This window comes from Rhodococcus indonesiensis (genome assembly GCF_047782815.1).
GTDB lineage: Bacteria > Actinomycetota > Actinomycetes > Mycobacteriales > Mycobacteriaceae > Rhodococcus > Rhodococcus indonesiensis.
On the sequence record NZ_CP180630.1, the window covers coordinates 1,527,498 to 1,640,191 of the forward strand.

Below are 112,694 nucleotides of genomic sequence, written 5' to 3' on the forward strand. Positions count from 1 at the left end.
CGCGTCGCTCGTCGAGAGCCCGAAAGTCGGGTGGATCCTGCTCACGCTCTTCGGCGTCGGTGGGGGACTGGTAGCGGCGTCCATCGCCGGATCGCTTCTGATCGGGCTCTCGGTGGTGGTGCTCGTCGGCGGTCTGGCCGCGGTGCTCGTCGCCGCCGTCTGATCCCGGTCCCGGCTGGGGAAGGCCGGGACCGGTCCCTGGCCCGCCTTTGCGGAGCAGGACGGGCGTGCGACGCTGGGCTCATGGTGTTCGTCCTCGCCGACCCCACCCGGCCCGCGGTTCCCGAGACCGTCGGTTTGCAGGTGACGCCCTTCTACGCGCCGGTGCGCCGGCTCGACTCGGGCGCGCTGGCGGCGGTGGAGGTCCAGTTGCGTGGCCCCGCGGGAGGACCGCTCGCCACCGCAGAGTCGCTGCGGGCGGCGGCACGGACGATGAGCGAGAAGCGGCACCTCGACCGCCTCAAGTGGTCCGTCGCGCAGTCGAGACCGATCCGGAACGTTCCCGCGCTGGTGGCGATGGACCTCGAATCGGTCGAGACCCTGGACGTCCCCGACGCGGAGGGGTTGCGGCGCGACGTCGTGGTGATCACCGAGGAGTCCTTGATCGCCAATCCGTCGCGGACGTTGCGTGCGGTGGCCGACGCCCGTCGCAGCGGCAAGGTCGTCGCGGTCGACGACGTCGGGTCGCGGCCGCAGTCCCTGGCCCTGCTGCCGCTCGTCGAACCGGACGTGATCGTCCTGGCCCCGCGGCTGTCGGCTCGTCGCGCGGACGACGCCACGGCCCGTGCCGCGCACGCCGTGGCCGCGCAGGTCGAACGGACCGGTGCGCTCGTGATCGCGGACGGCGTCGACTCGGAACCGTGCCGGCGACGGGCCCTTGCGCTCGGGGCCACCTACGGGCTCGGGGCGCTCTATCCCGCAGTCGACGCCCCGGAACAGCTCGCGGAAGAGAAGGTCGATCCCTTCCCGTCCACCCCCGTCCGCAGCGACCTCGCCGCGGAGGCGAGCACACCCTTCGCGATCGCCACGGAAGGGCGCCGGCCCGTGCACAGCCTCAAGCGCCTCCTGGTCGCGATGAGCACCAGTCTCGAGCAGCAGGCCGGGGCCGCGGGGCCGGAGACCATCGTGCTCGGCACGTTCCAGTACGCGCGGAACTTCACTGAGCGCACCCGTGCCCGCTGGCAGTACATGGCGGAGCGGATCGCGTACGCCGGCGTGTACGGCGTGGGCCTCGGCCCCTGTGCGGAGGCGGGCATCCACCACGCGTCGCTCGACCCGGACGACCCCCTGGTCGAGGAGTGGAACGTCGTCGTCCTCGGCCCGTACTTCGCGTGCGTCCTGTCGGCCGTGGACCTGCATCGGGGCACCGACGACCTCGATCGCGAGTTCGACTACGTCGTCTCGTACGACCGCGGCACCGTGGTGCGATGTGCCCGTTCGATCCTGGACCGGTTCACCTCGGCGTAGGACGGCTCGGCGCGGGATCGACGAGGACCCCCGGGTTCAGAATGCCCGCCGGGTCGAGAACGGACTTGGCCGCCTGCAGAACCGCGGCGAACGGGTCGGGACGTTGGCGGTCGTACCAGGGCCGGTGATCCCGGCCGATCGCGTGGTGGTGGGTGATCGTGCCGCCGGCGGTCAGCAGCGCCTCCGACACGGCGGCCTTGATGTCGTCCCACTGCGCCATCGTGCTGCCCCACCGGCCCGCGGCGTAGATGCCGAAGTAGGGGGCGGGGCCGTCCGGGTACACGTGGCTGAACCGGCATGCGACCACCCCCGTCGCGCCCGCCCGGCGCAGTGCCTCGTTCGCGGCGTCGTGCACCGCCTCCCGCAGGGTGTCGAATACGTCCCAGGTACAGGAGGTTTCGAAGGTCTCGACGATCATCGACCGGGCGGCCAGGGCGTCGCGCAGGTACGGCATGCGCAGGAACGACGACCGCCACCGCCCCGCGACGTCCGTGTCGGTCCCGTCCCCGGACGAGTGCCGCGGCGGTTCCGGCAGCGTGCCGCCGTGCTCGCGGCACAGGTCGACTGCGCGGTCCGACCACGCGTCCACGGGGTGATCGGCGGACTCGAAGGCGAGCAGGAGGACACCGCCGGGGGACGCCGTGCCCGCGTTGACGAACGCCTCGACGGGGTCCAGCAGCCGGCAGTTGGCGGGCTGCAGCCCCGACTGGGCGACGGCGCGCGTCGCGGCGACCGCCGCGCCGTAGTCGGCGAAGTGCACCGAGGCGTCGGCTCGCCACCGGGGGCGAGGCTGCAGCCGCATCCAGGCCTCGGTCACGATTCCGAGCGTCCCCTCGGAGCCGAGAAACAGGCGATCCGGTGACGGACCCGCTCCCGATCCGGGCAGGCGCCGCGACTCGCACGTGCCCGCGGGGGTGACGATCCGCATCGACTCGACCAGATCGTCGATGTGGGTGTACCCGGTCGCGAAGTGACCTCCCGAACGCGTCGCCAGCCAGCCACCCAGGGTGGAGAACTCGAAGGACTGCGGGAAGTGGCGCAGCGTCAGACCGGACGGGCGCAGGCCGTCCTCGAGCGCCGGGCCCAGGGTGCCCGCCCCGATGCGGGCCGCCCGGCTCGTGGGGTCGATCTCCCGAACCCCCTCGAGGCCGGTGAGATCCAGGCTCACCACACCGGCGAAGTCGCCGTCCAGTCGCGGCTCGACACCGCCGACGACGGAGCTGCCGCCGCCGAACGGGATCACCGCGACGCGCGCCCGGGCACACCAGTCCAGCACGTCCACGATCTCGGTTTCGCTGCTCGGCCGCACGACGAGGTCGGGCGGATGGCGCAGGTCGCCGAGCAGATTCCGGACCACGTCCCGGAACGCGCGGCCGTGGGTATGGGCAGCCCGGTCCACCGGGTCGGAGGAACACAGCGGTGCAAGGGAATCGGGCGCGGCGATGCGCGCGGGCGGCAGTCCGAGCGACCGGACGTCGGGTGGTGGGTGGTCCGTCAGGTCGGCGCCGGGCAACAGGGCCGAGGCACGTGCGATCAGCTCCTGCAGTTCCGCGCCGCGTACCGCGTCCTCGACGGTGCCCCAGCCCCACCACGAACGCGTCCGCGTCATGACGCCCGCATCGCGGTACGCGGTCTCACGACGTGGCCTCGGGCGCCGACAGCACGAGGTCGGCGGTGGTGGTGAAGCCCACGGGTCCGCGCGGAGCCCGTCCGGAACGTTCCAGCATCAGATGCGCGGCCCGGCCGGCCAGGCGCAGCGTCGCGATCTGATTGCCGAAGAACGGGCCGGTCGCGCGGGTCCACTCGACCGGCACCGGGGGCACCTCCGACACCCGACCGAGCACGAAGCGCACAGCCCGTTCCATCGCCCGGCTCCACGAGATGCGGAACACCACCCGGACCGCGGCGGGCACATAGTTGTGCAAGGGCGAGCAGGTCAGCTGGTACACCCGGGTCGACATCGGATCCGGGAACCACGCCTGCGCGACGTAGGCGTGGTGCACGTCGCCCGAGAGCACGCAGATCGTGGCGGGCGGACGGCCGGACGGTCCGGTGCAACGGCCCCGGCCGATATCCGCGAAGAGCCGGCCGAGCCGGTCGAACGAGTCGCGGAAGGCCGCCCAGTGTTCGAGGTCCGCGCCGCGGCGGACGATCTCCGCCCAGCGGGCGACCCGTTTTCCGCGCACTCCCGCGGCGAGCCGTTCGTCCCAGGACTCGAGGTCGTGCAGCGCCCGCGGCAGCAGCCACGGCAGTGACGTCCCGACGAGCAGGTGGTCGTAGTCGCCCTGCGTCTGCCGCTCGATCCAGGAGAACTCCGGCTCCGAGACCATCTCGCGACGGCCACCGGCCAGGATCCGGCCGCAGCGCGAGTCGATCACCAGCAACCGGACGTTTCCGAGGTCGCGCCGGAAGGACCACTGGGTGCCCTTCGCGCCGTCGGCCTCCTCGTCCGCGGCCGACGCGAACTCCCGCAGCAGCGGCTCGGCATCCCCGTCGCACTTGCGGACGCGCTGGTACAGCTCGTTGCCCGCGAGTTCGGCGGGGTCGAGGTTGCCGAGGTGCTGGTACACCCAGTACGACGCGAGCGCGCCGACGATGCGTTCCTCCCACCACGAGGTGGCTTCGACCTGGTCGCGCCAGGACTGCGAGGTGTTCCAGTCGTCGTGCACGTCGTGGTCGTCGAAGATCATCGAGGTGGGGACGGTGGACAGCAGCCAGCGCACGTGGGGATCGGACCACGACTCGGCGTAGAGCCAGGTGTACTCCTCGTAGTTGCGGACCTGCGGGCCGGGAGGCTCGTCCAGGTCGTGGTGCTCGCGGAGCCGCGCGAGGGTCTGCTCGGACAGTTCGTCGGCGTAGACCTGGTCGCCGAGGAGCAGCAGCGCGTCGGGCCAGCGGTCCGGTGCCCGGGTCGTCATGCGCTGCGCGTACGCGTCGAGCGCGTCGGCGCCGAGCTTGTCGTCGTTCTCGGTGGCGGCCGTGGTGGCGAACCGGCACGAACCGAAGATCAGTTCGAGGGGGCGGCCGGTGCCGAGGGTGCGGACGACGGACGCCGGGAAGTCGGGAGGCGGCCAGACCGGATGTCCGTCGAGGCGGACCTCGTACGGAGTGGTCGAGCCGGGCTCGAGGTCGTCGATCACCACCAGTGCGTAGTGATGACCGGCAACGGTCCAGGTGTGCTCCCGGTGGCCGAGGATCTCGACGGTGCACGGTCCGGACGTCTCGACCCACACGGTGGCGTCGTGACGACCGACGTGCCGCAGGACCGGACCCAGGACGAGTTCTGTCATGGCGCCACCTACATCGGAATTCGGCTCGGCGTTACAGCCATGCGCACGAGCCTACTGGTGCATGGGTCTGCGCGGTCCGGCTCGGCCGATTCGTCGTGGGGGGTGGTGCCGGGTGCCGATGCGGAGGATCGTGTGGGATGCCGGGTGACCGGCGGACGAGAGCACCGCAAGGGGAACGGAGCGAAGCAGTTGAGTACTCAGCGCAGGTCCGAGGACCCACTGGAGAACATCGACGAGGATACGAAGCGTCGGGCGTCGGAGCAGGCGGAGGAGATGCAGCGCCGGTACGAGCCGGGCGCGCGCCCCACGGTGACGCTGCCCGGAACCGGGGGAACGGTGTCGGGCACGGCGTTCGCCGACCTGGTCGAGTCGGGGACCGACGAGGTCGACGAGGAGGGCGACACCGCCTCCGGTCGTTGAGCCCGCGCCGCGGGCGCCGAGCCCGGTCACGTCCGGGCGAGCAGGGCGTCCAGTGCCGCGTAACTCTGGCCGAGACCCTCGGCCATGCCGGAGTTCAGCATGCCGTCGCGTTCCTCGGAGGTGTGGAACTGCGAGACGGTGACCACGCGGGTGCGGCCGTCGTCGAGGTCTTCGAACGTCGCGGTGTCGATGGCGACGTACGCCGGCATGCCGTCCCACTCGAAGGACTGGACGATGCGGTCCTTGGGGGTGATCTCCCGGAATCGTCCTTCGAATCCGTGGGTTTCGCCGTCGCTGTGCTCGACGAACCGCCAGTGTCCACCCCGTTCGAACTCGAAGCGTTCGACGTCGAGGCGGTTGCCCCGGCCCCACCATTGGGCGAGTAGCTCGGGGTCGGTGTAGGCGGCCCAGACGCGGTCGCGGTCGGCGTCGAAGACGCGCTCGACCCGGATCTCCCGCTCGTGAGGAGTCGTGACGGTAAGCGGGGCAGAGGGATTCGTGGTTGTCATGACTTTCCTTTCGTTCGGTCGAGGAACTCCGCAAGGCGGTCCATGCGGCCCTCGATCATCTGCTGGTGGTCGCGGATCCAGTCCGCTTCGTGCTCGAGCCGGTTGGTGCCGAGCCGGCAGTGGCGCACGCGGCCCTTCTTCTCGGTGACGACGAGACCTGCCTCCTCGAGAAGCCGGACGTGTTTGGTGATCCCGGTCGGTGTCATCCGGTACCGGGCGGCCAGGTCGCTGATCGAGGCCGGTCCGGCGCGCAGGTCCTGGAGGATCCCGCGCCGGGTCGGGTCCGACAGCGCCGCGAACGTGGCATCGAGACTCGAATACTGAACCATCAGGTTCAGTGTTGCAGGGCGGCGGAGCACTGTCAACGGTCCCGGCGGGCCGATACTGTGCAGTTCATGCCGAAGTCCTTCGCGTTCACCACCGAACTGGACCACCACGTCCGGGACGTGCACGCGGTCCTGACCGACGAGCGGTACTGGCTCGACCGGGTGGCGGACCGGGCGAGCGCCACCGCGATCGTCGAGGAACCGCACGGTCCGGGCAGCGTGCGGGTGACCGTCACGGACCGGTCCGAACCGTCGGAGCTGCCATCGATCGTGCGCGGCATGCTGCCCGGGCCGCTGATCGTCGAGCGCACCGACGAATGGGGTCCGCTGGTCGACGACGTGGCCGAGGGGCTGCTGTCCGGAGGAGCCACCGGCCTGCCCGTCGCCCTCGAAGGACGATCCCGGCTGCGGACGAGCCGGACCGGTGGGACGTACGTCGACGTGCAGGGGCAGGTCGTCGTCCGGATCCCGCTCCTCGGCGGCCGAATCGAGTCGATGGTGCACGGGATGGTCCGGCAGATCGTCGAGCACGATCGGATCGCGATCGCGGCGTGGCTGTCGCGCTGACCTGCCCCGACCCGTTCGGCAGCGCGTGACGCGCGGCCGCCGCGGCGAGCGCTGTCGCCGGGGTGTGATAAGCCGGTGCAGGACCGGAACACATCGAGCGACGAGGGGACCCGCGTGCTGACGCTGCACCGCGCCGAGCGCGCCGACACCCTGGCCGCCGCGCTCGCCCAGCTGCTCGTCGTGCCCCTCCCCGACCCGTTCGCCCGCGAGATCGTCGCCGTCCCCGCCAAGGGGGTCGAGCGGTGGTTGACGCAGCGACTGTCGACGGTGCTCGGTGGCACCTGCGGTGACGGTGTCGCCGCCAACATCGACCACCCGTCGCCGGCACGGCTGGTGGACGAGGCGCTGGCCGCCGCCACCGGCCGGACGGCGGCGGACGACCCGTGGCATCCCGACCGGATGCTGTGGACGCTGCTCGACGTCGTCGACGACTGCCTCGACGAGCCGTGGTGCACCGTCCTCGCTCGGCACCTCGGCCGCGACGGCGTCGATCACCGCACCGGCCGTCGCTACGCCACCGCCGCCCACCTGGCCGGCCTGTTCCGCAGCTACGCGACGCAACGCCCGGAGATGCTCGTCGACTGGGCCGCCGGCCGCGACACGGACGGCACCGGCCACGGGCTCGCCGAACACCTCCTGTGGCAGGCCCAGCTGTGGCGGCGGCTGCGCGCGCGCCTCGGTGACGACAGCCCCGCGGAGCGGCTCACCGCCGCCTGCACGCGACTGCGCGCCGAGCCGGAGCTCGTGGACTGGCCGGCACGGCTGTCGCTGTTCGGCCCCACCCGGCTCACCGCGGCCCAGTGTGCGGTGCTGTCCGCGGTCGCCGCGAACCGCGATGTGCACCTGTGGATTCCGCATCCGAGTCCGGCCATGTGGGAGGGACAGGCGACCGCGGCGCCGGTGCGTCGTCGCGCCGACGACCGCAGTGCCCTCGCGGTGCAGCACCCCCTCCTGGCGAGCCTGGCCCGGGACGTGCGCGAACTACGCGCGCACCTGGCCGGTCCCGGAGTCGCCGACGTGCACCACCCCGGCGGGACCGGCCCGGACACGCTCCTGGGCCGCCTGCAGGACGACCTCCGAGCCGACCGCCCCCCGGCCCCTTCCGCGGCCGCCGACGGCACGATTCGCATCCACGCCTGTCACGGTCCGGCGCGGCAGGTGGAGGTGCTGCGCGAGTGCCTGCTGCACCTGTTCGCGGACGATCCGAGTCTCGAACCCCGCGACGTGCTCGTCATGTGCCCGGACGTGGAGACCTACGCGCCGCTCGTGCAGGCCGCGTTCGGCCAGGGCGCCGCCGCCCGGCTCGACACCTCCGGGCACCCGGGACACCGACTGCGGGTGCGCCTCGCCGACCGCGGCCTGCGCCGCACCAACCCGGTGCTGGCGGTCGTGGCGACGCTCGTGGGTCTCGCCGACGCGCGGGTGACCGCCAGCGAGGTCCTCGACCTCGCCGGCGCCGCGCCGGTGCGCCGGCGATTCGGCTTCGTCGACGACGACCTCGAACGGCTGCAGGAATGGACCGCCGCCGCCGGCGCCAGATGGGGCATCGGCAGAGGACAGCGAAACACCTTCGGCCTCGGGGACTTCCCGCAGAACACGTTCGGCACGGCCCTGGACCGGATCCTCCTCGGCGCGGCCGCCGACGAGTCGCAGAGCGAGTGGCTCGGACTCACGCTCCCGCTCGACGACGTCGAGAGCAACGACATCGACCTGACGGGACGGTTCGCCGAGTACATCGACCGGCTCACGGTGGCACTGCACGGCCTGCGCGGTCCCCAGCCGGCCGCGCAGTGGGCCGACGCCCTCACCCGCGCACTGGATCTGCTGACCGATGTCGATCCCGCCGACGCCTGGCAGCTCGCCCAGGCCCACCGGGAACTCGCGGCCGCCGTCGAGCACGCCGGGCCGGCGCCGCTGCGGCTGGCCGATGTGCGGGCCATGCTGACGGCCCGGCTCGCGGCCCGCCCGACGCGCGCGAACTTCCGGACCGGCGAGCTGACCGTGTGCACGATGGTGCCGATGCGGTCGGTGCCGCACCGGGTCGTGGTCCTGCTCGGCCTCGACGACGACAACTTCCCCCGCTCCGCGCACATCGACGGTGACGACGTGCTGGCAGTGAATCCGTGCCTGGGGGAACGTGATCCGCGCAGCGAGGATCGGCAGTTGCTGCTCGACGCCGTCATGTCGGCGGGGGAGACGCTGCTGCTGTTCTACACCGGTGCGGACCCGGTCACCGGTGCCCGCCGCCCCCCGGCGATCCCGCTCAGCGAACTGCGCGACGTGGTCGAGACGATGGTCGGTCCCGACGGCATGGCCGACGTCCTCACCCGGCATCCGTTGCAGCCGTTCGATCCGCGCAACTTCCGGCCCGATCGCCCGCTGAGCTTCGACCGGGCCGCACTCGCGGGAGCGCGTGCCGCGCAGCATCCGGCGAAGCAGCGTCCCGGCCTGCTGCAGCGGCCGCTCGCGCCTGCCGCACGCACCGACGTCGACCTCGCCGACCTCGTCGCGTTCGTCACCCACCCCACCCAGGCGTTCCTGCGGCAGCGCCTCGGGGTGCGGGTGCCCGACCGCGACGAGGACATCGCCGACGCCCTCGATGTCGGCCTCGACCCGCTCGCCCGGTGGGATCTCGGCGACCGCATGCTCGAGGCGCTGCTCGCGGGCACGGACCCCGCGGACTTCCGGGCCGCCGAATGGCGGCGCGGCACCCTGCCGCCGTACCGGCTCGGTGAACTCGCGCTCGACGACGTCGCCGCCACCGTGGACACCCTGGTGGCGGTGTGCCGGCCGATCTACACCGGACCGGCCGACACCGTCGACGTGAACGTCGACCTCGGCGACGGCCGGCGCCTGACCGGTACGGTCGGCGGCGTCCACGGCGCCGTCGTCGCCCGCAGCACCTTCTCCCGCCTGGCGCCGAAACACCGCCTCATCGCCTGGGTGCACCTGCTCGCCGTCGCCGCGTCGGACCGGCCGGGACAGTGGCAGGCGATCACCACCGGCCGTGGGCGGTTCCGCAGCACCCCGGCCTGGCGGTCCACGATCAACGCCCCGGCCGACGCCGTGGAGCAGCTCGCCCGGCTCGTGGACCTGCGCGACCGCGGGTTGCACGAACCGCTGCCGATCGCCACCGTCGCCGCCGCGGAGTACGCCGAGCGCCGCCACCGCGGCGACTCCGTCGAGATGGGACTCGACGCCGCCGCCCAGGAGTTCGGCTCCACCTACGGCGAACGTACCGACCGCCACCTCACCTACCTGCACGGCCCCGGGGTGGCGCTGCGGGACCTGACGGCCGTCGCCGCCCGTGACGACGAGCAGACGTGGCACGGCGAGCCGACCCGTTTCGGCGCTCTCGCGCGCCGCCTCTGGGAGCCCTTGCTGTCCAACGAGATCCAGGGGCGCCCGTGACCCGAACCGTGTCCGAGTTCGACCTGCTGGGAACGCTCCCCACGGGCACCACCGTGCTCGAGGCCAGCGCGGGAACCGGCAAGACCTACGCCCTCGTCGGCCTGGCCACCCGGTTCGTCGCCGAGGGCACAGCGGAGTTGTCGCAGCTGCTGCTGGTGACGTTCAGCCGCGCCGCGACGCAGGAACTGCGCGAACGCACCCGGGACCGGTTCGCCGCCGCCGCGCGGGCGCTGGCCGACCCGGACTCCGCCCGCCGCCATCCCGACGAGCTGATCCGGCACCTCGCGGACGGCGACGTGACCACGCACCGGCGCCGGCTGCTGCGCGCCCTGTCCGACTTCGATGCCGCCACCATCGCCACCACGCACGGGTTCTGTCAGCGCATGCTCGACGAACTCGGCATCGCCGGCGAACGCGATTCCGCCGCGGTACTCGTCGAGGACGTCGACGACCTGACCGCCGAGGTCGTCGCAGACCTGTACCTGCGCCGGTACGGCCGCGCCGATGCGGCACCGATCTCGCACGCGGAGGCCGCGGAAGCCGCGCGTGCCGCAATCTTCGACCCGCAGGCCACGCTCGCCCCCGAGGGCGCCGACGGCACGCCCGCGGGCGAACGCGTCGAGTTCGCCCGGGCCGTGCGGGCCGAGGTCGACCGCCGCAAACGCCTCGCGGGTCTGCGGGACTACGACGATCAGCTCTCGCTGCTCCACGCGGTGCTGACCGATCCCGAGCACGGCGAGGCCGCGTGCCACCGCATCGGCTCCCGGTTCCGGGTCGTGCTCGTCGACGAATTCCAGGACACCGACCCGTTGCAGTGGGAGATCCTGCGCAGCGCCTTCCACCGCCGCACGACCCTCGTCCTCGTCGGCGACCCGAAACAGGCCATCTACGCGTTCCGCGGCGCCGAGGTGCTCAGTTACCTCGGCGCAATGGAGTTCGCCGACGAGCACCAGGAACTGGTCCGCAACTGGCGCAGCGACGGGAACCTGCTCGCGGCCCTCGATCACCTGTACGGCGGTGCGGCCCTGGGGGACCCGCGGATCGTCGCGCATCGGGTCGAGGCCGCGCAGCCGCCGTCCCGGATCGCCGGGGCAGTGCCGCTGCGGCTGCGGCACCTGCCGCGCGCCGGGGCCGGCCCGTGCGGCGCATCCGGTTTCCCGAAGGCCCCGGCGTTGCAGGCACGGGTGGCACGCGACGTCGCGGCCGACATCGCGGCGCTGCTCGGGGGCGAGGTCACGGTCGACCTCGGCGGCGGCCGGCGATCCGTCGAACCCGGCGACGTCGCAGTCCTGGTCCGGACCAACGCGCAGGTCGCCCTCGTGCACCGTGCCCTCACCGGCGCCGGGATCCCGGCCGTGCTCGCGGGAGGAACCAGCGTCTTCGCGACCCCCGCCGCGCAGGAATGGCTCCGGGTGCTGCAGGCGCTCGAGCAGCCGCACCGCCCCGACCGGGTACGTCTGGCCGCCCTGACCTCCCTGATGGGGCACACCGCCGTGGATGTCGACACCCGGGGCGACGAGCTCGTGGCCGCGCTCGGCACCCTGCTGCGCGAGCTGGACCTCGTGTTCGAGCGATCCGGCTTCGCCGCCCTCTTCGAGCGCCTCGCCGCGTCCTGCGCCCTCGAGCCGCGGCTGCTGGGCTGGCCGGGCGGTGAACGGGAACTGACCGATCTGCGGCACCTCGCGCAGCTGCTCGACGAGACCGCGGCGGCCGGGGCGCTCGGTGTCACCGCCCTGACCCGCTGGCTGACCGAACGGATCGCCGAGGCGGGCACGGCCCGCGCCGACCGCAGCCGCCGGCTCGACAGCGACGCCGCCGCGGTACAGGTGCTGACCGTCCACGCCAGCAAGGGACTCGAATTTCCCGTGGTCTACGTGCCGTTCGCGTGGGAGTCGGGCGTGCGGCCGAAACCCGAGCGGCTCCTGCTCCACGACGACTCCGGGCGCCGGATCCTCGACGTCGGCGGGGAGGGCAGCCCCGGGTACGGCGACCGTCGCCGGCGCCACGACGACGAGGTGGCCGGGGAGGAACTGCGGCTGCTGTACGTCGCGCTGACCCGCGCACGCTGTCACCTGGTGCTGTGGTGGGCGCCCGGGTACGGCACCCCCGGTGCCCCGCTGCACCGCCTGCTGTTCGGCCGGGCACCCGGCACGTCCGACATCGCTCCCAAGGCACGCGTGCCCGAGGACCCGATCGTGGCGCAGCAACTCGACGCGTGGGCCGACCGCGCTGCCGGATCGGTGTCCGTCGAGGCCGTCGGATCGGCGCCGATCCCCACCGTCACGTGGGTGCGTCCGCGTGAGACCGTCGTGGACCTCGAGGCGGCACGCTTCGACCGCGAGCTCGACGACGCCTGGCGGCGCACCTCGTACACCGCCCTCACCGCCGCTGCCCACGACGAACCCCAGGTGCGTGCGGAGACGGAGCAGCCGGTGCGCGTCGACGAACCGGAGGAACCGCCGCTGCTGCCGGCCGACGTGCCGAGTGACGGCATCGGGTCCCCGATGAACGCCCTGCCCGGCGGGGCGGTGTTCGGCACACTCGTGCACGCGGTGCTCGAGGTCGTCGACACCGCTGCCGCCGACCTCGGCGCGGAACTGCTGCGCTGTTGCCGCGACACCGTCGCCGAACAGTTCTCCGACGTCGACCCCGAAGAGCTGGCGACGGCACTGCTGCCGGTCCTGCGTACCCCGCTCGGCGGGGACGCGGGCACTCTCGCCGACATCGCCCCGGCCGACCGCCTCGCCGAACTCGACTTCGAGCTGCCCCTCGCCGGTGGGGACGATCCGGTCGCCACCACCGTCACCCTCGACGGTGTCGCCCGGTTGCTGCGTGCGCACCTGCCCGCCGACGACCCGTTCGTCTCCTACGCCGATCTCGTCGCAACTCTCGAGCCCACCCCGCTGCGCGGCTATCTCACCGGCAGCATCGATTCGGTGCTGCGGATCCACGGCACCGAGCCGCGGTTCGTGATCGTCGACTACAAGACGAACCGCCTCGGACCGGAGGAACTCACCACCGCCCACTACACCCGGGACCGGATGGCGCAGGAGATGCTGCGCGCCCACTATCCGATGCAGGCGCTGCTGTACGCCGCCGCCCTGCACCGGTACCTGCGGTGGCGGCTGCCCGGCTACGACCCGGCCGTGCATCTCGGCGGCGTGCAGTACCTGTTCGTGCGCGGCATGGTCGGTCCGGAGACCCCGGCGGGCTGCGGCGTGTTCGACTGGACGCCGCCGCCCGCTCTCGTCGTCGCACTGTCCGATCTGTTGGCAGGCAAGGTGATTCCGTGACCGACGCCCAGGTGGCCCAGCGCGGCAAGGGTGCCCTGCGGGCCTTCAACGAGGCCGGGGTGCTCGCGGCCGCCGACGTGCACGTCGCGCTGCGGCTCGCCCAGCTGGCCGGGGAGACCGCCGAGGAGGTACACCTCGCCACCGCGCTGGCCGTGCGCGCCGTGCGCGCCGGTTCGGTGTGCCTGGACCTGACCCGGCTGCGGGAGATCACCGTCGACGAGTCCGCCGAGGTGGATCTCGCGGCGCTGCCGTGGCCGGACGACGACGCCGTCGTCGCCGGCCTGCGGCGCAGCCCGCTCGTCGTCGGCGGCGACCGCGGCCCGCTGCGTCCGCTGTGCCTGGTCGAGACCGCCGACGGTCCGCTGCTGTACCTCGACCGCTATTTCCGTCAGGAGGAAACGGTCCGGCGGATCCTCGACGCCCGTGGGCTCGGCCATCCCGTCGTCGACGAGGCGGCGCTCGAGCGGGGACTGCGCGAGCTGTTCCGCGACCAGCACGATCCCGGTCGCCCGTCCGCCGCCCCGGACCGGCAGCGCATCGCCGCGGCGCTGGCCGCCACCGGGTGGACCACGGTCATCGCGGGCGGGCCGGGCACCGGCAAGACCCACACCGTCGCCCGGATACTCGCGCTGCTGACCGCGCTGCACGGCCCCGCCCTGCGGATCGGGTTGGCCGCGCCCACCGGCAAGGCCGCGGCCCGGCTGCAGGAATCCGTCCGCGAGCAGGCCGGGCCGCTGGGGCTGCGTGCCGACCTGTCCGCGATGACCCTGCACCGCATGCTCGGTTGGCAGCGCGGCCGCACCCGGTACCGCTACCACGCCGGCAACCACCTGCCCTACGACGTCGTGGTCGTCGACGAGACGTCGATGGTGTCGCTGACGATGATGTGCCGGCTGCTCGAGGCCGTCCGTTCCGGGACCCGGCTGATCCTGGTGGGCGATCCGGACCAGTTGACGTCGGTCGATGCCGGCGCCGTCCTGGCCGACCTCGTCGCCCGTCCCGTGACCGCGGCGGGAAACCCGGTCCTCGGGCGCGTCGTCGGGCCCGACCTCGATGCCGGCGACGACCCCGCCGAGGCGTCGCTCTCACCGGGGGAGCGGAACCGGCTGCGCGGCGGCGTGATCCGGCTCAGCCGCGGGCGGCGGTTCGGCGGCGACATCGCACACCTGGCCGTCGCCGTGCGGGAAGGTGACGCCGACGCGGTCATGCGAATCCTCGACGGCGGTGGCACCGAGGTGTCCTTCCATGCCCCGGACGACCTCGCGGCCCTGCGCCGCGACGTCGTCTCCACCGCCGCGACGGTCACCGCCGCCGCCGTCGCGGGCGACGACGTGACCGCCCTCGAGAAGTTCGAGACGCACCGCCTGCTGTGCGCACACCGCGAGGGTCCCTACGGTGTGCAGTGGTGGGCGCGCCGGGCGATGGAGTGGATCGCCGCCGACACCGGCCGGCGGCTCGACACCGAGCGCTGGTATCCGGGTCAGCCGCTGCTCGTCACCGCCAACGATCACGAGACGCGCATCTACAACGGCGACACGGGCGTCGTGGTCGTCGACGCGGACGGTGAACCCGTTGCGGCGTTCGCCCGCGGCAAGGAACCGTTCCGGCTCCACCCCAGTCGGCTGTCGGCCGTGCAGACCGTGTACGCCATGACGATCCACCGCAGCCAGGGCAGCCAGTACGGCACGGTCTCGGTGATCCTGCCCCCGCCCGAATCCTCGTTGCTGACCCGCGAATTGCTGTACACCGCGATCACGCGGGCGCGCGGTCACGTCCGCCTGATCGGCACCGAGGAGGCGGTCCGTGCCGGGGTCGAGCGGCGGGTGCTGCGAGCCAGCGGACTGCGCCGGCAGCCGCGCGCCTGACCCCCGCACGGCGTGGCCGAATGTCACATCGGTTCGATCGGATCGAAGCGATGTGACATCGGGTCGACGGGTGCGCGGTGGCCGACGAGGTGCCGGACGACGTACCCGGCGTCCGCGCCGGCCCCGCCGACGAGCATCGACCGGAACGACGACTGGAAGCACAGCCCGGTGAAGTACAGGCCGGGGACGGTGGTCACCACCCCGCGCTCCTCGAGCGGCCAGCCGTCCGGGCCGAGCGCAGGCAGGTCGATCCAGTCGTAGACCTGCCGGAAGCCGGTGCACCACAACACGTTCGTGACATCGAGGATGCGCCCGCCGGCGAGGACCGGACGCCCGTCGACGACCCCGGTGACCCGTTCGGTGATGCGTTCGACGCCGAGCTCCGCGAGATCCTCCCGCTTGACCCGCAGCAGGGGTGCGCCGTGCCGGCGTTCGTGCTCCCGCGCCTTCCGGCCGAGGGGGGTGCGTACGGAGAGCACGTGGCCCCACACGAACCACAGGGCCGGGAACAGCACCCGCATCCGGCGGCTCTCGATCCGCACCGGGAGCTGCCCGGTGTCGCGGCCGCACAGGATCGTCGGATGGGACGTCGCCACCTCGTATGCGAGGTCGCCGCCGGAGTGGGAGGCGCCCACCACGAGCACCGGGCCGTCGGTCAGCTGCGTCGGATTGCGGTACTCGCTCGAGTGCAGCTGCACGATCCGTGGGTCCAGTTCGGCTGCGAACTCCGGGATGCTCGGGGTGCGGCCGAACGTGCCGGTCGCGACGACGACGTTGCCGGCCTCGATCCGCGTGTCCCCGCAGTCGAGGAGGAAGCGGTCGCCGTCGCGCGACAACCGCCGCACCCGGGTGCCGCCCGCCACGGGCAGCTCGAACCGCGCGGCGTACGCCTCGAGGTAGTCGGCGACGTCGTCCTTCGTCGGGAACCGGTGCGGATCGCCGGGGAACGGCATGCCGGGCAGGCCGTCGTATCCGGCGGGACTGTACAGGCGCAGCGAATCCCAGTGGCTGCGCCAGTTGTCGCCGATCCGACGGTTCGCGTCGACGATCAAAAAGGGGCGGCCGTGCCGGGCGAGGTGGTAGCCGACGGACAGACCCGCCTGGCCTGCGCCGATCACGACGGTGTCGATCTGTCGGGGTGCGCTGTCGGTGGTCATCGGAAACTCCGGGGCTCGAGGGGGCTGTGCGGACGACGCTAGGCGCCGGCGCCGCCGGCCGCGTCGGGCGAAGTGTGTAGCCGGCCGCGCATCCGGATGGGTAGTTCTGTGCAGCTCAGAGCAGGTGGTGCTCGTACGCGTAGGCCGTCGCGGCCGCCCGGGACTGCACGTCGAGCTTGGTGAAGATGTTGCTCAGGTGCCGCGCCACGGTCTTCTCGCTCAGCACCAGATCCCGGGCCACGGCCCGGTTGGTCTTCCCCGTCGCGACCGCCCGCAGCACCTCGACCTCGCGCGGGGTCAGCCGCCCCCGCCCGACCGGCCGCCCCGGAATTCGCGCGAGGTCCCGCAGGTCCGGCTCGGCGTGCAGGTCCCGGAACGTCGCCGCCGCGGCCTCGTACTCGAGGCGCGCCGTCTCGGCGTCACCGAGCGCGTCACAGCAGCGGCCCTGCAGTACCCGCACCCGCGCGCATTCGTAGGGCGCCTCGAACTCGCGCCAGAGTCCGCACGAGCGGCGCAGCCGCTCGAGTGCGGCACGCGGTGCCCCCTCGGCGAGCAGGACGGCGCCGGTGACCTGCTCGGCCATCGCGCTCAACGCCGGAGCGGCCTGGTCGCGGGCCAGTGCCGCGAGTTCGTCGGCGCTGCGGCGTGCGGCCGCGACGTCGCCGACGGCGAGGGCGATCTCCACGTGACCGGCGAGCATGCGCGGGCGGTGGAGGGGTGACGATTCGCCGAGCGCCCGGCGGATCCCGGCGAGTGCCGCGTCGGTGTCACCCTGGCGCAGGCGCAACAGCGCCATGCCCGGCTGGATCTCGCGGCCCAGCCGGCCGGCGTGGCGGTAGGCGTCCTCGGCCTCGTCGAACTCGCCGCGCAACCGGTGCAGTTCACCCTGCTCGTACCGGGCCATGCCGACGGCCGGTTGCCCCGGCGGGTCCGACAGCCGCCGGAACGCGAGCCGGGCCAGGTCCATGGCCTCCGCCCAGGCGCCCTCGAGTTGCAGGATCTCCGCGCGGTGCACGAGACACTGTCCACGGAAGGGGACGAGGCCGGGCTGGGCGTCGCACCAGCGGCCGAGTGCTCGCGTCCATTCCCGGGCTCGTTGCAGCTGGTAGGTGCCCTGGCAGGCCTCGATCGCCGCGCAGTACACCAGACCGGCGACGACCGGGGAGACCTCGTCGAGGGTCACGCCGACCATCACCTCGTCCAGCGCGGCGAGACCGCCGGTGACGTCGCCGAGCAGGATGCGGCACTGCCCGAGGCCGAGGGTGCCCAACGCGACGAGGTCGGCGTCGCAGCAGGACCGGCCGATCTCCTGGGCGGCGGTGAACGCGGGCAGCGCGTCGGCCGGACGATTCGCATGCATGTCCTGCACCGCCGCCGGCAGCATCAGGAACCCGCGCGTTGCGCAGTCCGGGCGGCCGGGCTCGGTCAGGTGCTGCGCGCGGGCGAGCCAGCCGCCGGCGCGCGCCACCTCGCCACGGTTCATCAGCAGGAAGCAGAGCCAGAACGCGCTGCGTCCGGCGCCTTCGGGGTCGTCGGCCTCGACGTGCGCGCGGAACGCCCGTTCGTACAGGGTCACGCAGTCGTCGTCCCGGCCGACGAGGTACGCGGACCGGGCGAACAGATCGAGATCGTCGGCGGTGAGGGGCTCGTGCGCGTCGGCGGCGCGGAACCTGTCGAACGCCCGCGTCCAGTCACGCGCGTGGAACGCTGCCCGCGCGTGGCCGAGCACCGTCGTCGGGCCCATCCTCGCTCCCTGCGGCGACCGAGCGTGCACCGAGTGGTTGCCTGCGATTTTACGCCCACCGGCCCCCGATTCCGGATGCAGCGGGAGGTCAGTCCGGCAGGCGGGGCCGGGTACGGACCGGTGCCAGACCGGAGACGAGGACGACGGCGGTGATCGCGCCGGCGGCCATGATCGCGGCGAGGACGACGATCTGGAAGCGTCCCGCCTCGAGCGGCGAGACACCGCCGAAGATCGCGCCGACGAAGGCGCCCGGCAGCGTCACCAGCCCGGTGGTCTTGGTCTGGTCGGTCGACGGGATCAACGCCGAGTGGACGGCGAGGCGCGTGAGCTCGCGGGTGGACTGCCGCGGCGTCGCGCCGAGCGCCAGCCAGCCCTCGACGGTGTCCCAGTTGTCCCCGGTCAGCTCTGTGAAGCGACGCCCGGTGAGGGTCGCGACGGTCATCGCGTTGCCGACGACGATGCCGCCGATGGCCAGCACGTACCGAGGGGAGAACTCGATGGTGCCGGTGACGAAGACGATCGTGAGGGTCACGGCGATCCCGAGTGCCATTGCGCCGGATACCAGGGCCACGTGCTGCGGGCTCCAGCCGATCCGGCGCGACGCGGTCAGAGCGGCCACCGTGAACATGACGAGCAGGGCGGCACCCACCCAGATCGGATTCGTGATCACCCCGGACAGGACCACGCTGATCAGGGCCAGCTGCACGGCGCCCCGCAGCACCGCGAGCGCCGGCGCGAAGTGATGCGGGGCGCGGTAGCCCCACAGCACCGCGGTCGTCACCCCGACGAGCAGTGCCAGCCCCACGAGGGTCGGTGCCAGCTCGGACGACCAGGTCACTCTGCGGAGCGTATCCGCCCGGGGCGGGAGGTGACCGAATGTGACATGCGTTCGATCGAATCGAACCGATGTGACATTCGGCCCACCGCCAGCGGGTTCAGCGGATCAGATTCCCGAGGTCCACGGGGATCTGCGCGCCGGTGATGTACTTCGCCTCGTCGGAGCACACCCATGCGACGACGGCAGCGACGTCCTCGGGCTGCAGGATCTCGTAGGGCAGGGAGTTCATGTAGATCGGGCCGAGGGTCCTCGCGTACTTCGCGATGAGCGGATGCAGGTCGTCGACCTTCATGCCGGTCTCCACACCGGCCGGGTGCACGGTGTTGACCCGGATCCGGTGCTCGCCCAATTCGTTCGCCATCGTCTTCGCCAGGCCGGTGATGCCGTGCTTGGTGGCGACGTAGTGACCCGTGAAGGGGGTGCCCTTCAGGCCCGAGACGGAGCTGGTGAAGACGACCGCTCCGCCCTCGCCCTGCTCGATCAGATGGGGCACGGCCGCCTTCGCGGTGTGGAACACGCCGGTGAGGTTGACGTCGACGGTCTCCCGCCACTGCTCGAGGGTGATCTCCCAGGACAGTGCGCCCGAGCAGATGCCGGCGTTCGCGACCACCACGTCGAGGCGGCCGAGCTGCTCGACGCCGTCGGCCAGGGCCCGCGACAGTGCGTCGAAGTCCCGCACGTCCGCGGTCGTGGCGACGATGCGACGGCCCGTCTTCTCGACCAGACGCACCGTCTCCGCGAGATCCTCTTCCGTCGCGCCCGGGTAGGCGGTCGAGGCGAAGTCGGTGCACGCGTCGATCGCGATGATGTCGGCGCCCTCGCGGGCGAACTGCACGGCTTCGGCGCGGCCCTGACCGCGCGCCGCGCCGGTGACGAAGGCGACCTTGTTCTCGAAACGGCCGGCGGTCTCCATGTTTGCCTCCTCGGTGTCGGACGCGGATTCTCCCGGCTCGAAACGGGGACGGTACCGCGGTTTCCGCTCACCGGGACTGCGACCCGGGAAGGCGCACGGTGCCGCGCGCCCGAGCGGGCGCGGCGTTCGGTTACCCACTGGTAACAGAGCGAATGTTCTGTTACGGTCCCGCTGTGCCCCGCCCCCGCATCCACGACCTCGACGAGGTTCTCGACGTCACCGAGAACCTGGTGGTGGCCGGGGGTGCGAGCGCCGTGACGCTGCGCGCGGTCGCCGCGGCCACCGGGATGTCGAACGGGGCTCTGTACCACGCCTTCGGCTCACGTGGTGGTCTGGTCGGCCGGGCCTGGTTGCGCGCGGCCCACCGCTTCCTCGACCTGCAGCGCGCGGCGGTCGACGAGGTTCTCGGCTCCGCGTCGACGCCGGACCGGGGGATCGACGCCGTCGTCGCCGCCGCCGATGCCCCTGCGGCGTTCGCCGCCCGGTTCCCCGAGTCCTCACGTCTCCTGCTCACCGTCCGGCGCGAGGAGTTGCTCGGGTCCGACCCGCCGGCGGACGTCGCCGCAGAGCTGAGCCGGCTCGATTCGATCCTGGTCGCGCTGCTCGTCCGACTGTCCCGGGCGTTGTGGGGCCGCGGCGACGCGCGTGCGGTCGCGGTCGTCGAGGACTGTGTCGTCGGTCTGCCCACCGGTCTGCTGCTCCGGCGCCGGCGTGTGCCCGACGCGGCCATGCGCCGCCGTCTCGAGGCCGCGGTCCGCGCGGTTCTCGCCCTCGATCCTCCGCCCGCGCCACCCGGGCGCGGCGGCCACACGAAAGGCCCGCGATGACCGCCACTCTGACCTACCGGGACAAGATCGCCGTCCTCGACCTCGGCGACGACGAGAATCGGTTCTCTCCCGACTGGCTCGACACCGTCGATCGGCTCCTCGACGAAGTGCAGCAGAACGCGCACGCACTCGTCACCACGGCGACGGGGAGGTTCTACTCGAACGGCCTGGACCTCGAATGGCTGACAGCGCACGGTGATCGGGCGCAGTGGTACGTCGGCCGGGTGCAGGCGCTCTTCGGCCGCATCCTCACCTTCCCGCTGCCGACGGTCGCCGCTGTGGTCGGGCACGCGTTCGGGGCGGGCGCCATGCTCGCCGTCGCGCACGACTACCGGGTGATGCGCGCCGACCGGGGCTACTACTGCTTCCCCGAGGTCGACATCCACATCCCGTTCACGCCGGGCATGGCCGCGCTGATCCAGGCCAAGCTGACCCCGCAGACCGCGGTCACGGCGATGACCACCGGTCACCGCTACGGCGGCCTCGAGGCCGAGGCCGCCGGCCTGGTCGACCGCACGGCCGGCGCGGGCGGCGTCCTGGACGCCGCCGTCGAACTCGTCACCCCGCTCGCGGGCAAGGACCCCGGCACCCTCGGCGCCATCAAGTCCACCATGTACGCGGCCGTGGTCGACGCGCTCGCCCAGGGCCGGGGGTGACCGGTCACGAACGTCCGTGATCGGACGGAATCGGTTGACGCGGAGCGGAATCCGACCCCGGTAGCAGTGCGCGCACCGCGTCGACGGTGTCCGCCTCGGCGGCGGTCTTGTCGGGGCGGTAGCGCAGCACGCGGGCGAAGCGCAACGCCAGCCCGCCGGGGTAGCGGGGGCTGACCTGAACGCCGTCGAGTTCGATCTCCACGACCAGCTCCGGGCGCAGGTACACCGTGTGCGCGTCGCGGTTGCGTTCGTGCCGCGGGAACTCTTCGGTCTGCCATTGCAGCAGGGCGTCGGTCAGTCCCTTGAATGTCTTGCCCACCATGATCGGCTCGCCGCCGTCCGGATCTCGCGCGCCCAGATGGAGATTGGACAGGTAGCCGGTGCGGCGGCCGTAACCCCATTCGGCGCCCAGCACCACCAGGTCCAGGGTGTGCTCCGGCTTGACCTTCTGCCAGGCGCGGCCGCGCCGGCCCGCCGCGTAGGGGGCGGTGAGATCCTTGACGACGACACCCTCGTGCCCGGCGGCGAGGGCCGCGTCGAACTGGGCGTCCGCGGTGGCGTCGTCCGGCCGCAGCACGCCCGGGATCCGGTGGTCCGGCGCGACCCGCTGCAGAGCGTCGAGGCGGTCGGCGAGCGGCGCGTCGAGCAGGTCGGTGCCGTCGAGGTGCAGGCAGTCGAAGAAGTACGGGTGCAACAACAGCTCGTGTGCGGATTCGGCGCCGAAGCGGCTCATCGTCTCCTGGAACGGCCGGGGCCGGCCCGCAGGGTCGAGTGCCAGGGTCTCGCCGTCGAGCACGACCGACGTGCAGGGCAGTGTGCCGACCAGCTCCACGAGTTCGGGGACGCTGCGGGTGATCTCCCGCAGCGTGCGGGTGAACACCCGCACCGTCTCACCCTGGCGGTGCACCTGGATGCGGGCGCCGTCGAGCTTGTACTCGACGCTGACCTCACCGCCGAACTCGTCGTATGCGCCGGCGAGGGACTGGGCCGGGGCGGCGAGCATCGGCCGGATCGGCCGGCCCACCTCCAGCCGGAAGGCGGCGAGCGCGTCCGCGCCGCCGCCGAGGGCGGCCGCGGCGGTCGCGGGCAGCCGGCCGGAGAGCATGAACGCCCGGCGCATGGTCTCGGCCGGCAGGCCGGCCGCGGCGGCTACCGCGTCGGTCATCACCCCGTCGAGCGCACCCTGCCGCAGATCCCCGGTCAGCAGCCGCACCAGGAAATCCTGTTCCTCGGCGGTGGCCGCGCCGAGCAGGCCGGCGAGCAGTTCGCGTCGCCGCCCCGTCGAGCCGGCCCCGGACAGACCGGCGAGCTCGGTGAAGGCCCGGTCCACGTCGGAGACGGTCAGCGACGGCTCCTCGGACGGGTCGATGCGGGACCCGGCGAGGGTGCGCCAGCCCACGCCGATCCGGCCCTGACGGGGCTCACCCGCCAGCCACGACACCACGGGCTCGACCTCCCCGGGGTCGAGGACGGCGAGGAGGGTGCGCAGTTCCTCCACCTTGGCCCGCCGCGACCGGGTGGCGCCGACGGCCTGCGAGGTGGCGACGATCGTCGAGAAGAGCACGTTCCGACCGTACCGACCACCGCCGATTCCGGCGCGGTTTCACCGCCGGTTCCGGCGCGGTTTCACTGCCGGTTCCGGCGCGGTTTCACCGGGTCAGTCGCCGACGCGTTCGCCGGTCTCCGGATGGAACAGGTGCACCGTGCCTTCCCGCTTGCGCAGCCGGATCGTGTCCGCCAGCCGGGCGGGGGTGCGGGTGAGCGAGCGCGCGACGAGGGGGGTGTCGCTGCGCGCGACGCGGGTGTACACGTACGACTCGCTGCCGAGCTCTTCGACGAGTTCGACGATGGTCTCGACGCCGTCACCCTCCGTGATCTCGAGCTGTTCGGGCCGGATCCCGACGGTGACGGTCTCGAGGCCGGCGCGGTGCAGCGAGGCGATGCGGTCGCGTTCGACCTCGACGACGGTGCTGCCGATCTGCACGCCGCCGTCGACGATCCGCGCGTCGAGCAGGTTCATCGCGGGCGAGCCGATGAACCCGGCGACGAATGCGTTGGCGGGCCGGTCGTACAGCTCGGTGGGGGAGGAGAACTGCTGCAGCTTGCCGCCGCGCAGCACCGCCACCCGGTCGCCCATGGTCATCGCCTCGACCTGATCGTGCGTGACGTACACGGTGGTGGTGCCGAGTCGCCTTTGCAGCGCGGCGATCTGGGTGCGGGTCTGCACGCGCAGCTTGGCGTCGAGGTTGGACAGCGGCTCGTCCATGCAGAACACCTGCGGTTCGCGGACGATCGCGCGGCCCATCGCGACGCGCTGGCGCTGGCCGCCGGAGAGCTTGGCGGGTTTGCGGTCCAGGTAGTCGGTGAGGTCGAGCAGCTTCGCCGCCTGTTCGACCTTGCGGCGCCGCTCGTCGGCGCCGACGCCGCGCATCTTCAGCGCGAAGCCCATGTTCTCGGCGACGGTCTTGTTCGGGTAGAGGGCGTAGTTCTGGAAGACCATCGCGATGTCACGATCCTTCGAGGGCACGCCGACCATGTCGCGACCGCCGATGCTGATCGAGCCTTCGTCGATGTCCTCGAGACCGGCGAGCATCCGTAGGGCGGTGCTCTTGCCGGAGCCGGACGGGCCGACCAGGACGACGAATTCTCCGTCCTGGATGTCCAGGTTCAGGGAGTCGACGGCGAGGGTGTCGGAGTTCTCGTAGATGCACGACGCGTTGCGGTAGGTGATCTCGGCCATGACGGTTCCTTCGGAAAGTGTGTGGGGGAGTTACTTGATCGCGCCGAACGACAGGCCGCGCACGAGCTTGTTCTGGGCGAGCCAGCCGGCGAGGACGACAGGCAGCGCCGCCATCGTGGCGGCCGCGGACAGGCGGGCCCAGTACAAGCCTTCGCCGGTGATGAAGCCGACGAGGAACACGGGAATGGTCTGCGCCTGCACCGCCGTGAGGTTGACGGCGAAGAAGAACTCGTTCCAGGAGAAGATGACGCAGATCAGGGCGGTGGCGGCGATGCCGGGGGAGACGAGCGGCAGGATCACCTCCCGCACCGAGGTCCACAGGTTCGCGCCGTCCATGCTCGCGGCCTCGAGCAGCTCGCCTGGCACCTCGAGGAAGAACGAGCGCATCATCCACACCGCGATCGGCAGGTTCATCGCGGTGTAGAGGATGATCAAGGCCCAAATATTGTCGAGCAGACCGATGTTCGCGACGATCACGTACAGCGGGATGATCGCGGCGACGATCGGCAGCATCTTCGTGCTGATGAAGAAGAACAGGGCGTCCTTGGTCTTGCGTACCGGCCGCAGCGACAGGGCGAATGCGGCGGGCACGCCGAGCAGCAGGACGAGGATCGTCGACACGCCGGTGGCGAAGGCCGAGTTGAGCAGGCTGACACCGACGCCGGTGTCGAACACCGCGCGGAACTGGTCGAGGGTGGGCGTGAAGAAGAACTTCGGGGGATCCGAGTAGGCGTCGGCCTCCTGTTTGAAGGCGGTGAGCACCATCCAGAACACCGGGAAGAAGAATCCCAGGGCGGCGATCCAGGCGACGACACCCCACGGACTGGCCTTGCGGTGCTTGCGTTTCCGGGCTCGGGCCGGGACGGTCTCCGGTGTGGGAGCCTGCTGTGCGGTGGGGGCGGTGGTGCTCATCAGGCGGCCTCCTCCTTGCCGGTGAACGATGTGAAGATCAGCCGCAGTGCGACGGTGGCCACGACGATGGTGGCGACGACGACCACCACGCCCATGGCGGCGGCCTGGCCGATGTCGAAGCCGAGGAACGCACGCTGATAGATGTAGAAGGGCAGGTTGGAGCTCGCGGTGCCCGGTCCGCCCTGGGTCATCATGTAGATGGCGTCGAACGTGTTGACCAGGTGGATCGCGCCGAGCACGGCGCCGAGTTCGATGAACCGCCGCAGGTGTGGCAGCGTCAGCTCGCGGAACAGGGCGAAGGCGCCGGCCCCGTCGACCCGCCCGGCCTCGAGGATGTCCCGCGGCATCGACTGCAGACCGGCCAGGATGAGCAGCATCATGAACGGGGTCCACTGCCACACCAGGTTCGCCATCACCGCGGCGAGCGGGTAGCGGCTGACCCAGTCGATCTGCCCCACGCCGAACGGGGAGAGCACGAAGTTGACGATGCCGAACACCGGATCGAACATCGCGGTCTTCCAGATCAGTGCGCCGGCGACCGGGGTGACGAGGAACGGGGTGATGAGCAGGGTGCGGACGATGCCGCGGCCGAGGAAGACCCGGTCGAGCAGCAGCGCGAGCAGCAGGCCCAGCACGACGGAGATCAGCACCGTGCCGACGATGAGGATCACCGTGTTGACCGCCACTTCGCGGAACTGGCTGTCGCGGAAGACGTCCGCGTAGTTCTGCAGGCCCACGAAGCTGCGCGAGCCCGGCCGCACCAGGTTCCACGACTGCGTCGAGTAGTAGAGCGTGAACACGAACGGGATCTGGGTGACCACGATCATGAAGATCAGGGCCGGCAGCAGGGGCCCGCGTCGGCGCCAGCCCTCTGCGCGGGAGACCGCGTCGCTCTTGGCGTCGCGCACCCGGCGGATGCGCTCCGCGTCGTCGGCGGTGGAGGCGCCGACCGCCAGGGTTGTCATCGCTGATCCTCTCGGTAGGTGGCGCCGACCACGTCGGCGTATTCCTGCGCCTGTTCCAGTGCCTCGGTGACGGTCTTCTGGCCCGCGATCGCGGCGCTGATCTGCTGGCTCACCCGGGTTCCGAGGTCCTGGAACTCGGGGATGGCCAGGAACTGGACACCGGTGTAGGGCACCGGTTCGACCGTCGGGGCCTCCGGCGTCGCGCTCTCGATGGACTCGAGGGTGAGCGGACCGTATGCGGCTGCGGCCTCACGGTATTCGGGGATCTCGTAGGTCGACAGCCGGCTGCCGGGCGGTACCCGCTCCCAGCCGAGGGTCTCCCCGACGGTGCGCAGGTACTCCTTGCTGGTCATCCACGCGACGAACCGCCACGCGGAGTCCGCATTGTCGCTGCCGACGGGGATGCCGAGCGACCAGCTGTAGAGCCAGCCCGCGTCGTCCTTGACCCGGATCGGTGCCGGGGCGTAGCCGATCTTTCCGACGACGTTGCTCGACGCCGGGTCCTCGAGGGTGGAGACCGCCGAGGTGGAGTCGTACCACATCGCGACCCGGCCCTGCGCGAGTTGCGTCGCGCATTCGCTGAAACCGCTTGTGGCGGCCCCGGGCTGACCGTGCTCGCGGACCAGGTCGACGTAGAACTGCACCGCCTCCACGACCTCGGGACTGGTGAGCTGAGCGTTCCAGTTCTCGTCGTACCAGCGTCCGCCGAAGGTGTTGATCACGGTGTTCAGCGGGGCGAGCACCTCACCCCAGCCGGGCTTGCCGCGCAGGCAGATCCCGGCGGTGTCGGGGGTGTCGAGCCGGGCGGCCGCGGCCGCGACCTCGTCCCAGGTGGGGGTGGGCGACAGGGCGATCCCGGCCTGCTCGAACAGGTCCTTGCGGTACATCAGGAAGGACGACTCGCCGTAGAACGGCACCGAGTACATGTCGCCCTCGTAGGACAGCGATTCGCGCAGGGTGGGGATGAAGTCGTCCTCGTCGTAGCCCTCCGTCCGGCGGGCGTACTCGGAGAGGTCGGTCAGCCACCCGTTCGCCGCCCACTGTGGCGTCTCGTAGTTGCTGATCATCACCACGTCGAATTCGCCGCCGCCCATGGCGGTGGAGGCCGTGATCTTCGCGCGGGCCTGGTTCTCCGAGAGGGTGACGAACCGCAGGTCGATATCCGGGTTCTCGGCCTCGAACTGTGCGGCGAGTTGCTGGGCGTCCTGCATCTGCGAGTTCGACACCATCGCGATGGTGACGGTCTGGTCGGAGGCGCCGATCGAGCCGGCGCCGGCGCAGCCGCTGAGGGTGAGGCTGAGCGCCCCGGCCCCGGCCGCAAGGATGCGGGTGGTTCTTCTGGATCTGTTCACCGATCGTCGCCTCTTCTCCGGTCTCTCCGGTGGTGTCATCGGTCGAGTAGCCAACGTGCGCACTCGATGTCGCATGCGAGCATGGTGGCCAGGCCGCCGCGCAGCGCCCCCAGTGCGGCCTGGTGTTTGGCGGCCCCGCCGGTGACGAGGACCGCACTCGGGCAGGCGCGGATGTCGTCGAGCGAGACCGACACGGCGCGACGGTCGAGATCCGCGCCCACGGCCGTGCCGTCGGCGTGGAAGAACCGTCCCGCGATCTCTCCGACCGCGCCGAGGTCGGTGAGGGTGTCGAGCATGGCGGTGTCGAGATAGCTGCCCTCGAACAGGGTGGTCGACGTGGACACCGCGCCCACGCCGAACATCATCATGTCGGCGTGGCGGCCGACGTCGAGGGCGCGGGAGATCATGGAGTCGGCACGCAGGGACGCGACTGTCGCGGGGTCGGCGTACAGGGGGACCGGGAGCCGGACCATCCTGGCTTGCAACTGCTCCGCGCAACGCCCGAGCACGTACTCGGCGCCGGTCTGGTAGTCGGACGTGGTGACGGAGCCGTCGAGCTGGACGATCGTCGCGCACGTGGCCCCGCCCGGCGGCAGCGCCTGCGCGACGGCCACGGTCTCCGGTCCCCAGGTGAACCCGAGGGTGTCGGTCGCGCGGATCCGCCGGCTGATCAGGGCTGCGGCGGCCCGTCCGACCCCCGCGAAGCTGGCGGCCTCGTCGAGCGGGCCGGCCGTGTCCACCCCGTCGCCGACGACGACGGCCTCGAGCAGGCCGAAACGCTCCTCGAGGGCGCGTTCCTCGTCGGCGTGCAGGTCGTCGCGCAGGTTGGCCGGCACGTTCACCTCGATGCGTACCAGGCCCTGGGCCCGGGCCCGGGCGACGAGCCGTCCCGCGGTCGGCCGGGAGACGCCCAGGCGCGTCGCGACCTCGGCCTGGGTGAGGCCGTCGAGGTAGTACAGCGTCGCCGCGCGCAGCGCCAGGCGCAGATCCTCCGGTGCCGCGGTGGCCGCGGGCGGGTTCGGGACGGTCACGTCATCTCCTGGGTGGGAGGACTCGGGTGGGGAGCCGGTGGTTCGGTAGAGCGTGAGCAAATGCTCATGGGTGCGTTCATCTGCTCAGTACGCTAGCATCGGCACTGTGACCCACACAACACCCCCGTCGATCCCGGATCGCATGCGCGCCGCCGTCCTGGTCGAACCCGGACGGATCGAGATGCGCGAGCGGCCGGTCCCCGAACCCGCACCCGGCGACGTGCTCGTCCGGGTCACCGCGGTCGGCGTGTGCGGATCGGACACGCACTACTACCGCGAGGGCCGCATCGGTGAATTCGTCGTCGAGGCGCCGCTCGTCCTCGGCCACGAGGCCTCCGGCACGATCGCCGCGGTCGGCGCCGGCGTCCCCGCGGACCGGATCGGGCAGCGCGTGTCGATCGAGCCGCAGCGACCCGACCCGAACACCGACGAAACCCGGCACGGGCGCTACAACCTCTGCCCGCACATGCGGTTCTACGCCACCCCGCCCGTCGACGGCGCCTTCTGCGACTACGTCACCATCGGGGCGGAATTCGCCCATCCCGTCCCCGACGCCGTCTCCGACGACGCGGCCGCCCTCTGCGAGCCGCTGTCCGTGGGCATCGCCGCCGTCCGCAAGGCGGGCGTCACCGCCGGATCCCGGGTACTGATCACCGGCGCCGGCCCCATCGGCATCGTCACCGCGCAGGTCGCCCGCGCCTTCGGCGCCACCGACATCGTCGTCACCGACCTCGACGCGGACCGCCGCGCGCTGGCCCGGAAGTTCGGGGCGACCGACGCCCTCGACCCTCGCACCGACGACGTCACCGACCTGCACGTCGACGCCTACATCGACGCCTCCGGCGCCCCCGCCGCGGTCGCCGGCGCGATGCGGGCAGTGCGGCCCGCCGGCACCGTCGTCCTCGTCGGCTCCGGCGCCGAGACGATGGACCTGCCGGTCCAGCTGATCCAGAACCGTGAGCTGGTTCTCACCGGCGTCTTCCGGTACGCCCACACCTGGCCGACGGCCGTCGCCCTCGCCGCCGCCGGTCGCGTCGAACTCGACGCGATGGTCACCGCCCGCTTTCCGCTCGAGCGGGCGGCCGAAGCACTCGAATCCGACCGGACACCCGGCAACATCAAGACCGTCGTGCGGGTGCACTCCGGCGACGACACGTAAGGAGCCCCGAAGTGGACCTGGGGGAGAACACCCTGACCGCCCTGCCCGTCCCCGGCCCGACGTACTCGCGGCGCGACATCGGTGTCGGCATCGTGCATTTCGGGGTCGGTGGTTTCCATCGTGCCCATCAGGCGATGTACGTCGACCGGCTGCTCGAACGCGGCGCCCGCAACTGGGGCATCTGCGGTGTCGGCGTCATGCCCGGCGACCGCCGCATGCGCCACGCCCTCGCGGCCCAGGACGGCCTCTACACCCTGATCCTGCGCCACGCCGACGGCAAGTGGGAACCGCGGGTGATCGGCTCGATCGTCGACTACCGTTACGCACCCGAGGATCCCGAGGCGGTGATCGAGCTGATCGCAGCGCCCACCACCCGCATCGTCTCGCTCACCGTCACCGAGGGCGGCTACAACATCCGCCACGACACCGGCGAGTTCGACGTCGACGACCCCGCCGTCCGCCGCGACGTCGAGCACCCCGACGCCCCCGCCACCGTCTTCGGGCTCGTCACCGCCGCCCTCGGGCGCCGACGCGAACGCGGGCTGCCGTCGCCGACGATCATGTCCTGCGACAACATCGAGGGCAACGGCACCGTCGCGCGGCGGGCCTTCACGACCTTCGCCGCGCTCGTCGACCCCGGTCTCGCCGACTGGATGCGCGAGCACACCCGGTTCCCCAACTCGATGGTCGACCGCATCACCCCGGTCACGACCGGCGACATCGCCCCCGAACTCGACGCCCGCTTCGGCGTCCGCGATCGCTGGCCCGTCGTCGCCGAGCCGTTCACCTCCTGGGTGCTCGAGGACGACTTCTCCTGCGGCCGGCCGGCATTCGACGAGGCGGGGGTGCAACTCGTCGACGACGTCGCCCCGTACGAACTGATGAAACTGCGCCTGCTCAACGCGAGTCACCAGGCGCTCGCCTACTTCGCGCACCTGTGCGGCTACCGCTACGTGCACGAGGCCGCGCAGGACCCGTTGTTCGCGGAGTTCCTGCTCGAGTACATGGACACCGAGGCCACCCCCACCTTGCGGCCGGTGCCCGGCATCGATCTCGCGCAGTACAAGCGCACCTTGATCGAGCGCTTCGCCAACCCCGAGATCCGCGACACCGTCGCCCGGCTGTGCGCCGAATCCTCCGACCGCATCCCGAAATGGCTGCTGCCCGTGGCACGGGAGAACCTCGCCACGGGCGGATCGGTGCGCCTGGCCGCCGCCGTCGTGGCCAGCTGGGCCCGCTACGCCGAGGGCACCGACGAGGCCGGCGAACCCATCGAGGTCGTCGACCGACTCGCCGGCACCCTCGGCCCCCTCGCCCGCAGCCAACGCGAGAACCCGACCGCATTCCTCGAAAACCGCTCCGTCTTCGGCGATCTCGTCGACGAGCCGCGGTTCGTGGACGCCTACCGATGGGCGCTCGACTCCCTGCACCGCGACGGTGCCCGCGCCACGCTCGAAGCCCTCCGCAGCAAGGTCGGATCGTGAACGGGCACGTCCTCGTCGTCGGCGAGGCCCTGATCGACATCGTCCGGCGCGGCACGGCCGGGCCCGTCGAACACGTCGGCGGCAGCCCGCTCAACGTCGCCGTCGGCCTCGGCCGCCTGGGCCGCGACGTCGAATTCGTCACCCACATCGGCGACGACGACCGTGGCCGCCGTATCGTCCGCCACCTCGCCGATTCCTCGGTGCGGCTCGCCGCCGGCAGCAGCACCGCGCCGCGCACCCCCACGGCGACCGCCACCCTGGACGAGAACGGCGCCGCCACCTACGAGTTCGACCTCGAATGGCAACTGCCGGATCCGCGCCCGGAACCCGGTGCCGGACACGTACACACCGGGTCGATCGCGGCCCTGCTCGAACCCGGCTGCGAGGCCGTCGCCGCGCTGCTCGACCGGCACGTGCCCACCGCGACGATCAGCTACGACCCCAACGTCCGCCCCGCCCTCGTCGGCGACGACCCCCACGTCCGCGACCGCATCACCCGCTTCGTCGCGGGCGCCGACGTCGTCAAGGCCAGCGACGAGGACCTGCGCTGGTTCGCCCCCGGCCGCGACCCCCGCGACGTCGCGCAGGAGTGGCTCACCCTCGGGCCGGCGCTCGTCGCGGTGACCCTCGGCGCGGGCGGTGCCGTCGCGGTCGCGCGGTCCGGTGCCGTCGACGTCGCCGCGCACCCGGTCGAGGTCGTCGACACCGTCGGTGCCGGCGACGCCTTCATGGCCGGTCTGCTCGACGCCCTGTGGACGCAGGACCTGCTCGGCGATCGCGAGGGCCTGCGCGGAATCGGACCGGACGCGGTGCGCGCGGCTCTGGACGTCGCCGCGCGCACCGCGGCACTCACCGTCGCGCGCCCGGGTGCGGACCTGCCGACCCGCGGGGAGCGGGACTCCGACTCGAAGGAGCAGTGGTGACACTCGTCGCCGGGATCGATTCGTCCACCCAGTCCTGCAAGGTCCTCGTCTGCGACGCGCGCACCGGTCACGTCGTGCGGGAGGGCCGCGCCCCGCATCCCGACGGCACCGAGGTCGACCCGCGTGCCTGGGCGGATGCCCTCGGCCGTGCCGTCGCCGCCGCCGGCGGGCTCGACGACGTCGCCGCGGTGTCGGTCGGCGGTCAACAGCACGGGCTGGTGACCCTCGACGAGACCGGGACGGTGGTGCGCCCCGCGCTGCTGTGGAACGACACCCGCTCGGCCGCGGCCGCCGCCGACCTCGTCGCCGACCTCGGCGGCGGGCAGGCGTGGGCCGACGCCGTGGGGGTGGTGCCGCTCGCCGCGATCACCGTCGCCAAGGCGCGCTGGCTCGCCGACCACGAACCGGGCCACGCCGATCGCGCCGCGGCACTGTGCCTGCCGCACGACTGGCTCACGTGGCAGCTCGCGGGAGCCTCCGACGTCGGCGCGCTCGTCACCGACCGCAGCGACGCCAGCGGCACCGGCTACTACAGCGCCGCCGACGGTTGCTACCGCACCGACCTGCTCGAACTCGCGCTGCGCGGCCGCCGGCCCGTGCTGCCCCGGGTGGCCGGACCGGCCGAACGGGTCGGGGAGACGGCCGCCGGCGCCGCACTCGGACCCGGTGCCGGAGACAACGCCGCCGCGGCTCTGGCCCTCGGTGCGCGCGAGGGCGACGTGATCGTCTCCGTCGGCACGTCGGGCGTGGTCTCGGCCGTCTCGGCCACCCCGAGCCGCGATCCGGCCGGGCTCGTCGCCGGTTTCGCCGACGCCACCGGCCGGCACCTGCCGCTCGTGTGCACCCTCAACGCGGCGCGGGTCCTCGACGCCACGGCCGCGCTGCTCGGGGTCGATCACGACGAACTGTCACGGCTCGCGTTGTCGGCCCCGCCCGGCGCCGGCGGACTGGTAATGGTGCCGTACCTCGAGGGCGAGCGCACCCCCAACCGGCCCGGCGCCACGGGCGCGATCCACGGTCTGCGTCTGACGAATTCGACGCCGGAACACCTGGCACGCGCGGCCGTCGAGGGACTGCTGTGCTCGCTCGCGGACGGTCTCGACCACATCACCGCGCAGGGTGTGCCGGTACGGCGGGTGCTTCTCGTCGGCGGCGGTGCCCGTTCCCGGGCGCTGCGCGAACTCGCACCGGGCGTTCTCGGGATTCCGGTCGAGGTGCCCGAGCCGGGCGAGTACGTCGCCGTCGGCGCGGCCCGGCAGGCGGCCTGGGTGCTGGCCGGCGGCATCGAACCACCGCGCTGGGAAGGTGGCGCCGTGCGGCGCTACGAGGCGGATCCGGTCCCGGCCGTGCGTGCCCGGTACGGGGAGGTCCGTGACCTGACCGAGGGCACGATCCGCTGTCGCTGACGCGGGGGCCGGTTCAGGACAGGCCGAAGGCACTGGCCAGGAAGTCGATCAGCCAGGAGAAGATCTCGGCGGACCCGATCACGCTCGAGCCCTCGTCCGTGGTGTCGGCGAGGGCCGTGCCGGGCGCGAGCGCCGACAGGACTGTGGCGCCGAGAACTGCCGTGGTGATGCGAGCCGACGTCCGCACGAGCGTCTCCTTCCGACGGGTATCGAAACCAGTTCATGATCGCCCGTGTGTGCGCCGGTTCGCGACCGCGATGAGTTCCGGTTCCGTCTCGGGTCGATATCTGTGACACCGACGTCAGTGACACCGACGTCAGTGACACCGACGGTAGTGACACCGACGGTAGTGACACCGACGGCAGTGCCGTCATCCACCCGAGCAAGGAGAAGACGATGCCGAAGATCACCCCGTTCCTGTGGTTCGACACCGAGGCCGAGGACGCGGCCAAGTTCTACACCAGCGTGTTTCCGCGCTCCCGGATCCTCGGCACCACCTACTACCAGGACACCGGGCCGAAGCCGGCCGGCACCGTCATGACCGTCGACTTCGAGCTCGACGGCCAGCGCTACGTCGCGCTCAACGGCGGCCCGGAGTTCTCGTTCACCGAGGCGGTGTCGTTCCAGATCGACTGCGCCGACCAGGACGAGGTCGACCACTACTGGAACGCCCTCACCGAGGGTGGGGAGGAGAGTCAGTGCGGCTGGCTGAAGGACCGCTTCGGGCTGTCCTGGCAGGTGGTGCCGCGGCGGCTCTTCGAGCTGCTCTCCGACACCGACCCCGAGGCCGGGCGGCGCGTCACCGAGGCGATGCTGCAGATGCGCAAGATCGAGGTAGCACCGCTCGAGGACGCCGCCCGCGGCTGAACCGGCGAGCCCAGCGGGCACCGTGGCGGCGGTGATAGCTTTCGGGCGATGACCACGCGCACCGAGCGGCTCGACGAGCTGCCGCTGACCCGCAGACACGGCAAGCTGCTGCTCGGCTCCGGCGTGGGCTGGGCACTCGACGCCATGGATGTCGGGCTCATCTCCTTCGTGATGGCCGCCCTGGCCGTGCAGTGGAGTCTGAGCACGACTCAGCTGTCGTGGATCGGGTCGATCGGCTTCGTCGGAATGGCGGTCGGGGCGGCGGTCGGCGGGTTGCTCGCCGACCGGATCGGCCGGCGCCAGGTGTTCGCGGTGACGCTGCTGGTGTACGGCCTGGCCACCGGGGCCGCGGCGCTTGCCGGCTCCGTCGCGGTGCTGATCGTGCTGCGGTTCGTCGTCGGCCTGGGTCTCGGCGCCGAGCTTCCGGTGGCGTCGACCCTCGTCAGCGAGTACGCACCGCGCCGGCAGCGCGGCCGCATGGTCGTCGCGCTCGAGGCGTTCTGGGCGGCCGGGTGGATCCTCGCTGCCCTCATCGGCTACTTCGTGATCCCCCTCGGCGACGACGGCTGGCGCTGGGCGCTGGCCGTGGGAATCGTCCCCACCCTGTACGCGGTGGTCGTCCGGTTCGGCCTACCCGAATCCGTGCGATACCTCGAGCGCCGGGGCCGCTACGCCGAGGCGGAGAAGGCCGTGCGGTCCTTCGAGATGTCCGCCGGCGTCGCGGCGCCCACGGACGTGGAAGAGACGTCGCGTCCGGTGCTCACGGAGACGAGCGCCGAGTCGATCTGGTCGCCGCGGCTGCGGCGGCGCACCGCCGCCCTGTGGACGGTGTGGTTCTGCATCAACCTCTCGTACTACGGTGCCTTCATCTGGCTGCCGAGCCTGCTGGTGAACCAGGGCTTCGATCTGGTGAAGTCCTTCCAGTACACCCTGATCATCACGCTCGCACAGTTGCCGGGATACGCCGTCGCGGCATGGCTGATCGAGGTGTGGGGGCGCCGTGCAACTCTGGCGAGCTTCCTCGCCGGCTCGGCCGCGGCCGCGGGCCTGTTCGGGCTGGCCGACACGCCCACCGAGATCGTCGCCGCCGGAATGGCGTTGTCGTTCTTCAACCTCGGCGCCTGGGGAGCGTTGTACGCGATCGGACCGGAACTGTATCCGACGTCGGTGCGCGCCGCCGGGACCGGCGCGGCGGCCGCGTTCGGGCGCATCGCCTCGATCGTGGCGCCGCTGCTCGTGCCCTGGCTGCTCACCGGTGGTGGCAACGCCCTCGTGTTCGGGGTGTTCGCGGCGGCGTTCGTGCTCGCCGCCGTCGCCGCCTTCACACTCCCGGAGCGCAAGGGGCACGTGCTCGAGGCCTGAGCCCTACGCCCGTGCGGGCGGCATCTGGCTGCAGCCCATCGCCACGGCGAAGGCCCCGAGCGCTGTACCGGTGACGAGGCGCTGCGCCCGGCGCCGTGCGGGTCGTCAGCGTCGTCCGGCGCGCTGGTCAGGTCGACGACCCGACCCGCGCGCACGTCGTGTCGCACCTGCGGATGTCGTTGGGCGCGTAACCGCCGAGTGACACCCCTCGCGCCGAGTTCCGAGGCAGCGTGACCGGATGTCCGCACTCGGTGCGCGTGGAGTCATCCTTCTGTGCATTCCCAGCCATGTTCCGTCGCGAGCCGGGAACCTAGTGTTCCAGGTCACAAGCATCCGGCGGCGATGGGGCGCACTCGACGTCACCGCCGTGACCCGAAAGGACGGACCTGGACGTGGCGTCACTGCAGACGGTGCAGAGGATCGGACCGGTGCTGGACCTGTTCACGGTGCAGCACCCCGAGTGGGGAGTCTCCGAGGTCGCGGCGGCGATCGACGTTCCCCGGTCGAGCGCGCACGCCCTGCTGTCGAGCCTGGTCGACACGGGGCTGCTCCAGTGCCGCGCGCGCGGACGCTACCGGCTCGGTTGGCGCGTCGTGGAGCTGGGAGAGACGCTGCGCGGCACCGTCGACGTCCGGTCCTGTGCCGCCCCGGTCCTCGAGCGCCTGGTGGAGAAGTGCGGCGAGACAACACATCTCGCGGTCATGGATCGATGGAACGTCCTCTACGTGGACAAGATCCTCGGAAATCACAACATCACCGTGCAGGGTGCGCGGATCGGTACGCGCCTGGATGCGCATTCCACGGCGGTGGGCAAGGTGCTGCTCGCGCAACTCGAGGAGCTCGAGGTGCGCCGGTATCTGGCCCAGCGCCCGTTGCGGCGGCTGACACCGTCGACCACCACGAACCCTCCGGCCCTGCTGGACGCCCTGGCCGGTGTGCGCTCGGCCGGCTTCGCCGTGGACCTCGGGGAGACGGTCTCGGAGGTGCACTGCGTCGCCGCCCCGGTGCGCGACGACCTGGGCTCCGTCGTGGCGGCCGTGAGCGTGAGCGTGCCCGCGACGCGCTTCGTCCAGCGGCGCCCGCAGCTCGAGCGGGCTGTGGTCGGTGCCGCGCACGAGATCACCCGGGCGATCGCCGAAGCCCGCGACTGCAGTCCCGTGCTCCTGCGGGACGACCCGGGGGCCGCCGGCTTGACGGCGGCGAGCCCACGCGCCTCCTGACCACGAATCCGACCGCACGAACGAGACAAGCGCAAAAGAGGAGCCATGGACACCGCCGCCCACAAGGCCGCAGACCGACTGCTCGAGGTGTATCGCACGGGGGAACCGATCGATCCACTCACCCCGGACCATCCCGACGCGTCGATCGAACTCGCCTACCGGATCCAACAGCTGCAGGTCGAGCAGTGGACGCTGGCCGGTGATGTCGTCAAGGGCCACAAGGTGGGCCTGGCCTCCCGCGCGATCCAGCGGCAGATGGGCGTCGATCAACCCGATTTCGGGCATCTGACCGCGAGCATGTTCCACCTCGAGCACCAGCCGATCCCCGCCGGCCGCTTCCTGCAGCCGCGGATCGAGCCCGAGGTGGCGTTCGTGCTCGGCCGGCCGCTGGCCGGTCCGGGCGTCACCGCCGCCGAGGCCGCGCGGGCCGTGGACTTCGTGCTGCCCGCACTCGAGATCGTCGACTCGCGGATCCGGGACTGGAAGATCGGCATCTTCGACACCATCGCGGACAATGCCTCGTCCGGCGGCGTGATCCTGGGCAGCCGGCCGGTCTCCCTCTCCGAGGCCGACCTGAGGCTGATCGGATGCACGTTGCACATCGGCGGTGAACTCACGGCGACGGGAGCAGGCGGAGCCGTGCTCGGGTCCCCGCTCAACGCGCTGGTGTGGCTGGCCAACACGGTCGGCCCGCTCGGCGTCACCCTCGAACCCGGTCATGTCGTCCTTCCGGGCTCGATGACCAGGGCGTTTCCGGTGACTGCAGGCGACTCCATCGTGGCGAACATCAGCGGGCTCGGCAGCGTCACCGCCGTGCTCGACGGAAAGGACGAGAAATGAGCGACCAGTTGTGGAGCGCGGCCCGCGTCGCCGACGTGCTGCTGCGTGCGGAGGACACCGCGACCCCGCAGACGTCGATCCTCGCGGAATGGAACGGACTGGACCTGGGGACCGCGTACGCCGCACAGGACATCGCGTTGCGCATGCGGCTCGCCCGCGGCGAGCGGCTCACCGGCGTGAAGCTCGGGGTCACGTCGAAGGCGAAACAGCGGCAGGTGGGCGTGGACTCGCCGTCCACCGCGTGGCTCACGGACCGGATGATCCTGCCTATCGGGGAGCCGGTTCCGCACGAGAAGATGATCCACGCCCGCGCGGAGCCGGAGATCGCGTTCGTCATGGGCCGCAGGCTCGAGGGACCCGGCGTCTCGGCCGCGACCGCACTGGCCGCGGTGGAGCACGTGGTCGGTGCGATCGAGATCATCGACAGCCGGTTCTCCGGCTACCAGTTCTCGATGATGGATGCCGTCGCGGACAACAACTCCTCCGGACGGTACGTCACCGGCCCGATCGCCCGCCGGCCCGAGGACCTGGATCTCGCGCTCGAGGCATGCCTGCTCGAAGTCGACGGCGAGGTGGTCGATTCGGCGACCGGCGCCGCGGTGCACGGGCATCCCGCGGAGGCGCTGGCCTTCGCCGCGAACACCCTGGCCGAGCGAGGACTCGCCATCGAGGCAGGGTGGGTGGTGCTCACCGGCGGCATGACCGACGCCGTGCCGGTGCAGCCGGGGGCGCGCATCGCCGCGCACTTCACCACCCTCGGCACCGTCACCGTGGCGGGAGGCTGACGATGCCGTTCATCGATGTGACGATCGCGGAGGGGCGCAGCCCGGACGAGCTCCGGAAGCTGATCCACGAACTGACCCAGGCGGCGCACCGGGCCCTGGACGCGCCGCTACCCAATATCCGGGTGGTGCTGCGGGAGACGCCGAAGACACACTTCGCTGCGGGGGATGTGACGATCGCCGAGCGTGAGACGAGGGCCTGAGCGGTCCGGGTATCCCGAACTGCGGCAGCGCCGCCCGGCAACGGAGTCGTGGACTCGACCGGGCCGGGCGGAGACGCGATACAGAGCCGACGACACCGAAGGCCCGGTCGAGACGATCGCCCGGCACAGCAGGATCGGCGAGATTTCCGAGGGCGCCCTCGAGATCCAGAAGTGGGCGCGGGCACGGCAGATCTTCGGCCGCGACCACACCGGACAGGTTCGGCAGTTCTGTGGGGACCGGTCGTCGCTCGTGCGGGCGCGGGTGGCCGGCTGTCGCCGGTGACGACTATCCGCGCATGGCGGGGTCCAGCCGGAAATGCGCAGGGCTGGATCCGAACCGGCGACGGAATGCGCGGCTGAAGTGCGACACGTCCCGGAACCCGACGTGGACGCTGATCGCAGTGACGGTGAGATCGGTTTCGAGCAGCATCGTTCGGGCGCGGCCGAGCCGCACCTCGTACAGCCACGTGCGCGGCGTCGTTCCCGCCGCGCTGAACAGTTTGTGGATGTAGCGCAGCGACATTCCCAGTTCCGTGCCGATCTCGGCGAGCGTGTGATCGGGATCGTGCAGGTATCGGAGCATGGTGGCCTGGACCTTGCGAAGGTCGTCCGCGTGTGTCCGCATCGTGGCACTCAGCGGAGTCGCCCGGTCGCTGATCGCGGTGACGAGCAGATCCAGCGCCGCGGCGGCCACCGAATCCGAGGTGCCGCCGGACAATGGGGTCTCGGTGGCGGCCACGTCGACCAGAAAGCGCGACACCAGCCGTCCGATGCCGGACTGTCCCGAAATGCCGTGGCCCGTCACGCTCTCCACCACGTCGAGCGGCAGTCGGGACGTGAGTTGCCGGCGCGGCGCCCGCAGTACGATCTGCTCGAATTCGGTTGTGCCGTCTACGACGAACGGTGTCGACGAGTCGACGATCCCGAAGGCGCCGTTCTCGAGAATCGCCGTCCGCGGCCCCTGGGTCAGGATGGCGGAGCCCTGCGTGATCAAGCACAGCAGGAAGTCGTCGTTGGGGTCCGAATCGATCATTGCGGGGGTCCGCATCACCGTGTGCGGATCGGCGCGCACCACGCTCACGATCAGGTCGCCGATCGGGCGAGCGATCAGATCGGCGGCAAACCGGTCGCTCGACCGGGACCAGTCGACGTCCATCTCGCAGTAGGTCCGGTCCAGCGTATCCGCCCACCGCGCACGGCCTTCGGCGGATTCGAGTTCACGAACGCTCAGCGCCACCGGTCGGCCGGGCTCCGCGGTGCGCGGCGAGTCATCCTTCGGTGCACTGTCGGTCATGTTCCTGCTCACCTCCGCCTCCTAGTGTTCCAGATCACAGGAACTCGGCGGGCGGACGATACCGCGACACGCACCGTCTGCGCGACCCCCGACCGTGTCCGCCGCGCGAGCCGACGACAGGAGAACGACATCATGACCACCACCCGCACCTGGATCGACGAGATCACCATGGAGGAACTCGATCGCGACCCGAATCCGATCTACGAACGCCTCCGCCGTGAAGCCCCGGTCGCGTACGTGCCGGCCGTCGGCATGCATGTCGTGGCGACCCGCGAGCTGTGCCTGCAGATCACGCAGGACCCGCAGGCGTGGTCCACCGTGATCGCCCCCTCTGGAGGCCGGACGTTCGGCAAGGGAACGGTCCTCGACTCCAACGGCGAGCAGCACCGCAGGATCCGGGAGTGGATCGATCCGCAGCTGCGTCCCGCCGCCGTCGACACCTACGTCGAGGCCCTGGTCCGGCCGCAGGCACGGCGGATCCTCGAGGGCATCGAAGACCTCGGAGCCGTCGACATCCAGGAGGCATACTTCGCGCCGGTCAGCGTCCGCGCCGTCGGCGACCTCATGGGCCTGACCGACGTCTCGTCCGAGACGCTCGCGCGCTGGTTCCAGACGCTCGCGCTGTCCTACGGCAACGCCGCGGTCGACGAGCACGGGAACTTCGCTGATCCGGCACCTTTCGAGGCCGGCGATCGCGTCAAGGAGGAGATCGTCGCGACAGTCGACCCCATGCTCGACCACTGGACCACCCACCCCGACCACACCCTCATCTCGCACTGGCTGCACGACGGGATGCCCGAGGGGCAGGTGCGCGATCGCGCCGAGATCTACCCGAACATCTATGTGTTCCTGCTCGGCGCTCTACAGGAGCCGGGACACGTCATGACGACCACCCTGGCAGGATTGCTGCAGCACCCCGACCAGCTCGAACGGGTCGTCGACGATCCGGCCCTCGTGCCGCGCGCGATCAACGAGGGCGCGCGGTGGGTGGCGCCGATCTGGAGCGCCGCGGTGAAGGTCGCGAACCACGACGTCACGATCGGCGGCGTCGACCTGCCCGCCGGCACACCCGTGATACTCGCCTACGGTTCGGCGAACCGGGACGAGACCGCATGGGAGAACCCGGAAGCCTACGACGTGGATCGCCCGGTCGTGCCGCACCTCGCGTTCGGCTCCGGCAACCATGCCTGTGCCGGAACCTACCTCGGCACCGCGATCGTCCGCATCGCGCTCGAGGAGCTGTTCGAGACAATCCCGAACATCGAGCCCGATCCCGACCACGCGCCGGACTTCTGGGGCTGGACCTTCCGCGGCCCGCAGGGATTGCGTGTGCGGTGGGAGGTGTGACGATGGAACATTCGGTGACCGTTTCGGACGGGGAACAGCCCTTTCGTGCTGCAGCGAACCGTTCCGTCCTCGAATCCGCGCTACGGGAGAACCGGTGGCTCCCGCATGCCTGCTCGCAGGGCACGTGTGGCACCTGCAAGATCCGCGTGCTGTGCGGGGAGGTGGACCACGGGCGGGTGGACGACGCGGTGCTTTCCGAGGCGGAACGTGCGAGCGGGCTCGCGCTGGCCTGCCAGGCGAGCCCGCGCACCGATCTGACCGTCGCGCCGTTGAGCGAGACTGCGCCGGCCGGGCCGAGGCATCCGCTGCGTGACCACACCGGCACCGTGCTCGAGTTGGCCGACATCGCCCGGTGCACCCGCCGGCTCGTCGTGGAGCTGGACGAGCCGATGGAGTTCTCCGCCGGCCAGTACGCCGAGCTGATCGTGCCGGGGTCCGGTGTGGCGCGCCAGTATTCGATGGCCAATCCGCCCTTCGAGTCGCGTCGGCTCGAGTTTCACGTCAGGAAGGTCGACGGCGGACTCGCGACGGAGGGGTGGATATTCGGCTCGCTTCGACCGGGAGACCGGATCGAGCTGCGCGGGCCACTGGGGCAGTTCGCGCTCGTTCGCCCGCAGGGAGAACCGGCCATCCTGATCGGCGGTGGGACGGGGCTCGCCCCGCTGAAGTCCATTGTCCGCCATGCCCTCTCCGAGGATCTTGTCCCGGGCATCGACCTGTATCACGGTGGGCGGGGACAGGCGGACCTGTACGACGTCGACTTCTTCCGGGCACTCGAGGCCGCCGATTCCCGATTCCGCTACCACCCCGTGCTCAGCGAAGAGCAGTGGGACGGCGCCACCGGTATGGTCACCGACGTCGTGCTCGACGACTTCGCCAGTTGCCGGGGGCGCAGCGCGTACCTGTGCGGACCACCCGCCATGGTCACCGCGGCGGTCAAGGCGCTCAAACGCCGACGCATGGCGCCCCGCTCGATATTCAAGGAGGAGTTCACCGTCGGCGCCGCGCCGCCGGCGATGTCGCCGGCGTGACCGCGGCCGGGTGTTCGGGTTCGTCCCGGGCACCCGGCCGTTCGCCGGTCAGTGCCGGTGGCCCGGTGGGCGGTCGGTGTTTCCCTTCCGGTACTGACCGGGGCTGGAGCCGAATGCGGCGCGGAACGTCCTGCTGAAGTGGGAGACGTCCCGGAACCCCGCGCATTCGCTGACCTCCGAGACGGACATCTCGGTCGTCAGCAGGTGCTTCCGCGCGCGTTCGAGGCGCGCCTGGTACAGCCACGCCCGCGGGGTGGTCCCGGCCGCGCTGAACAGTTTCTGCACGTTGCGCAACGACATCCCGGCGTCGGCTGCGACGTCCGACAGCGTGAGCTCGGGATCGTGCAGCTTCTGTTCGATCACCCGCTGGACGCGGGTGAGATCTTCGGTGCGATGCAGTTGCGCGGCGCTGGTCGCGAGCGGACCCTCCGCGAGGGCGGTGGCCAGCATGTCGACGGCAGACGAGGCGAACGACACCGCGGCCCCCGGCGAGATCGGAGCCGTCGTGGTCGAGAGGTCGACGAAGAATCGGCCGACCAGTTCGCCGGCCCCGGTGTCGGCGCCCATCGACCGCGCGGTGCCGTGTTCGACGATCCTGCCGGGTAGACGTGAGGTGAGCAGCTCGGCGGGGGACCGCACCACGATCTGCCGGAACGGCGCGGGGGAGTGGAAGACGAACGGTGCGGAGCAGTCCAGCAGCGCGAATCCCCCGCGCTCGAGAACGGTGGCTCGACCGGACTGCTGCACCTCGACGTGACCCTCGGTCACGATGCACACGAGGTAGCCCGTCCAGGTGTCGGAGGCGATCATCTCGGGTGACCGCACCACGGTATGGGCGTCGGCGCGGATCGTGCTGATGTGCAGGTCCCCGAAAGGCCGTCCACCCCACTCGGCGTCGAAGTGCTGCCGCGGATCCGGCCACGCCACGTCCATCTCGCCGTAGAGCCGCTCGAGGGTGCTCGCCCACTGCGTGCGGCCCTCGCGCGTGTCGAGTTCCCGCGTGCGCAGTGAGACGAGGGCGGGCGCCGCTCCCTTGCGCGCAGAGTCACCCGATTGTTCGCGCTCAGCCATGTTCCAGCACACCTCCACCTTCTAGTGTTCCAGATCACAGGGACTTGGCGTCCGGAACGATATACCGACATCGCGCCGAAAGCGACATCCGAGAGCGGATCCCCAATCCGGGCAACGCAATCGGTGTCGACCGCGTCGCAGCACGGTGCCGGTCGATCCCGCCGGTCTCCGATACGACTCTCCACCGCCCGAGACCAGGAGTGAACACCATGACGACCTCAGCGATCATCGGCGACGCCGTCGGAGCGCCCAACACCGTCCGGCCTATGACAGGCGACGAGTACATCGAGTCGCTCCGCGACGGTCGCGAGGTGTACTTCCGTGGTGAGCGGGTCGACGACGTCACCACGCACCCGGCCTTCCGTAATTCGGTCCGGTCGGTGGCACGGATGTACGACGCGATGCACAAGCCGGAGGCCAAGGGCATCCTCACGGTGCCGACCGACACCGGCAACGGGGGCTTCACCCATCCGTTCTTCAAGACGGCACGCAGCGCCGACGACCTGCTCCTCGCCCGCGACGCGATCGCCACGTGGCAGCGCGAGGTGTACGGCTGGCTGGGACGCTCGCCCGACTACAAAGCGTCGTTCCTCGGCACCCTCGGAGCCAACGCCGACTTCTACGGCGAGTACAAGCAGAACGCCCTCGACTGGTACAAGAAGTCCCAGGAGCGGGTGCTCTACCTCAACCATGCGATCGTCAACCCGCCGATCGACCGCGGCAAGCCCGCCGACGAGACCGCCGACATCTGCGTGCACGTGGTCGAGGAAACCGACGCGGGTCTGATCGTGTCGGGCGCGAAGGTGGTGGCGACCGGTTCGGCGATCACGAATGCCAACTTCATCGCGCACTACGGCCTGCCGCTGCGCAAGAAAGAGTTCGGCCTGATCTTCACCGTCCCGATGGATTCACCGGGGCTGAAGTTGTTCTGCCGTACGTCCTACGAAATGAACGCCGCCGTCATGGGTACGCCGTTCGACTACCCGCTGTCGAGCCGATTCGACGAGAACGACGCGATCATGGTGTTCGACCGGGTCCTGGTTCCGTGGGAGAACGTCTTCGCCTACGACGCCGAGACGACCAACGGCTTCGTCATGAAATCCGGGTTCATGTCGCGCTTCATGTTCCACGGTTGCGCCCGTCTCGCCGTGAAACTCGACTTCATCGCCGGTTGCGTGATGAAGGCGGTGGAAATGACCGGCTCGGCCGGATTCCGCGGGGTGCAGATGCAGATCGGCGAGATCCTCAACTGGCGCGACATGTTCTGGGGACTGTCCGACGCGATGGCGAAGACACCCGATCCGTGGGTCGGCGGGGCCGTACAGCCGAACCTGAACTACGGACTGGCCTACCGGACCTTCATGGGTGTGGGCTATCCGCGGATCAAGGAGATCATCCAGCAGACTCTCGGCAGCGGTCTGATCTACCTGAATTCCCATGCGAGCGACTGGAGCAACCCCGACATCCGGCCGTACCTCGACCAGTACGTGCGCGGGTCGAACGGCATCGCGGCCATCGACCGCGTCAAGCTGCTCAAGCTGCTATGGGATGCCGTCGGCACCGAGTTCGGCGGCCGGCACGAGTTGTACGAGCGCAACTACGGCGGTGACCACGAGGCCGTGCGCTTCCAGACGCTGTTCGCCTACCAGGCCCAGGGCCTGGACAACCAGCTCAAGGGCTTTGCCGAACAGTGCATGTCCGAGTACGACATCCACGGCTGGACGCGGCCGGACCTGATCGGCAACGACGATCTGAAGATCGTCCGGGGCTGAACGGAGCGAGACGATGAGGAGCACTGCCGTGGCCGATCTCGAGGTCACCCCACTGCACATGCGGAAAGCGCTGGGGCGGTTCGCGAGTGGCGTCACCATCGTCACCACCGCCGAGTGTGAGGACGAGGCTTCGGTGCACGGGATGACCGCCAACGCCTTCACCTCGGTGTCGCTCGATCCGCCGCTCGTGCTCGTGTCGATCGCCAACCGCGCCAGGATGAACGAGCGGATCCGGGAGACCGGGCGGTACGGCGTCTCGATCCTCGCCGGGGACCAGGAACCGTTGTCCCTGCACTTCGCCGGGGCGGCGCACCAGCCGGATCTCGTCCGGTTCGTGTGGCGCAAGGGCGTGCCCCTGCTGGAGGGCGCACTGGTGCACCTGGCGTGCACCGTGGTCGATTCGCATCCCGCGGGTGATCACACCCTGCACGTGGGCCGGGTGGAGCGACTCTGGTACGACGACGGGCACCCGCTGGTGTTCTACACCGGCACCTTCCGGTCACTCGAACTGCAGGGCAGGGACGACCCCTGGGGCTTCTGAGCGGAGCAGGACGGGGTGGTCACGGCGGATGCCGCGGCCACCCCGCCCGCATGTGCGGCGGCATCGATCAGCGCCCTGTCGGCGCGGCCGGATATCTGGTTCGCTGGAGGGACGCGACGGCAGGTGAGCGCATGGAACGGTTGAGCGCACAGGACGTGATGACCCTGTGGCCCGACGAGGCGGGATGGCAGCAGGACATCGGTCTCGTCGCGATCCTCGACGCCGGGGACGGCGACGATCCGGACGGACGGATGCTGCTCCGATCCGTCCGGGAGATCGTCGAGGCTCGGTTGCCGCTGGTGCCGCGCCTGCGTCAGGTGGTGCATACTCCCCGGCGGGGGCAGGGACGACCGTTGTGGGCGGACGCAGCGAACTTCGACCTGCGTCACCACATCCGTGCGGTGGCGGCGGGACAGGGCGGGGAGTTGTTCCCGGTCGTCGAATCGATCCGGCGGAGCCCGCTCGACCGGTCCCGGCCGTTGTGGGAGCTGTGGGTGATCCCGGGATCCGGGGCGCATGCACCCGCGGTCTACCTGCGCATTCATCATGTGATCGCCGACGGTCCGGCGGGGGTGGCGATGCTGGGGCTGCTCCTCGACGCCGCTCCGGACGTGCCGCTGTCGCCCGCGTCGCCGTGGCGACCCGCGCCGGTTCCCCGGGCGCGCACGCTGGTCGTCGACAACCTGCGCGGACGCTCGACCGCGGCGTTCCGGGCCGTGGCGGCCCGGGCTCGTCCGGGAACGCTCGTGCCCGACCTCCGGGACTCCTGGTCCGCGCTGCGACGAACCCGGCGCGAAGGGCGAGCGCCGCGCACCAGCCTGAACCGGCGGATCGGGTCGGAGCGCCGCTACGCAGTGGTGCACACCGACGTCGAGGTGGTCCGCGCGATCGCGCATCGGCACGGCACGAAGATCGACGACGTGCTGCTCTCGGTCTTCGCCGGGGGCTTGCGCGAACTGCTCTGTCGCCGAGGGGAACCGGTCGACGGCGTCGTGCTGCGGGCGGTGGTGCCCGTCTCGCTGCACGGGTCGCGTCCGGGGCCGGCTCGTGGAAACCTGCTCGGGCAGATGATTGTTCGGCTCCCGCTCGGTGTCGCCGATCCGCTGCGCCGGTTGACGTCGATCGCCGCGGACACAGCCGTCCGGAAGCGGCATGTCCGTCCGAGGACGGGCGCGGTGGTGACCGGCCGGGTAGTCCGGCGCATCGCCCTGCCGATGCTCGCCCGGCAACGGATGACGAACACGTACGTCGCCGACGTGGTCGGTCCGCCCACCCCGCTCTACCTTGCCGGGGCGCGGGTGCGCGAGATCGTGCCGGTGGTGGCGCTCATGGGCAACATCGGCGTCGGTGCGTGTGCTTTCTCGTACGCCGAGCGGTTCGTGATCACCGTCGTCGGCGACGGTGTCGTGTGTCCCGAGGTGGACGTGGTGGCTCGCGGAATGGAGGAAGAACTGCGGGCGCTTCGCGGTGAAGGCGAATGAGGGATGGCGTCGAACAGGCCGACGTGCCGGCACATTCGCTCAGGCGCCGGCGTTCACCGCGCCGGCTGTGTGGCTGCCGCCCGTGCCGCGACCTCGTCGGCGCGGGCGGCGGCGGCCGGGTTGCCTGCGATGGACCAGTTCACCGGATCGACTTCGACGATCTGTCCGCGCACCAGATCCCGCTGCGCCCCCAGGATCTCGACGATCAGATCGGTGAATCGCGCCGCCAGCTCCTGGCGCTGCTCGATCGGGCGTCCGGCGAGGACGATCGCGGTGAAGTAGGGGGCCGGGGTGCCGCCGTCGGCGATCGCCGTTCCGGCCGTCGCGGCGTCGTCGGGGCCGTACCGGACGACGAACGCCCGCACTCGCTCGATCGGGGAGTCGAGGACCTCCGCGTAGCAGCGACTCGCGTCGGCGAGCAGCCGACGTCGTTGCCCGGCGGTGTAGGCGCCGTCGACGAGATGGAAGTGTGCAACGGGCATTGGCGCTCCTTCGTGACATGTCGGGGGTACAGACTTATTGGACTCCGTGCCGGGTTCCGCCGTCGACGGTGAGGACGCTTCCGTGCAGCACGGCGGCCTCCGGAGCGAGGAGCATCTCCAGAGTCCAGCCGATCTCGTCGAGCGTCGGTAGCCGGCCGAGCGTGGTCTTGGCACGGTAGCGATCCCAGATCTCACCGGGGTCACGTCCGGTCTCGGCGGCCTCGGTCTCGACGAACTTCCGCAGCCGTGGCGTGTCGACCGGTCCCGGCGCAATGGTGTGGGTGGTGACGCCCCTCGGGCCGTACAGCGCGCTGAGCTGACGCATGAGATTGAAGACTGCGGCGTTCACCGTCCCCGGCCCGGCGTCGAGCGGGCCGGGTTCGAGTCCGAGCGACCCGGCGATCGTCACGAAACGCGATCCCGGTACGAGGTGGTCCCGGACGGCGTGCAGCAGCCGCACCAGTCCGCCGACCTTGATGTTCGCGCCGACCGCGAAGTCCCCCGGCGCGATGGTGTCGGCCGAGCCGCGCACCGGAAGCCCGGCCGCGAACACGGCCAGGCGCACCGGCGCGTCGAGACGGGCGGTGATCGTGCCGATGGCGCTGTCGTCGGCGATGTCGGCGACACACGGAACGATCAGATCGTCCTCGGTCGCGAGCTTGTCGAGGTCCTCGGCGTTTCGGGCGACCGCGACGACGCGCAGCCCGCGCCGGACCAGGCGACGGGTGAACTCGGTGCCCATCGCGCCGGTCGCGCCGACGACGACGCACAGTGAGGGTGAGGCCATGTCTGTGCTCCTTGATTCGCGGGTGTAACCGCCATGGAGATGCATATCCGTTGGTCCCGGACTTTTCAGCCGCGCAGTCGGAGGGTGACCGCCCGCGGCTCGGTGAAGAAGTCGCGGGAGTACTGCCCGCCCTCGCGTCCGAGGCCGCTGGCGCCCTCGCCGCCGAAGGGCAGGCGCAGGTCGCGTTCGAAGAACGTGTTGATCCACACGGTGCCGGCCTTCCAGCGGGCGGCCATCCGGTGGGCCCGGTCCAGGTTCTGGGTGAACAGCATCCCGGCCAGGCCGTAGGGGGAGTCGTTGGCGATGCGCAGGGCCTCCTCCTCGGTGTCGAATCCGAGGACGGTCTCGACGGGGCCGAAGATCTCCTCGCGCGCGGTGCGGGAGTCGTTGGTCAGGCCGGTGATGACCGTGGGCGGGTAGTAGAACCCGGCGGCGCGGGCGTCGTCGGTGAGGCGGGCACCACCGGTGACGACCTTGCCGCCCTCCTCTTGGGCGAGTTCGACGTAGCCGTGCACCTTGTCGAGGTGGCGCTGCTCGATGAGCGGACCGAGGAAGTTGGCCGGGTCCTTCGGGTCGCCGACGGTGAGCCTGTTCGCCTCCTCGGTGAACCGGGCGAGGAACTCGTCCATGATGCTGTTGTGCACCAGCAGGCGGGACCCGGCCAGGCACACCTGCCCGTTGCCGCCGAAGATCGCGCGGATCGCCATCGGCACGGCGACGTCGAGGTCGGCGTCGGCGAAGACGATGTTCGCGGACTTGCCACCCATCTCGGCGGACACCGGGGTGTGGTTGGGCGCGGCGGCCTGCAGGATCTTCACCCCCGTGGCACTCGAGCCGGTGAAGGTGATCCGATCCACGCGCGGGTCGGAGGTGAGTGGCCCGGCGACGGCCTCGCCTCCGAAACCGTGTACGACGTTGAGCACACCCTCGGGCAGTCCCGCCTCGAGGGCGAGTTCGGCGAAGCGGTGCGCGGTCAGCGGGGTCTGCGGCGCCGGCTTGAGGACGGCGGTGTTGCCGAATGCCAAGGCGGGAGCGATCTTCCACGTGGCGAGCATCAGTGGCGCGTTCCACGGGCTGATCGCCGAGACGACACCGGCCGGCGGGTAGAGCACGTAGGACAGCAGGTCCCCGTCCGGGTACGCCTCGTTCGCGGCCATCGCGACGTAGTCGGCGAAGAACCGCAGATTGTGTGCCACCCGCGGGATCTCGGCGTGCAGGGACTGATTGATGCTCTTGCCACCGTCGCGGGTCTCGAGCTGGGCGAGTTCCTCGCGGTGGGCGTCGACCTTGTCGGCGACGGCGTGCAGGATCTTCGCGCGTTCCTTCGGGGACAGCAGCGGCCACGGGCCGTCGTCGAAGGCGTTGCGGGCGGCGGTGATCGCCGCGGCACCGTCGTCGGCCGTGCCCTGGGGCACGATCCCGAGCAGCGCACCGTCGTGGGGGTCCCGGGACTCGAAAGTGGCCCCGTCCGAAGCCTGCCTCCATTCGCCGCCGATGAGGTGACGGACCTGCGTGACCGGTGGCGGGTTCTGGGTCTGTGTCATGGCAGTCTCCCTGGGTCAGACTCCGGCGCGGGCCGGGGGCTCGTAGGTGCGGCCGGCCAGTTCGGAGGCGACGTCGACGATCATGTCCTCCTGGCCGCCGATGACACCGCGGCGCCCGAGTTCGAGCAGGATCTCGCGGGTGGAGATGCCGAACTTCTTCGCGGCCCGCTTGGTGGGGTGGAAGAAGGTCGAGTACACGCCGGCGTAGCCGAGGATCAGGGCGGTCTCGTCGACGATCTGCGGTTCGGTCATCAGTGGGGCGACGACGTGCTCGGCGGTGTCGACCAGCGGAAACAGGTCGACCCCGGTGTCCCAGCCGGCCCGCTCGAACGCGGCGGCAAGCACCTCGGTCTGGGCGTTGCCGGCGCTCGCGCCGAGTCCACGCAGCGACCCGTCGATGAACGTCGCCCCGTTCTCGGCGGCGGTGAGCGCGTTGGCGATGCCGACCCCGAGATTGTTGTGGGCGTGGAATCCGATGTCGGCGGAGACGGCCTGGCGCAGGGCCGCGACGCGCTCCCCGGCGTGCCGGGGCACCATCGCCCCGGCGGAGTCGACCACGTACACGACGTCGGCGCCGTACGAGTCGAGCTTGGCGGCCTGCTCGGCGAGCGGCGCGGGCTCGAGCTTGTGGCTCATCATCAGGAACGTCATCACGTTCAGGCCCTTGTCCTTGGCCCACTCGACGGGCTGCTGGGCGCAGTCGGCCTCGGTGCAGTGCACCGCGACGCGCACCGTTGTGATGCCGGCGTCGATCGCGCCCTGCAGTTCGGCGAGGGTGGCGATGCCCGGGACGTACAGCACCGCGATGTCCGCATTGTCGACGGCGTCGACCGCGGCGCGCACATATTCGGGGTCGGTGGCGGCGGCGAAGCCGTACTGGATCGAGGAGGCGCCGAGCCCGATGCCGTGCGCGACCTCGATGGTGGGGATCCCGGCCCGGTCGAGACCGCGGGCGATGTCGGCGACATTGCCGGGGGTGAACTGGTGCGAGACCGACGACATGCCGTCGCGCAGGGTGGTGTCGACGAGGGTGACCTTGCGGCGCCGGGCGGCCGTGCCGGCCGTGTCGGCGGTGCCGGCGGTGTGGGTGGTGTCGGTGGTGCTCACTGGGCTGCTCCCTGGACGAGGTTGCGCTGCGCCAGGACGTCGGCGACCTGTACGGCGGCGGCGGTGATGATGTCGAGGTTTCCGGCATAGGTCGGCAGGAAGTCGCCGGCGCCCACGACCTCGAGCATGACGGTGACCAGGTCGCCGTCCACGTCGACGAGCCGCAGGGTGTAACCGGGAACGTACTGCTGCACCCTGGCGACCATGTCGATCACGGCGCGTTCGATCGCGTCCGGGTCGGGGTTGCGGACCTTGGCGTAGACGGTGTCGCGCATGTTCATCGGTGGCTCGGCCGGGTTGATCACCGAGATGGCCTTGGCGCGGTCCGCGCCGGCGACCTGCGCGAGTGCCCTGCCGGTCTTCTCGCTGAATTCGCTGAGGTTCTGGCGGGTGCCCGGGCCTGCGCTGTGCGAGGCGATCGCGGCGACTATCTCCCCGTAGTAGGCGTCCGCGGCCTGGTTGATCGCGTACAGGATCGGGATGGTGGCCTGCCCGGCGCAGCTGACCATGTTCAGATTCGGCGCGTCCAGGTGCTCGGTGAGGTTGACGGCCGGCACGACATACGGTCCCACCGACGCCGGAGTCAGATCGATGGCCGTGATCCCTGCCTCCGCGTAGCGGGGCGCCGCTGTGGCGTGCACCTTGGCCGAGGTCGCCTCGAACACGACGTCGGGCAGTTCGGGGCGGCTCAGCAGCCAGTCCACCCCGTCGGCGGACGTCTCCAGGCCCTGCCGGCGGGCCCGTTCGAGGCCTTCGCTGGCAGGGTCGATCCCCACCATGTACACCGGCTCGACGTGCTCCGACCGCAGCAGCTTGTACATCAGATCCGTGCCGATGTTCCCGGAACCGACGATCGCGGCTTTCAAACGACTCATCTGTGGGGCCTTCCCTCAACTCGGGGGTGATGCGGACCACGCTAGGGCGGAAGGTCTCCTCGTCGGCCCCTCGTCCGGAGGTCTCGAACGCGGGACCGATGTCCCGAGTGGCGATTCGGCTATTGCGAACGGCGTGCACAGCGGGCCCGAGGTGCGCGCACGCTCGTGACGGAGAGCACAGCCGGCATCCTCGCCGGCCGGCGCAGATCAGGAGAGATCATGACGGACACGACCGCTCGTTTCGACATCGCGCACCTCGCCCGCGCGGAGCTGTTCACCCCGAGGCCGCAGGAAACCCTCGACTTCTTCACGAAGTTCCTCGGCATGTACGTCACGCACCGGGAAGGGCAATCCGTCTACCTGCGTGGGTACGAGGATCCCTACCAGTGGAGCCTGAAGGTCACCGAGGCTCCGGAGCCCGGCATGGGCCATGCTGCGCTACGCGCCAGCTCGTCGGAAGCCCTCGAACGTCGCGTCGCGTCCCTGAAGCAGGGCAACGTGGAAGGGAAGTGGAGCGAGGATCAGTTCGGCTACGGAAAGACCTTCGAATTCCAGTCCCCGGACGGCCACAACCTGCAATTGCTGTGGGAGGTCGAGAAGTACGTCGCGCCGAAGGAACTGGAGAGCAAGATCCTCTCGCGTCCGTCGAAGAAGCCGCTGCAGGGTATCCCGGTCAAGCGGATCGACCACCTGAATCTCATGTCCTCCGACGTGACCGCGGTGAAGGACTCCTTCGAGCGGCACCTCGGATTCCGCACGACCGAACGCGTGGTGGACGGCGGCGTGGAGATCGGCGCCTGGATGAGTTCGAACCTGCTCGGCCACGAGGTCGCCTGCATGCGTGACATGACCGGCGGACGCGGCAAGCTCCACCATCTCGCGTTCTACTACGGCACCGGCCAGCACCTCGCCGACGCGGTGGAGATGTTCCGGGACTACGACATCCGGATCGAGGCCGGTCCCGACAAGCACGGCATCACGCAGGGGCAGTTCCTCTACGTGTTCGAGCCCGGCGGCAACCGCATCGAACTGTTCGGCGAGGCCGGCTACCTGCATCTGGATCCGGATGCCGAGACCAAGACGTGGCAGATGGCCGACATCGACACCGGCCTCGCGGTCGGTGGGGCGAAACTGCCGTGGGAAACCTACTTCACCTACGGCACCCCGAACCCGCTCGCACTCGATCAGCACATCGAGAAGTTCTCGCACTTCGGCCCGGGCGCTCCCGTCGAGGATCCCGAGGTGATCGCCACGGAGCAGGCGATCCCGGACGACATCGATCACTCCCGCGCGGTGTCCGGCTCCCCGGTGTGAGTCCTGGCGGGGGCGCACCTCTCGCGCGGGTTTCGGGCGCGAGAGGTGCGCGCCTGCGTGTCAGCCGGCGTCCGGGAACGTCACCCCGAGCGCCGTGAGCTGCTCGGGATCCGACACCACCTCGATCTCGACCATCGCGTCGTCCTCGATCGTGAAGGCGAACACCGTGCGCGGACGGCCGCCCGGCGCCCGTGCGGCGCCGGGTATTCCGTCGACGAGGACCGCCCGGGCGGCGTGGGCGCGGCCGTCGAAAACCTCTGCGACGCGGCGCCCGCCACTGCGACGAGCCGCAACTGGCGGCGCTGATCGTGCAGATCCCGCTCATCAACGTGTGGAACCGGCTCGACGCAGCGGTCGAGCAGGTGGCCGGCGCGCAGGACAACCGGCGTTGCCCTCCGGCGGATATTCTGGAATGATTCCAGATAAAGCGCCGGAGGGTCGTGTTGCGGCGGCCCGGAACGAAAGGAAGTGCGCTCATGTATGCCGTCGATTCGCGTGCCGTCACGCTTCCGTCGATGGTCCTCGGCGGGTTGCGGCCGCTGTACCGGCAGATGGCCCGCGCGAACGTGCGTGGCGTGGGCTTTGTGCACACCGCGGGCGCGAACCGGTTCGAGGTCCGTCTGATCGCGGCCGTGGGTGGGCCGACGCTCGAAATCCGTTCGGAGGACCGGACGGTCGTGATCACGGTTGCGCTCACGGCGCAGTTCCGGGCGCAGCCGGAACTCGACCCGGGCAGCTACCGGCGGCTGTGCGCGATGCTGACGCCGGACGCCGCTCCGTCGTCCGGGACCGTCGGCCGGTTCCTGCAGGGTCTCGTCGCTCAGGCGCCCGCCGTCCTTTCGCGCACCGACGCCCACGCGGCCTGAGGACGTTCCGCTACGTTGTTCGGCTGCCGGGACGCTCCCCGGGGTGCATGATCGGATCGGGACCGATCCGTAGTGACGCCGGCGAAGGGGTAACGATGGCGGAGGACCGCGAGACGCGTCGATTCGGACTGCTCGGGTCCGCGATGGAGGAATTGCTCGAGAGAACCCGCGCCGTGGCCGACGAGGTCGCGTCGATCGGGAGCGGGGCCCTCGGGTCGATTCCCGACCCGCTGTCCAGGCCTGCCGACCGGATGCTCGCGTCGCTCCGGGAGGTGATGGAGCTGGCCCCACCCGTCTTCACCGAGTTCGACGCCCTCGTCGAGCAGCTGCACGCGCAGCGCAAGTCGGTGCAGGCGCTGCAGGCGCAACTGTCGGCGTTCGACCGTCAGCTGGAGGTCGTCGAGAAGTCGCTGGCGCCCCTGCAGGGGCTGGCCCACCAGTGGACCCGGTTGCAGCAGACACTGCTCCGGTATCCCTCCACCGGCGAACCGGAATCCGGCCCGCCGAAGTCCTGACGGACCGCGTCAGAAATCGCCCTCGGCCACCTGGAAACACACCAGTCCCATCCGCCGCCACATCCGCACGACCTGGTCACGATCGTCGAGGACGGCGACGACCCGGTACCGGTGCCGGACGAAGCGGTCGAACAGCTCGGCTTTGACGATGGAGTCCTTGCGATTGTCGCCGGGCGCGCGCATGTGCAGTTCGGTGTAGGGCACCCGATGCTCGGCCAGCCACTGCTCGGTCTCGGGCCGGCACACCCCGTCGCGACCGGAGACGAGCACGATCGCCGGCTTCTCGGGTGATGCGGCGAACGCCGTCACCGCAGCCATCACGGCGGGGGACAGCGAGTCCTCGCCCACTCGGTGCCAGTGGTAGGGGCTGCGGTCGCTCATGTGGGCGAGCGTGCCGTCGATGTCGACGATCCACGCCGGGGGCAGCGTCGGATCCGGCACGTACGGCGCCGGGTAGGGGACCGGCTCGGCCGGCGGCCGGTGCCGCCCCTGTCGCCTCGCCCCGGTGCGTCCTTTGGGCTGGGCGGATTCAACCGGTCGTTGCAACATCCCTGATGATGGAGGGTGTTGCAGATGGTGTGGATCGGTCGACCCCCGGCCCCGGAGCACGCACGGCTGAGGTTCTGGCAATGCCGTAGCGAGGGTGCCTCGACGACGGAGGCGGCGTGCGCCGCGGCCGTGTCGTCCTCGACGGCGCAGCGGTGGATCGTGGCGTCCGGTGGGGTTCGTCCCCGCCGGACGCCGCCCCCGTCGGGGCGGTATCTGACGCTCGAGGAGCGCGAGACGATCTCCGAGCTGCTCCAGGCCGGCACGAAGCAGTACGAGATCGCCCGGGCGCTGGGCCGGTCCGCGTCCACGATCAGCCGAGAGATCACCCGCGGGACGAACAAGCGCGGCTACTACATCGCCTCGACCGCCCACCGAGCTGCCCAGCAGCGCGCCACCCGCCCGAAAACGGCGAAGCTGGCCACCTGCGACCGGCTGCGCGGATTCGTGCGGCAGCGGCTCGAACGGAACCACTCGCCGGAGCAGATCTCCCACTCCCTGATCCGCGAGTTCCCCGACGATGCGGAGATGCGCGTGTCGCACGAAACGATCTACCTCTCGCTCTACATCCAGTCCCGCGGCGCACTCAAACGAGAGCTGACACAACATCTTCGAACGAAACGAACGCTGCGCGCGAGCAGACGCCGACCGGACGAACGGCGCGGCCGGATCCCCGAGATGGTGCACATCTCGCAGCGTCCCGCCGAAGCCGACGATCGAGCCGTGCCCGGACACTGGGAAGGCGACTTGATCATGGGCGCGGGCAACCGGTCGGCGATCGGCACCCTCGTCGAACGCACCACCCGGTTCGTGATGTTGCTGCACCTGCCCGACGGGTACTCGGCCGAGCAGGTCAATACCGCGCTGGCCGCCAAGATCCGGGAACTGCCCGACGCCCTGGCCCGGTCCATCACCTGGGACCAGGGCGCCGAGATGAAGCGACATGCCCAGTTCACCGTGGACACCGGCGTCCAGATCTACTTCTGCGACCCGCACTCACCGTGGCAGCGCGGCTCCAACGAGAACACCAACGGTCTGCTCCGGCAGTATTTCCCCAAGGGCACCGACCTGTCCCTCCACACCGTCGAGGACCTGCGGTTCGTTGCCGACGAGATGAACGACCGCCCCCGCAAGACGCTCCACTGGCATACTCCAGCCGAGCGCCTCGACGAGATGCTCGTTGCGACGACCGCATGAATCCGCCCTGCTGGGACCGCCCAAAGGACGCACCGGCGGCGCAGCCGCCTACAGCCCGGGGCGCTTGCCGATCGTCAGCGTGACCTCGCCGGTGCCGGCGAAGAAGTCGTTGCCCTTGTCGTCGACGACGATGAACGCCGGGAAGTCCTCGACCTCGATCTTCCACACTGCTTCCATACCCAGTTCCGGGTACTCGAGAACCTCGACCTTCTTGATGCAGTCCAGGGCGAGGCGCGCGGCCGGCCCGCCGATGGAGCCGAGATAGAAGCCACCGTGGTTCTTGCAGGCGTCGGTGACCTGCTGCGAGCGGTTGCCCTTGGCGAGCATGACCATCGAACCGCCCGCGGCCTGGAACTGCTCGACGTAGGAGTCCATCCGGCCCGCGGTGGTCGGACCGAACGAACCGGAGGCCATGCCGTCCGGCGTCTTGGCCGGGCCGGCGTAGTACACCGGGTGGTCCTTCAGGTACTGGGGCATGCCCTCGCCCGCATCGAGACGTTCCTTGATCTTCGCGTGCGCGATGTCGCGGGCGACGACGAGCGGGCCCGTGAGCGACAGCCGGGTCTTGACGGGATGCTTGGACAGTTCGGCGAGGATCTCCGGCATCGGCCGCGTCAGGTCGATCTTCACGGCGGCACCCTTGCCGGTACCCGACACGCCCTCCGTCTCGGCGTCGAGCTGCGCGTCGGTGATCTCGGGCAGGAAGCGGCCCGGATCGAATTCGAGCTGCTCGAGGAACACCCCCTCCGGGGTGATCTTGGCCTTCGCCTGCCGGTCGGCCGAGCAGGACACCGCGAGCGCCACCGGCAGCGACGCGCCGTGGCGCGGCAGCCGGATCACGCGCACGTCGTGGCAGAAGTACTTGCCTCCGAACTGCGCACCGATGCCGATCTTCTGCGTCAGCTCGAAGACCTTCTTCTCGAGTTCGAGGTCGCGGAAGCCGCGGCCGGTGATCGCACCCTCGGTGGGCAGCTCGTCGAGGTAGTGGGCCGAGGCGTACTTCGCGGTCTTGAGGGCGAACTCGGCGGAGGTGCCGCCCACCACGATGGCGAGGTGGTACGGCGGGCACGCGGCCGTGCCGAGCGAGCGGATCTTGGCCTCGAGGAACTGCATCATCGAGTCCGGGTTCAGGATCGCCTTCGTCTCCTGGTACAGGTACGACTTGTTGGCCGAACCGCCACCCTTGGCCATGAACAGGAACTTGTAGGCGTTCTCGTGGCCGGCCGCCGTGTCGGCGTAGAGCTCGATCTGCGCCGGCAGGTTCGAGCCGGTGTTCTTCTCCTCCCACATGGTGAGGGGAGCGTTCTGCGAGTACCGCAGGTTGAGCCGGGTGTAGGCGTCGTACACGCCGCGGGCGATCGCTTCCTCGTCGTCGCCGGGGGTGAGGACGTGCTGGCCGCGCTTGCCCATGACGATCGCGGTGCCGGTGTCCTGGCACATCGGGAGCACTCCGGCAGCGGCGATGTGGGCGTTCTTCAGGAGATCCAGCGCGACGAACTTGTCGTTGTCCGATGCTTCCGGGTCGTCGAGGATGCTCGCGAGCTGCTTCAGGTGATCCGCCCGCAGATAGTGCTGGACGTCGTGCAGCGCGGTCTCGGTGAGCAGGCGCAGCGCCTCGGGCTCGACCTGCAGGAAGGTGCGGCCGCCCGGACCTTCGACGGTCGACACCCCCTCGGTGGTCAGCAGCCGGTACTCGGTGGGGTCTTCCCCGATCGGCAGCAGGTCCTCGTAGAGGAAGTCGGCCATTTCTTCTCCTGAACTGTCCTGGACAGCGGGGCTGATGTTCGGGACAAGGTTAGTCCCGGCAACGGGACGCTCCGACGCCGGGGCGTGTGACGCAGGCCGCCCCCGTACCCATCGTGACCTGCGTCACTGCGAAATTCGGCCGTCGGTGTGGCGCCGGTCACGGTCGCCGCGGCGGGCAATCCGTACACTGGTATGGATGGTTCGTACGGCACAGGAACGGGTACTCGGGCGAAACCGCTACCGATCGATCCGACAGCGGGGGTTCGAGAACACATGAGTACCGAGACCGTGCCGACGACTTCACGTGCCCACCGCGGAGCGCTCCGCGGTTTCCATGCCTGGGTCGACGTCGCCGTCGTGGTGGTCGTCCTCGTCGCCACCAACCTGATCGCGCACTTCACCACCGTGTGGGCCAGCATCGCGACGGTGCCCGCTGCGGCGCTGGTGCTCGTCGCGCTGATGCGCCGTCGGGGCATGCGCTGGTCCGAACTCGGACTCTCGCCGCGCCACTGGCGCGCCGGCTCCCTCTACGCCCTGGCCGCCGTCGGCGTCGTGCTGGCCGTGATCGCCGTCGGAGTGGCGTTGCCGCTCACTCGGCAGTTCTTCCTGTCCGACCGCTACGCCACGATCTCCGGCGCGCTGCTCGCCTCGATGATCGTGATTCCACTGCAGACGGTCATCCCCGAGGAACTCGCGTTCCGCGGCGTGCTGCACGGCACGCTCGAACGCGTCTCCGGTGCGCGCGGAGTGTTCGCCGCCGGGTCACTGCTGTTCGGCCTGTGGCACATCGCCTCGTCCCTCGGGCTCACGAACGGCAATCGCGGCCTGAGCGGCATCCTCGGCGGCGGCCTGTGGGGGCAGGTACTGGGCATCGCCGGAGCGGTCCTGGCCACCGCCGCTGCCGGGTTCGTCTTCACCTGGCTGCGCCGCCGCAGCGGGAGCCTGATCGCCCCGATCGCCCTGCACTGGTCCCTCAACGGTGCCGGGGCGCTGGCCGCAGCCCTGGTCTGGCACGCCACCCTGAACTGACCGCCCGAACGGGCCGCCGGTCCACCGGCGCCGCGGTACCGTGCGCTGATGGCACTCGCGGTCTGCCTGGTCTTCGACGCCGCCGCTCGGCGCGCCCTGCAGCAACTGTGGGCCCGGCTCGAAGACCTCGGGGTGCCGACGCTGCTCACCCATACCCACGGCCGGCACGTGCCGCACCTGTCGTATGCGGTGTTGCGCAGCTACGACGTCGAGGACGTGACGGCTGCGCTCGCGACGCTCCCCGACGGTGGACCGCTGACCCTCCACTCCGACGCGCTGGGAGCCTTCCGGCGCGGACGGGTCTGGCTCTCGCCGGCGCCCACCGCCGATCTCCTGCGCCGTCAGCAGCGCGTGGTCGACACCGTCACCGCCGTCGGCGCGGACCTGCACAAGCACTACCGGCCGGGCGTATGGACCCCGCATCTGACCCTCAGCCCACGAGCCCGGCTGGAGGATCTGCCGCGGGTGGCCGCGGTCGTGTACGACGTGCTGCCCCTCGAGACGGTCGTCTCCGGCGCGGCGCTGATCGACACCACGACGGGGGAGCGGCGGCCGCTGCGCCGCGTCCCGTGACCGGCGGTGCTCACTCCTCGGGGTTCTCCACCCACTTGCCGTACGGCGGGGGGCCCTCGCTCATGATCTGCACCCCGAAGTGCGGGGCGTGCTTCCACACGTAGCCGTGCAGGGTGTGTTCCTCCGACGTCTGCGTGTTGACGAGGACGAGGTCTCCCGTCGCTCGCTCCTCGAGGGAGAACCCGCTGTCCGGGCCCTCGAGTACCCACCACTTCGTCTTGCTCATGATCGATGCCTCCGGTGTGGGACGGGACAGGTCTCGGGCCGGACGTTACTCCCGACAGTGCCCGCGCGGCACCGGTTCGCCGATCCGGATCACCGGCCTCCCAGCACCCGTCGGGTGGCCTCGTCGGCGGGGTAGAACGCCTCGATCGCCAGTTCCGCGACGGTGACGTCCAACGGCGTGCCGAACAGCGTCGTCGTGCTCAGCAGGGACAGCTCGCCGTCGTCGGTGCGCAGCCGCAACGGCACCACCAGGGCGTGGGCGGTGGCCGGATCGAGCTCGGCGTCGTGCCCGTCGTCGCTGGGGTAGGCGGCCAGTTCGGCGTGCAGCCGGCGCAGCACCGGGTCGCCCGTCGCGGCGAGCTGATGTCGCAGCCGGGTCAGCAGGTGCGCCCGCCACTGGCCGTGATTGACGATGCGCGGCGCCATCCCGTCCGGGTGCAGCGTCACCCGCAGCACGTTCACCGGGGGTTCGAGCAGCCGTGGGTCGCATCCGCCCAGCAGGCCCATGACGGCGTCGTTGGCGTCGACCATCGTCCAGTGCCGGTCCACCACCAGCGCCGGATAGGGGCGGTGCGACGACAGGATCCGCTCGATAGCGTCGGCCACCGCGGCCATCGGCACGTCCCCGAGACGGTGCTCCGGGTACGCGGGCGCCAGACCCGCCGCGAGCAGCAGCGAGTTGCGCTCCCGCAGCGGGATGTCGAGCTGATCGGCCAGGCGCAGCAGCATGACACGCGTCGGCCGGGACCGGCCCGTCTCGAGGAAACTCACGTGCCGGGCCGAGACCTGCGCCCGGTTGGCGAGGGCGAGCTGGCTCAGGCCGCGACGCTCACGCCAGTGCCGCAGCAGTGCTCCGACGGGTTCCTCGTGCACGGTGGTCATGAAGGTCACGGTAGGTGTGGAAGGGAACGACGGCCATTACCTGCCGGGTAATCGATTCGCCCACCACGGCCAGGCAGTCTCGTCGGTGTACGGCACACCGCCGCCACCGACCGACCCGGAGGACCCCATGACTGCCTACGCGATCGCCCATCTGCGCTCCGTCGACTTCGGCCCCGAGATCGTCCGCTACATCGAGGAGATCGACGACACCTTCACGCCGTACGGGGGCAGGTTCCTCGTCCACGGCGTCGAACCCGAGGTCCACGAGGGACCCTGGCCCGGCCACGTCGTGGTCGTCGAGTTCCCCGACCTCGAGCAGGCCCGCGCCTGGTACCGGTCGCCGGCCTACCAGGCGATCCTGCCGCTGCGCACCGAGCACTCCGACAGTTCGGCGATCCTCGTCGAGGGTGTCCCGCCGGGCTACCGGGCGCGCGACTACCTCACCAAGATGGGGCACAGCTGAGTGGTCCGGACCGACCGGCTCAGCGCAGGATCCCGGCCGCGCGGGCCGGCGCCGCATACGCCTCGGCGAGGGTGTCGACCGTCTCGTGGGCGTTGAGGCCGCTCGGATTCGGCACCACCCATACCGGCACGCCACCGATCGTCGCCTCCTGCAACCCCGCGGCCGCCTTGCGGTGCCCGAACGCCGACCGGTATGCCGTGATGCCGGCGACGGCCACCACCCGCGGCCGGTGCTGCGCCACCACCCCGGCCAGTCGCACGGCCCCGGTTCGCAGCTCGTCTGCCGTGAGTTCGTCCGCGCGGGCGGTGGCGCGGGGGGCGAGATTGGTGATCCCGACGCCGCGCTCGATCAGGTGCGCCTTGTCGTCCTCGTTCATCCCGGAGCTGGGGTCGACGGGCCGGAGCAGGATGCCGGCCCGCAGCAGGGCCGGGTAGAAGCGGTTGCCGGGCCGGGCGAAGTGCGCACCCGTCGCCGCTGTCCACAAACCCGGATTGATGCCTACGAACAGCAGCCGGCAACCCGGCCCGATCAGGTCGGGCACCACCGCGTCACGGAAGCGTTCGAGTTCGGCGTGCGTGAATCCCATCCGTCCCACGGTAGCGAGCGGCGTCGTCCCGGTCCGGCCTCGCCCGGAGACGAGGAGTGCGGCCGCCCTCGTCCGCGCCCTCATCGGCTAGGGTGAAACGCGCGTCGTGGCGGGACCGGACAGCCGCGGCGAGCAGGGCCGAAACGATAGGGGAAGGTGTGCAGCGCCGGAACGTGATCGGTAACCCCGTCGAAGACCCGTCCGGCCGCGAGGTGGCGCTACCGCCGTACACGGATCTGCTGTGGCCCACCCTGCAGGCGCTGATCGGGCTCGGCGGCTCGGCTTCGATCGAGGAACTCGAGAAGGCGGTCGTCGCGCGCGAGCGTCTGTCCGAGGCCGCGCGGTCCGTACTGCACGGTGACGGCCCGGTCACCGAGATCGAGTACCGGATCGGCTGGGCGCGTACCTATCTCAAGGGCATGGGTCTGCTGGCCAACACCCGGCGCGGCGTGTGGAGCGTCACGGACCGCGGTCGTGCGGTGCAGGAATCGGAGATCAAGCCGCTCCAGGTGGCCTACACCGCGGAGAAACGACGCAAACGACTCGTGCGCAACGCGTCGTCGCGGGCGCAGGTGGTGCCTCTCGCGGCGGCCCCCGAGGATCCCGAGCTGTGGCGCGAACCGGTGCTCGCCGCCGTCGCCGAGCTCCCCGACGAGGGGTTCGAACGGCTCGCCGTCGCGGTGCTCCGCGCCGCCGGATTCACCACCGTCTCCGTCCCGCCGCACGGTGGCCATCTCGACACCGGCTCCGACAACGACGTCGACGTGGAGGGCACCGGCGTGCTGCGGGTGTCGCTGCTCGGCTTCTCGGTGTTCTTCCGCTTCCTGCGCGGGCCCGAGCGGGCGGGCGCGGACGTGGTGCGCGAGTTCCGCGCCGCGATGGCCGGTCGCGGCGAGAAGGGCCTGCTCGTCACCACCGGCACGTTCGGCGACGACGCCCGCGCCGAGGCGCACCGGCTCGGCGCGCCCCCCATCGAACTCGTCGACGGCGACGGGCTGTGCGATCTGCTCAAGGAGCACGGTCTCGGGGTCCACACCACGGTGCGCACCGTCGAGGACGTGGCTCTGGTTCCGGCCTTCTTCGCCGAGCTCGGCGGCCGGTAGTCCCGCCTGTCGTCGGGCCACGAATCCCGATGTGCCCCCGCGGGACCCGGGAGTGTGATCCAATACCGGAGGCTCGACACCCTGTCTTCCGTGCACGCTCGTCCAAGCGAGGTTCGATGGCCGTTTCACGTCGGGAACTGTTGCGATACGCGGCCGTCGGCTCGTGCGCGGCCTGGATCTCGGCCGTCGCCGCCCCCGGGGTGGCGCACGGCCGGGAGGTGCTCGGCACGATCGTCGACTACTCGGCGGCCGTGCCGTCGCCGTCGTCGATTCGGGCCGCCGGGCACGTCGGGGCCATCCGGTACGTCTCGGACCGCCGGCCGGGCGCCGAATGGATGCTGGCCAAGCCGCTGACCGAGTCGGAGGCCGCCGCCCTCGTCGCCGGCGACCTCGAGGTCGTCTCGTGCTACCAGTTCGGCAAGGCCGACACGGCGGACTGGCTCGGTGGATACGACGCCGGGGTCCGGCACGCGACGCGTGGCCTTGAGTTGCACCGCGCGGCCGGGGGACCGGCGGACCGGCCGATCTACGCCTCGATCGACGACAACCCGTCCGAGCAGCAGTTCGCCGACCTGATCGCGCCGTACCTGCAGGGCTGGCACGACGTGCTCGGCGCCGGGAACACCGGCGTGTACGCCAACGCACCGACCATCTCCTGGGCGCGCGATGCCGGCCTGGGGTCGTTCTACTGGCAGCACGACTGGGGCACGGCCGAGGGTTACGTGCATCCCGCGGCCGATCTGCACCAGGTGGGCGGCGGCACGATCGACGGCATCGGCATCGACGTCAACAACGTGTTCAGCACCGACTACGGGCAGTGGTCGCTCACCGCCGGGTGAGGCCGCCGGGTCGTGACCGCGGTACGGCCATCGTGAGGGCCAGACCGACGACGGCGGCCAGGGCCGCCACCAGGAACGTGGCGCGGAAGGCGTCGAGGGCGGGGACCGTCGCGGTGCCGACGGTCAGGGTGTCCGCCGCGAGCAGGACGCTCACGACCGCCGCGGACGAGGAGGTCCCCACCGAGCGCATCAGCGCGTTGAGACTGTTTGCGGCCGCGGTCTCCGACAGCGGCACGGCGGTCATGATCAGCGCCGGCATCGCGGCGTAGGACAGGCCGATACCGGCGCCGATGATCATGGCGGCGACCACGATGTGCCAGATCGCCGAGCAGGCGACGTAGGCCAGGAGGTAGCCGAGGCAGACGACGACTGCGCCCGCGGCGAGGGTCGTGCGGGGCCCGTACCGGGTCGTGATCCGCGCCGAGACCGGCGACAGCGCCATCATGACAAGACCGCTCGGCGCGAGCGCCAGGCCCGTTGCGACCATGGACAACCCGAACCCGTAGCCCGTGACGACGGGTGCCATCAACAACTGCGGGAAGGCGAGGCTGTTGCTGTAGAGCGCGAAACCGACCGCGACCGAGGCCAGGTTGGTGAACAGCACCGGACGTCGCCCCGACACGCGCAGATCGACCAGCGGCCCGGGCCGCCGCAGTTCGTACCGGCCCCAGACGACGGCGGTGGCGGCGGCACCCGCGAACATCGCGAGCGTCCCGGGCGCCGTCCAGCCCCAGGTGCTGCCCTTGGTCACGGGGAGGAGGAACAGCGTCAGCGCCACCGACAGACCGACCGCGCCGAGCAGGTCGAAACGACCGCGAGCCGACCGGGGAGATTCGGGAACCACCCACAGCACCAGGGCGGCGGCGAGGACTCCGACCAGTCCGCAGAACCAGAACAGGGTGTGCCAGTGGGCGACCTGCGCGACGGCCGCGGCGACGGGGAACCCGACGGCCCCGCCGACTCCCATCGTCGCGCTGATGGTCGCCATCGCCCCCGGCAGTCTGCGCGGGTGCAGTTCGTCGCGGAGGATCGCGATGCCCAGCGGAATGGCTCCGGTCGCCGCGCCCTGCAGTGCACGACCGGTGATCATCGGCCACAGGGTGGTGGACAGCGCGCAGACCGCGGAGCCGGCGACGAGCGTGCCGAGACAGACGAGCAGCATCCGGCGTTTGCCGAACATGTCGCCGAGCCGGCCGCTGACCGGGGTGATCACCGCGGAGGCCAGCAGGGTGGCGGTGACGGCCCACGAGGCGCTCTCCACCGAAGTTCCGAGCAGATACGGCAGTTGGGGCAGCAGCGGGACGACGAGGGTGTGCATCAGGGCGACGACGATGCCGCAGAGGGAGAGCACAGCAACGAGGCCACGGGGTGCCGGACGTTCGCCGACCGGCGGGATCCGGGTCTCGACCGCCATGCGCCTCCTCGAAGCCGGGCCGCGACGGGGAATCGACGACCGGACGTACGACATCTACCAGGTGCGGCGGCGCCGGGGGGAGCACGAGCCCGTTCAACGGGACACCGCCTGCCCGTTCAACTCTGGCAGTGCGCGGCGGGGTCGGGTTCGGCGGCGGTGACGACGAGCGTGGGGTGCGGGTCGTCGGGGGCGTCGTGGACGCCGCGCCACGACAGCAGCGACCAGCGGGACAGTCCCGACAGTGCCGAGCCGAGGCTGGCGAACGACAGCGACGACAGGGCCGAACCGAACGATCCCACCGAACCGACCGACAGCACCGACCCGACACTGCCGACGGACAGGATCGAGTACGCCGAGCCGATGGACAGGATCGAGCCCTCGGAACGGACGGAGAGGATCGACCGGTGGGAGCGACGGGAGCGCAGGGACCGGGAAACGGTGTGCCCGAGAGGTGTTTCGGCCATGTCCCGGTCTACCACGCAGCGGCCGGTGCGGGAAGCGTGCGGACGACGGAGGCCGCCGGGACGATCCCGGCGGCCTCGGCGGACGTGCGGACGATCAGGCGACCGTGACGAGCCCGATCGTCGGCAGGAAGGTGCACGAGCGCGGGGCCGCGCCCTCGGCCTGCGTGGTGATGCCTCCGGAGATCACCGCGGCCACGTTGCCGGAGCCGGTGTCCGCGATCGCGCTGAGCGTCGTCGGCCCGTCGGGGTTGATCCGGGCCTCGTCGGTCAGCGTCGCGGTGCCGCTGCGGCCGTTGGAGACGTTGATCCAGCTCACCGTCAACGGCTGGGCCTGCTGATCGGCGAACTTGGCGGTGCCCAGCGCGGTGAACACGAACCCGGCCTGGCCGGCCTTCGGGCCCGGCGGCGGGAGCGGGGCGGGACCGGCGACGGCGAGCGCGGTGCCGATGGAGTCGCCGCCGTCACGGATGCAGTCCTTGCCGATGCTCGGGTACAGGAACTGCGAGATCGCCACGGCGTTCGGGTCGGGGAGGTCGGGTCCGCCACCGCCGCTGCCGTCGAGGAAGGTGATCACTCGCTGGAGCAGGGCCTTGACGGAGTCGGGCAGCTGCGAGTTCGCGAGCAGTTCCTTCGCCTGGTCGAGCAGCTGGTTCCGGCCGTCGGCGACGTCCGTCGGCCCGGCTGCCGCGCCGACGATGGCGGGGGCGAGGGAGGCGAGGGCCTCGACCTCTTCGGGTGCGGCCGCCTGGGTGGTCAGCATGCCCATGAGGGACTCGATCGTCAGGTCCGCCGGCAGCGGGTAGCCCGCGAGCTCGACCGGCAGCTGAAGCGTGTCGGGGAGGCCCGGAACGACGGGTTGCGCGACCGCCTGCGAGGGCACGGTGAGCGCCGCGGCGGCGGCGAGAGCGCAGGCGGTGATCATCCTGCGCGTTGCTCGGGTTCGAAGCACTTTTCCCCATCCTTGTCGTTGAAGCGGCTCCGGAGCGCGGGGCTCCGATGCCGCTGACGGCTCGGGGAGACACTTTATGTAGGCCCCCCGATCAGTACAAGCCGTGGCCGGTCTCACAGCCGCCGCCTGTATTCGCGGGAGTCTAGCCATAACGTGTTCCGATCGATGGTGTCTGCTCGAGACTACGTGTGACGCATGTGGTTTTTGTGAGAGTAGATGAAACTGTTACTGATGTGAGTATCGTGTTCGGCTCGCCGTCGTGGAACGGATAGTCTGCATCAGTCCCCGGTCCTTCCCCGGGGTGACGTGACGACGGGAGGCCGCGCCGCAGTGTCCGATCCGGTTCGCCCGCATCGACTGTGGTGGTGCGCGGCCCTGCTGGCCGTCTCCGTCGGGGTGCGCCTGGCGTGGAACTTCCTCACCCCCAACGGCATGAATCTCGTGGATCTGCACGTGTACGTCGACGGGTCCGCGGCGCTGCTGCGCGGGGAGCTCTACGACTTCACCTACACCCGGGACACGCCCGAGTTCTCCCTGCCCTTCACCTACCCGCCGTTCGCGGCCCTGGTCTTCTTCCCCCTGCACTACCTCCCGTTCCCCGTGGTCGGCGTGGTGTGGCAGCTGCTGACCGTCGCCGCCCTGTTCGGCATCCTGCGCATCTGTCTCGAGCTGCTGTTCGGTCCTGCGGCCCACAGCGCCCACTGGACGGCGGTCGCGCTCGGGTGGACGGCGGTCGGCATCTGGACCGAGCCCATCCGCACGACCCTCGACTACGGGCAGGTCAACGTGTTCCTGGCCTTCGGTGTGATGGTCGCGGTCCGCAGCAACCGCTGGTGGCTCTCGGGTGGCCTGGTCGGGGTGCTCGCCGGCATCAAGCTGACCCCGGCGGTCGCCGGTCTGTACTTCGTGGCCCGACGGCGGTGGTCGGCGGCATTCTTCTCCGCGGCGGTCTTCGTCGTTACCGTCGCCGTCAGCTGGCTGGTGCTCGGCGAGCAGGCACGGACCTACTTCACGACGTTGTTCGGCGACGCCGAGCGGATCGGACCGGTGGGGTCGGTCTGGAACCAGTCGCTGCGCGGCGCGCTGAGCCGCATCGTGGGGCACGATGTCGGCACCGGGCCGCTGTGGCTGGCGGCCGTCGTGGTCTCGGCGGCGCTGGCCTTCGCGGCTTGGCGTGCCCTCGGTCCGGGCGATCGCCTCGGCACCATCGTCGTCGTCGAACTCTTCGGGCTGCTGGTCTCGCCGATCTCCTGGATGCACCACTGGGTGTGGGTCCTGCCGATGCTGGTGTGGCTGGTCTACGGTCCGCTCGCGGACCGGCGCGGCGCGCGCGTGCTGGCCGGATTCTGGGCGGTGCTCACCGTCGTCGGCGTGCCGTGGCTGCTGGGGCTGGCGCAGGATTCGATGTGGGACATCTCGCGGCCCGCGGTGCTCGCCTGGGCCGGGGGGTGCAACGTGCTCGGAGTGCTCGCGGTGTACGTGTGGACGATCCTCGCCCGGCGCAGCGCTGCGCGGCACCCCGCTCCGGCCGTGTCCGTCAGCCGTGGACCAGCGAGTCGATCGTCCGGGCCAGTTCCACGTCCGACGCGGTGATCCCGCCGGCGGAATGGGTGGACAGCGAATAGGTCACCTTCCGCCAGCGGATGTCGATGTCGGGATGGTGGTTCGCCGCCTCGGCGGCCTCGGCCACCCGGTCCACCAGCGCGACGGCCTCGGGGAACGAGGGGGACTCGACGGTGCGCACGATCGCGTTCCCGTCCCGCTGCCACGCGGGGAGGTCGACGAGGGCGGCCTCGATGTCGGCGTCGGAGAGCAACTCGGCCATGTCTCATTCTGGGACGATGCCGCACATGAGTGCAACGACGGGCCGGGCGGACGAGGTGGTGGCCGGGGCGATCTTCCGCGACGGCCGGCTGTTGCTGGCGCAGCGGGTCGGCCCCCCGGAGCTGGCGGGGTTGTGGGAGCTGCCCGGCGGCAAGGCGGAGCCGGGGGAGTCCGCCGAGGCGGCACTGCGCCGTGAGCTGCGGGAGGAGCTGGGGGTGGAGGTCGCCGGGGCGCAGCGGGTCGGGGCCGGAGTGCCGCTGGGCGGGGGCCGGGTGCTGCGCGCCTACCGCGTGGAGCTGGTCTCGGGGGAACCGCGGCCGCTCGAGCACGCGGCTCTGCGTTGGGTGGACGCCGACGAGCTGGAACGGATCGATCTGGTGCCCAACGACCGGGTGTGGCTACCGGAGCTGCGCGCCCGACTCCGGGACTGACGGCGGTGCGGCCGGTCAGGCGGCGCGGGCCTTCTTCAGGCGCTTCGCGAGCTCCTTCTTGCCCAGTCCCTCGTGCTCGAGTCTCTTCATCCGCATGACCACCACCGGGCAGCGCACACAGCGGGTCTTCTTGCGGCAGCACTTCTTCTTGGGCTCGAGCTGCGCGACCTTGCTCGCCTTCACCTTGCCCATCCGGGTCGCCGGCCTTTCGTCGGTGGGGTTCCGGACCAAAGGTTAGCATGCCCTTACCTGGATGGCCGGGCCGCCGAATACAGGGTGCGCCGACGAATGCAGGGTGCGCCGGCCGGCGCGGGGCGACGTGGCGAACGTCACGCTCTGCGTCGCGAGCTGGTGAATCCGGCGTCGGCGCGCGCGGAGCACCGGGACCGGCCTGTACTGTATTGGAGGCCGCAGTGCCTGTGCGGGCCGTTCACGGCCGCGAACAGGTGACTCGCATTCGCGACGCGGCCACCGCAAGAACGCCGTACGGGCGAGGTGCCGTCTGGGTCCAGTGCCGTGTGGCCGGACAACAGCCAGGAGAGCCATCGCGTGAGCACCGCCAGTTTCCGCAACGTCGCCATCGTCGCGCACGTCGACCACGGAAAGACCACCCTCGTCGACGCCATGCTGCGCCAATCGGGTGCCTTCGCCGAGCGCGCGGAACTCGTCGACCGGGTCATGGACTCCGGTGACCTCGAGCGCGAGAAGGGCATCACGATCCTCGCGAAGAACACCGCTGTGCACCGGCACAACCCCGACGGCACCGTCACCGTCATCAACGTGATCGACACCCCCGGTCACGCCGACTTCGGTGGCGAGGTCGAGCGCGGGCTGTCCATGGTCGACGGCGTGGTCCTGCTCGTCGATGCGTCCGAGGGCCCGCTGCCGCAGACCCGTTTCGTGCTGCGCAAGGCGCTCTCCGCGTCGTTGCCGGTGCTGCTCGTGGTCAACAAGACCGACCGTCCCGACGCCCGCATCGCCGAGGTCGTCGAGGAGACCCACGACCTGCTGCTCGACCTCGCCTCCGACCTCGACGACGAGGCTTCCGAGGCCGCCGAGCAGCTGCTCGACCTGCCGGTCCTGTACGCCTCCGGCCGCGAGGGCAAGGCGTCGACCGAACAGCCCGAGAACGGACAGGCGCCGTCCGCCGAGAATCTCGACGCGCTGTTCGACGTGCTCATGAAGTACATCCCCGCCCCCAAGGGCGATCAGGCCGCATCGTTGCAGGCGCACGTCACCAACCTCGACGCCTCCGAGTTCCTCGGCCGCCTGGCGCTGCTGCGCATCCACAACGGCGAACTGCGCAAGGGCCAGACCGTCGCGTGGATGCACGCCGACGGCGTGAAGAACGTGAAGATCACCGAGCTGCTCCAGACCATCGGTGTCGAGCGCCGGCCCGGTGACGTCGCCGTCGCCGGCGACATCGTCGCCGTCGCCGGCATCCCGGACATCATGATCGGCGACACCCTCGCCGATGTGGACAACCCGGTCGCGCTGCCGCGCATCACGGTCGACGAGCCGGCCATCTCGGTGGTCATCGGCACCAACACGTCGCCGCTCGTCGGCCGCGTGCAGGGTCACAAGCTGACCGCGCGCATGGTCAAGTCCCGGCTGGACTCGGAGCTGGTCGGCAACGTGTCGTTGCGCGTGCTCGACATCGGCCGCCCCGACGCGTGGGAGGTGCAGGGCCGCGGCGAGCTGGCGCTGGCCATCCTCGTCGAGCAGATGCGCCGCGAGGGCTTCGAGCTCACCGTCGGCAAGCCGCAGGTGGTCACCCGGCAGGTCGACGGCAAGGTGCACGAGCCGTACGAGGAGCTCACCATCGACAGCCCCGAGGAACACCTCGGCGCGATCACCCAGCTGCTCGCGGCCCGCAAGGGCAAGATGGTGCAGATGTCCAACCACGCCGCCGGGTGGGTGCGCATGGAGTTCATCGTCCCGTCGCGCGGCCTCATCGGGTTCCGCACCGACTTCCTCACCGAGACCCGCGGCACGGGCATCGCCAACGCCGTCTTCCACGGCTACGCCCCGTGGGCCGGCGAGATCCGCGCACGGCATACCGGCTCGCTGGTCTCCGACCGCTCGGGCTCGGTCACGCCGTTCGCGATGATCCAGCTCGGCGACCGCGGCACCTTCTTCGTGGAGCCGGGCAGCGACACCTACGAGGGCCACGTCGTGGGCATCAACCCGCGCGCCGAAGACCTCGACATCAACGTCACCCGCGAGAAGAAGCTCACCAACATGCGCTCCTCCACGGCCGACGTGATGGAAACCCTCGCCAAGCCGATCACCCTGAGCCTCGAGGAGGCCATGGAGTTCTGCGCCTCCGACGAGTGCGTCGAGGTCACCCCGGAGATCCTCCGGGTCCGCAAGGTGCACCTCTCGGCCACCGACCGGGCCCGCGCCCGCTCGCGGGAGAAGGCTCGCAACAAGTAGTCGCGGCACTGGACGAGTAGTGCGGCAGGGGTGGTCCCGGTGCGGCCGGGACCACCGCCGCATCCCGGAGGGAAGGGAGGCCGGATGCGCAGGTTCGCCGGGATCACCGCCGTCGCCGCGGTGCTGGGGTTGTCGGCGTGCACCGCCGATCCGCCGCCGCCGATCGAGCAGACCGAACCCACCCGGACCCCCGCCCCGGTTCCCCAGCTGAACACCGTCGTGGTGGCGGTCGACGACGTGGGCGCCGGGTTCAATCCGCACCTGCTCGCCGACCAGTCGCCCGTCGGCAACACGGTTGCCGGGATGGTGCTGCCGAGCGCGTTCCGGCCCGTGCCCGATCCCGCGCGGCCCGGTGCCACCGTGTGGATGCTCGACGAGTCCGTCCTCGTCTCGGCCGACGTCACCTCGCAGGCGCCGTTCACCATCACCTATCAGGTCCGCGACGAAGCGCAGTGGTCCGACAGCGCACCCATCGCCGCCGAGGACTTCCGGTACCTGTGGCAGCAGATGATCACCGAGCCCGGCGTGGTCGATCCCGCGGGCTACCGCCTCATCGAGGACGTCGGATCCTCCGGCGGCGGCAAGACCGTCACCGTCACCCTGCGCGAGCCCTACCCGGCGTGGCGGGAACTGTTCACCCACCTCCTGCCGGCCCACCTGGTCAAGGACACGCCGGGTGGATTCGCCACGAGCCTCGCCGAATCGATCCCGGTGTCCGGTGGGCAGTTCCATGTCAGGTCCGTCGACCGCGGGCGGGGCGAGATCCTGCTCGAACGCAACGACCGGTTCTGGGGGACCCCGGCCCGGCCCGACCGGATCCTGTTGCGGCGCGGCGGAACCGACGCACAGCTCGCCGAGTCGATGCGCACCGGCGACGCCCAGGTCGCGCAGATGCACGGCGGCGGCTCCGCGCTGCTCGCCCAGCTCGGCGCGATCCCGCACGTGCGCACCGGCACTCAACTCCAGCCCCGCGTCCTGGAACTGACCCTCAACGGCCGCACGACCGAGTTCGCGGATCCGCGCGTGCGCCGCGCCGTCCTCGGACTTCTCGACCCGGACCTGCTGGCCACGGTCGCGGCCGGCACGGAATCGGCCGTGGTCGCGGCCCGTGCACAGGTGCTCGCCCCGTCCGACCCCGGATATGCGCCGAGCATGCCGCCGCGGCCGGGCCGCGAGGAGTCCCTCGCGCTCCTCGCCGCGGCCGGTTACGTACCGGCCGACCCGGCGACGGTCGAAGCGACCCGCACGCCGGTACCGGAAGCGGCGACGACCGGGCTGCTCGCCCACGGAGACGCGCCCCTGGCGCTCGTGCTGGGCGTGCCCGAGAACTCCCCGGTGGCCGACGCCGTCGCCCACACCGCCGCAGACCAGCTGCGCGGAGCCGGCGTCGCGGCCACCGTGACCACGCTGCCGCCCGACGAGCTCTACGGCGACGCACTCGTCCGGGGAACCGTGCACGCCGTGGTCGGCTGGACCCGCGCCGGCGGCGACCCCGCCACGGCCGCGATGTCCCGATTCGGTTGTCCACCGGCGATTCCCGGGCAGGAAAGCGCCCCGGCCGGGCCGGATCCGGCGCCCACTCCGGAGCCCGCCCCGGACGATGACACCGTTCCCGAGGGTGACACCGCTCCCGAGGGTGAGAGTCCCGACGACGAGATCGAAGCCGCCGAGGCGCAGCTCGCCGCACCGAGCAACGTGTCCGGGGTGTGCGACCCCGCCCTCGAATCCGAACTTGCCGGCGCCCTGCGCGGCGCCGGCGACGTGCCCGCCGTCCTGACCGGCGCCCAGCCGAAGCTGTGGGACCTCGCGGTCACCCTGCCGATCGTGCAGGACCGCACCGTGATCGCCGCGGGACCCGGCGTCGAGGGCGTGGCGCTGACCGGTGCGATCCCCGCCGGGCCCCTGTCCGACGCGCAGAACTGGTGGAGGACCACACCGTGACCGACCGAACCGACCCCGCGTCGAGGCGCCTGCTGCTGGTGCACGCCCACCCCGACGACGAATCCATCACCACGGGCGGGACGATCGCGCACTACGCCGCTCAGGGTGCCGAGGTCACCGTCGTGACGTGCACCCTCGGGGAGGAAGGCGAGGTCATCGGGGACGAGTGGGCCCAGCTCACCGCCGACCGCGCCGATCAGCTCGGCGGTTACCGCATCCACGAACTCGGCCGGGCGCTGGCCGCCCTCGGCGTGCCTGCGCCGCGCTTCCTCGGCGGTGCCGGGCACTGGCGCGATTCCGGAATGGCCGGGACCCCGTCGGCTGCGAACCCCCGGGCCTGGGTGAATGCCGACCGTGACGAGGCGGTGGCCGCACTGGTCGCGGTGATCCGCGAACTGCGCCCGCACGTGGTGGTCACCTACGACCCGGTGGGTGGCTACGGCCACCCCGACCACATCCGGGTGCATCACATCGTGACCGCGGCGGTCGAGGCCGCGGGGACCGACGCCTACCCGCACGCCGGCTCGCCGTGGGACCCGGCGAAGCTCTACTGGACCGTCACCGAGGCGAGCGCCCTGCGCCGCGGCGTCGAGAACATGACCGACCTGCCCGGCGGGTGGCGACGACCCGGCCCCGACGAGCTGCCGAGCGTGCCCGACGACCGGGTCACCACCGTGGTCGACGTCGCCGACGTGCTCGATGCCAAGCGAGCGGCGCTGGCGGCGCACGCGACCCAGGTGCTCGTGGCGCCCGGCGGCGCACAGTTCACCCTGTCCAACCTCGTCGCGCAGCCCGTGCTGGAGCAGGAGCACTACGTACTGGCCCGCGGCGACCGCGGCCCCGGCCCCGGGCGTGAGCGTGACCTCTTCGCCGGGCTGGGTTAGTGTGACCACGAGCACCGGAAAGGTGATCACGGTCACACGAGAGGGTTCCGATGTACAACTGGTCCGTCCAGAACCAGATCGTCGCATTCGTCGATTCGCTGCGTCCCTACGCGGACCAGATCAATGCCGCCTACTACCAGGCGCTCTACGGCTTCGCGGACCAGGCCAGCGACGTGCTCACGCTCATGGGCTACCCGCCCGTGCCGTGATCGGCCGGGACCCGGTGCCCACGGACCCGCGCCCGTGGCGCACTATCGAACCATGACGGTCGATCCCGCCACCACCGCCACGCAGGCCCCCGCGTCGCCGACGGCGAAGCCGCGCACGGGCATCGTCGCTCTGCTGACCTTCGACGGTTTCCTGTGCGCGCTGCTGTCCGTGTTCTTCCTCGGCCTGTACATCGGCACCGTGCCGTTCCCCGTCACGATAGTGCTGGCCGGCGTGGCGAACGTGCTGCTGGTGATGGCGATGCGCGCCGAAACCGGGTCCACCTCGCGCGCGGCCTGGCCGCTGCTCGCGTGGATCGTCGGGTTCGTCGTGTGCCTGGCGGGCGGCCCCGGCGGCGATCAGCTCCTCGTCGCCGACTGGCGGACCCTGCTGCTGCCGGTCGGCGCACTCGCCCCCGCCGGTTTGTACCTGTTCGTCGCTCGCATGGCCGCCCTCACGAGTGCAGTCCGGCAGCCCGCGCCGCGTCCGTGAGCACGGCGGTGAGCATGGCCGGGGTGAGCCGGCCGGTGAACGTGTTCTGCTGGCTCACGTGATAGCAGCCGAACACGTGTAACGGCCCGCGGTCCGCGGCGTCGCCGCGCGGCAGCAGTTCCACGCCCGCCCCGTGCCCGAATCGGGGGCGTGGACGCGGCACGACCCAGCCGGCGTCGTCGAGGACCGGGAACAGCGCCTGCCAGCCGAAGCCGCCGAGCACCACGATCGAGCGCAACGTCGGCGTCAGCAGCTGCAGCTCCGCGTCGAGCCAGGTGCGGCACGTGTCCCGCTCCTGCGGCGTCGGCCGGTTGGCGGGGGGCGCGCAGTGCACCGGCGACGTGACGCGGGTACCGAACAGCTCGAGGCCGTCGCCGCGGTGCGTCGCGGTGGGCTGCGACGCCAGGCCCGCCGCGTGCAGCGCGGCGTAGAGGAAGTCGCCCGAGCGGTCGCCGGTGAACATCCGCCCGGTCCGGTTGCCGCCGTGCGCGGCCGGGGCCAGGCCGACGATCAGCAGGGACGCGTCCGCCGGACCGAACCCGGGCACGGGACGCGCCCAGTACTCCTCGTCGCGGTAGGCGGCACGCTTGTCCCGGCCCACCTGCTCGCGCCACGCGACCAGGCGCGGGCAGGCCCGGCACTCGATCAGGCGGGCGTCGAGCGTGGCCAGGTCGCGTGGCCGGCCGATGTCCGGGTTCATCGGCGCACCCAGGCGTCGCCGGCGCCGGGTGTGACCGCCTCGACCAGCGCCCACGCCTGCTCGGCGGGTAGATCCACGACCTCGTAGCGGCCCGTGCCAGCCGGCGTCGCGGCGACGACGGTCGCCACTCCGGCGCGGCGCTGGAAGAACGACTGCCGCACCGTCCAGCCGATGATGCCGTCCGCCTCGAGCGAGACGCGGCGCCGATCCAGTGAGCCCCCGCGGGTGATCAACCACGCCGGCGCGTCCGTCGTTCCGGCACCGAGCACGGCGTGACCCAGGCTGCGGTAGCGATCCCACGCCAGTCCCACCGCCCCCGCCGCGACGACCGCGACCACCGGCCCCCACACCGCCACCGGCACCGTGCGGCCGGTGACCGCGACCGCCGTCGCAGCGGCCGCGACGGCCAGGGCCACGGGCAGCAGCGCCCGGGTGAATCGTCGTCGCCGCGCCGCCGGCCCGTGCGCGCGCAGCGGGGCGTCGAGCTGACGGGTGTCGCGCAGCACCGCCGCCGCGACCCGTCGCGCCTCGGCGGACGGCGCGGGCGGCAGCAGCAACGACGACTCGCCGTGCTCGGCGGCGACACCGGTCATCACCGCGTCGAGCCGGGCACCGCCGGCCAGGCGCAGCGCCAGCGGCTCGCGGAGGCTCACCCCGCGCAGACGGCGCCGATCCAGGGTGGTGTGGCGGTGCCGCAGCAGGCCGTGGCCGACGCGCAGCATCCGTCCGTCGTCGGTGACCGACAGGTCCGCGTACAGCAGCACGTAGCGCACGCACGCCGCCAGGCTCGCCACCACGACGAGGACGAGCAGACCGAGCGCGGCGGCGACGAACGGCCCGACGGACTCGACCGACGACAGCCCACGCTCGACGGTGGCGGACTCACCGAGCCGCTCGGCGAGTCCGTACTGGAAGGCCAGTCCCACCACCGCGGCGACGGTGACCAGCCCGGTGGTCGAGAACGGGGCGTAGCGCACCCAGCCCGGTCGGAACCGGGCGACCTCGGTCTCGGCGGGCACGACCGCCCCGGACTCCTCGGCCGACGTCCCCGGGTGCGTGCCGAGCAGGGCGTCGCGCAGCGCCGGCACGGCGCCGATCGCCAGGCCGTTCAGCTCGAACCGATTGCGGTCCCGGCCGGCGCCGGTGCGCTGCCCGGTCCCGAGCCGGACCACCGCCAGCCCGAGCAACCGGTGCAGCAGGCGCTGCTCGACGTCCACCGACCGGATGCGGCTGCGCGGCACCGACAGCAGCTGACGTTGCAGCAGGCCGCGGCGCAGTTCCACGTGCACCGGCCCGATCCGGTAGGTCGTGGTGAACCAGCGCAACACGCCGATCCCCACCAGCAGTCCGGCCACCGCCAGACCCCAGCCGTGATTGCCGCTGCTGCTGCCGAGCACCACGGACGCCACCAGCACGGGCAGCAGCCGCAGCACCTCCTCGACGGGGTGGATCAGCAGCATCCGCGGATCGAGCCGCAACCACGGCTGCTCGGCCTCGGCGGCGAGGGCGGCGGCGTCGGACCGCTCCGGCGGGACGGGGACGTCGCTCACGTGGCATCCGCCTGGGTGCTGCCGGCGATCGCGGTGAGCCGCGCGGCGGTGGCGTCGGCGACCCCGACGTCGAGGGCGGTGATCTCGACCGCCCCGGCGGACGAGGCGGTGGTGACGGTCACGTTGGCGAGACCGAGCCACCGGTCGATCGGCCCCCGCTCCGTGTCGACGGTCTGGATCCGGGAGATCGGCGCGATCCGGCGCTCCTGGGTGAACCATCCCGAGCGCGTGTACACCGCGGTGTCGGTGATCTCCCAGCGGTGCACCCGATACCGCCACAGCGGCATCACGCCGACGTGCGCGACGGCGAGGACCGCGGTGACCACGGCGGCGGCGACGTGCCAACCCGGATGCCGGCCGGAGTCGACGATCGCCCACACCACCTGGGCGGCGACGACCGGTAGCCACAGCAGTGCCGCGCCCACCGCCCACAGCAGCCGCGCTCTCGGGCTGGGGCGCCACGCGGGCTCGGCCATGGTCACCGGCGCCGGCGGGGCAGCCCAGCCGACGGCGGTGGGCGGGGGAGCGTCCCGGGTCACGTGGTTCTCCTCGTCGGTGGTGTCCTGTCGGTTCCAGGCTAAGCTGATCGGCGAGCAGACCCGGCACCGCTGCGACCGGGTTCGGAGTCGACACGAGGAGGAGGACCGCCGTGACCGAATCATCGGAGACCACCGAATTCACCGAAGCGCCCGAGGCGGATCGGATCGAACAGGAGATGCCGGCGGAGGACGAACCCGCCGACGACGAGGTGACCTCGGTGCCACTCGAGGTGGAGCCCGCGGATGCTCTGGAACAGAGCCGGGTCGTCCCGGGCGACGAGGATTATCCGCGCGAGTGAGTCCGCCGGGGACGTGGCCCCGAGGTGGCATGGGTCCGGCGGGTGGCGCATGATCGGCCAATGACCGATTCGACCCACGACGGTGCCACCCCCGCGACGTTGCCCCTGCCCACGGTCCGCGCCGGCGCGGGCGGGCCCGCCTCGTCCGCGACGGATCCGGCGAGAGTGTCGCCGTCGGGCATGCGACGGGCGTTGCGCCGGGCGCGGGACGGGGCGACGCTCAACGTCGACGAGGCCGCGATCCTGCTCGCGGCGCGGGGATCGGACCTCGAGGACCTGTGCGCCTCGGCCGCCCGGGTGCGCGATGCCGGTCTGCTCGCGGCGGGCCGGCCGGGCACGGTCACGTACTCCCGCAAGGTGTTCGTCCCGATCACCCGGCTGTGCCGGGACCGCTGCCACTACTGCACGTTCGTGACCGTGCCGGGCAAGCTGCGCGCCGCCGGGCACGGGATGTACCTCGAACCCGACGAGATCCTCGACATCGCCCGACGTGGATCCGAATTAGGTTGCAAGGAAGCGCTTTTCACGCTCGGTGACCGGCCGGAGGACCGCTGGCCCGAGGCGCGGCAGTGGCTCGACGAGCGGGGCTACGACTCGACCCTCGACTATGTGCGCGCGATGGCGATCCGGGTGCTCGAGGAGACCGGACTGCTGCCGCATCTGAACCCCGGCGTGATGAGCTGGGCCGAGATGTCCCGGCTCAAGCCGGTGGCCCCGTCGATGGGCATGATGCTCGAGACCACGTCGACCCGGTTGTTCACTGAGAAGGGGGAGTGCCACCACGGCAGCCCCGACAAGGATCCGGCGGTGCGCCTGCAGGTGCTCACCGACGCGGGCCGGCTGTCGGTGCCGTTCACCACGGGCATCCTCGTCGGTATCGGCGAGACGCTCACCGAGCGCGCCGAGTCGATCGCGGCGATCCGCAAGTCCCACAAGGCGTTCGGGCACATCCAGGAAGTGATCGTGCAGAACTTCCGGGCCAAGGACGACACCGCGATGCGCGAGCACGACGACGCCGGGCTCGACGAGTTCCGGGCCGCGATCGCCGTGGCCCGGCTCGTGCTCGGACCGTCCGTGCGCATCCAGGCGCCGCCGAACCTCGTCGCCGCCGGCGAGTGCCGCGCGCTGCTCGCCGCGGGCGTCGACGACTGGGGCGGGGTCTCACCCCTGACCCCGGACCACGTCAACCCGGAACGGCCGTGGCCGAACCTGGATCTGCTCGCGCAGCTCAGTGCCGACGCGGGGTTCACCCTCACCGAGCGGATCGCGGCCCAGCCGCAGTACGTCCTGGCGGGGCAGCCGTGGATCGACCCGCGGATCGGTGCCCACGTCCGAGCGCTGGCGGACCCGGAGACCGGTCTGGCCCGGGACGTGACCCCGCAGGGACACCCGTGGCAGGAGCCCGACCTCGACTGGGAGTCCAGCGGTCGCGTGGATCTGAACTCCGGGATCGACGTCACCGGTCGCAACACCGAGTACCGCTCCGACCTCGGCAGCGCGTTCGGCGACTGGGACACCGTGCGCGAGCAGGTCCTCGCGCTCGGGGCGCACGCCCCGGTGCGGTTGGACGGGGACGTGCTCTCCGCGCTGCGCGCCGCCGAGAAGGACCCGGCCGGATGTACCGACGCCCAGTACGTCGCCCTCGCGCACGCGGACGGGCCGGGTCTCGAGGCGGTCGTCGCCCTGGCCGACCAGCTGCGCCGCGACGCGGTCGGCGACGACGTCACCTACGTGATCAACCGGAACATCAACTTCACCAACATCTGCTACACCGGCTGCCGGTTCTGCGCGTTCGCGCAGCGCAAGGGCGACGCCGACGCGTTCACCCTGTCCACGTCCGAGGTCGCGGACCGCGCGTGGGAGGCGCATGTCGCCGGCGCCACCGAGGTGTGCATGCAGGGCGGAATCGACCCGGAACTGCCCGTCACCGGCTACGCCGACCTGGTCCGCGCGGTCAAGGAGCGGGTGCCGTCGATGCACGTGCACGCGTTCTCCCCGATGGAGATCGCCAACGGCGTCGCCCGCAGCGGCATGTCGGTGCGCGACTGGCTGACCGAGTTGCGGGAGGCCGGCCTCGACACGATCCCCGGCACCGCCGCGGAGATCCTCGACGACGAGGTCCGCTGGGTGCTCACCAAGGGCAAGCTGCCCACCGCGGAGTGGATCGAGGTGGTCACCACCGCGCACGAGGTGGGGCTGCGGTCCAGCTCGACGATGATGTACGGCCACGTCGACCAGCCGCACCACTGGGTGGGGCACCTGAACGTGCTGCGCGGGATCCAGGACCGCACCGGCGGTTTCACGGAGTTCGTGCTGCTGCCGTTCGTGCACCAGTCGTCGCCGCTGTACCTGGCCGGCGCGTCGCGGCCGGGGCCGACGATGCGCGACAACCGCGCCGCGCACGCGCTGGCCCGGATCATGCTGCACGGCCGGATCGACAACATCCAGACCAGCTGGGTCAAGCTCGGTGTCGCCGGTACGCAGGCGATGCTGCAGGGCGGTGCCAACGACCTCGGCGGCACCCTGATGGAGGAGACGATCTCCCGGATGGCCGGCTCCCAGCACGGTTCGGAGAAGACCGTGGCCGAGCTCGAGGCGATCGCCGAGGGGATCGGCCGGCCGGCCCGCCGACGGACCACCGCCTACGCGCCGGTCGACGGGGGCGCCCTGAGCGGGGTACGCCCGTGACCCCCAGGCTGGGCGACGGGGTCGTCGCGGCGGCTCTGGACGCGACCGCAGCCGGTTTCGGACCGCTGTTCGGCCTGGCGTATCTCGACCCGTTCGGGATCAAGGCCCGCACCTTCGGGCCGACGGTGCGGGAGCGGACGGCGGTCGAGCAGGTGCTGGATGCGGCCGCGGCCCTGCTCGACGCCGGTCGCGTGCCGGGCACGGCGGCGTGGGCGGACGCCTCGGAACAGGAGCGGGTGGACTGGTGGATCGGCGGGCTCGGGTCGGTCTCGACGCTGCCCGTCGCGTTCCCGGGGATGCTCGGTGTGCTGGGCCGGATGCTGCCGTTGCAGGACGCCCTCGGCTTCCTCAACCAGGCGGTCGTGCTGCTCGCCGTCGCCCGGGAACGGGGAATCGACGACCGCGACCGTCAGGTACGGATGCTCGCGGCCGTGCTGTGCCGCCGCGACCTGCGCGACGGCGGCGACGCGGGGACGGTGCTGTCGTGGGTGCGGCGTCCGGTGCGGTCGACGATCGACCTGGTCCGGGCGGTGAACGCGGAACTCGCCCGACGTCCGCAGCCGGCCGGTGCGTGGCGTGCGCTCGGGGTACTGCCGCTGGTCGGGGCGCTGGCCGGATACGTCGGTGAACGGGCGGCCCTGTCCCGGGCCGCGGCGGACGGACAGCAGTGGCTGGCCGCCCACCCGGTACCGGACTAGTCAGGGCACCCTAACTCGGAGGGCGGTGCCCGCGGCGGGGGATACTGGACGGCGACGGACGCGGAGCGCGCCCCGATTCGGCGTGACCGTGCAGGTGGGCGGGCTACCAGAGAGGCAGGGAGAACACCAGTGACGTACACGATTGCGGAACCGTGCGTGGACGTGTTGGACAAGGCGTGCATCGAAGAATGCCCGGTGGACTGCATCTACGAGGGCGGTCGCATGCTGTACATCCATCCGGACGAGTGCGTGGACTGCGGTGCCTGCGAGCCGGTGTGCCCCGTCGAGGCGATCTTCTACGAGGACGACGTGCCGGACGAGTGGAACGCGTACGTCAAGGCCAACGTCGACTTCTTCGACGATCTCGGGTCCCCGGGCGGTGCCGCCAAGCTCGGCAAGGTCGACTACGACCCGCCGTTCGTGAAGGCGCTGCCGCCCATGGGCGAGGAATAGTGATCGGCGGTACCGTGACGCGCACTCGTCGTTCGGTGGCCGCGAGCCTGCCGGACTTTCCGTGGGACTCGCTGACCGCCGCGAAGGAGAAGGCGGCCGCGCACCCGGACGGCATCGTCAACCTCTCGGTGGGTACGCCCGTCGATCCGGTCGCGCCGATCATCCGTGACGCGCTGCTCGCCGTCGCCGAGGTGCCCGGCTACCCGACCACGCACGGCACCGACGAGCTGCGGGCCGCCGCCGTCGGTGCGCTGGCCCGCCGCTACGGCGTCACCGGCATCGACGAGTCCGCGATCCTGCCGGCCGTCGGCACCAAGGAGATGATCGCCTGGCTGCCGAGCCTCCTCGGCCTCGGCGGCAGCGACCTCGTGGTGATCCCCGAGCTGGCGTACCCGACGTACGAGGTGGGCGCACTGCTCGCGGGCACCCGGATCATCCGTGCCGACGGGCTCAACCGGCTGGGACCCGAGGGCGCGGCGCTGGTGTTCGTGAACTCGCCGTCGAACCCCACGGGCAAGGTGCTCGGCCTCGAACACCTGCGCAAGGTGGTGGACTGGGCCCGCAGCCGCGACGCGATCGTCGTCTCCGACGAGTGCTACCTGGGCCTGACCTGGGAGGGTGAGGCGCTGTCCGTCCTGCACCCGAGCGTGTGCGACGGCGACCACACCAACCTGCTCGCCGTGCACTCGCTGTCGAAGACGTCCAACCTGGCCAGCTACCGGGCCGGCTTCGTCACCGGCGACGCCGGACTCGTCGCCGACCTGCTCGAGGTGCGCAAGCACGCGGGAATGATGGTGCCGCTGCCGATCCAGTCGGCGATGACCGCCGCCCTGAACGACGACGCGCACGAGAACGCGCAACGCGAGCTGTACCGCGCGCGCCGCGAGATCCTGCTCGCGGCCGTCCGCGGTGCCGGGTTCACCGTCGACCATTCCGAGGCCGGCCTCTACCTGTGGGCGGGCCGGGGCGAGGAGTGCCGCGCGACGGTCGACTGGTTCGCCGAACGCGGGATCCTCGTGGCACCCGGTGAGTTCTACGGTCCCGGGGGCGTCCAGCACGTGCGGATCGCGCTGACCGCCTCCGACGAGCGGATCACCGCCGCCGCACGACGACTGGCGTGAGCCGTGCTCGGCGGTGGACCCACCACCGCCGAGCAGCGGAAGCGCTGTTGCCCGAGCAGGATTGCCGTATGCGGGGCGGAGTTCGGCGCTACCCTGGGCCCAGGGAGGCCCCATGGACGCCGTCACTGCAGTTCCTGCGCCGGCCAACGAGCCGGTCCACACCTACGCCCCCGGCAGCCCGGAGCGGGAGCGGATCACCGCCAAGCTCAAGGAGCTCGCGGCCGAACCGGTGGACGTCTCGCACGTCGTCGGCGGCGAGCACGTGCACGGTGAGGGCGATCGCTTCGACATCGTGCAGCCCCACAACCATCGTGCGGTGCTCGGCACGCTGCGCAACGCCACCCCCGCGGACGCGACGGCGGCCGTCGAGGCGGCGACGGCCGCGGCCCCTGCGTGGCGGGAGATGTCGTTCGATGCCCGCGCGGCCGTCCTGTTGCGGGCCGCCGATCTGCTCGCCGGGCCGTGGCGTGAGACCCTCGCGGCCGCGACCATGCTCGGCCAGTCCAAGTCGGTGCAGCAGGCGGAGATCGACGCGCCGTGCGAACTCGTCGACTTCTGGCGGTTCAACGTGCACTTCGCCCGCACACTGCTCGCCGATCAGCCCTCTTCGTCACCCGGTGTGTGGAACCGGATGGACTACCGGCCGCTCGAGGGTTTCGTGTATGCGATCACCCCGTTCAACTTCACCGCGATTGCCGGGAACCTGCCCACGGCTCCGGCGCTGCTGGGCAACACCGTGGTCTGGAAGCCCGCACCGACGCAGTCCCTGGCGGCGTACTGGACGATGCGCCTGCTCGAGGCGGCGGGGATGCCGCCCGGCGTGATCAACCTGATCACCGGGGACGGCCGGGTCGCGTCGGAGGTGCTCCTGCGTGACCGGCGCCTCGCCGGTATCCACTTCACCGGATCGACCCGGACGTTCCAGCACCTGTGGCGGGAGGTCGGATCCCGTATCGACGGCTACCGCACGTATCCGCGGCTGGTGGGGGAGACGGGCGGCAAGGACTTCGTCCTCGCGCATCCGTCGGCCGATCCGGGCGTGCTGTCCACCGCCCTGATCCGGGGAGCCTTCGAATACCAGGGTCAGAAGTGCTCGGCGGCCTCGCGGGCGTTCGTGCCCCGCTCCCTGTGGCGGCGCATGCGCACCGAGTTCCTCGACGAGGTCGAGAGCCTGACCTACGGCGACGTGACCGATCTGTCGAACTTCGGTGGCGCCCTGATCGACCGGACCGCCTACGAGAAGGTCGTCGGCGCCCTCGAGCGGGCCCGCGACCGCGAGTCGATCGAGATCGCCGTGGGCGGTGGGTACGACCAGTGGGTCGGCTGGTTCGTGCGGCCCACCGTCCTGCTCACCGACGATCCGGGTGACGAGTCGATGTGCACGGAGTACTTCGGTCCGGTGCTGAGCGTGTACGTCTACGACGACGCGGAGCCGGACGCGTGGGGGCGCGTGCTCGACCTCGTCGACCGGGGCGCCCCCTACGCGCTCACCGGTTCGGTGATCGCCGAGGACCGTGCGGCGGTCGAGGAGGCCACCGCCGCGCTGCGGTTCGCGGCGGGCAACTTCTACGTCAACGACAAACCCACCGGCGCGGTCGTGGGGCAGCAGCCCTTCGGCGGGGGACGGGCGTCCGGCACCGACGACAAGGCGGGTTCGCCGTTGAACCTGCTGCGCTGGGTGTCCGCGCGGACGATCAAGGAGACGTTCGTGCCGCCCACCGACTACCGGTACCCCCACATGAAGGGCGGGTGAGGTCCGTGGTCTCGGCGAAACCGGTGCCGTCGCCGCCCGTGCCGTCGCGGGCGTTGCCGCGGCTGGCGTCGAACCCGCTGCGGCCGGTGATCCTCGCGGCTGCCAAGTCGTCGCGCGTCCGGGCGCTGATCACCGGGGCGCCGCCGACCCGTCGGCTCGTTGACCGGTTCGTCGCCGGCGACACTCGCGCCGACGCCTTGGCCGCGACGAAAGCCCTGCTCGACACGGGTCGTTCGGTCAGCATCGACCACCTCGGCGAGGACACCACCGATCGCGCCCAGGCCCGGGCGATCGTCGCGGAATACGAGGCGCTGATCGCCGACCTGGCCCCGTCGGCCGGATCCGGCGCGCCGGTGCCGGCGGTGGAGGTGTCGGTCAAGCTCACCGCCTTGGGCCTGGCGCTCGGCGCCGAAGGTCCCGCCGTCGCGCTCGGGCACGCCCGGCAGATCTGCGCGGCCGCCGCCGAGGCCGGGGTGTGGGTCACCGTCGACGCCGAGGACCACACCACCACCGACGCCACCCTGTCGATCGTGCGGCGGCTGCGGGAGGACTACCCGTGGGTGGGTGCCGTGCTGCAGGCCTACCTGCACCGCACCGAGGCGGACTGCCGGGAGCTGTCCGGCCCGGCGTCGCGGGTGCGGCTGTGCAAGGGTGCCTACCGCGAACCGGCGTCGGTGGCGTACCAGGATGCCGCCGAGGTCGACGCCTCCTACCTGCGCTGCCTGCGGGTGCTCATGGCCGGGCAGGGCTATCCGATGGTGGCGTCGCACGACCCGGCGATCGTGGCGGCCGTGGACCCGCTCGCCGCCGAGCACGCCCGCGGCCCCGACGGATTCGAGCATCAGATGCTGTACGGGATCCGCGACCTCGAACAGCGCCGGCTCGCCGACGCCGGGTACCGCATGCGGGTGTACGTCCCCTACGGGGCGCAGTGGTACGGGTACCTGATGCGGCGGCTCGCGGAGCGGCCCTCGAACCTGAAGTTCTTCCTGCGCTCGGTGGTGTCCCGGGATTGACGACCCCGCGCCGGGAGAGCGGACCCACCGTCGCCGGAACCGGACGCCGGGTACGTCCGCAGGTACATTGACGCCCGTGAGCACCTCCGACGCCGACCCCGGTTCGGTGCTCCTGCTCGTCCTCGTCGCGGCGCTCGCGGTGCTGCTCGCCCAGCGCCGACTCGCGGTGCCGCCGGGACGGCTGCTGTGGCCACCGCCGGTGACGGCGCTCGTGCTGTGGCTCGTCGTCGCGGTCCCGTCACTGCTGCGCCTGGCCGTGCCGTCGCTGCTCGGAACGTTCGGCCGTGACCCGCTGCGGATCCGCGCCGAGGACGAATGGTGGCGGGTGCTGACCTCGGTGCTCGTGCAGGACGGCGGCGTGCTCGTCACCGTCGTCAGCCTGCTCCTCCTCGCCGTCGTCGCGACCGTCGCGGTGCGGGTGTGGGGACCGGGCCGGACGATCGGGTTGTTCGTGGTGAGCCAGCTGCTGTTCGGGCTGTTCACCGCATTCGTCTCCCCGTCGACCGGGGCGGGCAGCTCCGGTGCGTCGTTCGCGGTCGCCGGATCGATCGCGGGCCTGTGGCTGGCGGTCGGTGCCCGCGGAGCCGTGCTCGCCGCCGCCGTCGGCAGCTGCCTCGCCGGCGCGGTGCTGGTGATGGCCGGTGACGGGCACGGTGTGGCCGTCCTCGTCGGTGCGCTGCTCGGTGCGGTGCTCGGGACGGTGGCGCCGCCGCGCCGCGCCGCCCTCTCGGCGGTTGTGCGATCCTGACCGACGTGTCTTCGCTGCTTCGTTCCCTCAACCCTCTGGCCGTCGCGCGCGGCGACGACGTGTCCGACGCCGTCCGCATCGACGGGCACACGCTCTCGCGCAGTGACATCCTCGGCGCGGCCGGCGCCCTCGCCCGCCGCATCGGCGGAGCCCAGCGCCTCGCGGTGCTCGCCGCGCCGACGGCGACCACGGTGGTCGCGGTGGTGGGCTGCCTGCTGGCCGGGGTCACCGTCGTCCCGGTGCCACCGGACTCCGGTCCCGCGGAACGCGAGCACATCCTGCGCGACTCGGGCGCGCAGGCGTGGCTCGGGGACGCGCCGGACGAGCCCGGCCTTCCCGTGGTGCCGGTGCGGCTGCACGCCCGCGACTGGCACAGCCACCCGGAACCCGACCCGTCCCGCACGGCGTTCGTGCTCTACACCTCCGGCACCACCGGAGCACCGAAGGGCGTGCTGCTGAGCCGCCGCGCGATCGCCGCCGGAATCGATGCCCTGGCCGAGGCATGGGACTGGACCGAACGCGACACCCTGGTGCACGGTCTGCCCCTGTTCCACGTGCACGGCCTGATCCTCGGAGTGCTCGGTCCGTTGCGCGTCGGCAGCCGGCTCGTCCACACCGGCAGGCCCACCCCGGAGGCGTACGCGCAGGCCCACGGCACCCTGTACTTCGGGGTGCCCACGGTGTGGTCGCGCGTGGTCGAGGACGAGGAGTCAGCGAAGGCCCTCAGCGGCGCGCGGCTGCTGGTGTCCGGCAGCGCGCCGCTGCCCGTCCCCGTGTTCGAGCGTCTGCGCGAGCTGACGGGACTCACGCCGATCGAGCGGTACGGGATGAGCGAGACGATGCTGACGCTGAGCACCCGGGTCGACGGGGAACGCCGTCCCGGATGGGTGGGTACCCCGGTGCGCGGTGTCGAGACCCGGCTGCGCGACGAGCACGGCAACGACGTCCCCCACGACGGCGAGAGCATCGGCGGACTGCAGGTGCGCGGACCGATGCTGTTCGACGGCTACCTCAACCGTCCCGACGCCACCGCCGCGGCGTGGACCCCGGACGGCTGGTTCGTCACCGGTGACGTCGCGGCGATCGACGCAGGTGGGTTCCACCGCATCGTCGGCCGCGAATCGACGGACCTCATCAAGTCCGGCGGGTTCCGGGTCGGGGCCGGCGAGATCGAAACCGTGCTGCTCGGCGATCCGTCCGTGCGGGAGGTCGCGGTGGTGGGAGTCCCCGACGACGACCTGGGCCAGCGCATCGTCGCCTTCGTGGTGCCCGCACCGGGCGGCCCCGCTGTCGACCCGGCCGCGCTGATCGAGCTCGTGGCCCGGCAGCTCTCCGTGCACAAGCGGCCGCGCGAGGTGCGGGTGGTGGACACCCTCCCGCGCAACGCGATGGGCAAGGTCCAGAAGAAGCAGCTGCTGACCTGACCCGAGCCCCGACAACGGCTCCGAGTGTGAGCCACGTCGCCGCGGGCCTTGTCCGATTCGCGCAGGACACGTACCTTCCTACGGCAGAGTAAGGTCGTTCTCTTTCCGGAGTCATGGGGGTTCTGCGGAATGTCGGTGTCCGAATTCGGTTCCAGGTCGGGGGTGGCATTCGTCGTCGACGGAAGGCCCGCCTCGGTCCCGCTGCGAGACCTGCGCGCGGTCGCCCGCAAACTGGTCGCGCACTTCGCGGACAACGTCGCGCCGTGTGCCCTGGAGCCGGGCGACACCCTGCGCGGCGACGTCACGGAGATCACCGTCCGGTGCCTGCGCCTGGCGATCCAGGTGCTGGACACGGGCGAGCTGCCGACCGACGCCGATCTGGCGGAGCTGCGCAGCAGCGCCGCCCAGTGGGCGCGCGCGGGATTCCGGCTGGAGTACATGCTGCGGATCTACCACGAGGGCATCCGGCTCGGCTGGGAACTCGTCACCGCCCGGGCCCGGGAGGGCGACGTCGAATCGGTCGCCACGGCGTCGCGGCTGTGGATGGCGCTGCTCGAACACGTCACCGTCGCCGCCACCACCGGGTTCGTCGCCGAGCTCGAGGCGATGCGCCGCAACCGCGACGTCGCGGCCCAGGAACTCGTGACCGCCCTGCTCGGCGGGCAGGACGCCGCCGCCGTCGCGCGCCGGTCCGGGCTCGAGCTGGCCGACCGGTACACGATCCTCGGGGTGCGGCTGGGCCGGCACCCGGACGAGCGCAACCCGCACGTGCGGCCGGAGGTTGTCGCCCGGCGCACCCTGCGGCGGCTCGAGACCGAGCTGGACCGGGTGTGCGACGGCCGGCAGCTGACCATGCTCGGACCCGAGGGCGGCACCGTGCTGCTCGGCGACACCCCGGCCGAGCACATCCGCACCGCGCTCTACGAGCGGGTTGCCCGCGCCGCCGGGGTGCCGGTGACGGTGTCGCTCGTCGAGTCCGACGTCCCGGGCATTCCCGCCGCGGCCCACCAGGCGCACGAACTGCTCGAACTGGTCGGTCACCTGCGCAGGCCCGCAGGCGTGTACCGGATGCAGGACCTGGCCTTCGAATACCAGCTGACCCGGCCCGGGCCGGCCCGTGAGCATCTCGTACGGGTGCTCGATCCGCTGACCCACGCGCCGGAGCTGGTGGAAACCCTCGAAACCCACATCGACCACGAACTGAGCCGCCAGCGCACCGCCCGGAGCCTGCACGTGCACGCCAACACCGTGGACTACCGGCTCAAGCGCGTCGCGCAGCTCACCGGCTTCGACCCGACCGTCCCCTCCGGGCTGCGCCATCTGCACGCCGCCCTCGTCGCGCGCCGGCTCCAGGCCGGAGCGGACACCGGCGGCTCACCTGGGGACGGCTTGTGAGACCGGACCGTTACGATGTGGCGCAGATCATGACGACGGTGTGTGCCACGCGGCCCCGCACCGGCAGGGGAGGACCATATGGCAGGAGGCCGCCACAGTGCGCGGACGACACGTGACGGCCGATCGACCCGGGTAGTCGTACTCGTCGGTGTGGCGGTGGTGGCGCTCACAGCGGCCGGTGTCGGCGTCGTCCGTGCTCTGGCCGGCGGATGCGACACCGTCGAGCAGTACAGCCTCGCCGTCGCCCCGAGCATCGAACCGGCCGTGAGTTCCGTCCTGTCGGGGCGCGCGGACACGCGGTGCTACGAGTTCACGGTCGACACTGCCGAACCGGGCGACGTCGCCGGGCTGCTCGGCAAGGGAATCGACGCGCCCGACCTGTGGATTCCGGACGCCCGCTGGTGGGCGAGCCGTGCGGCACCGACCGCCGCCGGACCGGTGCAGATGATCGCGGGCGCGGTCGCGAGCACCCCCGCGGTCCTCGTGGGAGCACCCGGGAAGGTTCCGGAGGTGCCCACCTGGCGGGCCGCCCTGGCGATCCCCGATCTGGTGCTGGGCAATCCGCTCCGAACCGGGGTGGCCACCGCCCCGATCCGGGCGGCGCTGGCCGAGACCCAGGACGATCCCGTCGCGGTCGGCACGGTGCGCACCGCCATGGTGCCCCTGGCCCAGACGGAGAGCAGCCGCACCGAGGAAGCACCCAGCGGTACGGACCTGCTGACCGCGGTCGGCGCCGACGACGGTGTCGGAATCTCCACCGAACAGCAGGTGCTGGCGTTCTCGGCGGCGAACGAGTCCGCTCTCGAGACCCGGGTACCGGCCAACGGCAGCATCCTGCTCGAGTACCCGGTCGTGGTGACGTCGCCCGCCCCCGACCGGCACCATCGCGCGACGGACGCCGCCCGGGCACTGGTCGACGTGCTGGGTACGCAGGACGCCCTGGAAGTGCTCCACGACGAGGGATTCCGCGGACCCGACGGCGAGCCGCTCCCGGAAGGACGCGGCATCGGAGGCGTGCCGCTGCTGTCGCTGCGGGACGAGGCGATGGCGGAGGAGGCGCTCGGCGCCTGGTCGTTGCTGGCACTGCCGATCCGCACGCTCGTCGCGGTCGACGTGTCCGGTTCGATGCGGTTCCCGGCCGGCGACGGCACCCGGATGGACCTGACGGTGCGGGCCGCCCTCGCGGGCAACGCGATGTTCCCCGACAGTGTCTCGGCGGGACTGTGGGCCTTCTCGCAGAACCTCGGCGGGGACGGCCAGGACTACGTCGAGCTGGTACCGATCCGGCGGTACGACACCGATGTCGACGGGCGCACCCAGCGGCAGGTGATGGCGGACCAGGCGGAGAAGGTGCCCGGTCTGGTCGGCGGCGGCACCGGCCTGTACGACACGACTCTCGCGGCGTTCCGTGCCGTCCAGCGGAGTTACGACCCCCGCGCGGTCAACAGTGTCATCGTCCTCACCGACGGTGCGAACGAGGACCCCGACAGCATCTCCGAGGCGCAGCTCCTCGAAATCCTCGCGCGCGAGCAGGATCCGGCACGGCCGGTGATCGTCGTGACGATCGGCATCACGGAGGACGCGGACGCCCGGACCCTCGCCGAGATCTCCCGGGTGACCGGCGGCTCGAGCTACGTCGCCCGAGACCCCGCGGACATCGCGAACGTCTTCGTCAATGCGCTCGCCGACCGGGGCGAGCGCTGAGATCGCCCGAGTGATTCCGGACTACTGCACTCTCGCGCGGGACCGGCGCTGCCACAGTTGCGACATCGCAGCGATGAACAGGAACAGCACAGCCGTCGAGGCGAGCTGGATCCGGGCGGCAGGGTCGAACAACATGAGCGCGATGAACGCGCCGAGCATGCCGAGGGTGAGCCAGCTCAGATAGGGGAACGCCCACATCCGGACGGTGAGGCGGCCCTCCTGCTCCAGGGTCGGCCGCAGCCGCAGGTGCGAGACGACGACGAAGATCCAGATCGCCAGCAGGGCGGAGCCGACCGCGTTGAGCAGGATGCCGAGGATGTCCTCGGGCAGCCACCAGTTCAGCAGGACCGAGACGAACCCGAAGAACACGGACAGCAGCACGGCGTTGCGGGGGACGCCTGTGCGGGAGATCTGCGCGAGCACGGCCGGACCGTCGCCGCCCCGGGCGAGGGAGTAGGCCATGCGTGAGGTGCCGTAGACGTTGGCGTTGAAGGCCGACAGCAGCGCGATCACCACGACGAGTTCCATGAAACCCGACACGTACGGCAGGCCGGCGATGTCGAGGACACTGACGAACGGCGAGGTCTCACCGCTCGCGGACGTCCACGGCAGCACCAGCACCATGATCGAGATCGAGCCGAGGTAGAACAGGCTGATACGCCACACGACGGTGCGCACCGCGGTCGCGATGGACCGCTCGGGATCGCGCGACTCGGCCGCGGCGATGGTGACGATCTCGATGCCGCCGAAGGCGAAGGCGACGGCCAGCAGGCCGGCGGCGATGCCGGCGAGGCCGTTGGGGGCGAATCCGTCACCGTCGCCGAGCAGGTGGGTCAGTCCCACCGGCTCGGTGTCCGGCAACAGGCCGAACACCAGCAGCACTCCGATGACGAGGAAGGCGACGATGACCGCGACCTTCAGCGCCGCGAACCAGAACTCGAACTCGCCGAAGTTGGCGACCTTCGCGAGGTTCACCACCGCGAAGAACGTGACGAACACCAGGGCCACGACCCATTGCGGCACACCCGGCAGCCAGCTGCTCACGATCGCCGAGGCGCCGGTGATCTCCACGCCCAGGACCATGATCAGCATGAACCAGTAGAGCCAGCCCATCGTGAATCCGGCCCATTCGCCGATGCCGATGCGGGCGTAGTGGGAGAAGGATCCGCTGGCCGGAAGGGCCGCCCCCATCTCGCCCAGCATGCGCATCACGAAGACGATCATGATGCCGGCGAGGACGTAGGAGACGATCACCGCGGGTCCGGCGGCGGCGATGCCGACGCCGGACCCGAGGAACAGGCCTGCGCCGATCGCGGAACCGAGTCCCATCATCGTCAGGTGCCGGACCTTGAGCCCGTGCTCGAGCTGGTCGGCTTCGGTGAGAGTGTGCTCGGTTTTCGACACGATCGGTTTCTCTGGCTCAGTCGTTGGCGTGCAGCGCCGCGTTCAGTTCGACGCCGGTGCCCTTGGTGGGGACCACCTCGACGGCGCCGCTGACCGAGTTGCGGCGCAGCATCAGGTTGGAACGGCCGTTGAGGTCCTTGGCCTTGACGACGGTGCCGTCGGGACCGGTGACCTTCGTGCCGGCAGTGACGTACAGGCCGGCCTCGACGATGCAGTCGTCGCCGAGGGAGATGCCCACACCGGCGTTGGCGCCGAGCAGGCACCGCTTGCCGATGGCGATGACCTCCTTGCCGCCGCCGGACAGGGTGCCCATGATCGACGCACCCCCACCGATGTCGGAGCCGTCGTCGACGACGACCCCGGCGGAGATACGGCCCTCGACCATCGAGTTGCCGAGCGTGCCCGCGTTGAAGTTCACGAAGCCCTCGTGCATGACGGTGGTGCCGGACGCCAGGTGCGCACCGAGACGGACGCGGTCGGCGTCGGCGATGCGCACCCCGGACGGCACGACGTAGTCGACCATGCGGGGGAACTTGTCGACGCCGTACACGGTCACGGGCCCACGGATACGCAGGCGTGAGCGCACCAGCTCGAAGGTGTCCACGGCGCACGGGCCGTAGTTGGTCCACACGACATTGGCGAGCAGACCGAACACACCGTCGAGGTTGGTGCCGTGCGGCCGGACGAGGCGGTGCGACAGCAGGTGGAGCCGCAGGTAGGCATCGTGCGTGTCGGCCGGCGGCCGGGACAGGTCGGCGATCGTCGTGCGGACCGCGACCTGCTCGACCTCACGTGCCTCGTCGGGGCCGACGAGCAATGCGAAGTCGGAGGGGATGTCCGTGCCCTCGAGCCGGGACGTGCCCGTCTCGGTGAATTCGCCGAGCTCGGGGGCCGGGTACCAGGTGTCGAGAACGGTGCCGTCCGCCGCGATGTTGGCGATGCCTACTGCTGATGCTCCCTGTGCACTCACGGTCGAGAAGCGTACGCGAGGCCGCGTCGTTCTCGCGGACGGCCTGGGAAATCGCCCCACGTATTGTTCTTGCATGTCTGCACCGCACCTGGACCTGCATGCCGATCCGATCGAGCTGACCGCTGCCCTCGTGGACATTCCCAGCGTCTCCCGGGACGAGGCGGCGATCGCCGAGTCCGTCGAACAAGCACTGCGCACCCAGACCACCGGCTTCGAGATCGTCCGCAGCGGCAATGCGGTTCTCGCCCGCACCCGCCTCGGGCGGCCGAGCCGGGTGCTGCTGGCCGGGCACCTCGACACCGTGCCCATCGCGGACAACGTGCCGTCGCGGCGCGAGGGGGAGTTGCTGTACGGGTGCGGCACGGCCGACATGAAGTCGGGCGACGCGGTGTTCCTGCACCTGGCCGCCACGATCGCCGAGCCGGCGCACGATCTGACTCTGGTGTTCTACGACTGCGAGGAGATCGCTGCGGTGCACAACGGTCTCGGTCGGATCGAGCGGGACCTGCGGGACTGGCTGGACGCGGACGTGGCGATCCTCGGCGAGCCGACGGCCGGCCAGATCGAGGCGGGCTGCCAGGGCACCCTGCGGGTGCAGATCACGGCGAGCGGGACGCGCGCGCATTCGGCGCGGTCCTGGCTGGGGGACAATGCGATCCATCGGCTGGCCCCGGTGCTCGACCGGCTCGCGGCCTACGAACCGCGGTCGGTGGACATCGACGGCTGCGTCTACCGCGAGGGCCTGTCCGCGGTGCGGATCTCCGGCGGCGTCGCGGGCAATGTGGTGCCCGACGCCGCGGACCTCGACGTCAACTTCCGGTTCGCGCCCGACCGCACGGTCGAGCAGGCGCTCGCGCACGTACGGGAGGTGTTCGACGGTCTCGACGTCACCCTCGAGCTCACCGACAGCTCGCCCGGCGCGCTGCCCGGCCTGGCCCATCCCACCGCAGCGGACCTCGTCGCCGCGGCCGGCGGCCGGTTCCGGGCCAAGTACGGGTGGACGGACGTCGCGCGCTTCGCCGCGCTGGGGATCCCGGCGGTCAACTACGGCCCCGGCGATCCGAATCTCGCGCACACCCGGGACGAGCACGTGCCCGTGGGGCAGATCACCGAGGTCGCCGACACGCTGCGCAGGTACCTCGCCGGCTGACGCGCACGGCGCCGGATCGGCAGGCGCGGCCTGCCGCATCCCCTAATCTGAGCGCATGGCGCGCGACACCGACCCCGGATCCCGCGACCGTGCGAGTGCCGACGTGGTGCACCGCGGTCCCGTCCAGCTGCGCCGTGACCGGGTGGCCGAGACCACGACGATGGATCAGCGGCTGCTCGATCGCCGGGGCCCGTCCGACTGGGTGCACACCGATCCGTGGCGGGTGCTGCGCATCCAGAGCGAGTTCGTCGAGGGCTTCGGGGCGCTGGCCGAGGTGCCCCGTGCGGTGGCGGTGTTCGGCTCGGCCCGCACCCCCGCCGACCATCCCGAGTACGCCACCGGACGCGCCCTCGGGGCCGCCCTGGCCGCGGCCGGCTATGCGGTGGTCACCGGTGGTGGGCCGGGGGCGATGGAGGCCGCCAACCGCGGGGCGAGCGAGTCGGGGGGATTCTCCATCGGCCTGGGCATCGAACTGCCGTTCGAGCAGGCCCTCAACGAGTGGGTCGACCTCGGACTGAACTTCCGCTACTTCTTCGCCCGCAAGACGATGTTCGTGAAGTACTCCCAGGCCTTCGTCTGTCTGCCCGGCGGATTCGGAACGCTCGACGAGCTGTTCGAGGCGCTCACGCTGGTCCAGACCCACAAGATCACCCGGTTCCCGATCGTGCTGCTCGGGACGCACTACTGGGCGGGGCTGCTCGAGTGGATCCGGCAGTCGATGATCGGCGAGGGGCGGATCTCGCCGGGCGACCTCGACCTGCTGTATCTGACCGACAGTGTCGAGGAGGCGGTGCAGATCGTCGTCGACGCCCACCGCGGCCAGGACGAGTCGGCGCTGTACGGGGAGGGCGGGTCGTGGTGAGTCGGTTCGGTCCGGCGGAGGGTGTCGGGGGCGAGCGCGCGGTCGAGGCGCGGGCGGTGTGCGTCTACTGTGCCTCCGGTCCCGTCGGGGACTCCTACCTCGAGTTGGCGGCGGCGGTGGGGACCGCCATCGGACGGCGCGGCTGGCAGCTGGTCTCCGGCGGCGGCAACGTGTCGATGATGGGCGCGGTGGCGGAGGCCACCCGGGCCGCGGGCGGACACACCGTCGGCGTGATCCCCAAGGCGCTGGTGCACCGTGAGGTCGCCGACGTCGACGCGGACGAGCTGATCGTCACCGACACGATGCGCCAGCGGAAGCAGGTGATGGAGGAGCGGGCCGACGCGTTCGTCGCGCTGCCCGGCGGGATCGGCACCCTCGAGGAACTGTTCGAGACATGGACGGCCGGCTATCTGGGTATGCACGCCAAGCCGGTGGTGTTGCTCGATCCGGTGGGGCACTACCGCGGGCTGCTGGACTGGCTCGAGGCGATGGTGCCGACCGGCTTCGTCAACCGCCGCGCTCTCGACGGCCTGCAGCTCACCGAGGACATCGAGGACGCGCTCGACCGGTGCGCCGGGTGAGGGGCTTCCGCATCGCGCCGAGGTTGCTTACTCTGCAGTAAGTTGTTGTCCACCGCCACGAAGGATGCCATGCCCGAGTCCGGTTCGACCATCTCCCTGGTGGGTCTCGCCACCCAGCTCCCGCGAATGCTGCCCGACGTACCGAGCCTGCTGCGCGGCGCGGTGGGCCTGACCCGGCGCCCGGAGGCGCGCGAGACGATCGGGTCGGTGTTCCAACGCCTCGCCGAGCGGAACCCGGACCGGTCGTTCCTGCGCTTCGAGGGCGACGCCCTCAGCTACGGCGACGCCAACGCGCAGGTCAACCGCTACGCGGCCGTCCTCACCGCCCAGGGCGTGCGCACCGGCGACGTCGTCGGCGTGCTGATGAAGAACCGCCCGGAGGCGCTGCTCGTCGCGCTCGCCACGGTCAAGCTGGGCGCCGCGGCGGGCATGCTCAATCACCATCAGCGCGGGGAGGTTCTCGCGCACAGCCTCGGCCTGCTCGACAGCCGGGTACTCGTGGTCGGCGAAGAGTGCGAGGATGCCCTGGAGTCCCTCGACGGGCCGCCACCGGCCGGAAAGGTGCTGCGCGTCGGCGAACTCGACGACCTCGCCGTCGCGGCCGACTCCGCGAACCCCGCCGTCACCGAGCGCCTGCAGGCGAAGGAGACCGCCTTCTTCATCTTCACCTCGGGCACCACGGGCATGCCCAAGGCCAGCCGGATGACCCACTACCGCTGGCTGAAGTCCATGTCCGGCCTGGGCAGCCTCGGTGTCCGGCTGCGCCGCGACGACACCCTGTACTGCTGCCTGCCGCTCTACCACAACAACGCCCTCACCGTCTCGCTGTCGTCGGTGCTCGCAGCCGGAGCCACGTTCGCGCTCGGCCGCAAGTTCTCCGCCACCGGTTTCTGGGCCGACGCGAAACGCAACGACGCGACGGCGTTCGTCTACATCGGGGAGATCTGCCGCTACCTGCTGAACCAGCCGCCGTCGCCCGACGACCGCGATCACGGCATCCGGCTGATGGTCGGCAACGGACTGCGCGCCGAGATCTGGACCGAGTTCACCGAGCGGTTCGGCATCGCCCGCGTCGCCGAGTTCTACGGCGCGAGCGAGTGCAACATCGCGTTCGTCAACGCCCTGAACCAGCCGCGCACTGCGGGTGTCTGCCCCCTGCCGTACGCCGTGGTCGACTACGACCACGAGACCGGCAAGGCCCTGCGCGGACCGGACGGACGGCTGCGCCGGGTCGGCCGCGGCGAGGTGGGCCTGCTGCTGGCGAAGGTCACCGACCGTGCCCCGTTCGACGGTTACACCGATCCGGAAGCGAGCGAGTCCAAGCTGGTCCGCGACGGCTTCGAGGACGGCGACACCTGGTTCGACACCGGCGATCTCGTTCGCAGTCAGGGCTTCATGCACGTCGCGTTCGTCGACCGTCTCGGCGACACCTTCCGGTGGAAGGGCGAGAACGTCGCCACCACCGAGGTCGAGGCGGCCGTGTCGGCGAGCGAGTCGATCTCGCAGGCGGTGGTCTACGGGGTCGAGATCCCCGGCACCGACGGCCGGGCCGGGATGGCCGCGGTCACGCTCCACGACGGCGCCGAGTTCGACGGTGCCGCGGTCGCGGCACAGCTGTACCGGACGCTGCCGTCGTACGCGGTGCCGCTGTTCGTCCGGGTCGTCGACGAACTCGAGCACACCTCGACGTTCAAGAGCCGCAAGGTGGACCTGCGCAAGCAGGGCTACACCGACACCGGGGACGATCCGGTGTACGTGCTCACCGGGCGGGACGAGGGCTACCGGCCCGCATACGACGGCTACGTCGAGTCCGTCGCCGGCGGCGAGCTGCCGGCCGGCTGAGTTCCGTCGCCGCCGTACCCCCGATTCGCGCGGGCGTCCGGAATCCGCCCACGCCGTGCGGTGGGCGGATTCCGGTTCACCGCTCGGATTCGGCCGGCCGGAGTGCATGCCAGGATGGATCCATGACCGCCTCCGTCACCGTCTCGCCGACCCTCTGCGGCCGCCCGGTCGCCACCGACCGGGCCCTGGTGATGGCGATCGTCAACCGCACCCCGGACTCCTTCTACGACCGGGGTGCGACCTTCACCGACGAGGCCGCGATGGCGGCCGTGGACCGGGCCGTGGCCGACGGTGCGGACCTCGTCGACATCGGCGGCGTGAAGGCCGGCCCCGGTGAGGTGGTCGACGCAGAGGAGGAGACGCGACGGGTGGTGCCGTTCGTCGCGGCGATCCGAGCCCGGCACCCCGGGCTGCTCGTCAGTGTCGACACCTGGCGCAGCGACGTCGCGCGGCGCGCCCTCGCCGAGGGCGCGGACCTGATCAACGACACGTGGGCGGGTGCCGATCCGGAACTGGTGACCGTCGCCGCCGAACTCGGCGCGGGCATCGTCTGCTCGCACACCGGGGGTGCAGCCCCGCGCACCCGGCCGCACCGTGTGCGCTACACCGACGTCGTCGCCGAGGTGACCCGGGAGATCGTCGCCGCGGCCGAGCGGGCCGCGAAGGCCGGAGTGCCCGGCGACTCCATCCTCATCGATCCGACGCACGATTTCGGCAAGAACACCTTTCACGGCCTCGAGTTGTTGCGGCACGTGGACGTTCTCGTAAACACCGGGTGGCCGGTGCTCATGGCGCTGAGCAACAAGGACTTCATCGGGGAGACTCTGGGGGTGGAACTCGCCGACCGGTTGGAGGGCACATTGGCAGCGACAGCACTTGCGGCCGCGGCAGGCGCGCGGATGTTCCGGGTGCACGAGGTGGCGGCGACCCGGCGCGTGGTCGACATGGTGGCCGCCGTCGCCGGAACCCGGCCCCCGGCACGCACTGTCAGGGGGCTGGCATGAGCACGGCGACTACACGGCCGTGGGCCGGGGCCACGGCGGTCAACCGGCCCTGGGCCGAGGCGAACAGCTGGGACGAGCCCGGTTGGAGCATCGCCGAACTGGAACGCGCCAAGCGCGGCCGGACCGTATCGGTGGTGCTGCCCGCGCTCAATGAGGAGACGACCGTGGCGGGGGTGGTGGACACCATCCATCCGCTGCTCGGTGGGCTGGTGGACGAGCTGATCGTGCTGGACTCGGGGTCCACCGACCGCACGGCGGAGCGGGCCCGCAGCGCCGGTGCACGCGTGCTGTCGCGAGAAGAGGCGGTCCCGGGTCTGGCGCCCATGCCCGGTAAGGGTGAGGTGCTGTGGCGGTCGGTTGCGGCCACCACCGGCGACCTGATCGCGTTCGTCGATTCGGATCTGCTCGAGCCCGATCCGGCGTTCGTCCCCAAGCTGCTCGGACCACTGCTCACCGGCGACGGCATCCACCTGGTCAAGGGCTACTACCGTCGCCCGCTCCGGGTCAGCGGCGCCGAGGAGGCCAACGGGGGCGGACGGGTCACCGAACTGGTGGCGCGGCCCCTGCTCGCGGCGCTGCGACCGGAGCTGACGTGCGTGCTGCAGCCCCTCGGCGGTGAGTACGCCGGGACCCGGGAACTGCTGTCGGCAGTGCCGTTCGCACCCGGGTACGGCGTCGAGATCGGGCTGCTGCTCGACACCTACGACCGGCTCGGCATCGACGCGATCGCCCAGGTCAACCTCGGCGTACGCAAGCACCGGAACCGGCCGCTCGGGGAGCTGGGGGTGATGAGCCGGCAGATCGTCGGCACCATGCTCGCCCGCTGCGGGATCCCCGACTCGGGAGCGGGCCTGACCCAGTTCCTCGTGGACGGTGACGGGTTCGTCCCCGTCACCACGGAGGTCAGCTTGGTGGACCGGCCCCCGGTCGTCACAGTCACCTGACACCCCGTCGTGTCGGGGGTCCGTGCCAAGATCGGTACATGCTGACGGTTCTGCTCTACCTGCTCGTCGTGGTGGTCGTCGGCGCGGTGCTGTTCCTCGTGGCGAGCGCGGTGTTCGGTCGGGGCGAGAGCCTGGCGCCGATCCCACCGGGTGCCACGGCGACGGCGCTTCCGGTCACCGACGTGACCGGCGCGGACGTCCGCGAACTGCGTTTCCAGCAGGTGCTGCGGGGCTACAAGACCGCCGAGGTGGACTGGGCGCTCGACCGGCTCGCGCACGAGATCGACGATCTGCGGGCCCGGCTCACCGCATACGAGGACACCGCATACGAGGACACCGCGTACGAGAGCACCGGTGGGGACGCTCCGGGCGGCGACGAGGCGGACAGCGGCCGGACCGGCGCATCCGTCGCGGCAGAGGCCGCGGGGGACCGCTCGGACGAGGGGGAGTAGCGATGGGCGAGGATCGGGTGCGTTGTCCGTGGGCAGTGGATCCGCCGGGGTCCACGCTGTACCGGGACTACCACGACGAGGAGTGGGGCAGGGAGCTGCACGGACGCGACGAGTTGTTCGAGCGCCTGGCCCTCGAGGCGTTCCAGTCGGGGCTGTCGTGGCTGACGATCCTGCGGAAGCGGGAGGCATTCCGATCGGCGTTCGCCGGATTCGACGTCGACGTGGTCGCCGGCTACACCGGGGTCGACGTCGACCGCCTGCTCGGTGACGCCGGCATCGTCCGGAACCGGCGCAAGATCGAGGCGGTGATCGCCAACGCCCGGGCAGTGCTCGACCTGCGGGACACGGACCTCGACACGTTGCTGTGGTCGTTCGCGCCGGCGCGGCGCGCCCGGCGTCTGCGCTCGGTGGCGGAGGTACCTGCGGTGACCCCGGAGTCCACGGCGATGGCTCGGGAACTGAAGCGGCGCGGCTTCGCGTTCGTCGGTCCTACCACGGCGTATGCGCTCATGCAGGCCACCGGCATGGTCGACGACCATCTCGCCGAGTGCTGGGTCGATACGGACGTTCGATCAGCTTCCGGCGACATTAGGGCGGAGTCAGCTACCCGGCGGTCGGCCGGATAGGGAAGAATGATGTGACGAGCCTCGTCGATTTCCGGCGAGGCCCCCACGGTAACCCACGCGCGCAAGAGTCGAGCGCAGATTTGGAGGGAGCAGAGGATGGCGGCCATGAAGCCCCGGACCGGGGACGGTCCCCTCGAAGCAACCAAAGAGGGACGAGGAATCGTCATGAGGGTTCCACTCGAGGGTGGCGGACGTCTGGTCGTCGAACTCACGCCGGAGGAAGCTGCAGCGCTCGGCGAAGAGCTCAAGGGCGTCACCAGCTAGGTGTCGGCAGCCGGCGACGTTTCGCCGGTTCCCCCGGGCCCCGCGCGCCACGGTGCGCGGGGCCCGTTGCTGTTCGTACTCCGGTGCTCTGCGTTTCTCGGAAGGACTGCCCGTGCTCGATGCGGTGACCGACCTGCTCGCCTGCCCCCAGTGCGAGCGTGGGCTCGACCTCGACGAGGGCGTCCTGCTGTGCGAGGCCGGGCACAGCTTCGACGTCGCGCGGCAGGGATATGTCAGCCTCCTCACCGGGGCCGCGACGCGGTTCACCGGCGACACCGCGGAGATGATCGCCGCGCGCGCGGACTTCCTCGACGCCGGACACTACGATCCGCTGCTCGGCGCCGTCGCCCGGGCCTGTGCCGAGCACGCCACCGGCGACGACGGTGCCCGCGTCCTCGAAGTGGGTGCGGGCACCGGGAGGTACCTCGCAGCGGTGCTCGACGCGCTGCCGGACAGCCGCGGCGTCGGGCTCGACGTGTCCAAACCCGCGGTGCGGCGCATCGCGCGCAGCCATCCCCGCGTCGGGGCCGTGCTCGCCGACGTGTGGCGGCAACTGCCGATCCGCAGCGGCGTCCTCACCCACGTGCTGTCCGTCTTCGCGCCCCGCAACGCCGCCGAGACGCACCGCGTTCTCGCCCCCGGCGGCGTGCTCGTCGTCGCGGCTCCCACTCCGGCTCACCTGCGCCAACTGGTGACGCTGCCGGGAATGGTCCAGGTGGACGAACGCAAGACCGAGCGGCTCGGGGCGGCCCTGTCCGGCGGGTTCGAGCGGCTCGACCGCGCCGACGTGCAGTTCACCTTGGAACTCGACCGTCCGGCACTGGGCCGGCTGGCCGGCATGGGGCCGTCGGGACACCACCTGACGGCCGAACGGCTGGCCGAACTGGTCGCGGGATTGCCGGAGCCGTTCCCGGTGACCGCCTCGGTGACCGTCACCGTGTGGGAGCGCCGCTCCGACTGACCCGTGCTCGGTGCCGCGCTCAGTGCCGCGCGGCTGCGACCTCCTGGTAGACCGCGAGCGTCTGCCGCGCGATCTGTGCCCAGGAGAACTCCGCGATCGCCCGCATCCGCCCGGCCCGGCCCATCTCGGCAGCGAGGGCGGCGTCGCCGGCAACCTCGTTGATCGCCGCCGCCAGCGCCTGCTCGTACGCTCGCGGCTCGTAGGAGTTGTAGTGCACCAGCCGACCGGTGACCCCGTCCTCGACGACCTCGGGAATGCCCCCGACATCCGAGGCGACGACTGCGGTCTCGCAGGCCATCGCCTCGAGGTTGACGATTCCCAGCGGCTCGTACACCGACGGGCATATGAAAACTCTTGCGGCCGAAAGGATTTCACGGACGGATTCGGTGGGAAGCATTTCCCGGACCCAGAAGACGTTGCCGCGCCGGCGCTCGAGTTCGGCCACGGCCTGCTCGGTTTCGGCGGCGATCTCCGGGGTGTCCGGGGCCCCGGCGCACAGCACCAGCTGGATCCCGGGATCGACGTCGTGAGCGGCGGCGATCAGGTGCCCGACACCCTTCTGGCGCGTGATGCGCCCGACGAACGCGACGATCGGCCGGTCGGGATCGACGCCGATCTTCTCCAGGGCGGACGGCGCTCCCGATTCGGCCGGGCCCGGATGCCACACGCCGGTGTCGATGCCGTTGCGCACGACATGCACGCGCGCCGGGTCCACGAACGGATACGCGTCCAGCACGTCGAGGCGCATCCCGGCGCTGACCGCGACGACCGCGTCCGCGTGTTCGACGGCGTTGCGTTCGGACCACGACGAGATGCGGTAGCCCCCGCCCAGCTGCTCGGCCTTCCACGGCCTGCGCGGCTCGAGCGAGTGCGCCGTCAGCACGTGCGGCACGTCGTACAGCTCGGCGGCGAGATGCCCCGCCAGGCCGGTGTACCAGGTGTGCGAATGGACGACGTCGGCGTCGCCGGCGGCGTGCGCCATCCGCAGCTCGGCCGACAGCGTCGTCAGCGCCGGGTTGGCGCCTGCCAGGGCGGGGTCGGGGCCGTGGACGAAGACGCCCTCCCGGGGCGCTCCCATGCAGTGCACGTCGACTTCGCACAGCCGGCGCAACTGCGCAACCAGTTCGGTGACGTGCACGCCGGCACCACCGTAGACCTCCGGCGGGTACTCCCGCGTCATCATTGCCACCCGCACCGGATCAAACTATCCGGCGCGTGACGTTCCAGCCACCGATGGGCCTCTTCGCTGGCGGCGGCGGGGGGTGGCGGATAGGTTGACTGTGTGAGGAGCCAGCCCCATGTGCTTGGAATCGTGCTCGCCGGCGGCGAGGGCAAACGCCTGTATCCGCTGACGGCGGACCGCGCGAAACCGGCGGTACCGTTCGGCGGTGCCTACCGACTGATCGACTTCGTGCTCAGCAACCTGGTCAACGCCGGGTTCCTGCGGATCTGTGTGCTGACGCAGTACAAGTCGCACTCGCTGGACCGGCACATCTCCCAGACCTGGCGGCTGTCGGGCTTCACCGGCGAGTACATCACCCCGGTGCCGGCACAGCAGCGTCTCGGTCCGCGCTGGTACACCGGCAGCGCCGACGCCATCCTCCAGTCGCTCAACCTCGTCTACGACGAGGATCCCGAGTACATCGTGGTGTTCGGCGCCGACCACGTCTACCGGATGGATCCGGAGCAGATGGTGCGCCAGCACATCGAGTCCGGCGCAGGGGTCACCGTCGCCGGTATCCGGGTGCCGCGCAGCGAGGCGTTCGCGTTCGGCTGCATCGACAGCGACGAGCAGGGGCGCATCACCCAGTTCCTGGAGAAGCCCGCGCACCCGCCCGGCACCCCGGACGATCCCAACGTCACCTTCGCCTCGATGGGTAACTACGTCTTCACCACCAAGGTGCTGGTCGAGGCGTTGCGGGCGGACTCGGAGAACCCGGACTCCGACCACGACATGGGCGGCGACATCATCCCCGCCCTCGTCGCCCAGGGCGCCGCCCACGTCTACGACTTCAACGACAACGTCGTGCCGGGCGCCACCGAACGTGACCGTGGATACTGGCGCGACGTGGGTACCCTCGACGCGTTCTACGACGCGCACATGGACCTGGTGTCGGTGCATCCGATCTTCAACCTCTACAACCGGCGCTGGCCCATCCGCGGCGCCTCCGAGATGTGGCCTCCGGCCAAGTTCGTCCAGGGTGGTCTCGCGCAGGAGTCGATCGTCGGATCCGGCAGCATCCTGTCCGCCGCCACCGTCCGCAACTCGGTGCTCAGTTCCAATGTCATGATCGAGGACGGCGCCACCGTCGAGGGCAGCGTCCTGATGCCGGGGGTGCGCATCGGCAAGGGGGCGGTCGTGCGGCGCGCGATCCTCGACAAGAACGTCGTCGTCGGCGACGGCGAGATCATCGGCGTCGACCTCGAACGCGACCGGCAGCGCTTCGCCGTCAGCAGCGGCGGCGTCGTCGCCATCGGCAAGGGCGTGTGGATCTGACCGTGCGGGTCCGGCCGGGGGGATCCGGCCGTGTGGATCCGTCCGGGGTCCGCGCCCGAGCCTAGAGTTTGGCGGCGCAGAGCAGCCCGTCGCCCACCGGCAGCAGCACCGGAGCGAGACGCTCGTCGGTCACCACCGCCCGGGTGGCCTCCCGGACGGCCAGGACGACGGAGTCGCGTTCGCCGGGGTCGGCCACCCGGCCGCAGAGCAGCGCATGGTGCAGCACGATGGCCCCGCCGGGACGCAGCAGCCGGACCCCTTCCCGGACGTAGTGCGGGTGATCGGCGGGGGTGGCGTCGACGAACACCAGGTCGTATGCGGAGTCGGCCAGCCGGGGCAGCACGTCCAGCGCGCGCCCGTTGATCAGCCGGGTGCGCGACGCCGTGACCCCGGACTCTCGGAACGCGGCTTTGGCGGCGCGCTGGTGTTCGGGCTCGCTGTCGATGGTGGTGAGGACGCCGTCCTCGCGCAGGCCCCGGAGCAGCCACAGCCCGCTGACGCCGGCGCCGGTGCCCACCTCGACGACCGTCCGGGCGTCGAGCATGCGAGTGAACATCGCCAGAGCCGCACCCACCGCTGCCGGGATCGGCTCGGCCCCGAGATCGAGGGCACGTTCGCGCGCCGTGGCGAGGTTCTCGTCCTCTGTGACGTTCTCGACGTGAGCCAGTATCCGTTCGGCATTCGTGTGCACCCCAGTGAGGTTATCGTCGCCGGGGTCCGGTCGCAGGCAGGCGCGCACGGCGGGTGGATTCTCAGGTGATGCTCAGGTTGCTCATATCGGCACCACATCACCGTGCGTGAAGGTGTAGGTAGCACATCAGACCGCACCGACAGGCGATCGCGGGGCCGGGAACAAACCCGGCGTCCACCGTGTTGGACCACGACACCCGATACTCGCGATCACGCGGTCCCGAAGAGGAGGATCCAGCGATCCACATGGCCGATTCCCCACAGCTCCCCAGCCCCGACGTCGAGCCCACGGCCGACGGCGAGCTCACCGGCACAGCAGTGTTCGACGCCACCGGTGACCGTGCGGTGATGCCGTCGTGGGACGAGCTGGTGCGCGAGCACGGCGACCGGGTGTACCGGCTCGCCTACCGCTTGGCCGGGAACGCGCAGGACGCCGAGGACCTCACCCAGGACACCTTCATCCGGGTCTTCCGCTCGTTGCAGAACTACCAGCCGGGCACCTTCGAAGGCTGGCTGCACCGCATCACCACGAACCTGTTCCTCGACATGGTCCGGCGCCGCAACCGCATCCGCATGGAGGCGCTGCCCGAGGACTACGACCGCGTGCCCTCCGCGGGCCCCGATCCCGAGCAGATCTACCACGACGCCAGGCTCGGCGCCGACCTGCAGTCCGCGCTGGACTCGCTGGCGCCGGACTATCGTGCTGCTGTGGTCCTGTGTGACATCGAAGGTCTGTCCTACGAGGAAATCGGTGCCACACTGGGAGTCAAGCTCGGCACGGTACGCAGCCGCATCCATCGCGGACGGCAGGCGCTGCGTGAACACCTGCGCGAGCATGGGAAGGTCGAAGTCGGTCGAGTCGATGCGGGGTAGCCGCCAGGAGGGTTTCATGACGAGGGCACACCCGACCCGCCGGTTCGGTTCCACGGAGCACCTGGCGAGCGAGGCTGTGGCAGCGTACGTGGACGGCGAACTGCGGATGAACGCGTATCTCCGCGCGGCCGAGCACCTGGCCGTGTGCCCGGAGTGCGCCGCGGAGGTCGAGGCGCAGCAGCAGGCCCGTCGCGCGTTGCGTGACGCCGCCCGGATGGCTCCGCCCCCGATGCCGAGCACTCTCCTGGGCGCTCTCGCCGACATCCCGCAGCATCATCGGAACCTGTCCGCGCCCGGTTTCGAGGGCATGCCGGCGGCCGACCGGTACGGGTCGGCCGCGCGACGCTGGCCGATCCGTTGGCGCCGTTGACGGTGCTCGCACCTGTGTGCGCCGTGCTCGGACGGCCGGTGGCGGTGCCCCCGGGGCCGTCGCTGATGCGGGTGGCTTCGTCGACGGTGAGTCCATCGGTGATACTGGGCCCATCGGTGATACTGGGCACCGTGACCGACGGACACGGGGGAGACAGGCACGCGTGACAGCGGAATCAGTAGAGTCCGAGCGTCGGGCCGGCTCGTCGGAGACGGACGGCGCCGCCGCGCCGGAGGTGTCGCGCCGTGCCGACGCCCCCCGCCTGCAACCCCGCCCCGTCTACCGCCCGGCCGTCGACGATGCCGCGAACCGCGTCTTCGGCCGGCCGGCCGGCACGACCGGCCCGTTCGGGCGGTCCGCCGAGGAACGCGCCGCCGAGCCGTCGGTCCGTTACGGTGCGCCCACCGATCCGGTGCTGGCCGAGGCATTCGGCCGTCCCGTGGGGACCTCCGAGATTCTGCAGCGGCCACCCGCCGACCCGGACGGCGAGACCGATGCCGGCGGTGCCGAGCCCGACCCGTGGCGTGACCCCGCGACGAACGTGCGCCTGGGTGCGCCCGCACAGTCCCACGACGAGCGGCCGCTGCCTCCCGCACCGAAGCTCACGCTGCGGGAGGTCCTCTTCGGCGGCCGGATCGAGACCCGCGCCCTCGCGACACTCGCCGCGGTCGCGCTGACCATCGGTATGGTCGGCGGTCTCGTGGTCGCGCTCGTCACGTCCGACACCGGATCCCTCACCAGCCGTAGCGTGACGCTGGCCCAGGTGGATCAGGACGGTGACCTGCCGTCCGGGCAGGTGGCCCGCGTCGCCGACGCGGTGCTGCCCGCAGTGGTCTCGATCCAGGTGACCCTCGGCGAGGAGGCCGGCACCGGGTCCGGTGTCGTCATCGACGGCGCCGGATACATCGTCACCAACAACCACGTCGTCTCGATGGCCGCCACCGCACCGGACGCCAAGATCCAGGTCACGTTCAACGACGGCACGAAGGTGCCCGCCGAGATCGTCGGCCGGGACATCAAGACCGATCTGGCCGTGCTCTCGGTCGACGCGGACAATCTCACGGTCGCCGAACTCGGCCGTTCGGAGGACGTGCAGGTGGGGGAGGACGTGATCGCCGTCGGCTCCCCGCTCGGACTGAGCAAGACCGTCACCCGCGGCATCGTCAGCGCGCTCAACCGCCCGATGCGTCTGGGCGGGCAGGGTACCGACACCGATGCCGTGATCGACGCCGTGCAGACGGACGCCTCCATCAACCCCGGCAACTCCGGCGGCCCGCTCGTCGACGCCGAGGGCCGCGTCATCGGCATCAACTCGGCCATCAAGACCGAGACGGGTGGTTCCGTCGGTCTCGGGTTCGCCATCCCGATCGACGACGTCACCGCCGTCGCCCAGGAACTGATCCGCACCGGCGAGATGCGCCACCCGGAAATCGGCGTCAACACCCGCAGCGTCGCCAACGACGTCGCCAGCGGAGCCGAGGTCGCCAACGTGCAGCAGGGCAGCCCGGCGCAGCAGGCGGGCATAGTCGAGGGTGACGTCATCGTCAAGGTCGGAGACCGCGAGGTGACCAGCGCGGACGAACTGGTCGTCGCCGTTCACGCCCAGGAGATCGGCAAGCCGGTCACGGTGCAGCTGGTGCGTGCGGGACGCCTGGTCGACGTGCAGGTGACCCCGATGTCGGACTGACCGTCCGCTGCCGCTTCCCTGGGAATCCGCTGTGACCTGGGTCCTCCGGGCTGCGGTCCCCGCGTCACCACGTACCCTGGAACGGTGTTCGGCAATATCGGTTGGGGCGAATTCCTGGTCCTGCTCGTCGCGGCGCTCGTGGTCCTCGGCCCCGAGCGGCTGCCCGGTGCGGTGTCCTGGATGACCAGGTCGCTGCGGCAGGTCCGTGACTACGCGTCCGGCGCCAAGGAGCAGTTGAAGGAGGAACTCGGCCCCGAGTTCGACGACCTGCGCCAACCCCTGTCCGAACTGAACCAACTGCGTGGCATGACGCCGAAGGCGGTCATCACCAAGCACCTGCTGGACGGCGACGACTCGCTGCTGACCGGCAACTTCGACAAGCCCGGCACCAAGCCGGTGAGCAGGCCCGTCCCACCGCCGTTGACAACGGGAGAGAAGCCCCCCATCGATTCCGACGCGACGTAGGCCGCTGCGCGGCCCGGCCCGTGTGCCTTTCGGTGGCGGGCGCAGCCCGAAGGGGCACACGGGCGCCGTAGGCGCCTACAGGTGACGGGTGGTGTCGATCCCCAGCGACATGCCGGCCAGGCCGCGGCGACGCACGGCGAGCTTCTCGGCGATCTCGCGCAGCGCCGTGCCCGCAGGCGAGTCGGGGGCACTGAGGACGATCGGCGTTCCGGCGTCGCCGGCCTCGCGGATCGCCGGATCGAGTGGGATCTGGCCCAGCAGCGGGACGGTCGCGCCCACGGCGCGGGTGAGCCGCTCGGAGACGGCCTGACCGCCGCCCGTGCCGAACACGTCCATCCGGGTGCCGTCGGGCAGCTCGAGCCACGACATGTTCTCCACGACGCCGACGATGCGCTGGCGCGTCTGCAGGGCGATGGAGCCGGCCCGTTCGGCGACCTCGGCGGCCGCCTGCTGCGGCGTGGTGACCACGAGGATCTCGGCGCCGGGGATCAACTGCGCGACGGAGATCGCGACGTCGCCGGTGCCGGGCGGCAGGTCGAGCAGCAGCACGTCCAGATCGCCCCAGAACACGTCGGCGAGGAACTGCTGCAGCGCGCGGTGCAGCATCGGTCCACGCCAGACCACGGGCGTGTTGCCCTGGGTGAACTGGGCGATGGAGATCATCTTCACGTCGTGCGCGATCGGCGGCATGATCATCCGCTCCACCTGGGTGGGCTTGGCGTCGGTGCCGAGCATCCGCGGGATGGAATGGCCGTAGATGTCGGCGTCCAGCACACCCACGGACAGGCCCCGCGCGGCCATGGCGGCGGCGAGGTTGACCGTGACGGAGGACTTGCCGACGCCGCCCTTGCCGGAGGCCACCGCGTAGACCCGGGTGAGTGAGCCGGGCTGGGCGAACGGGATCACCGGCTCGGTGGAGTCGCCGCGCAACGACTTGCGCAGCTCGGTGCGCTGCTCGTCGTTCATGACGTCGAGTTCGACGCGGACCGCGGAGACTCCGGCGACGTCGGCGACGGCCTTGGTGACCCGGTCGGTGATCTCGGTGCGCAGCGGACAGCCGGCGGTGGTCAGGTAGATGCCGACGTCGACGCTGCCGTCGCCGCCGATCTCGATGCTCTTGACCATGCCGAGTTCGGTGATCGGCTTGCGGATCTCGGGATCCTGGACCCGCGCCAGGGCGCTGCGAACGTCGGACTCGCTGACTGCCATGGCATCAATCGTAGGTGGCGCCCGATCAGTGGATGCGCGGCAGGTCCGCCGCGCTGGGGGTGACGCCGGTCGAATAGGCGGCCGACCAGGCGAGCACGTTCGCGACGTACGCCATGGAGTTGTTGTAGCGATGGATGGCCTTGGTGGTCTGCGCGAGGTCGTGCATGTTGTTTCCGCCGTCGCACAGGTACTTGGCGGTGGTGAGAGTGGAGTCGTACAGGTTCTGCGGGTCGGCGACGCCGTCGCCGTTGCCGTCGCCGGCGTAGAGCTTCCACGTGGAGGGGATGAACTGCATGGGGCCGACCGCCCGGTCGTAGACGGTGTCGCCGTCCAGGGTGCCGCCGTCGGTGTCCCGGATGACGGCCTGGCCGCGCAGACTGCCGTCGAGGGGCAGACCGATCACGGGTTCGAGGAGGTTGCCCTTGTCGTCGGCCTTGCCGCCCTTGGCATGGCCGGACTCGACCTGGCCGATGCCGGCGAGCAGTGTCCAGTACATGTTGCAGCCGGGGTTCTCGGCGGCGAGGATCCGCTCGGCGTTCTGGTAGGCGGCGAAGTTGATGCCGGGAATCCCGAGGGGGCCGGGCTGCAGCGGTGCCGGAGCGGCGGGGGCAGGCTCCGGGGCGGGCGCGGGGGCCGCCGCGGGCTCCGCGGTAGGCTCCGGGGCGGTCATGAGGGCGGCCGCGGCGGCGACGTCGCGAGAGACCCCGTCGGCGATGTAGGTGGTCTCGGCCGCCGCAGTCACGGGCTCGGCCACAGCTTCGGTGTCCTGCACGCCGAACAGGGTCTTGGGGCTCGCCCCGGCGCTGGTGGCGGCGGCGACCACGCCGACCGGAACCAGTCCGGTGAGGGCGATGACCGAATTACGGCGGAGCTTGGACTCCGAAGGCTTCCTGTGCCGACCCACTCGATACCTCCTGGGCGCCTTCCCCGAGACGCTTTCGTTACATGGCGGTACCGACCATACAGGAAGCGATGCATTTCCGTTACCCTAACGTGATGTAACGCGCTGAACTGGGCAGACGTGCAGAATCGAAGGATTACGGCGAGATCGAGGCGTGACCGATCAGGGTGCGGACTGCGGCGGGCACAGCGCCGGGACGAGACACGGCAGCGACGGCAGTACCGGCGCGGCCGGCGGTCCCTCGACAGCCGGCGGTGTCTCGGGAGCCGGCGCGGGGACGGGGACCGGCTCGACCGCGGGAGCCGGGGCCGGCTCCGGTGCGGGTGCCGTCGTGGTCCCGGCCACGGGAGCCGGGACGGTCTCGGCGACGTCGGCGGTGTTCGGCCGGGCCGGAACAGCCGGCGGCGTCGGGGGTGGGACGACGATCCCCGGCGAGACCGCGGCGCCCTTCTCGTAGGCGGCCGACCAGGCCTGCACGTTGGCGACGAACTCCGGCGACGGATCGAACCGGGCAGCCGCCCGCGCGCGGGCGTCGGCCTCGGCGAGGCGCGCGTCGTCCGAGCACAGCCAGGCGCCGGCCGCCAGAGTGGCGTCGAAGACGTTCTGGGGATTCGCGGTGCCGTCCGCGTTGCCGTCGGCGGAGAACTGCGACCAGACCTCCGGAGGCAGCTGCATCGGCCCGAGTCTGCCCGTGCCGGGAGCGACACGCGCGGTCGTGAGCGTGCCCAGCACGTCGGTGCGTCCCGAGTCGGCGTGCTGCGACGTGATCCGGCCGATCGCCGCGAGCAGATGCCACGGCAGCGCACACTCGGGTTCGTCGATCGCAAGCTGCATCTCGGCCGCCCGGTACGCGTAGAGCACCAGCTCCGGGATCGCCAGGGGGCCCTCGCCGGCCAGCACCGGTGACGGCTGCCCGGGGGCAACCGTGACCTCGGGCGGAAGATCCGCCCCGGGATTGCCGACCGGGTTCCCGGTCCCGCGCACGGGTCGTGGCCCCGCCGGATCCGCCGGTAGCACCCCGACCCCGGTGCTGCCGTCCGCCGCCGTCACGGCGACCGGCTCCGTGTGCTCCGTCGCAGCCACCGGTGCCGGGGACGACGCAACCGCCGCGAACCCGGCACCGAGCACCACCGGCACCGCGATCAGACTCTGCCAGCGCACACAATCACCCCACAGACCTACTCGTCGCGGACCGTCACCCCACCGACACCATCGACAGGCTGTGATGGACGTTACAGCGCGTCACGTCTCAGCGGCGGGGTGGGCGCGGTTTACCGGATGCCGTCGCCGCCGTGTCCTCCTCCTCCGGTTCGATCAGCAACGCGCGCAGATCGTCGAGCTCGCGCCGGAGATAGTCGCGGGTCGCCACCTCGCCGACCGCCAGCCGCAGCGCCGCCAGCTCCCGCGCGAGGAACTCGGTGTCCGCCTTGGTCTGGGCGGCGCGGGCCCGGTCCACCTCGAGCGAGACCCGGTCCCGGTTCTCCTGCCGGTTCTGGGCGAGCAGAATCAGCGGCGCGGCGTAGGCGGCCTGCGTCGAGAACGCGAGGTTCAGCAGGATGAAGGGGTACGGATCCCACTGCAACGTCACGGCGAAGACGTTGAGCAGGATCCACACGATCACCACGACCGTCTGGATGGCGAGGTAGCGGCCGGTGCCGAGGAACCGGGCGATCGATTCGCTGACGCGTCCGACCGCCTCGACGTCGAAGTTGACCCGGAACCGGCCGGTACGGGGAGTGTCGAGGCGCTGCCGGGCCACGGCGGAACGGTCACTCATCGTCGGCCTCCTCTTCGCGCCAGTCCTCGGGCAGCAGGTGGTCGAGCACGTCGTCCACGGTCACGGCACCCAGGAGGTGCCCTTCGTCGTCCAGGACGGGCCCGCACACCAGGTTGTACGTCGCGAAGTACCGGGTGACCGCGGTGAGTGAATCGTCGGGGTCCAGTCGTGGCAGGTCGTTGTCCACGATCCCGCCCACCAGGCCGGCAGGTGGCTCCCGGAGCAGCTGTTGCAGGTGCACGCAGCCGAGATACTTGCCCGTCGGGGTCGCGGTGGGCGGCCGCACGACG

At 71.2% G+C, this 112,694-nt stretch carries 110 protein-coding genes and 1 pseudogene (2 of these 111 cut by a window edge); 67 read left to right on the forward strand and 44 right to left on the reverse strand.

What is annotated here, in order from left to right; genetic code table 11:
* Positions 1 to 163, forward strand: the 3' portion of a protein-coding gene (locus tag ACM26Y_RS07250) for a hypothetical protein (protein ID WP_003935043.1). The gene continues 44 nt to the left of window position 1, outside the view; only the last 163 of its 207 coding nucleotides appear in the window; the start codon falls outside the window, past its left edge; it ends in the stop codon at positions 161 to 163.
* 80 nt (positions 164 to 243) lie between these two features.
* The gene (locus tag ACM26Y_RS07255) at positions 244 to 1,467 is read left to right on the forward strand and encodes an EAL domain-containing protein (protein WP_416063041.1); all 1,224 of its coding nucleotides are present in this window, start codon (positions 244 to 246) and stop codon (positions 1,465 to 1,467) included.
* Here ACM26Y_RS07255 and ACM26Y_RS07260 read toward each other — a convergent pair.
* Positions 1,454 to 3,076: an FAD-binding oxidoreductase gene (locus tag ACM26Y_RS07260; RefSeq protein ID WP_054373422.1), complete on the reverse strand. Its 1,623-nt coding sequence runs from the start codon at positions 3,074 to 3,076 to the stop codon at positions 1,454 to 1,456. The genes ACM26Y_RS07255 and ACM26Y_RS07260 overlap by 14 nt on opposite strands.
* A gap of 25 nt (positions 3,077 to 3,101) precedes the next feature.
* On the reverse strand, positions 3,102 to 4,757 hold the full coding sequence (locus ACM26Y_RS07265; protein ID WP_003935040.1) for an alkaline phosphatase D family protein: 1,656 nt from the start codon (positions 4,755 to 4,757) through the stop codon (positions 3,102 to 3,104).
* Between ACM26Y_RS07265 and ACM26Y_RS07270 the strand changes: the two genes are divergently transcribed.
* The gene (locus tag ACM26Y_RS07270) at positions 4,710 to 5,177 is read left to right on the forward strand and encodes a hypothetical protein (protein ID WP_416063042.1); all 468 of its coding nucleotides are present in this window, start codon (positions 4,710 to 4,712) and stop codon (positions 5,175 to 5,177) included. The genes ACM26Y_RS07265 and ACM26Y_RS07270 overlap by 48 nt on opposite strands.
* A gap of 26 nt (positions 5,178 to 5,203) precedes the next feature.
* Here the strand turns inward: ACM26Y_RS07270 and ACM26Y_RS07275 are convergent, their stop codons facing one another.
* Positions 5,204 to 5,686, reverse strand: a complete 483-nt coding sequence (locus ACM26Y_RS07275) for an SRPBCC family protein (protein WP_003935038.1) — start codon at positions 5,684 to 5,686, stop codon at positions 5,204 to 5,206.
* Complete coding sequence (locus tag ACM26Y_RS07280) at positions 5,683 to 6,015, reverse strand: ArsR/SmtB family transcription factor (RefSeq protein ID WP_003935037.1); 333 nt, start codon at positions 6,013 to 6,015, stop codon at positions 5,683 to 5,685. The genes ACM26Y_RS07275 and ACM26Y_RS07280 overlap by 4 nt, the downstream gene beginning before the upstream one ends.
* 66 nt (positions 6,016 to 6,081) lie before the next feature.
* Between ACM26Y_RS07280 and ACM26Y_RS07285 the strand changes: the two genes are divergently transcribed.
* The 4 genes from ACM26Y_RS07285 to recD all read left to right on the forward strand — a co-directional run bounded on the left by ACM26Y_RS07285 (position 6,082) and on the right by recD (position 15,148).
* Positions 6,082 to 6,579 (forward strand): DUF2505 domain-containing protein, encoded by a 498-nt coding sequence (locus tag ACM26Y_RS07285; RefSeq protein WP_416063043.1) that lies wholly within the window; start codon positions 6,082 to 6,084, stop codon positions 6,577 to 6,579.
* Positions 6,580 to 6,693: 114 nt separating this feature from the next.
* Positions 6,694 to 9,990, forward strand: coding sequence for an exodeoxyribonuclease V subunit gamma (recC, locus tag ACM26Y_RS07290; protein WP_416063044.1), 3,297 nt, complete (start codon positions 6,694 to 6,696; stop codon positions 9,988 to 9,990).
* A complete protein-coding gene (locus tag ACM26Y_RS07295; protein WP_416063045.1) occupies positions 9,987 to 13,283 on the forward strand; it encodes a UvrD-helicase domain-containing protein in 3,297 nt (1,098 codons plus the stop codon). Before recC ends, ACM26Y_RS07295 begins: the two co-directional genes overlap by 4 nt.
* Positions 13,280 to 15,148, forward strand: coding sequence for an exodeoxyribonuclease V subunit alpha (recD, locus tag ACM26Y_RS07300; protein WP_416063046.1), 1,869 nt, complete (start codon positions 13,280 to 13,282; stop codon positions 15,146 to 15,148). Before ACM26Y_RS07295 ends, recD begins: the two co-directional genes overlap by 4 nt.
* A gap of 23 nt (positions 15,149 to 15,171) precedes the next feature.
* Here recD and ACM26Y_RS07305 read toward each other — a convergent pair whose 3' ends face one another.
* The 4 genes from ACM26Y_RS07305 to ACM26Y_RS07320 form a co-directional block, all read right to left on the reverse strand.
* Positions 15,172 to 16,305: a flavin-containing monooxygenase gene (locus ACM26Y_RS07305; protein ID WP_416063047.1), complete on the reverse strand. Its 1,134-nt coding sequence runs from the start codon at positions 16,303 to 16,305 to the stop codon at positions 15,172 to 15,174.
* 115 nt (positions 16,306 to 16,420) lie between these two features.
* Positions 16,421 to 18,049: a LuxR C-terminal-related transcriptional regulator gene (locus ACM26Y_RS07310; RefSeq protein WP_416063048.1), complete on the reverse strand. Its 1,629-nt coding sequence runs from the start codon at positions 18,047 to 18,049 to the stop codon at positions 16,421 to 16,423.
* Positions 18,050 to 18,137: 88 nt separating this feature from the next.
* A complete protein-coding gene (locus ACM26Y_RS07315; protein WP_054372392.1) occupies positions 18,138 to 18,887 on the reverse strand; it encodes an ABC transporter permease in 750 nt (249 codons plus the stop codon).
* A gap of 97 nt (positions 18,888 to 18,984) precedes the next feature.
* Positions 18,985 to 19,800 (reverse strand): mycofactocin-coupled SDR family oxidoreductase, encoded by an 816-nt coding sequence (locus ACM26Y_RS07320; RefSeq protein ID WP_416063049.1) that lies wholly within the window; start codon positions 19,798 to 19,800, stop codon positions 18,985 to 18,987.
* 173 nt (positions 19,801 to 19,973) lie between these two features.
* Between ACM26Y_RS07320 and ACM26Y_RS07325 the strand changes: the two genes are divergently transcribed.
* The gene (locus ACM26Y_RS07325) at positions 19,974 to 20,627 is read left to right on the forward strand and encodes a TetR/AcrR family transcriptional regulator (RefSeq protein WP_203011521.1); all 654 of its coding nucleotides are present in this window, start codon (positions 19,974 to 19,976) and stop codon (positions 20,625 to 20,627) included.
* Positions 20,624 to 21,283: an enoyl-CoA hydratase-related protein gene (locus ACM26Y_RS07330; RefSeq protein WP_416063050.1), complete on the forward strand. Its 660-nt coding sequence runs from the start codon at positions 20,624 to 20,626 to the stop codon at positions 21,281 to 21,283. Before ACM26Y_RS07325 ends, ACM26Y_RS07330 begins: the two co-directional genes overlap by 4 nt.
* A gap of 4 nt (positions 21,284 to 21,287) precedes the next feature.
* On the opposite strand, the gene ACM26Y_RS07335 is transcribed toward ACM26Y_RS07330, so the two are convergent.
* The 6 genes from ACM26Y_RS07335 to ACM26Y_RS07360 all read right to left on the reverse strand — a co-directional run bounded on the left by ACM26Y_RS07335 (position 21,288) and on the right by ACM26Y_RS07360 (position 28,283).
* Entirely contained in the window at positions 21,288 to 22,847 is a 1,560-nt protein-coding gene (locus ACM26Y_RS07335) for an ATP-dependent DNA ligase (RefSeq protein ID WP_416063051.1), read from the reverse strand.
* Between the two features lie 93 nt (positions 22,848 to 22,940).
* Positions 22,941 to 24,023 carry an ABC transporter ATP-binding protein gene (locus ACM26Y_RS07340; protein WP_003936009.1) on the reverse strand — a complete coding sequence of 361 codons (1,083 nt, stop codon included), beginning with the start codon at positions 24,021 to 24,023 and terminating at the stop codon, positions 22,941 to 22,943.
* A 30-nt stretch (positions 24,024 to 24,053) separates the two neighbouring features.
* Entirely contained in the window at positions 24,054 to 24,935 is an 882-nt protein-coding gene (locus ACM26Y_RS07345; protein ID WP_416063052.1) for a carbohydrate ABC transporter permease, read from the reverse strand.
* Positions 24,935 to 25,900, reverse strand: coding sequence for a carbohydrate ABC transporter permease (locus ACM26Y_RS07350; RefSeq protein ID WP_003936011.1), 966 nt, complete (start codon positions 25,898 to 25,900; stop codon positions 24,935 to 24,937). The genes ACM26Y_RS07345 and ACM26Y_RS07350 overlap by 1 nt, the downstream gene beginning before the upstream one ends.
* Positions 25,897 to 27,225: an ABC transporter substrate-binding protein gene (locus ACM26Y_RS07355; protein ID WP_040782007.1), complete on the reverse strand. Its 1,329-nt coding sequence runs from the start codon at positions 27,223 to 27,225 to the stop codon at positions 25,897 to 25,899. The genes ACM26Y_RS07350 and ACM26Y_RS07355 overlap by 4 nt, the downstream gene beginning before the upstream one ends.
* A 62-nt stretch (positions 27,226 to 27,287) precedes the next feature.
* On the reverse strand, positions 27,288 to 28,283 hold the full coding sequence (locus ACM26Y_RS07360; protein ID WP_416063053.1) for a sugar-binding transcriptional regulator: 996 nt from the start codon (positions 28,281 to 28,283) through the stop codon (positions 27,288 to 27,290).
* A gap of 142 nt (positions 28,284 to 28,425) precedes the next feature.
* On the opposite strand from ACM26Y_RS07360, the gene ACM26Y_RS07365 reads away from it, so the two are divergent.
* The 4 genes from ACM26Y_RS07365 to xylB are packed head-to-tail and all read left to right on the forward strand — an operon-like array spanning position 28,426 to position 33,255.
* Positions 28,426 to 29,442, forward strand: a complete 1,017-nt coding sequence (locus tag ACM26Y_RS07365) for an NAD(P)-dependent alcohol dehydrogenase (RefSeq protein ID WP_416063631.1) — start codon at positions 28,426 to 28,428, stop codon at positions 29,440 to 29,442.
* An 11-nt stretch (positions 29,443 to 29,453) separates the two neighbouring features.
* Positions 29,454 to 30,926, forward strand: coding sequence for a mannitol dehydrogenase family protein (locus tag ACM26Y_RS07370; protein WP_416063054.1), 1,473 nt, complete (start codon positions 29,454 to 29,456; stop codon positions 30,924 to 30,926).
* Positions 30,923 to 31,849: a carbohydrate kinase family protein gene (locus ACM26Y_RS07375; protein ID WP_416063055.1), complete on the forward strand. Its 927-nt coding sequence runs from the start codon at positions 30,923 to 30,925 to the stop codon at positions 31,847 to 31,849. The genes ACM26Y_RS07370 and ACM26Y_RS07375 overlap by 4 nt, the downstream gene beginning before the upstream one ends.
* Positions 31,846 to 33,255: a xylulokinase gene (gene xylB / locus ACM26Y_RS07380; RefSeq protein ID WP_416063056.1), complete on the forward strand. Its 1,410-nt coding sequence runs from the start codon at positions 31,846 to 31,848 to the stop codon at positions 33,253 to 33,255. Before ACM26Y_RS07375 ends, xylB begins: the two co-directional genes overlap by 4 nt.
* A gap of 13 nt (positions 33,256 to 33,268) precedes the next feature.
* On the opposite strand, the gene ACM26Y_RS07385 is transcribed toward xylB, so the two are convergent.
* The gene (locus ACM26Y_RS07385; RefSeq protein WP_161996180.1) at positions 33,269 to 33,442 is read right to left on the reverse strand and encodes a hypothetical protein; all 174 of its coding nucleotides are present in this window, start codon (positions 33,440 to 33,442) and stop codon (positions 33,269 to 33,271) included.
* A 209-nt stretch (positions 33,443 to 33,651) separates the two neighbouring features.
* On the opposite strand from ACM26Y_RS07385, the gene ACM26Y_RS07390 reads away from it, so the two are divergent.
* The 7 genes and pseudogenes from ACM26Y_RS07390 to ACM26Y_RS07420 form a co-directional block, all read left to right on the forward strand.
* Complete coding sequence (locus tag ACM26Y_RS07390) at positions 33,652 to 34,122, forward strand: VOC family protein (protein WP_003936018.1); 471 nt, start codon at positions 33,652 to 33,654, stop codon at positions 34,120 to 34,122.
* Between the two features lie 48 nt (positions 34,123 to 34,170).
* On the forward strand, positions 34,171 to 35,484 hold the full coding sequence (locus tag ACM26Y_RS07395; protein ID WP_416063057.1) for an MFS transporter: 1,314 nt from the start codon (positions 34,171 to 34,173) through the stop codon (positions 35,482 to 35,484).
* Positions 35,485 to 35,876: 392 nt separating this feature from the next.
* Complete coding sequence (locus ACM26Y_RS07400) at positions 35,877 to 36,704, forward strand: IclR family transcriptional regulator (RefSeq protein WP_003936020.1); 828 nt, start codon at positions 35,877 to 35,879, stop codon at positions 36,702 to 36,704.
* Positions 36,705 to 36,749: 45 nt separating this feature from the next.
* The gene (locus ACM26Y_RS07405) at positions 36,750 to 37,544 is read left to right on the forward strand and encodes a 2-keto-4-pentenoate hydratase (protein WP_416063058.1); all 795 of its coding nucleotides are present in this window, start codon (positions 36,750 to 36,752) and stop codon (positions 37,542 to 37,544) included.
* Entirely contained in the window at positions 37,541 to 38,329 is a 789-nt protein-coding gene (locus ACM26Y_RS07410) for a 2-keto-4-pentenoate hydratase (protein ID WP_416063059.1), read from the forward strand. The genes ACM26Y_RS07405 and ACM26Y_RS07410 overlap by 4 nt, the downstream gene beginning before the upstream one ends.
* 2 nt (positions 38,330 to 38,331) lie before the next feature.
* Positions 38,332 to 38,529 carry a tautomerase family protein gene (locus ACM26Y_RS07415; protein ID WP_054372378.1) on the forward strand — a complete coding sequence of 66 codons (198 nt, stop codon included), beginning with the start codon at positions 38,332 to 38,334 and terminating at the stop codon, positions 38,527 to 38,529.
* A gap of 85 nt (positions 38,530 to 38,614) precedes the next feature.
* Positions 38,615 to 38,743: pseudogene (locus ACM26Y_RS07420) on the forward strand (acyl-CoA dehydrogenase); the annotation flags it as partial.
* 72 nt (positions 38,744 to 38,815) lie between these two features.
* Here the strand turns inward: ACM26Y_RS07420 and ACM26Y_RS07425 are convergent.
* The gene (locus ACM26Y_RS07425; protein ID WP_416063060.1) at positions 38,816 to 39,823 is read right to left on the reverse strand and encodes an AraC family transcriptional regulator; all 1,008 of its coding nucleotides are present in this window, start codon (positions 39,821 to 39,823) and stop codon (positions 38,816 to 38,818) included.
* A gap of 132 nt (positions 39,824 to 39,955) precedes the next feature.
* Between ACM26Y_RS07425 and ACM26Y_RS07430 the strand changes: the two genes are divergently transcribed.
* Together ACM26Y_RS07430 and ACM26Y_RS07435 are read left to right on the forward strand one after the other, a co-directional pair.
* A complete protein-coding gene (locus ACM26Y_RS07430) occupies positions 39,956 to 41,170 on the forward strand; it encodes a cytochrome P450 (RefSeq protein WP_416063061.1) in 1,215 nt (404 codons plus the stop codon).
* Between the two features lie 2 nt (positions 41,171 to 41,172).
* Entirely contained in the window at positions 41,173 to 42,201 is a 1,029-nt protein-coding gene (locus ACM26Y_RS07435; RefSeq protein WP_416063062.1) for an NADH:ubiquinone reductase (Na(+)-transporting) subunit F, read from the forward strand.
* A 48-nt stretch (positions 42,202 to 42,249) separates the two neighbouring features.
* Here ACM26Y_RS07435 and ACM26Y_RS07440 read toward each other — a convergent pair whose 3' ends face one another.
* Positions 42,250 to 43,272, reverse strand: a complete 1,023-nt coding sequence (locus ACM26Y_RS07440) for a helix-turn-helix domain-containing protein (protein ID WP_416063063.1) — start codon at positions 43,270 to 43,272, stop codon at positions 42,250 to 42,252.
* A 209-nt stretch (positions 43,273 to 43,481) separates the two neighbouring features.
* Here ACM26Y_RS07440 and ACM26Y_RS07445 point away from each other — a divergent pair, with 209 nt between their 5' ends.
* From ACM26Y_RS07445 to ACM26Y_RS07455, 3 genes are all read left to right on the forward strand, one after another.
* Positions 43,482 to 45,044 carry a 4-hydroxyphenylacetate 3-hydroxylase family protein gene (locus tag ACM26Y_RS07445; RefSeq protein WP_416063064.1) on the forward strand — a complete coding sequence of 521 codons (1,563 nt, stop codon included), beginning with the start codon at positions 43,482 to 43,484 and terminating at the stop codon, positions 45,042 to 45,044.
* 13 nt (positions 45,045 to 45,057) lie between these two features.
* Positions 45,058 to 45,585 carry an NADH-dependent flavin reductase gene (nphA, locus tag ACM26Y_RS07450; RefSeq protein ID WP_193788743.1) on the forward strand — a complete coding sequence of 176 codons (528 nt, stop codon included), beginning with the start codon at positions 45,058 to 45,060 and terminating at the stop codon, positions 45,583 to 45,585.
* 131 nt (positions 45,586 to 45,716) lie between these two features.
* On the forward strand, positions 45,717 to 47,066 hold the full coding sequence (locus ACM26Y_RS07455) for a wax ester/triacylglycerol synthase domain-containing protein (protein ID WP_416063065.1): 1,350 nt from the start codon (positions 45,717 to 45,719) through the stop codon (positions 47,064 to 47,066).
* Positions 47,067 to 47,119: 53 nt separating this feature from the next.
* Here the strand turns inward: ACM26Y_RS07455 and ACM26Y_RS07460 are convergent, their stop codons facing one another.
* From ACM26Y_RS07460 to ACM26Y_RS07480, 5 genes are all read right to left on the reverse strand, one after another.
* Positions 47,120 to 47,548 carry a tautomerase family protein gene (locus tag ACM26Y_RS07460; RefSeq protein WP_416063066.1) on the reverse strand — a complete coding sequence of 143 codons (429 nt, stop codon included), beginning with the start codon at positions 47,546 to 47,548 and terminating at the stop codon, positions 47,120 to 47,122.
* 34 nt (positions 47,549 to 47,582) lie between these two features.
* Positions 47,583 to 48,335 carry an SDR family NAD(P)-dependent oxidoreductase gene (locus ACM26Y_RS07465; protein ID WP_054372373.1) on the reverse strand — a complete coding sequence of 251 codons (753 nt, stop codon included), beginning with the start codon at positions 48,333 to 48,335 and terminating at the stop codon, positions 47,583 to 47,585.
* Positions 48,336 to 48,400: 65 nt separating this feature from the next.
* The gene (locus ACM26Y_RS07470) at positions 48,401 to 49,879 is read right to left on the reverse strand and encodes an aldehyde dehydrogenase (protein ID WP_416063067.1); all 1,479 of its coding nucleotides are present in this window, start codon (positions 49,877 to 49,879) and stop codon (positions 48,401 to 48,403) included.
* 15 nt (positions 49,880 to 49,894) lie between these two features.
* Complete coding sequence (dmpG, locus tag ACM26Y_RS07475; protein WP_416063068.1) at positions 49,895 to 50,986, reverse strand: 4-hydroxy-2-oxovalerate aldolase; 1,092 nt, start codon at positions 50,984 to 50,986, stop codon at positions 49,895 to 49,897.
* Positions 50,983 to 51,861 carry an acetaldehyde dehydrogenase (acetylating) gene (locus tag ACM26Y_RS07480; protein WP_416063069.1) on the reverse strand — a complete coding sequence of 293 codons (879 nt, stop codon included), beginning with the start codon at positions 51,859 to 51,861 and terminating at the stop codon, positions 50,983 to 50,985. Before ACM26Y_RS07480 ends, dmpG begins: the two co-directional genes overlap by 4 nt.
* A gap of 219 nt (positions 51,862 to 52,080) precedes the next feature.
* Between ACM26Y_RS07480 and ACM26Y_RS07485 the strand changes: the two genes are divergently transcribed.
* The 3 genes from ACM26Y_RS07485 to ACM26Y_RS07495 all read left to right on the forward strand — a co-directional run bounded on the left by ACM26Y_RS07485 (position 52,081) and on the right by ACM26Y_RS07495 (position 54,556).
* Complete coding sequence (locus ACM26Y_RS07485) at positions 52,081 to 53,175, forward strand: VOC family protein (protein ID WP_289380863.1); 1,095 nt, start codon at positions 52,081 to 52,083, stop codon at positions 53,173 to 53,175.
* Positions 53,176 to 53,651: 476 nt separating this feature from the next.
* Entirely contained in the window at positions 53,652 to 54,041 is a 390-nt protein-coding gene (locus ACM26Y_RS07490) for a hypothetical protein (protein WP_003936037.1), read from the forward strand.
* Positions 54,042 to 54,136: 95 nt separating this feature from the next.
* Positions 54,137 to 54,556, forward strand: a complete 420-nt coding sequence (locus ACM26Y_RS07495; protein WP_003936038.1) for a hypothetical protein — start codon at positions 54,137 to 54,139, stop codon at positions 54,554 to 54,556.
* A gap of 9 nt (positions 54,557 to 54,565) precedes the next feature.
* Here ACM26Y_RS07495 and ACM26Y_RS07500 read toward each other — a convergent pair whose 3' ends face one another.
* A complete protein-coding gene (locus ACM26Y_RS07500) occupies positions 54,566 to 54,997 on the reverse strand; it encodes a hypothetical protein (protein WP_003936039.1) in 432 nt (143 codons plus the stop codon).
* Between the two features lie 132 nt (positions 54,998 to 55,129).
* On the opposite strand from ACM26Y_RS07500, the gene ACM26Y_RS07505 reads away from it, so the two are divergent.
* A complete protein-coding gene (locus ACM26Y_RS07505) occupies positions 55,130 to 56,299 on the forward strand; it encodes an IS30 family transposase (RefSeq protein WP_414706348.1) in 1,170 nt (389 codons plus the stop codon).
* A 48-nt stretch (positions 56,300 to 56,347) separates the two neighbouring features.
* Here ACM26Y_RS07505 and ACM26Y_RS07510 read toward each other — a convergent pair whose 3' ends face one another.
* Entirely contained in the window at positions 56,348 to 58,045 is a 1,698-nt protein-coding gene (locus ACM26Y_RS07510) for a fumarate hydratase (RefSeq protein ID WP_054372367.1), read from the reverse strand.
* A gap of 273 nt (positions 58,046 to 58,318) precedes the next feature.
* Between ACM26Y_RS07510 and ACM26Y_RS07515 the strand changes: the two genes are divergently transcribed.
* Positions 58,319 to 59,074 (forward strand): lysostaphin resistance A-like protein, encoded by a 756-nt coding sequence (locus ACM26Y_RS07515; protein WP_416063070.1) that lies wholly within the window; start codon positions 58,319 to 58,321, stop codon positions 59,072 to 59,074.
* Between the two features lie 48 nt (positions 59,075 to 59,122).
* Positions 59,123 to 59,647, forward strand: coding sequence for a 2'-5' RNA ligase family protein (locus ACM26Y_RS07520; protein WP_003936042.1), 525 nt, complete (start codon positions 59,123 to 59,125; stop codon positions 59,645 to 59,647).
* Between the two features lie 10 nt (positions 59,648 to 59,657).
* Here the strand turns inward: ACM26Y_RS07520 and ACM26Y_RS07525 are convergent, their stop codons facing one another.
* Entirely contained in the window at positions 59,658 to 59,873 is a 216-nt protein-coding gene (locus ACM26Y_RS07525) for a hypothetical protein (RefSeq protein WP_003936043.1), read from the reverse strand.
* Between the two features lie 89 nt (positions 59,874 to 59,962).
* The gene (locus ACM26Y_RS07530) at positions 59,963 to 60,754 is read right to left on the reverse strand and encodes a helix-turn-helix domain-containing protein (protein WP_040782020.1); all 792 of its coding nucleotides are present in this window, start codon (positions 60,752 to 60,754) and stop codon (positions 59,963 to 59,965) included.
* A 127-nt stretch (positions 60,755 to 60,881) separates the two neighbouring features.
* Here ACM26Y_RS07530 and ACM26Y_RS07535 point away from each other — a divergent pair, with 127 nt between their 5' ends.
* Positions 60,882 to 61,217: a DUF1330 domain-containing protein gene (locus tag ACM26Y_RS07535; RefSeq protein ID WP_371384310.1), complete on the forward strand. Its 336-nt coding sequence runs from the start codon at positions 60,882 to 60,884 to the stop codon at positions 61,215 to 61,217.
* 19 nt (positions 61,218 to 61,236) lie between these two features.
* Here the strand turns inward: ACM26Y_RS07535 and ACM26Y_RS07540 are convergent, their stop codons facing one another.
* Complete coding sequence (locus ACM26Y_RS07540; RefSeq protein ID WP_416063071.1) at positions 61,237 to 61,803, reverse strand: mismatch-specific DNA-glycosylase; 567 nt, start codon at positions 61,801 to 61,803, stop codon at positions 61,237 to 61,239.
* Between the two features lie 158 nt (positions 61,804 to 61,961).
* Here ACM26Y_RS07540 and ACM26Y_RS07545 point away from each other — a divergent pair, with 158 nt between their 5' ends.
* Both ACM26Y_RS07545 and ACM26Y_RS07550 read left to right on the forward strand, forming a co-directional pair.
* Positions 61,962 to 62,906, forward strand: a complete 945-nt coding sequence (locus tag ACM26Y_RS07545) for a winged helix-turn-helix domain-containing protein (RefSeq protein WP_003936046.1) — start codon at positions 61,962 to 61,964, stop codon at positions 62,904 to 62,906.
* Positions 62,907 to 63,022: 116 nt separating this feature from the next.
* Positions 63,023 to 63,745, forward strand: a complete 723-nt coding sequence (locus tag ACM26Y_RS07550) for a DUF1906 domain-containing protein (protein ID WP_003936047.1) — start codon at positions 63,023 to 63,025, stop codon at positions 63,743 to 63,745.
* On the opposite strand, the gene ACM26Y_RS07555 is transcribed toward ACM26Y_RS07550, so the two are convergent.
* The 3 genes from ACM26Y_RS07555 to ACM26Y_RS07565 all read right to left on the reverse strand — a co-directional run bounded on the left by ACM26Y_RS07555 (position 63,732) and on the right by ACM26Y_RS07565 (position 66,545).
* The gene (locus tag ACM26Y_RS07555) at positions 63,732 to 65,159 is read right to left on the reverse strand and encodes an MFS transporter (RefSeq protein ID WP_054372363.1); all 1,428 of its coding nucleotides are present in this window, start codon (positions 65,157 to 65,159) and stop codon (positions 63,732 to 63,734) included. The two genes, ACM26Y_RS07550 and ACM26Y_RS07555, sit on opposite strands and share 14 nt — an antisense overlap.
* Before the next feature lie 116 nt (positions 65,160 to 65,275).
* Entirely contained in the window at positions 65,276 to 65,623 is a 348-nt protein-coding gene (locus ACM26Y_RS07560; RefSeq protein ID WP_003936049.1) for a hypothetical protein, read from the reverse strand.
* Positions 65,624 to 65,717: 94 nt separating this feature from the next.
* Positions 65,718 to 66,545, reverse strand: coding sequence for a hypothetical protein (locus ACM26Y_RS07565; protein WP_416063072.1), 828 nt, complete (start codon positions 66,543 to 66,545; stop codon positions 65,718 to 65,720).
* Between the two features lie 357 nt (positions 66,546 to 66,902).
* Here ACM26Y_RS07565 and ACM26Y_RS07570 point away from each other — a divergent pair, with 357 nt between their 5' ends.
* On the forward strand, positions 66,903 to 68,165 hold the full coding sequence (locus ACM26Y_RS07570) for a mannosyltransferase (protein ID WP_416063073.1): 1,263 nt from the start codon (positions 66,903 to 66,905) through the stop codon (positions 68,163 to 68,165).
* Here ACM26Y_RS07570 and ACM26Y_RS07575 read toward each other — a convergent pair.
* On the reverse strand, positions 68,110 to 68,397 hold the full coding sequence (locus tag ACM26Y_RS07575; protein ID WP_416063074.1) for a 4a-hydroxytetrahydrobiopterin dehydratase: 288 nt from the start codon (positions 68,395 to 68,397) through the stop codon (positions 68,110 to 68,112). The genes ACM26Y_RS07570 and ACM26Y_RS07575 overlap by 56 nt on opposite strands.
* A 25-nt stretch (positions 68,398 to 68,422) precedes the next feature.
* Between ACM26Y_RS07575 and ACM26Y_RS07580 the strand changes: the two genes are divergently transcribed.
* On the forward strand, positions 68,423 to 68,827 hold the full coding sequence (locus tag ACM26Y_RS07580; RefSeq protein ID WP_017680216.1) for a (deoxy)nucleoside triphosphate pyrophosphohydrolase: 405 nt from the start codon (positions 68,423 to 68,425) through the stop codon (positions 68,825 to 68,827).
* Positions 68,828 to 68,842: 15 nt separating this feature from the next.
* Here ACM26Y_RS07580 and ACM26Y_RS07585 read toward each other — a convergent pair whose 3' ends face one another.
* Positions 68,843 to 69,019 (reverse strand): hypothetical protein, encoded by a 177-nt coding sequence (locus ACM26Y_RS07585; protein ID WP_003936054.1) that lies wholly within the window; start codon positions 69,017 to 69,019, stop codon positions 68,843 to 68,845.
* Positions 69,020 to 69,376: 357 nt separating this feature from the next.
* Here ACM26Y_RS07585 and typA point away from each other — a divergent pair, with 357 nt between their 5' ends.
* From typA to ACM26Y_RS07610, 5 genes are all read left to right on the forward strand, one after another.
* On the forward strand, positions 69,377 to 71,263 hold the full coding sequence (gene typA / locus ACM26Y_RS07590; RefSeq protein WP_416063075.1) for a translational GTPase TypA: 1,887 nt from the start codon (positions 69,377 to 69,379) through the stop codon (positions 71,261 to 71,263).
* An 84-nt stretch (positions 71,264 to 71,347) separates the two neighbouring features.
* Positions 71,348 to 73,204 carry an ABC transporter substrate-binding protein gene (locus ACM26Y_RS07595; protein WP_416063076.1) on the forward strand — a complete coding sequence of 619 codons (1,857 nt, stop codon included), beginning with the start codon at positions 71,348 to 71,350 and terminating at the stop codon, positions 73,202 to 73,204.
* Positions 73,201 to 74,088, forward strand: coding sequence for an N-acetyl-1-D-myo-inositol-2-amino-2-deoxy-alpha-D-glucopyranoside deacetylase (gene mshB, locus ACM26Y_RS07600; protein ID WP_416063077.1), 888 nt, complete (start codon positions 73,201 to 73,203; stop codon positions 74,086 to 74,088). The genes ACM26Y_RS07595 and mshB overlap by 4 nt, the downstream gene beginning before the upstream one ends.
* 50 nt (positions 74,089 to 74,138) lie before the next feature.
* A complete protein-coding gene (locus ACM26Y_RS07605; protein ID WP_003936058.1) occupies positions 74,139 to 74,297 on the forward strand; it encodes a hypothetical protein in 159 nt (52 codons plus the stop codon).
* Positions 74,298 to 74,349: 52 nt separating this feature from the next.
* Entirely contained in the window at positions 74,350 to 74,787 is a 438-nt protein-coding gene (locus tag ACM26Y_RS07610) for a hypothetical protein (protein WP_003936059.1), read from the forward strand.
* Here ACM26Y_RS07610 and ACM26Y_RS07615 read toward each other — a convergent pair.
* Genes ACM26Y_RS07615 through ACM26Y_RS07625 form a run of 3 tightly spaced genes read right to left on the reverse strand, consistent with a single transcriptional unit; the run spans position 74,750 to position 77,576 of the window.
* Positions 74,750 to 75,487: a uracil-DNA glycosylase gene (locus ACM26Y_RS07615; RefSeq protein WP_040782023.1), complete on the reverse strand. Its 738-nt coding sequence runs from the start codon at positions 75,485 to 75,487 to the stop codon at positions 74,750 to 74,752. The genes ACM26Y_RS07610 and ACM26Y_RS07615 overlap by 38 nt on opposite strands.
* The gene (locus ACM26Y_RS07620; RefSeq protein WP_416063078.1) at positions 75,484 to 77,037 is read right to left on the reverse strand and encodes a PH domain-containing protein; all 1,554 of its coding nucleotides are present in this window, start codon (positions 77,035 to 77,037) and stop codon (positions 75,484 to 75,486) included. The genes ACM26Y_RS07615 and ACM26Y_RS07620 overlap by 4 nt, the downstream gene beginning before the upstream one ends.
* Positions 77,034 to 77,576, reverse strand: coding sequence for a PH domain-containing protein (locus tag ACM26Y_RS07625; protein ID WP_416063079.1), 543 nt, complete (start codon positions 77,574 to 77,576; stop codon positions 77,034 to 77,036). Before ACM26Y_RS07625 ends, ACM26Y_RS07620 begins: the two co-directional genes overlap by 4 nt.
* Before the next feature lie 110 nt (positions 77,577 to 77,686).
* Between ACM26Y_RS07625 and ACM26Y_RS07630 the strand changes: the two genes are divergently transcribed.
* The 11 genes from ACM26Y_RS07630 (at position 77,687) to ACM26Y_RS07680 (ending at position 90,875) form a co-directional block, all read left to right on the forward strand.
* Positions 77,687 to 77,875 (forward strand): hypothetical protein, encoded by a 189-nt coding sequence (locus ACM26Y_RS07630; protein ID WP_003936063.1) that lies wholly within the window; start codon positions 77,687 to 77,689, stop codon positions 77,873 to 77,875.
* A gap of 60 nt (positions 77,876 to 77,935) precedes the next feature.
* The gene (locus ACM26Y_RS07635) at positions 77,936 to 80,563 is read left to right on the forward strand and encodes a bifunctional FO biosynthesis protein CofGH (RefSeq protein ID WP_416063080.1); all 2,628 of its coding nucleotides are present in this window, start codon (positions 77,936 to 77,938) and stop codon (positions 80,561 to 80,563) included.
* Complete coding sequence (locus ACM26Y_RS07640) at positions 80,560 to 81,261, forward strand: hypothetical protein (RefSeq protein WP_289379539.1); 702 nt, start codon at positions 80,560 to 80,562, stop codon at positions 81,259 to 81,261. The genes ACM26Y_RS07635 and ACM26Y_RS07640 overlap by 4 nt, the downstream gene beginning before the upstream one ends.
* Positions 81,262 to 81,390: 129 nt before the next feature.
* Positions 81,391 to 81,714: a ferredoxin gene (gene fdxA, locus ACM26Y_RS07645; protein WP_003936066.1), complete on the forward strand. Its 324-nt coding sequence runs from the start codon at positions 81,391 to 81,393 to the stop codon at positions 81,712 to 81,714.
* Positions 81,714 to 82,835 carry a succinyldiaminopimelate transaminase gene (gene dapC, locus ACM26Y_RS07650; protein ID WP_416063081.1) on the forward strand — a complete coding sequence of 374 codons (1,122 nt, stop codon included), beginning with the start codon at positions 81,714 to 81,716 and terminating at the stop codon, positions 82,833 to 82,835. The genes fdxA and dapC overlap by 1 nt, the downstream gene beginning before the upstream one ends.
* A 112-nt stretch (positions 82,836 to 82,947) precedes the next feature.
* Positions 82,948 to 84,588: an L-glutamate gamma-semialdehyde dehydrogenase gene (gene pruA / locus ACM26Y_RS07655; RefSeq protein WP_416063082.1), complete on the forward strand. Its 1,641-nt coding sequence runs from the start codon at positions 82,948 to 82,950 to the stop codon at positions 84,586 to 84,588.
* A gap of 5 nt (positions 84,589 to 84,593) precedes the next feature.
* Positions 84,594 to 85,604 (forward strand): proline dehydrogenase family protein, encoded by a 1,011-nt coding sequence (locus ACM26Y_RS07660; protein ID WP_416063632.1) that lies wholly within the window; start codon positions 84,594 to 84,596, stop codon positions 85,602 to 85,604.
* A 76-nt stretch (positions 85,605 to 85,680) separates the two neighbouring features.
* The gene (locus ACM26Y_RS07665; RefSeq protein WP_416063083.1) at positions 85,681 to 86,352 is read left to right on the forward strand and encodes a rhomboid family intramembrane serine protease; all 672 of its coding nucleotides are present in this window, start codon (positions 85,681 to 85,683) and stop codon (positions 86,350 to 86,352) included.
* Positions 86,353 to 86,357: 5 nt separating this feature from the next.
* Positions 86,358 to 87,776 (forward strand): acyl-CoA synthetase, encoded by a 1,419-nt coding sequence (locus ACM26Y_RS07670; protein WP_416063084.1) that lies wholly within the window; start codon positions 86,358 to 86,360, stop codon positions 87,774 to 87,776.
* A gap of 129 nt (positions 87,777 to 87,905) precedes the next feature.
* Entirely contained in the window at positions 87,906 to 89,171 is a 1,266-nt protein-coding gene (locus ACM26Y_RS07675; protein WP_289379544.1) for a PucR family transcriptional regulator, read from the forward strand.
* A 150-nt stretch (positions 89,172 to 89,321) separates the two neighbouring features.
* Complete coding sequence (locus ACM26Y_RS07680; RefSeq protein ID WP_416063633.1) at positions 89,322 to 90,875, forward strand: substrate-binding domain-containing protein; 1,554 nt, start codon at positions 89,322 to 89,324, stop codon at positions 90,873 to 90,875.
* A gap of 21 nt (positions 90,876 to 90,896) precedes the next feature.
* On the opposite strand, the gene ACM26Y_RS07685 is transcribed toward ACM26Y_RS07680, so the two are convergent.
* A complete protein-coding gene (locus ACM26Y_RS07685; RefSeq protein ID WP_416063085.1) occupies positions 90,897 to 92,279 on the reverse strand; it encodes an amino acid permease in 1,383 nt (460 codons plus the stop codon).
* Between the two features lie 16 nt (positions 92,280 to 92,295).
* Positions 92,296 to 93,249: a 2,3,4,5-tetrahydropyridine-2,6-dicarboxylate N-succinyltransferase gene (gene dapD, locus ACM26Y_RS07690; RefSeq protein WP_003936075.1), complete on the reverse strand. Its 954-nt coding sequence runs from the start codon at positions 93,247 to 93,249 to the stop codon at positions 92,296 to 92,298.
* 73 nt (positions 93,250 to 93,322) lie between these two features.
* On the opposite strand from dapD, the gene dapE reads away from it, so the two are divergent.
* From dapE to ACM26Y_RS07740, 10 genes are all read left to right on the forward strand, one after another.
* Positions 93,323 to 94,399 (forward strand): succinyl-diaminopimelate desuccinylase, encoded by a 1,077-nt coding sequence (dapE, locus tag ACM26Y_RS07695; RefSeq protein ID WP_054372291.1) that lies wholly within the window; start codon positions 93,323 to 93,325, stop codon positions 94,397 to 94,399.
* Positions 94,400 to 94,454: 55 nt separating this feature from the next.
* On the forward strand, positions 94,455 to 95,261 hold the full coding sequence (locus ACM26Y_RS07700; protein WP_003936077.1) for a TIGR00730 family Rossman fold protein: 807 nt from the start codon (positions 94,455 to 94,457) through the stop codon (positions 95,259 to 95,261).
* Positions 95,255 to 95,842: a TIGR00730 family Rossman fold protein gene (locus ACM26Y_RS07705; RefSeq protein ID WP_003936078.1), complete on the forward strand. Its 588-nt coding sequence runs from the start codon at positions 95,255 to 95,257 to the stop codon at positions 95,840 to 95,842. The genes ACM26Y_RS07700 and ACM26Y_RS07705 overlap by 7 nt, the downstream gene beginning before the upstream one ends.
* A gap of 69 nt (positions 95,843 to 95,911) precedes the next feature.
* Positions 95,912 to 97,684 (forward strand): long-chain-acyl-CoA synthetase, encoded by a 1,773-nt coding sequence (locus ACM26Y_RS07710; protein ID WP_416063086.1) that lies wholly within the window; start codon positions 95,912 to 95,914, stop codon positions 97,682 to 97,684.
* 122 nt (positions 97,685 to 97,806) lie between these two features.
* Positions 97,807 to 98,688 carry a dihydropteroate synthase gene (gene folP, locus ACM26Y_RS07715; protein ID WP_003936080.1) on the forward strand — a complete coding sequence of 294 codons (882 nt, stop codon included), beginning with the start codon at positions 97,807 to 97,809 and terminating at the stop codon, positions 98,686 to 98,688.
* A complete protein-coding gene (locus ACM26Y_RS07720; protein ID WP_416063087.1) occupies positions 98,685 to 99,632 on the forward strand; it encodes a glucosyl-3-phosphoglycerate synthase in 948 nt (315 codons plus the stop codon). The genes folP and ACM26Y_RS07720 overlap by 4 nt, the downstream gene beginning before the upstream one ends.
* A gap of 38 nt (positions 99,633 to 99,670) precedes the next feature.
* Entirely contained in the window at positions 99,671 to 100,084 is a 414-nt protein-coding gene (locus ACM26Y_RS07725; RefSeq protein ID WP_416063088.1) for a DivIVA domain-containing protein, read from the forward strand.
* Positions 100,085 to 100,086: 2 nt separating this feature from the next.
* Positions 100,087 to 100,710, forward strand: coding sequence for a DNA-3-methyladenine glycosylase I (locus tag ACM26Y_RS07730; RefSeq protein WP_416063089.1), 624 nt, complete (start codon positions 100,087 to 100,089; stop codon positions 100,708 to 100,710).
* A 96-nt stretch (positions 100,711 to 100,806) separates the two neighbouring features.
* A complete protein-coding gene (locus ACM26Y_RS07735) occupies positions 100,807 to 100,974 on the forward strand; it encodes a DUF3117 domain-containing protein (RefSeq protein ID WP_003936084.1) in 168 nt (55 codons plus the stop codon).
* Positions 100,975 to 101,086: 112 nt separating this feature from the next.
* On the forward strand, positions 101,087 to 101,935 hold the full coding sequence (locus tag ACM26Y_RS07740) for a putative RNA methyltransferase (RefSeq protein WP_416063090.1): 849 nt from the start codon (positions 101,087 to 101,089) through the stop codon (positions 101,933 to 101,935).
* Between the two features lie 19 nt (positions 101,936 to 101,954).
* On the opposite strand, the gene glgA is transcribed toward ACM26Y_RS07740, so the two are convergent.
* Positions 101,955 to 103,130 (reverse strand): glycogen synthase, encoded by a 1,176-nt coding sequence (gene glgA / locus ACM26Y_RS07745; RefSeq protein ID WP_416063091.1) that lies wholly within the window; start codon positions 103,128 to 103,130, stop codon positions 101,955 to 101,957.
* An 87-nt stretch (positions 103,131 to 103,217) separates the two neighbouring features.
* On the opposite strand from glgA, the gene glgC reads away from it, so the two are divergent.
* Complete coding sequence (glgC, locus tag ACM26Y_RS07750) at positions 103,218 to 104,432, forward strand: glucose-1-phosphate adenylyltransferase (RefSeq protein ID WP_003936087.1); 1,215 nt, start codon at positions 103,218 to 103,220, stop codon at positions 104,430 to 104,432.
* A gap of 61 nt (positions 104,433 to 104,493) precedes the next feature.
* Here the strand turns inward: glgC and ACM26Y_RS07755 are convergent, their stop codons facing one another.
* Positions 104,494 to 105,123, reverse strand: coding sequence for an O-methyltransferase (locus ACM26Y_RS07755; protein ID WP_003936088.1), 630 nt, complete (start codon positions 105,121 to 105,123; stop codon positions 104,494 to 104,496).
* A gap of 245 nt (positions 105,124 to 105,368) precedes the next feature.
* Between ACM26Y_RS07755 and sigE the strand changes: the two genes are divergently transcribed.
* The 4 genes from sigE (at position 105,369) to tatB (ending at position 108,517) form a co-directional block, all read left to right on the forward strand.
* Positions 105,369 to 105,995, forward strand: coding sequence for an RNA polymerase sigma factor SigE (sigE, locus tag ACM26Y_RS07760; protein ID WP_003936089.1), 627 nt, complete (start codon positions 105,369 to 105,371; stop codon positions 105,993 to 105,995).
* 16 nt (positions 105,996 to 106,011) lie between these two features.
* The gene (locus tag ACM26Y_RS07765; RefSeq protein WP_054372280.1) at positions 106,012 to 106,365 is read left to right on the forward strand and encodes a zf-HC2 domain-containing protein; all 354 of its coding nucleotides are present in this window, start codon (positions 106,012 to 106,014) and stop codon (positions 106,363 to 106,365) included.
* 163 nt (positions 106,366 to 106,528) lie between these two features.
* The gene (locus ACM26Y_RS07770; RefSeq protein WP_416063092.1) at positions 106,529 to 108,052 is read left to right on the forward strand and encodes a trypsin-like peptidase domain-containing protein; all 1,524 of its coding nucleotides are present in this window, start codon (positions 106,529 to 106,531) and stop codon (positions 108,050 to 108,052) included.
* An 84-nt stretch (positions 108,053 to 108,136) separates the two neighbouring features.
* On the forward strand, positions 108,137 to 108,517 hold the full coding sequence (gene tatB, locus ACM26Y_RS07775) for a Sec-independent protein translocase protein TatB (RefSeq protein WP_289379567.1): 381 nt from the start codon (positions 108,137 to 108,139) through the stop codon (positions 108,515 to 108,517).
* Positions 108,518 to 108,592: 75 nt separating this feature from the next.
* Here the strand turns inward: tatB and ACM26Y_RS07780 are convergent, their stop codons facing one another.
* From ACM26Y_RS07780 to ACM26Y_RS07800, 5 genes are all read right to left on the reverse strand, one after another.
* Positions 108,593 to 109,726, reverse strand: coding sequence for an Mrp/NBP35 family ATP-binding protein (locus tag ACM26Y_RS07780; RefSeq protein WP_003936093.1), 1,134 nt, complete (start codon positions 109,724 to 109,726; stop codon positions 108,593 to 108,595).
* Positions 109,727 to 109,751: 25 nt separating this feature from the next.
* Entirely contained in the window at positions 109,752 to 110,630 is an 879-nt protein-coding gene (locus ACM26Y_RS07785; RefSeq protein ID WP_416063093.1) for a lytic transglycosylase domain-containing protein, read from the reverse strand.
* Between the two features lie 159 nt (positions 110,631 to 110,789).
* On the reverse strand, positions 110,790 to 111,788 hold the full coding sequence (locus ACM26Y_RS07790; protein ID WP_416063094.1) for a hypothetical protein: 999 nt from the start codon (positions 111,786 to 111,788) through the stop codon (positions 110,790 to 110,792).
* A gap of 88 nt (positions 111,789 to 111,876) precedes the next feature.
* A complete protein-coding gene (locus ACM26Y_RS07795) occupies positions 111,877 to 112,404 on the reverse strand; it encodes a DUF1003 domain-containing protein (RefSeq protein ID WP_003936096.1) in 528 nt (175 codons plus the stop codon).
* On the reverse strand, positions 112,397 to 112,694 hold the end of the coding sequence (locus ACM26Y_RS07800) for a magnesium transporter MgtE N-terminal domain-containing protein (protein WP_040781955.1). It continues 977 nt past the right edge of the window; only the last 298 of its 1,275 coding nucleotides appear in the window; the start codon falls outside the window, past its right edge; its stop codon occupies positions 112,397 to 112,399. The genes ACM26Y_RS07795 and ACM26Y_RS07800 overlap by 8 nt, the downstream gene beginning before the upstream one ends.

Excerpts from the sequence above, each read along its gene's own strand:
- ACM26Y_RS07340 (WP_003936009.1), bottom strand. The coding sequence starts at position 24,023 with ATGGCCGAGATCACCTACCGCAACGCGTCGTGCATCTACGAGAACTCC.
- ACM26Y_RS07615 (WP_040782023.1), bottom strand. The coding sequence starts at position 75,487 with ATGAACCCGGACATCGGCCGGCCACGCGACCTGGCCACGCTCGACGCC.
- ACM26Y_RS07435 (WP_416063062.1), top strand. The coding sequence starts at position 41,173 with ATGGAACATTCGGTGACCGTTTCGGACGGGGAACAGCCCTTTCGTGCT.
- ACM26Y_RS07730 (WP_416063089.1), top strand. The coding sequence starts at position 100,087 with ATGGGCGAGGATCGGGTGCGTTGTCCGTGGGCAGTGGATCCGCCGGGG.
- ACM26Y_RS07560 (WP_003936049.1), bottom strand. The coding sequence starts at position 65,623 with ATGGCCGAAACACCTCTCGGGCACACCGTTTCCCGGTCCCTGCGCTCC.
- ACM26Y_RS07410 (WP_416063059.1), top strand. The coding sequence starts at position 37,541 with ATGAGCGACCAGTTGTGGAGCGCGGCCCGCGTCGCCGACGTGCTGCTG.
- ACM26Y_RS07305 (WP_416063047.1), bottom strand. The coding sequence starts at position 16,305 with ATGACCACCGACAGCGCACCCCGACAGATCGACACCGTCGTGATCGGC.
- ACM26Y_RS07610 (WP_003936059.1), top strand. The coding sequence starts at position 74,350 with ATGACGGTCGATCCCGCCACCACCGCCACGCAGGCCCCCGCGTCGCCG.
- dapE (WP_054372291.1), top strand. The coding sequence starts at position 93,323 with ATGTCTGCACCGCACCTGGACCTGCATGCCGATCCGATCGAGCTGACC.
- nphA (WP_193788743.1), top strand. The coding sequence starts at position 45,058 with ATGAGGAGCACTGCCGTGGCCGATCTCGAGGTCACCCCACTGCACATG.
- ACM26Y_RS07505 (WP_414706348.1), top strand. The coding sequence starts at position 55,130 with ATGGTGTGGATCGGTCGACCCCCGGCCCCGGAGCACGCACGGCTGAGG.
- ACM26Y_RS07470 (WP_416063067.1), bottom strand. The coding sequence starts at position 49,879 with ATGACACAGACCCAGAACCCGCCACCGGTCACGCAGGTCCGTCACCTC.
- ACM26Y_RS07765 (WP_054372280.1), top strand. The coding sequence starts at position 106,012 with ATGACGAGGGCACACCCGACCCGCCGGTTCGGTTCCACGGAGCACCTG.
- ACM26Y_RS07565 (WP_416063072.1), bottom strand. The coding sequence starts at position 66,545 with ATGATCACCGCCTGCGCTCTCGCCGCCGCCGCGGCGCTCACCGTGCCC.
- ACM26Y_RS07330 (WP_416063050.1), top strand. The coding sequence starts at position 20,624 with ATGACCGCCACTCTGACCTACCGGGACAAGATCGCCGTCCTCGACCTC.
- ACM26Y_RS07555 (WP_054372363.1), bottom strand. The coding sequence starts at position 65,159 with ATGGCGGTCGAGACCCGGATCCCGCCGGTCGGCGAACGTCCGGCACCC.
- ACM26Y_RS07485 (WP_289380863.1), top strand. The coding sequence starts at position 52,081 with ATGACGGACACGACCGCTCGTTTCGACATCGCGCACCTCGCCCGCGCG.
- ACM26Y_RS07415 (WP_054372378.1), top strand. The coding sequence starts at position 38,332 with ATGCCGTTCATCGATGTGACGATCGCGGAGGGGCGCAGCCCGGACGAG.
- ACM26Y_RS07425 (WP_416063060.1), bottom strand. The coding sequence starts at position 39,823 with ATGACCGACAGTGCACCGAAGGATGACTCGCCGCGCACCGCGGAGCCC.
- ACM26Y_RS07520 (WP_003936042.1), top strand. The coding sequence starts at position 59,123 with ATGGCACTCGCGGTCTGCCTGGTCTTCGACGCCGCCGCTCGGCGCGCC.
- ACM26Y_RS07320 (WP_416063049.1), bottom strand. The coding sequence starts at position 19,800 with ATGGAGACCGCCGGCCGTTTCGAGAACAAGGTCGCCTTCGTCACCGGC.
- ACM26Y_RS07345 (WP_416063052.1), bottom strand. The coding sequence starts at position 24,935 with ATGAGCACCACCGCCCCCACCGCACAGCAGGCTCCCACACCGGAGACC.
- ACM26Y_RS07430 (WP_416063061.1), top strand. The coding sequence starts at position 39,956 with ATGACCACCACCCGCACCTGGATCGACGAGATCACCATGGAGGAACTC.
- ACM26Y_RS07490 (WP_003936037.1), top strand. The coding sequence starts at position 53,652 with ATGTATGCCGTCGATTCGCGTGCCGTCACGCTTCCGTCGATGGTCCTC.
- ACM26Y_RS07455 (WP_416063065.1), top strand. The coding sequence starts at position 45,717 with ATGGAACGGTTGAGCGCACAGGACGTGATGACCCTGTGGCCCGACGAG.
- ACM26Y_RS07480 (WP_416063069.1), bottom strand. The coding sequence starts at position 51,861 with ATGAGTCGTTTGAAAGCCGCGATCGTCGGTTCCGGGAACATCGGCACG.
- ACM26Y_RS07635 (WP_416063080.1), top strand. The coding sequence starts at position 77,936 with ATGACCGATTCGACCCACGACGGTGCCACCCCCGCGACGTTGCCCCTG.
- ACM26Y_RS07700 (WP_003936077.1), top strand. The coding sequence starts at position 94,455 with ATGGCGCGCGACACCGACCCCGGATCCCGCGACCGTGCGAGTGCCGAC.
- ACM26Y_RS07390 (WP_003936018.1), top strand. The coding sequence starts at position 33,652 with ATGCCGAAGATCACCCCGTTCCTGTGGTTCGACACCGAGGCCGAGGAC.
- ACM26Y_RS07395 (WP_416063057.1), top strand. The coding sequence starts at position 34,171 with ATGACCACGCGCACCGAGCGGCTCGACGAGCTGCCGCTGACCCGCAGA.
- ACM26Y_RS07275 (WP_003935038.1), bottom strand. The coding sequence starts at position 5,686 with ATGACAACCACGAATCCCTCTGCCCCGCTTACCGTCACGACTCCTCAC.
- ACM26Y_RS07285 (WP_416063043.1), top strand. The coding sequence starts at position 6,082 with ATGCCGAAGTCCTTCGCGTTCACCACCGAACTGGACCACCACGTCCGG.
- ACM26Y_RS07405 (WP_416063058.1), top strand. The coding sequence starts at position 36,750 with ATGGACACCGCCGCCCACAAGGCCGCAGACCGACTGCTCGAGGTGTAT.
- ACM26Y_RS07585 (WP_003936054.1), bottom strand. The coding sequence starts at position 69,019 with ATGGGCAAGGTGAAGGCGAGCAAGGTCGCGCAGCTCGAGCCCAAGAAG.
- ACM26Y_RS07595 (WP_416063076.1), top strand. The coding sequence starts at position 71,348 with ATGCGCAGGTTCGCCGGGATCACCGCCGTCGCCGCGGTGCTGGGGTTG.
- ACM26Y_RS07780 (WP_003936093.1), bottom strand. The coding sequence starts at position 109,726 with ATGGCAGTCAGCGAGTCCGACGTTCGCAGCGCCCTGGCGCGGGTCCAG.
- ACM26Y_RS07265 (WP_003935040.1), bottom strand. The coding sequence starts at position 4,757 with ATGACAGAACTCGTCCTGGGTCCGGTCCTGCGGCACGTCGGTCGTCAC.
- ACM26Y_RS07365 (WP_416063631.1), top strand. The coding sequence starts at position 28,426 with ATGCGCGCCGCCGTCCTGGTCGAACCCGGACGGATCGAGATGCGCGAG.
- ACM26Y_RS07710 (WP_416063086.1), top strand. The coding sequence starts at position 95,912 with ATGCCCGAGTCCGGTTCGACCATCTCCCTGGTGGGTCTCGCCACCCAG.
- ACM26Y_RS07675 (WP_289379544.1), top strand. The coding sequence starts at position 87,906 with ATGTCGGTGTCCGAATTCGGTTCCAGGTCGGGGGTGGCATTCGTCGTC.
- ACM26Y_RS07605 (WP_003936058.1), top strand. The coding sequence starts at position 74,139 with ATGTACAACTGGTCCGTCCAGAACCAGATCGTCGCATTCGTCGATTCG.
- ACM26Y_RS07445 (WP_416063064.1), top strand. The coding sequence starts at position 43,482 with ATGACGACCTCAGCGATCATCGGCGACGCCGTCGGAGCGCCCAACACC.
- pruA (WP_416063082.1), top strand. The coding sequence starts at position 82,948 with ATGGACGCCGTCACTGCAGTTCCTGCGCCGGCCAACGAGCCGGTCCAC.
- ACM26Y_RS07460 (WP_416063066.1), bottom strand. The coding sequence starts at position 47,548 with ATGCCCGTTGCACACTTCCATCTCGTCGACGGCGCCTACACCGCCGGG.
- ACM26Y_RS07725 (WP_416063088.1), top strand. The coding sequence starts at position 99,671 with ATGCTGACGGTTCTGCTCTACCTGCTCGTCGTGGTGGTCGTCGGCGCG.
- ACM26Y_RS07515 (WP_416063070.1), top strand. The coding sequence starts at position 58,319 with ATGAGTACCGAGACCGTGCCGACGACTTCACGTGCCCACCGCGGAGCG.
- ACM26Y_RS07440 (WP_416063063.1), bottom strand. The coding sequence starts at position 43,272 with ATGGCTGAGCGCGAACAATCGGGTGACTCTGCGCGCAAGGGAGCGGCG.
- ACM26Y_RS07280 (WP_003935037.1), bottom strand. The coding sequence starts at position 6,015 with ATGGTTCAGTATTCGAGTCTCGATGCCACGTTCGCGGCGCTGTCGGAC.
- ACM26Y_RS07530 (WP_040782020.1), bottom strand. The coding sequence starts at position 60,754 with ATGACCACCGTGCACGAGGAACCCGTCGGAGCACTGCTGCGGCACTGG.
- ACM26Y_RS07795 (WP_003936096.1), bottom strand. The coding sequence starts at position 112,404 with ATGAGTGACCGTTCCGCCGTGGCCCGGCAGCGCCTCGACACTCCCCGT.
- folP (WP_003936080.1), top strand. The coding sequence starts at position 97,807 with ATGACCGCCTCCGTCACCGTCTCGCCGACCCTCTGCGGCCGCCCGGTC.
- sigE (WP_003936089.1), top strand. The coding sequence starts at position 105,369 with ATGGCCGATTCCCCACAGCTCCCCAGCCCCGACGTCGAGCCCACGGCC.
- ACM26Y_RS07535 (WP_371384310.1), top strand. The coding sequence starts at position 60,882 with ATGACTGCCTACGCGATCGCCCATCTGCGCTCCGTCGACTTCGGCCCC.
- ACM26Y_RS07580 (WP_017680216.1), top strand. The coding sequence starts at position 68,423 with ATGAGTGCAACGACGGGCCGGGCGGACGAGGTGGTGGCCGGGGCGATC.
- ACM26Y_RS07720 (WP_416063087.1), top strand. The coding sequence starts at position 98,685 with ATGAGCACGGCGACTACACGGCCGTGGGCCGGGGCCACGGCGGTCAAC.
- ACM26Y_RS07465 (WP_054372373.1), bottom strand. The coding sequence starts at position 48,335 with ATGGCCTCACCCTCACTGTGCGTCGTCGTCGGCGCGACCGGCGCGATG.
- ACM26Y_RS07735 (WP_003936084.1), top strand. The coding sequence starts at position 100,807 with ATGGCGGCCATGAAGCCCCGGACCGGGGACGGTCCCCTCGAAGCAACC.
- ACM26Y_RS07260 (WP_054373422.1), bottom strand. The coding sequence starts at position 3,076 with ATGACGCGGACGCGTTCGTGGTGGGGCTGGGGCACCGTCGAGGACGCG.
- ACM26Y_RS07255 (WP_416063041.1), top strand. The coding sequence starts at position 244 with ATGGTGTTCGTCCTCGCCGACCCCACCCGGCCCGCGGTTCCCGAGACC.
- ACM26Y_RS07575 (WP_416063074.1), bottom strand. The coding sequence starts at position 68,397 with ATGGCCGAGTTGCTCTCCGACGCCGACATCGAGGCCGCCCTCGTCGAC.
- ACM26Y_RS07310 (WP_416063048.1), bottom strand. The coding sequence starts at position 18,049 with ATGGGCCCGACGACGGTGCTCGGCCACGCGCGGGCAGCGTTCCACGCG.
- ACM26Y_RS07525 (WP_003936043.1), bottom strand. The coding sequence starts at position 59,873 with ATGAGCAAGACGAAGTGGTGGGTACTCGAGGGCCCGGACAGCGGGTTC.
- ACM26Y_RS07350 (WP_003936011.1), bottom strand. The coding sequence starts at position 25,900 with ATGACAACCCTGGCGGTCGGCGCCTCCACCGCCGACGACGCGGAGCGC.
- ACM26Y_RS07540 (WP_416063071.1), bottom strand. The coding sequence starts at position 61,803 with ATGGGATTCACGCACGCCGAACTCGAACGCTTCCGTGACGCGGTGGTG.
- ACM26Y_RS07550 (WP_003936047.1), top strand. The coding sequence starts at position 63,023 with ATGGCCGTTTCACGTCGGGAACTGTTGCGATACGCGGCCGTCGGCTCG.
- ACM26Y_RS07510 (WP_054372367.1), bottom strand. The coding sequence starts at position 58,045 with ATGGCCGACTTCCTCTACGAGGACCTGCTGCCGATCGGGGAAGACCCC.
- ACM26Y_RS07495 (WP_003936038.1), top strand. The coding sequence starts at position 54,137 with ATGGCGGAGGACCGCGAGACGCGTCGATTCGGACTGCTCGGGTCCGCG.